Annotated in this window: 84 protein-coding genes and 1 pseudogene; 49 read left to right on the plus strand and 36 right to left on the minus strand. The window is 57.0% G+C overall.

Going from position 1 to position 90,013, the window contains the following annotated elements:
• From ACJO3M_RS14715 to ACJO3M_RS14875, 33 genes are all read left to right on the plus strand, one after another.
• Positions 1–1,914 (plus strand): type VI secretion system Vgr family protein (locus tag ACJO3M_RS14715; RefSeq protein ID WP_407002139.1); only part of this gene is annotated, 1,914 nt, incomplete at its 5' end.
• A gap of 39 nt (positions 1,915–1,953) precedes the next feature.
• Positions 1,954–2,439 (plus strand): hypothetical protein, encoded by a 486-nt coding sequence (locus ACJO3M_RS14720; RefSeq protein ID WP_407002140.1) that lies wholly within the window; start codon positions 1,954–1,956, stop codon positions 2,437–2,439.
• A gap of 125 nt (positions 2,440–2,564) precedes the next feature.
• Entirely contained in the window at positions 2,565–3,350 is a 786-nt protein-coding gene (locus ACJO3M_RS14725; RefSeq protein WP_407002142.1) for a DUF4123 domain-containing protein, read from the plus strand.
• Positions 3,351–3,717: 367 nt separating this feature from the next.
• The gene (locus tag ACJO3M_RS14730) at positions 3,718–6,447 is read left to right on the plus strand and encodes a hypothetical protein (protein WP_407002143.1); all 2,730 of its coding nucleotides are present in this window, start codon (positions 3,718–3,720) and stop codon (positions 6,445–6,447) included.
• Positions 6,448–6,450: 3 nt separating this feature from the next.
• Complete coding sequence (locus ACJO3M_RS14735; RefSeq protein WP_407002144.1) at positions 6,451–7,470, plus strand: tetratricopeptide repeat protein; 1,020 nt, start codon at positions 6,451–6,453, stop codon at positions 7,468–7,470.
• A gap of 2 nt (positions 7,471–7,472) precedes the next feature.
• Positions 7,473–8,468: a tetratricopeptide repeat protein gene (locus tag ACJO3M_RS14740; protein WP_407002145.1), complete on the plus strand. Its 996-nt coding sequence runs from the start codon at positions 7,473–7,475 to the stop codon at positions 8,466–8,468.
• A gap of 237 nt (positions 8,469–8,705) precedes the next feature.
• A complete protein-coding gene (locus tag ACJO3M_RS14745; protein WP_407002146.1) occupies positions 8,706–9,614 on the plus strand; it encodes a hypothetical protein in 909 nt (302 codons plus the stop codon).
• A 62-nt stretch (positions 9,615–9,676) separates the two neighbouring features.
• Complete coding sequence (locus ACJO3M_RS14750) at positions 9,677–13,279, plus strand: ankyrin repeat domain-containing protein (protein WP_407002147.1); 3,603 nt, start codon at positions 9,677–9,679, stop codon at positions 13,277–13,279.
• Between the two features lie 193 nt (positions 13,280–13,472).
• The gene (locus ACJO3M_RS14755; RefSeq protein WP_407002149.1) at positions 13,473–14,615 is read left to right on the plus strand and encodes a zinc-binding dehydrogenase; all 1,143 of its coding nucleotides are present in this window, start codon (positions 13,473–13,475) and stop codon (positions 14,613–14,615) included.
• Positions 14,615–15,658: a proline racemase family protein gene (locus tag ACJO3M_RS14760; protein ID WP_407002150.1), complete on the plus strand. Its 1,044-nt coding sequence runs from the start codon at positions 14,615–14,617 to the stop codon at positions 15,656–15,658. The genes ACJO3M_RS14755 and ACJO3M_RS14760 overlap by 1 nt, the downstream gene beginning before the upstream one ends.
• Before the next feature lie 119 nt (positions 15,659–15,777).
• A complete protein-coding gene (locus ACJO3M_RS14765; protein ID WP_407002151.1) occupies positions 15,778–17,427 on the plus strand; it encodes an AMP-binding protein in 1,650 nt (549 codons plus the stop codon).
• Positions 17,424–17,840, plus strand: a complete 417-nt coding sequence (locus ACJO3M_RS14770) for a PaaI family thioesterase (protein ID WP_407002152.1) — start codon at positions 17,424–17,426, stop codon at positions 17,838–17,840. Before ACJO3M_RS14765 ends, ACJO3M_RS14770 begins: the two co-directional genes overlap by 4 nt.
• Before the next feature lie 4 nt (positions 17,841–17,844).
• Entirely contained in the window at positions 17,845–18,648 is an 804-nt protein-coding gene (locus tag ACJO3M_RS14775) for an alpha/beta fold hydrolase (protein ID WP_407002153.1), read from the plus strand.
• A gap of 81 nt (positions 18,649–18,729) precedes the next feature.
• Positions 18,730–19,503: an ABC transporter ATP-binding protein gene (locus ACJO3M_RS14780; RefSeq protein WP_407002154.1), complete on the plus strand. Its 774-nt coding sequence runs from the start codon at positions 18,730–18,732 to the stop codon at positions 19,501–19,503.
• A complete protein-coding gene (locus ACJO3M_RS14785) occupies positions 19,500–20,222 on the plus strand; it encodes an ABC transporter ATP-binding protein (protein WP_407002155.1) in 723 nt (240 codons plus the stop codon). The genes ACJO3M_RS14780 and ACJO3M_RS14785 overlap by 4 nt, the downstream gene beginning before the upstream one ends.
• Before the next feature lie 83 nt (positions 20,223–20,305).
• Positions 20,306–21,520 (plus strand): ABC transporter substrate-binding protein, encoded by a 1,215-nt coding sequence (locus tag ACJO3M_RS14790; RefSeq protein ID WP_407002156.1) that lies wholly within the window; start codon positions 20,306–20,308, stop codon positions 21,518–21,520.
• Positions 21,521–21,624: 104 nt separating this feature from the next.
• Positions 21,625–22,512, plus strand: a complete 888-nt coding sequence (locus tag ACJO3M_RS14795; protein ID WP_406988635.1) for a branched-chain amino acid ABC transporter permease — start codon at positions 21,625–21,627, stop codon at positions 22,510–22,512.
• 2 nt (positions 22,513–22,514) lie between these two features.
• Positions 22,515–23,510, plus strand: coding sequence for a branched-chain amino acid ABC transporter permease (locus ACJO3M_RS14800; protein WP_407002157.1), 996 nt, complete (start codon positions 22,515–22,517; stop codon positions 23,508–23,510).
• 257 nt (positions 23,511–23,767) lie between these two features.
• On the plus strand, positions 23,768–24,601 hold the full coding sequence (locus ACJO3M_RS14805; protein ID WP_407002158.1) for an AraC family transcriptional regulator: 834 nt from the start codon (positions 23,768–23,770) through the stop codon (positions 24,599–24,601).
• Positions 24,602–24,743: 142 nt separating this feature from the next.
• Positions 24,744–24,947: a Flp family type IVb pilin gene (locus tag ACJO3M_RS14810; RefSeq protein ID WP_407002159.1), complete on the plus strand. Its 204-nt coding sequence runs from the start codon at positions 24,744–24,746 to the stop codon at positions 24,945–24,947.
• A 68-nt stretch (positions 24,948–25,015) separates the two neighbouring features.
• Positions 25,016–25,528 (plus strand): A24 family peptidase, encoded by a 513-nt coding sequence (locus ACJO3M_RS14815; protein WP_407002160.1) that lies wholly within the window; start codon positions 25,016–25,018, stop codon positions 25,526–25,528.
• A gap of 39 nt (positions 25,529–25,567) precedes the next feature.
• Positions 25,568–26,890: a DUF8689 domain-containing protein gene (locus tag ACJO3M_RS14820; protein ID WP_407002161.1), complete on the plus strand. Its 1,323-nt coding sequence runs from the start codon at positions 25,568–25,570 to the stop codon at positions 26,888–26,890.
• A 29-nt stretch (positions 26,891–26,919) separates the two neighbouring features.
• Complete coding sequence (gene cpaB / locus ACJO3M_RS14825) at positions 26,920–27,696, plus strand: Flp pilus assembly protein CpaB (RefSeq protein WP_407002162.1); 777 nt, start codon at positions 26,920–26,922, stop codon at positions 27,694–27,696.
• A gap of 72 nt (positions 27,697–27,768) precedes the next feature.
• Positions 27,769–29,262: a type II and III secretion system protein family protein gene (locus ACJO3M_RS14830; RefSeq protein WP_407002163.1), complete on the plus strand. Its 1,494-nt coding sequence runs from the start codon at positions 27,769–27,771 to the stop codon at positions 29,260–29,262.
• Positions 29,252–29,560, plus strand: a complete 309-nt coding sequence (locus ACJO3M_RS14835; protein ID WP_407002164.1) for a hypothetical protein — start codon at positions 29,252–29,254, stop codon at positions 29,558–29,560. The genes ACJO3M_RS14830 and ACJO3M_RS14835 overlap by 11 nt, the downstream gene beginning before the upstream one ends.
• Before the next feature lie 27 nt (positions 29,561–29,587).
• Entirely contained in the window at positions 29,588–30,793 is a 1,206-nt protein-coding gene (locus ACJO3M_RS14840) for a Tad domain-containing protein (RefSeq protein ID WP_407002165.1), read from the plus strand.
• Positions 30,794–30,822: 29 nt separating this feature from the next.
• Complete coding sequence (locus ACJO3M_RS14845; RefSeq protein ID WP_407002166.1) at positions 30,823–31,281, plus strand: TadE/TadG family type IV pilus assembly protein; 459 nt, start codon at positions 30,823–30,825, stop codon at positions 31,279–31,281.
• A complete protein-coding gene (locus tag ACJO3M_RS14850) occupies positions 31,278–31,763 on the plus strand; it encodes a TadE/TadG family type IV pilus assembly protein (RefSeq protein ID WP_407002167.1) in 486 nt (161 codons plus the stop codon). Before ACJO3M_RS14845 ends, ACJO3M_RS14850 begins: the two co-directional genes overlap by 4 nt.
• Before the next feature lie 22 nt (positions 31,764–31,785).
• Positions 31,786–32,964 (plus strand): CpaE/TadZ family protein, encoded by a 1,179-nt coding sequence (locus ACJO3M_RS14855; RefSeq protein WP_407002168.1) that lies wholly within the window; start codon positions 31,786–31,788, stop codon positions 32,962–32,964.
• Between the two features lie 10 nt (positions 32,965–32,974).
• A complete protein-coding gene (locus tag ACJO3M_RS14860) occupies positions 32,975–34,342 on the plus strand; it encodes a TadA family conjugal transfer-associated ATPase (protein WP_407002169.1) in 1,368 nt (455 codons plus the stop codon).
• A gap of 3 nt (positions 34,343–34,345) precedes the next feature.
• Positions 34,346–35,329 carry a type II secretion system F family protein gene (locus ACJO3M_RS14865; RefSeq protein ID WP_407002170.1) on the plus strand — a complete coding sequence of 328 codons (984 nt, stop codon included), beginning with the start codon at positions 34,346–34,348 and terminating at the stop codon, positions 35,327–35,329.
• Positions 35,330–35,341: 12 nt separating this feature from the next.
• Positions 35,342–36,301, plus strand: a complete 960-nt coding sequence (locus tag ACJO3M_RS14870; protein WP_407002171.1) for a type II secretion system F family protein — start codon at positions 35,342–35,344, stop codon at positions 36,299–36,301.
• A gap of 29 nt (positions 36,302–36,330) precedes the next feature.
• Positions 36,331–37,311 (plus strand): tetratricopeptide repeat protein, encoded by a 981-nt coding sequence (locus ACJO3M_RS14875; protein ID WP_407002172.1) that lies wholly within the window; start codon positions 36,331–36,333, stop codon positions 37,309–37,311.
• Positions 37,312–37,368: 57 nt separating this feature from the next.
• On the opposite strand, the gene ACJO3M_RS14880 is transcribed toward ACJO3M_RS14875, so the two are convergent.
• Both ACJO3M_RS14880 and ACJO3M_RS14885 read right to left on the minus strand, forming a co-directional pair.
• Positions 37,369–37,803: a DUF7282 domain-containing protein gene (locus ACJO3M_RS14880; RefSeq protein ID WP_407002173.1), complete on the minus strand. Its 435-nt coding sequence runs from the start codon at positions 37,801–37,803 to the stop codon at positions 37,369–37,371.
• Positions 37,804–37,978: 175 nt separating this feature from the next.
• The gene (locus ACJO3M_RS14885; RefSeq protein WP_407002174.1) at positions 37,979–38,497 is read right to left on the minus strand and encodes a hypothetical protein; all 519 of its coding nucleotides are present in this window, start codon (positions 38,495–38,497) and stop codon (positions 37,979–37,981) included.
• Between the two features lie 186 nt (positions 38,498–38,683).
• On the opposite strand from ACJO3M_RS14885, the gene ACJO3M_RS14890 reads away from it, so the two are divergent.
• Positions 38,684–39,877 carry an efflux RND transporter periplasmic adaptor subunit gene (locus ACJO3M_RS14890; RefSeq protein ID WP_407002175.1) on the plus strand — a complete coding sequence of 398 codons (1,194 nt, stop codon included), beginning with the start codon at positions 38,684–38,686 and terminating at the stop codon, positions 39,875–39,877.
• Positions 39,874–43,011 (plus strand): efflux RND transporter permease subunit, encoded by a 3,138-nt coding sequence (locus tag ACJO3M_RS14895; RefSeq protein WP_407002176.1) that lies wholly within the window; start codon positions 39,874–39,876, stop codon positions 43,009–43,011. Before ACJO3M_RS14890 ends, ACJO3M_RS14895 begins: the two co-directional genes overlap by 4 nt.
• Before the next feature lie 27 nt (positions 43,012–43,038).
• Here the strand turns inward: ACJO3M_RS14895 and ACJO3M_RS14900 are convergent, their stop codons facing one another.
• Positions 43,039–43,740, minus strand: coding sequence for an FMN-dependent NADH-azoreductase (locus ACJO3M_RS14900; RefSeq protein WP_407002177.1), 702 nt, complete (start codon positions 43,738–43,740; stop codon positions 43,039–43,041).
• A 122-nt stretch (positions 43,741–43,862) separates the two neighbouring features.
• On the opposite strand from ACJO3M_RS14900, the gene ACJO3M_RS14905 reads away from it, so the two are divergent.
• Positions 43,863–44,780: a LysR substrate-binding domain-containing protein gene (locus ACJO3M_RS14905; RefSeq protein ID WP_407002178.1), complete on the plus strand. Its 918-nt coding sequence runs from the start codon at positions 43,863–43,865 to the stop codon at positions 44,778–44,780.
• Positions 44,781–44,783: 3 nt separating this feature from the next.
• Here ACJO3M_RS14905 and ACJO3M_RS14910 read toward each other — a convergent pair whose 3' ends face one another.
• A complete protein-coding gene (locus ACJO3M_RS14910) occupies positions 44,784–45,419 on the minus strand; it encodes a glutathione S-transferase family protein (protein WP_407002179.1) in 636 nt (211 codons plus the stop codon).
• A 162-nt stretch (positions 45,420–45,581) separates the two neighbouring features.
• Between ACJO3M_RS14910 and ACJO3M_RS14915 the strand changes: the two genes are divergently transcribed.
• Entirely contained in the window at positions 45,582–46,559 is a 978-nt protein-coding gene (locus ACJO3M_RS14915; protein ID WP_407002180.1) for a helix-turn-helix transcriptional regulator, read from the plus strand.
• Between the two features lie 13 nt (positions 46,560–46,572).
• Here the strand turns inward: ACJO3M_RS14915 and ACJO3M_RS14920 are convergent, their stop codons facing one another.
• Genes ACJO3M_RS14920 through ACJO3M_RS14940 form a run of 5 tightly spaced genes read right to left on the minus strand, consistent with a single transcriptional unit; the run spans position 46,573 to position 53,901 of the window.
• Positions 46,573–49,311, minus strand: a complete 2,739-nt coding sequence (locus ACJO3M_RS14920) for a cation-translocating P-type ATPase (RefSeq protein WP_407002181.1) — start codon at positions 49,309–49,311, stop codon at positions 46,573–46,575.
• A complete protein-coding gene (gene arcC, locus ACJO3M_RS14925) occupies positions 49,262–50,167 on the minus strand; it encodes a carbamate kinase (protein WP_407002182.1) in 906 nt (301 codons plus the stop codon). Before arcC ends, ACJO3M_RS14920 begins: the two co-directional genes overlap by 50 nt.
• Before the next feature lie 15 nt (positions 50,168–50,182).
• Positions 50,183–51,184: an ornithine carbamoyltransferase gene (gene argF / locus ACJO3M_RS14930; RefSeq protein ID WP_407002183.1), complete on the minus strand. Its 1,002-nt coding sequence runs from the start codon at positions 51,182–51,184 to the stop codon at positions 50,183–50,185.
• Positions 51,185–51,202: 18 nt separating this feature from the next.
• A complete protein-coding gene (locus tag ACJO3M_RS14935; protein ID WP_407002184.1) occupies positions 51,203–52,432 on the minus strand; it encodes an arginine deiminase in 1,230 nt (409 codons plus the stop codon).
• A 23-nt stretch (positions 52,433–52,455) separates the two neighbouring features.
• Positions 52,456–53,901: a YfcC family protein gene (locus ACJO3M_RS14940; RefSeq protein WP_407002185.1), complete on the minus strand. Its 1,446-nt coding sequence runs from the start codon at positions 53,899–53,901 to the stop codon at positions 52,456–52,458.
• 176 nt (positions 53,902–54,077) lie between these two features.
• On the opposite strand from ACJO3M_RS14940, the pseudogene ACJO3M_RS14945 reads away from it, so the two are divergent.
• Positions 54,078–54,248: pseudogene (locus ACJO3M_RS14945) on the plus strand (diguanylate cyclase domain-containing protein); the annotation flags it as partial.
• Between the two features lie 65 nt (positions 54,249–54,313).
• On the opposite strand, the gene ACJO3M_RS14950 reads toward ACJO3M_RS14945, so the two are convergent.
• The 3 genes from ACJO3M_RS14950 to ACJO3M_RS14960 all read right to left on the minus strand — a co-directional run bounded on the left by ACJO3M_RS14950 (position 54,314) and on the right by ACJO3M_RS14960 (position 56,427).
• Entirely contained in the window at positions 54,314–54,799 is a 486-nt protein-coding gene (locus ACJO3M_RS14950) for a VOC family protein (protein ID WP_407002186.1), read from the minus strand.
• A 21-nt stretch (positions 54,800–54,820) separates the two neighbouring features.
• A complete protein-coding gene (locus ACJO3M_RS14955; RefSeq protein ID WP_407002187.1) occupies positions 54,821–55,642 on the minus strand; it encodes a YciI family protein in 822 nt (273 codons plus the stop codon).
• 152 nt (positions 55,643–55,794) lie between these two features.
• Entirely contained in the window at positions 55,795–56,427 is a 633-nt protein-coding gene (locus tag ACJO3M_RS14960; protein WP_407002188.1) for an MBL fold metallo-hydrolase, read from the minus strand.
• 211 nt (positions 56,428–56,638) lie between these two features.
• Between ACJO3M_RS14960 and ACJO3M_RS14965 the strand changes: the two genes are divergently transcribed.
• The gene (locus ACJO3M_RS14965; protein ID WP_407002189.1) at positions 56,639–57,019 is read left to right on the plus strand and encodes a nuclear transport factor 2 family protein; all 381 of its coding nucleotides are present in this window, start codon (positions 56,639–56,641) and stop codon (positions 57,017–57,019) included.
• An 8-nt stretch (positions 57,020–57,027) separates the two neighbouring features.
• Here ACJO3M_RS14965 and ACJO3M_RS14970 read toward each other — a convergent pair whose 3' ends face one another.
• Positions 57,028–58,065 (minus strand): fatty acid desaturase family protein, encoded by a 1,038-nt coding sequence (locus ACJO3M_RS14970; RefSeq protein WP_407002190.1) that lies wholly within the window; start codon positions 58,063–58,065, stop codon positions 57,028–57,030.
• Between the two features lie 137 nt (positions 58,066–58,202).
• Positions 58,203–59,621, minus strand: a complete 1,419-nt coding sequence (locus ACJO3M_RS14975; RefSeq protein ID WP_407002192.1) for an AsmA family protein — start codon at positions 59,619–59,621, stop codon at positions 58,203–58,205.
• 214 nt (positions 59,622–59,835) lie between these two features.
• Between ACJO3M_RS14975 and ACJO3M_RS14980 the strand changes: the two genes are divergently transcribed.
• The gene (locus ACJO3M_RS14980; RefSeq protein ID WP_407002193.1) at positions 59,836–60,303 is read left to right on the plus strand and encodes a CopD family protein; all 468 of its coding nucleotides are present in this window, start codon (positions 59,836–59,838) and stop codon (positions 60,301–60,303) included.
• 17 nt (positions 60,304–60,320) lie between these two features.
• Here the strand turns inward: ACJO3M_RS14980 and ACJO3M_RS14985 are convergent, their stop codons facing one another.
• Positions 60,321–60,845: a DUF2231 domain-containing protein gene (locus tag ACJO3M_RS14985; protein ID WP_407002194.1), complete on the minus strand. Its 525-nt coding sequence runs from the start codon at positions 60,843–60,845 to the stop codon at positions 60,321–60,323.
• Between the two features lie 183 nt (positions 60,846–61,028).
• Here ACJO3M_RS14985 and coxB point away from each other — a divergent pair, with 183 nt between their 5' ends.
• From coxB to ACJO3M_RS15000, 3 genes are all read left to right on the plus strand, one after another.
• The gene (gene coxB / locus ACJO3M_RS14990; protein ID WP_407002195.1) at positions 61,029–61,604 is read left to right on the plus strand and encodes a cytochrome c oxidase subunit II; all 576 of its coding nucleotides are present in this window, start codon (positions 61,029–61,031) and stop codon (positions 61,602–61,604) included.
• A complete protein-coding gene (ctaD, locus tag ACJO3M_RS14995; protein WP_407002196.1) occupies positions 61,597–64,107 on the plus strand; it encodes a cytochrome c oxidase subunit I in 2,511 nt (836 codons plus the stop codon). Before coxB ends, ctaD begins: the two co-directional genes overlap by 8 nt.
• A 77-nt stretch (positions 64,108–64,184) precedes the next feature.
• Positions 64,185–64,982, plus strand: coding sequence for a cytochrome c oxidase assembly protein (locus ACJO3M_RS15000; protein ID WP_407002197.1), 798 nt, complete (start codon positions 64,185–64,187; stop codon positions 64,980–64,982).
• 19 nt (positions 64,983–65,001) lie between these two features.
• Here ACJO3M_RS15000 and ACJO3M_RS15005 read toward each other — a convergent pair whose 3' ends face one another.
• The 6 genes from ACJO3M_RS15005 to ACJO3M_RS15030 form a co-directional block, all read right to left on the minus strand.
• The gene (locus tag ACJO3M_RS15005; RefSeq protein WP_407002198.1) at positions 65,002–66,987 is read right to left on the minus strand and encodes a hypothetical protein; all 1,986 of its coding nucleotides are present in this window, start codon (positions 66,985–66,987) and stop codon (positions 65,002–65,004) included.
• 85 nt (positions 66,988–67,072) lie between these two features.
• Positions 67,073–67,759 (minus strand): DUF2959 domain-containing protein, encoded by a 687-nt coding sequence (locus tag ACJO3M_RS15010; RefSeq protein WP_407002199.1) that lies wholly within the window; start codon positions 67,757–67,759, stop codon positions 67,073–67,075.
• Positions 67,760–67,921: 162 nt separating this feature from the next.
• Positions 67,922–68,341 carry a VOC family protein gene (locus ACJO3M_RS15015; protein WP_407002200.1) on the minus strand — a complete coding sequence of 140 codons (420 nt, stop codon included), beginning with the start codon at positions 68,339–68,341 and terminating at the stop codon, positions 67,922–67,924.
• A 99-nt stretch (positions 68,342–68,440) separates the two neighbouring features.
• Positions 68,441–68,755 (minus strand): antibiotic biosynthesis monooxygenase family protein, encoded by a 315-nt coding sequence (locus ACJO3M_RS15020; RefSeq protein ID WP_407002201.1) that lies wholly within the window; start codon positions 68,753–68,755, stop codon positions 68,441–68,443.
• 68 nt (positions 68,756–68,823) lie between these two features.
• Entirely contained in the window at positions 68,824–69,288 is a 465-nt protein-coding gene (locus ACJO3M_RS15025) for a GNAT family N-acetyltransferase (RefSeq protein ID WP_407002202.1), read from the minus strand.
• 67 nt (positions 69,289–69,355) lie between these two features.
• Positions 69,356–69,754, minus strand: coding sequence for a GFA family protein (locus tag ACJO3M_RS15030; RefSeq protein WP_407002223.1), 399 nt, complete (start codon positions 69,752–69,754; stop codon positions 69,356–69,358).
• Between the two features lie 358 nt (positions 69,755–70,112).
• Between ACJO3M_RS15030 and ACJO3M_RS15035 the strand changes: the two genes are divergently transcribed.
• The 3 genes from ACJO3M_RS15035 to ACJO3M_RS15045 are packed head-to-tail and all read left to right on the plus strand — an operon-like array spanning position 70,113 to position 71,020.
• Positions 70,113–70,487: a bacteriocin immunity protein gene (locus ACJO3M_RS15035; protein WP_407002203.1), complete on the plus strand. Its 375-nt coding sequence runs from the start codon at positions 70,113–70,115 to the stop codon at positions 70,485–70,487.
• Between the two features lie 16 nt (positions 70,488–70,503).
• Positions 70,504–70,761: a bacteriocin immunity protein gene (locus tag ACJO3M_RS15040; RefSeq protein ID WP_407002204.1), complete on the plus strand. Its 258-nt coding sequence runs from the start codon at positions 70,504–70,506 to the stop codon at positions 70,759–70,761.
• Between the two features lie 7 nt (positions 70,762–70,768).
• The gene (locus tag ACJO3M_RS15045) at positions 70,769–71,020 is read left to right on the plus strand and encodes a bacteriocin immunity protein (RefSeq protein WP_407002205.1); all 252 of its coding nucleotides are present in this window, start codon (positions 70,769–70,771) and stop codon (positions 71,018–71,020) included.
• A gap of 104 nt (positions 71,021–71,124) precedes the next feature.
• Here the strand turns inward: ACJO3M_RS15045 and ACJO3M_RS15050 are convergent, their stop codons facing one another.
• Positions 71,125–72,021, minus strand: a complete 897-nt coding sequence (locus ACJO3M_RS15050; protein WP_407002206.1) for a LysR family transcriptional regulator — start codon at positions 72,019–72,021, stop codon at positions 71,125–71,127.
• A gap of 134 nt (positions 72,022–72,155) precedes the next feature.
• Here ACJO3M_RS15050 and ACJO3M_RS15055 point away from each other — a divergent pair, with 134 nt between their 5' ends.
• Both ACJO3M_RS15055 and ACJO3M_RS15060 read left to right on the plus strand, forming a co-directional pair.
• Complete coding sequence (locus tag ACJO3M_RS15055) at positions 72,156–72,608, plus strand: VOC family protein (protein ID WP_407002207.1); 453 nt, start codon at positions 72,156–72,158, stop codon at positions 72,606–72,608.
• 13 nt (positions 72,609–72,621) lie between these two features.
• Positions 72,622–73,218, plus strand: a complete 597-nt coding sequence (locus tag ACJO3M_RS15060) for a glutathione S-transferase family protein (protein ID WP_407002208.1) — start codon at positions 72,622–72,624, stop codon at positions 73,216–73,218.
• Between the two features lie 10 nt (positions 73,219–73,228).
• On the opposite strand, the gene ACJO3M_RS15065 is transcribed toward ACJO3M_RS15060, so the two are convergent.
• Both ACJO3M_RS15065 and ACJO3M_RS15070 read right to left on the minus strand, forming a co-directional pair.
• Positions 73,229–73,780 (minus strand): YdeI/OmpD-associated family protein, encoded by a 552-nt coding sequence (locus ACJO3M_RS15065; RefSeq protein WP_407002209.1) that lies wholly within the window; start codon positions 73,778–73,780, stop codon positions 73,229–73,231.
• Between the two features lie 82 nt (positions 73,781–73,862).
• Positions 73,863–74,948: an aldo/keto reductase gene (locus ACJO3M_RS15070; protein WP_407002210.1), complete on the minus strand. Its 1,086-nt coding sequence runs from the start codon at positions 74,946–74,948 to the stop codon at positions 73,863–73,865.
• A gap of 169 nt (positions 74,949–75,117) precedes the next feature.
• Between ACJO3M_RS15070 and ACJO3M_RS15075 the strand changes: the two genes are divergently transcribed.
• Positions 75,118–76,077: an AraC family transcriptional regulator gene (locus tag ACJO3M_RS15075; RefSeq protein ID WP_407002211.1), complete on the plus strand. Its 960-nt coding sequence runs from the start codon at positions 75,118–75,120 to the stop codon at positions 76,075–76,077.
• A 175-nt stretch (positions 76,078–76,252) separates the two neighbouring features.
• Here ACJO3M_RS15075 and ACJO3M_RS15080 read toward each other — a convergent pair whose 3' ends face one another.
• The 12 genes from ACJO3M_RS15080 to ACJO3M_RS15135 form a co-directional block, all read right to left on the minus strand.
• Positions 76,253–76,387: a zinc ribbon-containing protein gene (locus ACJO3M_RS15080; RefSeq protein WP_407002212.1), complete on the minus strand. Its 135-nt coding sequence runs from the start codon at positions 76,385–76,387 to the stop codon at positions 76,253–76,255.
• A gap of 137 nt (positions 76,388–76,524) precedes the next feature.
• On the minus strand, positions 76,525–77,175 hold the full coding sequence (locus ACJO3M_RS15085) for a DUF2268 domain-containing putative Zn-dependent protease (protein WP_407002213.1): 651 nt from the start codon (positions 77,173–77,175) through the stop codon (positions 76,525–76,527).
• Between the two features lie 125 nt (positions 77,176–77,300).
• The gene (locus ACJO3M_RS15090) at positions 77,301–78,953 is read right to left on the minus strand and encodes an ATP-dependent nuclease (RefSeq protein WP_407002214.1); all 1,653 of its coding nucleotides are present in this window, start codon (positions 78,951–78,953) and stop codon (positions 77,301–77,303) included.
• A gap of 248 nt (positions 78,954–79,201) precedes the next feature.
• A complete protein-coding gene (locus ACJO3M_RS15095; protein ID WP_407002215.1) occupies positions 79,202–80,059 on the minus strand; it encodes an SIR2 family NAD-dependent protein deacylase in 858 nt (285 codons plus the stop codon).
• A complete protein-coding gene (locus tag ACJO3M_RS15100) occupies positions 80,059–81,093 on the minus strand; it encodes a ParA family protein (RefSeq protein ID WP_407002216.1) in 1,035 nt (344 codons plus the stop codon). The genes ACJO3M_RS15095 and ACJO3M_RS15100 overlap by 1 nt, the downstream gene beginning before the upstream one ends.
• Positions 81,094–81,647: 554 nt before the next feature.
• A complete protein-coding gene (locus tag ACJO3M_RS15105) occupies positions 81,648–81,914 on the minus strand; it encodes a hypothetical protein (RefSeq protein ID WP_407002217.1) in 267 nt (88 codons plus the stop codon).
• Positions 81,915–82,269: 355 nt separating this feature from the next.
• Entirely contained in the window at positions 82,270–83,958 is a 1,689-nt protein-coding gene (locus ACJO3M_RS15110) for an AMP-binding protein (protein WP_407002218.1), read from the minus strand.
• 49 nt (positions 83,959–84,007) lie between these two features.
• Positions 84,008–84,586, minus strand: coding sequence for a peroxidase-related enzyme (locus ACJO3M_RS15115; protein WP_407002219.1), 579 nt, complete (start codon positions 84,584–84,586; stop codon positions 84,008–84,010).
• On the minus strand, positions 84,583–85,491 hold the full coding sequence (locus tag ACJO3M_RS15120) for a hydroxymethylglutaryl-CoA lyase (protein WP_407002220.1): 909 nt from the start codon (positions 85,489–85,491) through the stop codon (positions 84,583–84,585). Before ACJO3M_RS15120 ends, ACJO3M_RS15115 begins: the two co-directional genes overlap by 4 nt.
• A 1-nt stretch (position 85,492) precedes the next feature.
• Entirely contained in the window at positions 85,493–87,487 is a 1,995-nt protein-coding gene (locus tag ACJO3M_RS15125) for an acetyl/propionyl/methylcrotonyl-CoA carboxylase subunit alpha (RefSeq protein ID WP_407002221.1), read from the minus strand.
• Between the two features lie 5 nt (positions 87,488–87,492).
• Positions 87,493–88,296 (minus strand): enoyl-CoA hydratase-related protein, encoded by an 804-nt coding sequence (locus ACJO3M_RS15130; protein ID WP_407002222.1) that lies wholly within the window; start codon positions 88,294–88,296, stop codon positions 87,493–87,495.
• A gap of 14 nt (positions 88,297–88,310) precedes the next feature.
• A complete protein-coding gene (locus ACJO3M_RS15135; protein WP_406988032.1) occupies positions 88,311–89,918 on the minus strand; it encodes a carboxyl transferase domain-containing protein in 1,608 nt (535 codons plus the stop codon).
• Positions 89,919–90,013 lie beyond the last annotated feature (95 nt).

Raw genomic sequence — 90,013 nt, forward strand, 5'->3', positions numbered from 1 at the left:
TTCACCGGTGTGGTCAACGAATTCGCCCGCGGTGATTCTGGCCACCGCCGCACCCGCTACGAACTCATCATCCAGCCCCCGCTGTGGCGCCTGGGCCTGATGCACAACAGCCGCATCTTCCAGACCCAGACCACCGACGCCATCGTACGCACCCTGCTGGAAGAGCGGGGCATCGTCGATACCGTGTTCGATCTCAAGCGTAACCCGGAAGAACGGGAATACTGCGTCCAGCACCGGGAAAGCGACCTGGATTTTGTAGAGCGACTGGCCGCCGAGGAAGGCTGGCATTACCGCTACCACCACGGCTCGGTCGACGGCGAAGAACAGCCGGCCCTGATCATCGCCGATCACCACGGCGACGCCCCCAGGCTCGAGTCCGTGACTTACAACGGCAAAGCCGGCGGCAGCACCCAAACCCCCTGCGTGTTCCGTTTCGCCCATCAGGAGCGGGTCCGCGCCAGTGCCGTGGCCATGAAGGATTACACCTTCAGGAACCCGGCCTATGCCCTGATGCACGACAGTGCCGCGGGTGATGTCCAGCACCGCGAGGATTACCAGCACTACGACTACCCCGGCCGCTTCAAACAGGACGCCAGCGGCCAGCCCTTCACCGAAGCCCGGCTGGACGCCCTGAGAAACGACGCCAGCACCGCCAGTGGCAAGAGCAACCGCGCCGATTTCACCGCCGGCGCCAAAGTGGCCCTGACCGACCACGACAGCGAGACCCTGAACCGGGAATGGCTGCTGACCGCCATCACCCACACCGGCAAACAGCCCCAGGCGCTGGAAGAAGAAGGTGGTTCCGAACCCACCAGCTACAGCAACCAGTTCAACGCCATCCCCGCCGACCGCACCTGGCGCTCACAAATCAAACACCGCCCCAGAATGGACGGCCCACAGATCGCCATCGTCACCGGTCCGGAAGGCGAAGAGATCCACTGCGACGAACACGGCAGGGTGAAAGTGCGCTTCCCGTGGGATCGCTACTCAAAGAATGACGAACACAGCAGCGCCTGGCTGCGGGTCAGCCAGGGCTGGGCCGGCGGCCAGTACGGCTTCATGGCCCTGCCGAGAATTGGCCACGAAGTCATCGTTTCCTTCCTGGACGGCGATCCGGACCAGCCGATTATTACTGGCAGAACCTATCACGCGACCAACACACCGCCTTACGCGCTGCCGGAACACAAGACACGCACCACATTGAAAACCCAGACCCACAAGGGCGAGGGCAGCAACGAACTGAGATTTGAGGACGAGGCCGACAAAGAGCAGATCTACGTCCACGCCCAGAAAGACCTGGACCTGCTGACGGAAAACAACCGCACCGAAGTTATCAACAACGACAGCCACCAAACGGTCGAGAACAACCGCTTTTCCCATGTTAAGGGTAACGACCACGCCACAGTGGATGGCGAACACCGGGAACAGATCGGCGGCGATTACAGCCTCACTGCCAACGGCAGCCACCACAGCAAACAGGGCAAGAACCAGCTCATCGAAGCCGGCAGCGAGATCCACCACAAAGCCGGTATGAAAATTGTGATCGAAGCGGGTGCTGAAGTGACGCTGAAGGCTGGTGGTAGTTTTGTGAAAGTGGACCCTAGTGGCGTGACCGTTTCAGGGCCGATGGTGAAGATGAATTCCGGGGGTGGGCCGGGGAGTGGTACCGGGGCTTCGGCACAGGTACCCGACCAACCGGCCATGCTTGCTGACCAAGTACAGCCAGACAATGCCCCGATACAATTGGCTACCACGGGTACACGGGGAGCCGCTACTACCGATAATATTTCATTTTCGGGCGTTTCAGCCCTGACATCTGATGTGCTCACTCGGGTTGCCAAAGCTGGAAGTACCGTTGTGTCTGGATGCGAGTTTGATAGCAGTGGACAATGTGTTATTCACGAGCACAGTTGAAACCCCTAGGGGCATCGCCTGTATACGGACAGTGGTAGCTTGCAGGCCGAGAAATTATTGATGGTCAGATATTTTTTGGTTCTCATGCTGAGTTTAAACTCTGCAGGTTGTTTTGCGGTTGACGACAATAAAACTAGGTCGTCTTGTGCGGAAATTTCTTTGAATGACCTATATTCAAGTTACAAAATCTTTGACGTGGTTAAGTATGGTGGAGGGTTGACTACAGAGTCTTTAGCCAAAGACCGTATAGGCAAAAAGGTTATTGTTGAGCGTGAAACTTTTAAAGTCAGGGATTTTGTTATTTCGAATCCATCTTATGAGTTGGCTTGTTACCTGTTGCCAAATGAAGGAGAAGTGGCCGTCAATCGCTGGAGCAACTTTTACGGGGTTGGGTCGAATAGAACTTCTATTAAAGTCTTGCATGTTTACGATGTTACCGATGAGCCCTCGATTAATCTTGAGCTAGTGAATGGTCAGCTTTGGGAAATGTATGACGGCTGGATTTATAAAATGAAACCCCAGTGAGCCGCTAACAATTGGCCACTAACACCCCGAATACTGAAATAGCGACGGACCGCGAATACTCCATGACTATAATTGAGTCGATATTCCAACGAACTGAAAAACCAGAGAATACGGACTTCGCCATATTGGACCTGGCCCAGAAAGATGAAGGCCAACTGCTGGGATGGCTATACAGTCATTTCGACTCGAGTGATATGCCCTGGATCCCCCTTTACCAAGGGACTGAACTGGCAAGCAACTGGTCTACAGGTCCCATACTGATTGAGCTTAGAGACTCACAGGTTTTTCGTGAGACGCTGATCGAGCGCTATCAGTCGGACTACCTGGGCATGTTGATCTCTGCGCCAGATGTCAGCCTGGCGGCAATGGGGAGCCACCTTCGCTCACTCGTTATCACCTCGCTGGATGGAAAGCCATCCGTATTCCGCTTCTACGATCCGCGCTCACTCGGCCCCCTTCTTAAGGTACTGGAGCCTAACCAGCGTTATCAACTAATGGGCGCTTCCCAATGGTGCTGGTGTCACGATGGCCAATGGTGGGTGACCACGGAGTCACAATTCGCCGACTGGCCGGAGCCAGAACAGCCGCTTGTGCTCGGTAGGGCACAGCTGGAGGCAATGGATGAGGCACGTCTTGCCCAGTTTGCCGCTTCGCTGACGGACTATTATCGGCCCCATATTCCCGGACCGGACCCGGAACAATTTGTTCTGGCGGAAATTAAATCCGCGAACGAATCAGGGGTGACTCTGCTCGCCGACCAGGAGCGCTGGGTAAGGCTGGCGATCCAGGCAGGCGTTCCGCTAACGGAATCCACGAACTGGCAACAACTGGCAAGTGATCAGGGATTATCACCCAGCCAGATCTTGACTCATTTGGAAAACGAACAAAGGACTGTAGCTCATGTCGACTGATGCCCCGGCGCAACTTCCTCCTTCCAAGGTCTCTGAAGCAGACCAGACCTCAAGCCAATCCGAGGCGAAAGACTGCCAGCAATGCAAAAACGCCACGGTGGTCTACGTAACCGGGCATCGCAGTTTCTGGGTGCTCCCGCAGAACGTTCTCGACAAGATGGAAACTAGTGCCGCCCGCCTCAAGGCTGCTGCTTCAAAGGAGACCCTGGAACAAAGGATGTCCGAACTTGAGAAGGCGGGGCTGACGGATCTGTTCCTGCCCGCTTCCGCGAAAAGCTTTTTGCCCCCTGCGGAGCAATCCGAGTGGGACGAATTGCTCAGCCAGAACCGGGATGCCGACCGGCAGATACAAAGGCTGGATCAGGAGTTGGACAAGGAGGAAAAGGCTTATCACCAACGGGTGAAGGCGCTTACTGAAACCAAGGAATACTATAGCAATCGTCTTCAACTAACGGCGCAATGGCATCAAACCCGGCAGGGACTGGATGATCGTAAGAAGGCTATCCGAGCGAAGAAGGAGAATCGAACCGACCGATTGATGGACCTTCAGGATCAAGGATTCGAGGCCGCCCGGGAAGCTGGTTTCCATGTGGTGGAGCAAGAACTGTTTTCACCGGAGCAGCGGAGCATTAAAAAAATGCTGTCGGCTTACCTGGAAGCTCGAAAGGATTTTGAAGAGGACGAATTGTCCAACGAAACGGTGGCCGCCATCTTCGTTAACACTTGCCGTCTGAACCGGGAGCTGATGGCGTATGAGTGGCGAAAGGAGACACCGGACATCGAGAAGGTCGAACAGTACCTGAGGGAGCTGAACAAGCTGGAAGGCAATATGCGGGGCTATGCCGATGCGGTGCTGGATCTTGCAAATATCGGTATTGCGGCGCCTGAATATGCGCTGGCGAATGGTCAGCGCCAAGTGAAGGACGGGATTTTGGATATGACCGACCTTCGGTTGCTTGAATGGGAAATCGAACAGCTTACTGAGGATATGAAAGAACATGGTTCGGCCTGGCTTAGTGTAATTGGTCTGAATGGCCCCGCGCCGGCCCCGGAAATTCTGCAATACCAGCACAAAATTGAGACCCGCCAGGAGAAGCAGAAAGCACTGCGGTGCCGTGCCGAGGAGCAGGCCAATGACATGTCACCCCCGAAACTGTTCATCTGGAACCCTGCCGAATACAACACGCCCCCTTATAGGGCGCTGGTGCGTCCCGGGGTTCCCCTTCGGGAATTCTCCCGGCCAGGAGGTAACTCTGAACTACAACATTTTTCCCTCTTGGACTTGCCTGGTGGCCAGGAAAGACTGAGTACGTCGGAGACCCCCGAATCATCCTTCGATATCGCCCTGTCTCTCAAAACTGCCCAAAAGCCGGGTCAGGATGAAGCTCTGGAGAAACTGTTAACGGATCAAGGTGCGAAAAAATACCCACTCCAGGAATACTGGTTCGACCGCCAGGGACTATTCCAGCCTGACCGGTTCTTCCACGACATCAAAGATGAAGGCGTCCTGGAGCAGTATAATTCCGAAGAGCTTGATGCTTGGGGCGCCCATCTCCGGGCATTTATGTTTGAATCCGAAGCGAAGCGTCATCTCATGAGTTTTGATGACAGCTACACCGGGCAGTTTGTCAGGCTGCTATCCAGTGGTATTACTGGCGAACTGGGGCAGGAACTGCAGAACAACTTAAAAGTGGAAGTGCTGACGGGCGTTAGCGGCCCGGCCAGTGAACCCGAGATTAGCATGAAGAACGGCGCACCAAAGGCAGGGTTTACTCTGGGCGAGGCCAGAATTGGCGCCAACCTGACGTACAGGCAGGGGCATGTGGATCTGCTCTCTCTGAAACTGCCGAAACCGGAGGAAGCCGAATCAATCCGCATACCCTACCGGAATCTCGGGGGCAGCGGGGAGCTGGATCTGGGGCGGTTCTACTGCGAAGTTGACGCCAAGTGCTGGGGATTCGTTGGGGCCCGCTTGCTGATGAGTCGCACTGTAGGCGTTGAGGCGGTCAAGGGAGAGGGCATAAAGCTCACGGGTGTAGACCGGGATAAACGAGAGGTTAGCGGAGCCGAATTCGAAGCCTTTGTTGGGGCTCAGGCGGGGAAGATGACGCGTACCGAAATGAAATGGTCCATTCCTCAGCGGCTCAGAAAGTCCGAGAAATGGCGCCGATTGGGTGAAGAGGTCCCCGAGTGGATCACCCTGGGTGTGCTCCGTGATGAGTTGGTCGGTGCCGCTGGCCTTGGTGCCACGGGAGAAATCAAGATTGGGATGAGCAACAAGCGGCTGGTCTTCCACGCCAAAGGCCGCCTGGTGGCGGGCCTTGGGGGTGGCATGGCCTTCGGTTTTGAGCTGGATTTTGATGTCATCCCCATGTTGATGCGCGTCTTGCAGCAGGAACTGCATGATAACGGATACCGTCGCGTTTACTGGATTGACGACGGTGCGTTTGAGTATCTGAGCATGCTGATGAACCTGCGGCTTTCCGCGGCTCTGAACATATCGTTCCTTGCGGCGCAGTCCTATGACTTTGTTGAAAAGGTCTACAGAAACTTCCACAGCAGCGAAAATGCCGGGACCGTGGCTGCGAGTATCAGTGAAGCAATTGAAATTGCAGAAGGTAATCGTGAGGCCTCTGATGACCGGCCAAGGGTATCGTTGGAAGAATACAAATCCTGGTTCCTGGGGCTGCAGCCCGAAGCGATCGGCCCCATGTTGCACAACCTTGTGGCTGAACCGGTTGAGTTTGAGGGCAATGATCTGTGGGAGCAAAAGGATGCGAATGAAATGTTAAAGCGTCAGCAAATCTCCATCCTGCAGTGTCTTGAGTGGATGGGAGAATCTGAGCAGGTTCTCCCTGAGTCATACAGGGGAGCGACGCCAAATCGCATCCAACGACAGTTTGAAGAATCGGTGACTCGTATGAATACCCACGGAACCAAGCCAACGGAAGAGCCCCTGCTGGTTGCTAAGACGAATCTGGCTAGGTTGGATAAGTTTATGGCGAGGCAGCTTACCGAAGGTCTGGATCTAAAAAGGTTTGAGGATTACAAGAAGTTGAGAGGGAAATTCAGTCTACACCTACTGGGACAGGTTTAATTTATGTCAAAGAACACACTGGCCCGGATATGTGGGCTGTTTTTACTGCTCGTGTCTGCTTCTTCGACCTTGGCAGAAAGCGATCAGGAACGGTCGGAAGCGTTGTTTCGGGAAGGATACACTCTATATCAGCAACGTTACAGCGCTGTGGCAATAACCCCACTTGAGGAAGCTGCCAATCTGGGTCATCCAGAGGCGGCGTATTGGGTCGGGGAAATTCTCCGTAAACGGTATTCTTATATGACCGAAGAAGCAGAACAGTTTTACCGCATGGCAGCAGAAGGCGGTGAAGTCTATGCGATGTTGCGATTCGCCCAAAAAGGCAAAATGTGCGGCACTCTCAGAGACTGCGACTATGATCGCGAAGAATGGCTGGACCGGGCCGTGGAATTCGCACTCCCGAAGGCCGAAGCTGGTGACACCGAAGCGATGATGGCTGTAGCTCTTGCTGCTGGCATTGGTGGAGACCGGGATGAGGGGTTTGAGTGGGTAAAGCGGGCTGCTGAGAATGGCCATGCGTTTGCTCAGTATTGGCTAGCGACGGGTCTGTTGGACCAGCGGGAAATGGGCTTTTACTGGACCGAAGAAGGCCGTCGCGAAGACATTATCAAGTGGCTTCGGACTTCTGCCAAGCAGGGGTATCCTCCGGCCATGCGCAAACTGGCCGTCAAGCTCCGAGAGCAGGGGCAGTTTGAAGAAGGACGCTACTGGATTGAGAAAATGGCAGAAACTGACCATTACAATGCCCTTGTCGAGGCCGGTGTTCAGATCATGATGGGGCCGGATATTGGCGAGGTTATGTCGCCGACTATCTCATATCATTTCGAAAAGCCCCGCCCTGTCGAGGGCGCCGCTATTCTTCTTGCGGTGCACCGCGAGAAGGGCAAGGATGAGCCACTGGAATTAATTGAGTACTACCAGGATTATCTGACGCCTGAAATCATGGCCGAGGCGAAGGAACGGTCCAAGGAGTTGTTGATTGATACGCCGATTATTTACTACCTGCCGAAATTCGGTATGTAAGGATGTTTTCGGGAGGCTCTCTTACCCGGATCTGCGGGTTATTTTTACTGCTCTTTGCCGGACTCCCGGTCTTAGCCGAAACCGATCAGGAGCGGGCGGAAGCATTATTTCAGGAGGGCTATATCCTCTATCAGCAACTGTATAGCCCAAATGCGTTCACCAAATTCAAAGAAGCCGCTCAATTGAGCCATGCCGAGGCGGCCTATTACGCCGGGAATATTCTGCGTAGAAATTCCACGTATATCACAGATGACGCGGAACAGTTTTACCGACAAGCAGCTGAAGGCGGCGATGTTTACGCCATGCTGCGGTTTGCCCAAAAGGGCAGAATGTGTGGAGCCCTCAGGGACTGCGATTATGACCGGAAGGACTGGCTAGATCGAGCGAAAGAGCTTGCACTTCCGAAGGCAGAGGCTGGTGATACTCAGGCGATGATGGCTTTATCCTCAGCCTACGCCATTGGTGGGGACTCGGATAAGGACTTCGAATGGGTTGAGCGTGCGGCAGAAAATGGCCATGCCTTTGCCCGGTACTGGATGGCAGTCATGCTGGATGAGCAAGGCAGGGGCTTTTACTGGACCGAAAAGGGCCGAAGGGAAGACATTCTCAAATGGCTCCGGGCGTCAGCTGAGCAGGGGTTTCCCAAAGCTATCCTGAATTTGGCAGTGGAGTTGAAGGAGGACGGCCGGTTCGAGGAGTCCCATGAATGGATCGACCGCATGGGGCAGACAGATTACTTCGATGCCTTGTATGAGTACGGCCTAATCATGCTGGATGGCCCTGAAGGGATGTATCGGTACCCCGAGGCCAAGCCGGTCGAAGGTTTGGCAGTACTTTTAGCGATCTACAGAGAGCGCGGGAGTTCTGCAGTAGAGCGAAGCATTGAAAGGGCAAAGCCGAACTTGTCTCCCGAGGTTATTGCAGAAGCGGAAAAACGATCTGAAGAGCTACTGGTGGACACGCCGATTATTTACTACCTCCCTAAGTTTGGCTTGTAGAGATGGGCCTTGAGGGCTTCCCTGGCTTAGATTTGCGGGCTGTTTTTACTGATCTTTCTCGCTTCTCCCGGTCTCGGCTGAAAGAAATCAGGAAGGGACTGAGGTCTTGTTTCAGGAGGGGTATCCTCTGCCGGCAGCCCTAGAGTCCGCTTTGAGTGAATGACTTCGGATACGGTTTTGTGCTTCGTACGGATGAGTTCGTTACAGGTTCATATGGAAAGTGAATTCAGGAGTTTGATGGTGAACAAGCGTCATGAATATACAGCATTCTCAGATGTTGCTCCCCGCAAGGTAAATATTGGTCCGCCACTCAGTTGGGTCGTTGAAGCCATCGGGTTATTTCGGGCACATTGGAAAATAGTTCTTCCAGCATACCTGATTGTGGCACTACTGCCGCAGGCGGTGTTATTTGGCATTCTGGCGCTAAACTCGAGAATGGGACTGTTTGGCCATGTATCACTGGTGCTTTTTTGTATTGTGATGACGCTGGTCTTCTATGGCGGAATGATGGCTTTGTATCATGGGGCGGTGGAGAATCGCGCGCGTTTTAAGGATGTGTTCGCGGGATTCAGTGGTCATGGTGTTGTAAGCATGATTTTTCTCCCGGTTTTTATAGGGCTGGCCGCAGCGGCTATGTGGGTCGCCTGTGTTTCAATCGTTTCTGTGGTTGATGCAGGGCCTGTAATTTGGGACTCCCTTACGTTTCGTGGTTTTTCAAGTAGAGGCTGGGGACACTCTGGGTCGGAGTTAATGCCGGCTTTGATTGTGGTGTTGGGACTTGGCTTGTTGACGTTTGCTGTTTTAGGTGCACTTTTTTGTTTTGTTATCCCGCTTGTTGTTGTGTCGGAGATGGGCGTATCGCATGCCGTATTAACCAGTTTGAAGGCGTGCCTCCCGAACCTTTTCACTCTTTTCTTTTTTGTGGTCAATGGAATGGCGTTGGGTTACCTGTTTTTTTTGTCGATGGTCAGCCTTGGGGCCGCCAGTACCTCGCTGGTTGTCTTAAGTGTCGCGGCTTTGATCGCTGTTCTGGTTTTTGGAGCGGTGATGAGCGGGGCCCATTACTTGGCATTCCGGGATGTGCTCTTGGTGGACTCGCTACCGGATGCTGCCTCAGCAACAACGGATAATATGGTCTCTGGATGAAGTGCTTTTTCAGTCTCTGCGCCGTTTGGGCATTCCTGGCCTGGCATTCTCATGCTCTGGGCATGGCACCCTATGAAATGGCCCGCAACGGCCAGTTGGAGGATCTGAAGCTATGGGTGAGCTTACAGGGTGACAATGTGGATGTTGCCGACTCGCGCTGGGATAGTTTCGCTCGAACGGCCGCCGAGCGCGGGCACTTGGACATTCTTGAGTACCTGAACACTATTGGTATTGAGCTTGAGAAATACGACAAATTCGGCAACACCCCTCTGCACAGTGCTTCTTTCGCAAATGAAATCGGGATCATTCACTGGTTGCTGAAGCTCGGTTTCGCAGCTGACACTCAGAAGTCTGTCAATCATCGCACAGCGCTGATCAAAGCTGCCCGCCATGGTAGTGCGGAAGCTGTCACGACGCTTCTGGAGGCTGGCGCCGATCCACTGGTCAATTCCCGAGGGGGGACGGCTTTCGAGCTCGCTGAGAATCTCGATGTTCTGTATGTGCTGATGAACCACTGGGCAGAGCAGGGTGATGGCATGCCACCACCCGGTATCTCTGCGGCTTCCTGGTGGAGCTTTATGAAGCAGCCTGATCATGTGCCTGAGCGGCTATTGCGGCAGGATTTGGGGGAGTCGGGCTGTCATGCACTGCATTGGGCTGCAGTCACCGGCCACTTGCGAACCCTGCGCTGGGTTCTGGATCGGGCGCCACAGGCAGCTTTATCCAGTAAGTGTCTCGATAGTTTTACCCCCCTCGGGATGGCCATTCGGTTCAACAGGCCTGAGGTCGTTGCCGAGCTGCTGAATCGCTGGCAGGAGGTAGAAGTCAGCGACGTCCGGCTAGCGGTGAAGTATGGTTCCGCCACCCTGGCCCGAACGCTGTATGATGCTTTGCCTACCCAATCTGAAGCTCTGGAACTATATCCCCGTACCGGCTCGGCTGTGTTCGAAAATTACGTGCGTGAGGACCTGGAATACCTGATCGGCAACCGGGTGATCAGTCCCATTTGGGCTCTGGATACGATTGCAAGGCGCGGCGACGAGCTGCTGCACCTTGCTCCTTTGGTTGCGGGGCAGGGGGTGCCTTTGATGCGCTTCCTGCGGTACGGGCTTAGGCTGGAAAACGATCCCCTCGTGGAGTGGGTTCTCTCTTTGAATCCGCCGCTGCCGCAATGGAATGACGTCGATCATTCACCGTTCATTGTTGCTGCTGAGGCTGGTGCTACGGGCCTGGCAAAGCGTCTGTGGCAACCGGACGCCGTTTTTGGAGAAGATAATTACTACGAACGCCTGGAGTATTTTGCGGCAGCGGGCTGGACGGAGAAGGTGCTGTCTTACACCCACCGACGCTCTGACCTTCTTTCCTATGCACTCTGGGCGTCTGCGCGTCATGGGAATGTCAGTTCGATTTCAGACTTGGTTAAGGCGGGGGCCCGGGCAAGTGGTCGCCATTGCAGCAGGGTGTTCTCGGCGGCGATTGATGCAGGAACTCAGGAGACAGTTGAGTTGCTGGCAGAAACTCATTCAGACAACACAGGCTGCCTGACAAATGCGTTGGTAGATGTGGTGGACGAAGGCAAAGTGGCCTTGCTGTCGCCGCTGTTGGAAAACGGGGCTGATCCGAACGGAGAGGGGGACGGCTACTCCAATGCGGTTGTGAAAGCAGTTCGCGCAGAACGGTTGGTTATTCTTGTAGAGCTTCTGAAAGCCGGGGCCGATCCGAGTGTAGTGGATGACCCGGAAGGCACGATCCTTGAGCTTGCCCAGAGTACGTTGACGCACAGCGAGGGCAACCAGGGGGAGTTGCAAGAAAAAGATTCGATGTCGGACAAAAACGACCTCACACCATTGATGCAGGCAGTGAATAGTGGGGATCTTGAGGAAGTTAAGGTGCTGCTGGCAGAGGGCGCGGACATCACCGAAACCAATAAAGAAGGTGAGACTGCGGCTCATATTGCCATTCGTGCGGGGCAGGCTGATGCAGCATCGCTGCTACTTAGCTTCGACGTGTTGTTAAAAAAGGACGACCGTGGTCGAACCCCATTTCATTTGATTGGCGCATACGGTTCAAAAGAGTTAGCCACCCATGCCATGAAACTCAGCAAAGGGGTCTATGCCAAGGATGAGCATGGTAAATACCCGCTGGACTACGCGGCCCGGCTGAACGAACCGGTGGCGCTTCAGATGGTTAAAGCGACTGCTCAGCATACGGACAACCTCCCTAAACTGGCCGCGTCTTATGGCCACCAGAATCTAATGGACTATCTCAGTCAACGTTATCAGGCTCAGAATGGCAGGGATTATCAAGGCAAGCCCGAAGCCGGCTATTTCCTGGTGGCCGTCGCTCGCGACGATCGTGAATGGTGGGAGTCTCTTCTGGAGAACTCGCTGCAGCCGGAGGATGCTTTTCTCGGTGAACCGCTGTTGTACATGGCAGCACGCTACAACAACTTGTCTGCTTTCAAGCGTCTTGTAAAAGATGGAGCAGGTCTTTCTGATGATTTTTTCAGAATAGAGCCGAGCGCTCCCTATCGCTACGCACTTCGTGTTGACGAAGAGGGGCTTGCGGAAACTCTGCTTGATTCCCTGGGCTGGGGGGAGAAGGACGAGTTTCTGGTTAGTGCTCTGGAGTCTTTGGGCGGGGTTTTGTCGGAAGATGAACTGGTTACGTGGCTGGAGAACGATGGTGAGGATGTCTTGGATGAATCTCTGGCGCGCACACTGAATGGTATGGTCCGCCATGGCAGGCAGTTGGACCTGCTCGATGCTCTGGTTCGCGCTGGAGCGGATTTACATGAAGCTGATTATTCGGGCCAGTCGGCTGCTCAGTTAGCAAAAGAAACCCTGAAAAAAGACGACATTGGCTGGCAGCACCGGCTGTCGTTGGTGGCGTTGCTTACCAAAGCTGATGACGCGCCTTCTGCGCCGGTCTGGGAGTTTCTCCATTATGGTCTGGACGCACTGACCGGGTTGGAAACGCAGGTGCTGAACTCAAGAGATGACCTGAGCCGCCTGACCCTACTTGATGTCGCTGTATTCCGGGGAGATATAGAGGCAGTCCGCTACCTACTGCAAAACGGCGCTGATGTTGCAACATCGACGATGCACATCCTGGCCCTGACCGGGCAGGTCATGATTCTCGATGAGCTGGCACCACAAATCTACGATCTCAATGCTCGGGATTTTGTGGGGAATACGCCTCTGATGACTGCAGTTACGGCTGATCAGCGTGAAATGGTTGAAGCTCTGTTAGCCATGGGTGCACGAACCAATGTTTACAACGCTGAATATCGTTACCCTCTGAAACTTGCGGTTTTGAACCGGGCTGAGCCGGTCGTTAAAGTACTGCTGGACCATGGGGCGCATCCGGACGGGTTCAGCGAACAGATGGCTTCCAATGCCCTGACCAGCGCAGTTGTCAATAGTGATCTAGCCACCACAAAGACGTTGGTGGAAGCTGGTGCCAGCGAGAACCCTTTGCTGGGCCCGCCGCCCTACAGTGTTCTGGCTTATGCCTACAGAAACGGAGGCGCAGACATTCTCGACTATCTGGGGCAGGTGTTCCCGCGAACGGAAACCGAGCGTGAGAGTGATCTGGACCTGGCTTGGCGTTTTAATAGCGAGCCGGGGATCAAGCATCTGTTGGAGCAGGGTGTTTCTCTGTAGTGCCTGTCCCCGGCTGGCTCACGCCTCCTGCAATTCCCGGGCTATACAGTTGACCCTTGCCAACCAGGATGGTCAGTCTGTGACACGGCAAAACCCGTTGCGGATACCCGCAACACCCCCCTGACACCTCCGGGAATCTAACCTATCCTGACTGGATACCCTAAATTCAGCAGCCAGGGAGGATTGCCCGCCCATGATCCCGAACACCATGAAAGCCATGGTTCTTACCGGTCACGGTGATATCGACAAACTCGAATATCAGGACGTCACCACCCCGAAGCCCGGCGCGGGGCAGGTGCTGGTTCAGGTCACTGCAACGGCCAAAAACAACACCGACCGCAAGGCCCGCGAGGGCCTGTACCCCACCAAAAAAGGCGAAATGACCTCGTTCCAGATGGGCGGTGAGCCGACTCTGCTGTTCCCCAGGATTCAGGGCGCGGATATTGCCGGCAGGGTTGTTGCCGTGGGTGAAGGTGTCGACGAAAGCCGCATCGGTGAGCGGGGCCTGCTGGATTTCAACATCTACGCCGATGATCGTCCCGACATCAACCTGACGCCGGACTATTACGGCCACGGCGCCGATGGTGGCTATGCCGAATACGTTGCGTTGCCGGCGGACCAGTTTCACCCTATTCCCAACCCTGAACTGGCGGACGCGGAAGTGGCGGCCATGGGCATGTGTTCCTACCAGACCGCCATGCACATGCTGACCTCCGCCAATGTCAGGGCAGGGGAGCGGGTGCTGGTCACCGGGGCCAGTGGCGGTGTGGGCACCGCGCTGATCCAGTTGTGCCGGATCATGGGCGCGATTCCCTACGCACTGAGCCAGCAGGATAAGGCCGATTCACTGCTCACTCTGGGGGCGGAGGCGGTTCTGGATCGATCCGATATGGACACCTTCGTTGATCGGGCCAAAGCCACGACCGGCGGCAAGCCCTTCGATGCGGTCATGGATCTGGTGGGCGGTGAAATGACCGATGTGTTCATCGACACCATGATCTTCGATATGAACGCCCGCGATACCTACCCGCGCCTGAGCATCGCCGGTGCCAGTGGCGGCAATATCAGCGAGATCCTGTGGACCCGTATCTACCTGTATCAGGTGCAGATATTCGGCGTTTCCCACGGTACCCGGGAGGAAGCGGAGCAACTCATGGCCTGGATTCGCGGCGGGCAGCTCAAACCGGTTCTGCACGGTGCTTTCAGGCTCTCGGAACTGCATCAGGCCGAGCGCTACTTTGTGAACCGGGGTAGCAATTATCTCGGCAAGATCGTGATTGTTCCCGACTCACAGTGGGAAGAGCACGGCAAACCCTGGTCCCTGGAGAGCGCCTGATGAAGCCTGAGCTGACGATTCAACTGATGGATACCCATGCCGGCGGCGATGTCAGTCGTATTGTGACCGGCGGCATTGATGCGATACCCGGCGACACGGTCCGGGCGAAGATGGAATACCTGCGGGACGATGCCGACGGGCTCAGAAAACTGCTGTTGGAAGAACCGTACGGCATTCCGGAGATGTCGGTGGATCTGCTGGTCCCGCCATCAGACCCGAAAGCGGTTGCCGGTTATATCATCATGGAAGTGATGGGGTACCCGATTTACTCCGGGTCCAACACCATATGCACCGCCACGGCGGTGCTGGAAAGCGGCATTGTCGCCAAGAAAGAAGGCAGGCAGAGCTTTGTGCTGGAGTCCCCGGCCGGATTGGTCCAGATCGACGCCACCGTGGAAAACGGTGTGGTGGAAGCCATTACCTGCGAGGGGCTGCCCAGTTACATTGACACCTACCAGGCCACTATTGATGTGCCGGCGGTGGGCCGGGTGACCTACAGCGTGGCCTATAGTGGAGGCTTCTATGCGCTGGTGGATGCCACGGAACTGGGGTTCGACCTGACCCTGGACGAAGAGCGCAAGCTTGCCAACACCGCGCACGCCATTGTCGAAGCCATTCAGGCGGAGCGGGGGTTCTCCCATTACACCCTCGGTGACGTTGGTCCGCTGCCGTTCCTGCATTTCATGGGGCCGGTGGAACATGTGGCTGAAGGGTGCTACCGGTCACGGTCGGCCACCTACGTGCATCCGGGCGTGATCTGTCGCAGTACCACCGGTACCGGCACCTCTGCCCGGCTGGCGTTGATGAACTACGAAGGCCGTATCAAGCCCGGGGATCGGCTGGAAACGGTATCCCTCCGGGAGACCGGCTTTATCGGCGAGTTTACCGGAGTGAAACAGGAAGGCGAGCATCAGGTGGTGAAAAACAACATCACCGGCAAGAGCTATGTGATCGCCCGATCCGACATCGTGGTGAACTGTGACGACCCCATGGTGGAGTGCGACGGATTGCACCACATACTGACCAGCGGCCACGCCTCCTGATCGTTTCTAAGACGGCTCGGCAACCTGATTTTTTGGTCTAAAGTTTACCTTTACGTAAACAAGACCCTGTGCTAAACCTAGAGGTCAGCATTCAACGATAAAAACAACAGGAGTTGAGAATGAGCCTCCCGGAATACACAACGGTTTATAACAATTTTGATGCCGCAGCCCTGGAAGCGGAGATCCTGGATGGACGCCTGGAATCCGGGCTGAACGTATGCCACGAAATCTGCGACAAGTGGGCGGCGGACCCACAAAGAGTGGCGCTTTATTACGAAAAGGACGGTGGCGGCGACGGCGCCCTGACTTTTGCGGAGCTGAAAGAAAAATCCGCCCGCTTCGCGAATTATCTGAAGTCACGGGGTATCGGCAAGGGCGACCGGGTGGCTGGTTTGTTGCCACGCAGCCCCGAGTTGCTGGTGGTGATCGCTGGCGCCCTGCGCGCCGGGGCGGTATACCAGCCCCTGTTTACCGCGTTTGGCTCCGGCGCCATTGAGTATCGCCTGGAGCGCGCCGATACAAAACTGGTGGTGACCGATCCGACGAACTATCCCAAGCTGAAGGAAGTTAACCAGTGCCCGCCGGTGCTGTGCCTGGAAGCGGATCAGGCTGGGTCCGAAATACCCGATTTCGAGCAGACCCTGGAAGAGCAGTCCCCCGAGTTTGAACCCGTGATGATCAAGGGCTCGGATCCGTTCCTGCAGATGTTTACTTCCGGAACCGTGGGTAAGGCCAAGGGTGTGGCTGTGCCGGCCAAGGCGCTATTGGCGTTCTATGTGTACATGAGGTACGCCATCGACTTGCGGGATGACGACGTGTTCTGGAACGTGGCTGACCCGGGCTGGGCCTATGGCCTGTACTACGCCGTGGTCGGACCGCTGTTGATGGGCCACGCCACCCACTTCAACCCGGGCGCTTTCACCCCGGAATCCACCTACGACATGATCCGCAAATACAAAATCACCAACCTGGCGGCTGCGCCCACGGCCTACCGTTTGCTCAAGGCCAATGATCACGTGTTGCCTGCAGGCGAGAATCTTGGGCTCAGGGTAGCCAGCAGCGCTGGCGAGCCGCTGAACCCGGAAGTGGTTAACTGGATCAAGAACCGTCACTACTGTCCGGTCAAGGATCATTATGGCCAGACGGAAACCGGCATGACCTGCTGCAACTTCCATGGCCTTGAGCACCCGGTGCGCCAGGGTTCCATGGGATTCTCGTCCCCGGGGCATAAAGTGGTGGCCCTGAACGAGAAAAACGAAGAAGTCGGTGAGGGCGAAATCGGCCAGCTCGCTGTGGATGTTAAAGCATCGCCACTGTTCCATTTCGACGGCTACACCTGGGGCGAGAAAGACCCGTTTGTGAACGGCTATTACCTGACCGGTGACATGGTGGTCTGCCATGGCGATGGCGGCTTCTCTTTCAGTGGACGTGATGACGATATCATCACCACAGCCGGATACCGGGTTGGCCCTGCAGACGTTGAAAGCACCCTCCTGGAACATGCCGCGGTTGCGGAATCCGGCGTTGTTGGCAAGCCCGACGAAAAGCGGGGGTCTATCATCAAGGCCTATGTGGTGATCAAGAGTGGCCAGGAGCCGACGGAAGATCAGGCGCTGAAAGATGAACTTCAGGAATTGGTACGCCGCCGGCTTTCCACCCACGCCTATCCCCGTGAAATCGAGTTCGTGGACGAGCTTCCGAAGACACCCAGCGGCAAGATTCAGCGCTTTGTGCTGCGTAACCGTGCAAAGGACGAGTCCGACGCATGATCATCACGTTTGAAGAGCTGCAGGCCTTCCTTGATGAGCAGTTTCCCCAGGGGGCCGCTTACGGCTCCCTGCAGAAACTCGGGGACGGCTGGGCCGAGATGAAACTGGAAGTGGATGAAGGGCACCTGCGTCCGGGCGGAACGGTGTCTGGCCCGGCCATGATGGGGCTGGCGGATGTCACGCTTTATGCCGCACTGCTCAGCAAGATTGGCCTGGTCCCGCTGGCGGTGACGACGAATCTCAATATCAACTTCCTGCGCAAACCGGTCGCCCATGCCCCGATATGGGCCAGGGCAACGATGTTGAAAGTGGGGCGCACCATGGGAGTTGGCGAGGTGTTCGTATATTCCGAAGGTGTTGAGGAACCCGTAGCCCATTCCACCATGACCTATTCCATTCCACCCAATCGGTAACGCCATGCAGATTCGTGATATGTCGGTGCCTTTGGGTGAAGGTGTGGCGTTTCAGGTCCGGCGAATCCGCCATCAAGCGAGCGCTGGCCCAACCCTGGTTTTTCTGCATGAATCTCTGGGCAATATTGCCCTTTGGCGGAAATTTCCGGAGCGCCTGGCCAGGGCGTCAGGGCTGGATGCTCTCATATACGAACGCCGGGGCTACGGTCTGTCCACGGATGAAGTGCTCCCACGGCCGTACACCTATCAGGAGGATGAGGGCTCTGTCTTATTGCCGCGCCTGCTGGACGTGCTTGAACTACGGGAAGTCATCCTGATCGGCCACAGTGACGGCGGTTCGATAGCCCTGATTGCCGCCGGTGCGCTCGGTGACCGGGTAAAAGGGTTAATCACCATGGCGGCCCATACCTGGGCCGATCACCTGACTGTCTCGGGCATCCAGGAAATGCAGACTCGCTATCGGGAAGAAGGGCTGCGCGAGAAATTGCTGCGCCATCATGGCGAGCGCACCGATGATATTTTTAATGCCTGGCACACCATCTGGCTGGATAAGGGGTTCCAGGAATACATGGATTTCAGCCGTTGGCTGGACGCCATCCAGTGCCCGTCTATGATCATTCAGGGAGAGGATGATGAGTATGGCGTTCCCGAACAGGTGACAGCGATTGTCGAGGGAATTGGTGATTCGGCCACACCGGTTTTTCTACCGGAAACCGGACACTCGCCGCACCTGGAACACCCTGAGGAGATGGTGCAACTGGTGTGTGAATTCCTGGCCGGGCTGAGTGCCGAAAAATCCACAGATTAATATTGACGTTTACGTATACGTTAACCTAATCTGTAATTATTAGTTTTCATGTACAACAATAACAAAAGGTGGGGTGTCACCATGAGTGACCAGTTCGTACTTGAGACCCGCGGCCTTGTAAAAGAATTCAAAGGCTTCGTTGCAGTCGACGACGTGAACCTCAAGGTTCAGCGCGGCCATATCCATGCCCTGATCGGGCCAAACGGCGCGGGTAAGACGACCGTCTTCAACCTGTTGACCAAGTTTCTCCCCCCGACACGAGGCACGATCCTGTTCAACGGCAAGGACATCACCGCGATGAAGTCCGCCGCCATCGCTCGCAGGGGCGTGGTCCGTTCCTTTCAGATTTCAGCGGTCTTTCCCCATATGACCGCACTGGAAAACATTCGTGTGGCGTTACAGAGTTTTGAGGGCAACACGTTCCAGTTCTGGAAGTCGGGAGGCAGCCTGAACAAACTGAATGAGCGCTGCATGGAACTGCTCGACTCCGTAGGACTCACCGAATTCGCCAACACCACCACGGTTGAACTCGCGTATGGCCGGAAACGTGCCCTGGAGCTGGCCACCACGCTGGCCATGGAGCCGGAGTTGCTGTTGCTTGATGAGCCAACCCAGGGCATGGGTGGCGAAGACGTGGAGCGGGTCGTGGAACTGGTGCGCAAGGCCGCTGAAGGGCGGACCGTGCTGATGGTTGAGCATAATCTCGGGGTGGTCAGCAAGCTGTGTGACCGGATTACCGTTCTGGCCCAGGGGGCCGTGCTGACGGAAGGGGAGTATCAGGAAGTCTCCGAGGATCCCCGTGTGCGGGAAGTTTACATGGGGACCGCGAAGAGCACTCAGGAGGCAGTCGAATGAGTCTGGGGTCGGACAAAGAATACGAACAACTCAGAGTTTCCGGGCTTCACGCCTTCTACGGTGAATCCCACATTCTCCACGGCATCGATTTGGTGGTGCACCGTGGCGAACTGGTTACCCTGTTGGGGCGCAACGGGGCAGGGCGCAGCACAACGCTGAAAGCCATCATGAACATGGTCGGCCGCCGCACCGGCTCGATCATGATCAACGGCAACGAAACCATGACCTGTCAGCCCCACCATATTGCCAGGTTGGGTGTTGGGTATTGCCCCGAACACCGGGGCATTTTTTCCGCACTCAACGTTCAGGAAAACCTGACCCTGCCCCCTGTGGTACGCAGCGGCGGCATGAGTCTGGAAGAAATCTACAGCATGTTCCCGAACCTGTACGAGCGTCGTTTCAGCCAGGGCACCAAGCTCTCCGGCGGTGAGCAGCAGATGCTGGCCATGGCACGCATCCTCAGGACCGGCGCCAATATGCTGCTGCTGGATGAGATCACCGAGGGCCTGGCCCCGGTGATTGTCGAGAAACTGGGAGAAGTGCTGATTAAACTCAAGAACAAGGGACTGACGATTGTCCTGGTGGAACAGAATTTTCATTTCGCCGCACCCCTGGCGGACCGTCACTACGTGATGGAGCACGGCCAGATTGTGGAGGAAATCAGTGCCGACGAGCTTGAGGCCAAGCAGTCGGTACTGGATAGCTATCTGGGCGTTTAAGGCCCGGAGAACAAGAGAGCAAATCAACAACGAAAACCTGATACAACCAACGGAACGACAACAACAGTAGCGGAGACACAACAATGACAATTATGAAAAAGCTCCTCACAACAGCGATTGCTTCAGCCATGATGGTCGGGAGCGCCCAGGCTGACATTTCTGACGACACCGTGAAAATCGGTTACCTGGCGGACATGTCGGGCACCTACCGTGATCTGGCCGGTCCCAATGGTCTTAAAGCCCTTGAGATGGCCATCGCTGATTTTGGCGGTAAAGTAAACGGCGCGAAGATCGAGGTGGTCAGTGCCGATGACCGGAACAGCCCGGATTCTGCCTCCAGCACGGTACGCCGCTGGCTGGAGAATGAGAATGTGGATCTGGTTGCAGGTATGGTTGCTTCCTCCGTCACTATCGCAGTGACCAAACTTCTGGAAGAGAACGACAGCCTGGGCATTGTGTCCGGCTCTGCGGCCTCCAGCATTACCAACGAGCACTGCACCCCGAACCATATTCATTACGTTTACGACACCTACCCACTGGCGAACGGTACCGCAAAGGCCGTTGTGCAGGAGGGGGGTAAAGAGTGGTTTATCCTGACGGCGGATTACGCCTTTGGTCACGCCCTGGAAGGGGACGTTACCAAAGTAGTCGAGGAAAACGGTGGCAAGGTGGTCAAGACTGCCCGTCATCCATTCCCGACATCGGATTTTTCCTCCTACATCCTGCAGGCACAGTCCTCCGGTGCAGATGTGGTTGCCCTGGCGAACGCCGGCTCCGATACCACGAACGCCATCACCACGGCCGGTGAATTTGGCCTGACCCAATCCGGTCAGACCCTGGCCGCTCTCTTGCTGTTCCTCACCGACGTACACGCGTTGGGTGTTGAGTCCGCTCAGGGAATTCAGTTGACCACTGGCTGGTACTGGGACATGAATGAAGAAGCCCGCAAGTGGGCCGACCGCTTCATGGAAGAAACCGGCGTACGTCCGACCATGGTGCATGCGGGCATCTACTCCAGCACCATACAATACCTGAATGCAGTGAAGGCAACCGGCTCGGATGATGCCCAGACCGTACGTAAGCAGATGATGGATACTCCCATCAACGATATGTTCGCCACCAATGGCCGGATTCGCGAAGACGGCCGCATGGTCCATGACATGTACCTGGCGGAAGTGAAAACTCCGGAAGAGTCTGAGAACGAGTGGGATCTCTACAAGATTGTCCGCACTATCCCGGGAGACGAGGCATACCGCCCGCTGTCTGAGAGCCAGTGTTCACTCGTATCCAAGAACTGAGGTATTGACCAACGGTTCGCCCCGCAACCCCGGCGGGGCGAACTCTGGAACCTGCAGATTCGCAGACCGGCTACCTGGTTTGCACTGCTTTTGGAGTTTGCAACATGTCCATGATTCTGGGAGTTCCCGTTGCTGTGCTGTTCGGCCAGCTATTGCTCGGGATAATCAACGGTGCGTTCTATGCCCTGTTGAGCCTTGGGCTGGCGGTTATTTTCGGCCTGCTCAAAATCATTAACTTTGCCCATGGCGCCATGTATATGCTCGGCGCGATGGTCACGGTCATTATGTTTGATGCCATGGGCATCAACTACTGGGTCGCCCTGTTCCTGGCCCCTGTGGTGGTTGGTTGCTTTGGTATGCTGATCGAGTATTTTCTGTTACGTCGGATTGCCGGCCAGGACCATATCTACAGCCTGCTGCTCACGTTCGGCGTGGCCCTGATGATCCAGGGTATCCTGACCAATATTTACGGAGTATCCGGCATGCGTTACTCCATGCCGGACATCTTCCAGGGCGGGTTCAAACTGGATTTCATGTTCCTGCCGTACTACCGGGCCTGGGTCATTTTCATGGCACTGCTGGTCTGTTTTGGCACCTGGTTCATGATTGAGAAAACCAAGTTGGGATCCTATCTGAGAGCTGGCACCGAAGACGCCCAACTGATGCAGGGGTTCGGCATTAACGTGCCTTTGCTGGTCAGCCTGACCTACGGTTTTGGCGTCATGATCGCCGCCTTCGCCGGTGTCCTGGCAGCGCCGATCTATTCCGTGAATCCGGGCATGGGGTCGAATATTCTAATCGTGGTGTTTGCGGTGGTCGTCATCGGCGGCATGGGATCCATAGCGGGCGCCATTATTACCGGCTTGCTGATGGGGGTCATTGAAGGCTTTACCAAGGTTTTCTACCCCGAGTTCTCCTCGGCGGTCATTTTCCTGGTGATGGTTGTTGTGTTGTTGATTCGCCCGTCGGGCCTGTTCGGTAAGGAGGCGTAATCATGGACAACCCTGTCAACCAGAGCGATATCCAGAAGAGCATGCTGCAAAAGCAGAAAGCGGATCAGCGTCGCAAGCACATACTCAATCTGGTGTTGCTGGCGCTCCTGCTGATTGCACCGGCGGTGTTCTACCCGGTCTTCCTGATGAAGATTCTGTGTTTTGCCCTGTTCGCGGTGGCTTTCAACCTGCTGCTGGGTTTCACTGGCTTGCTGTCCTTCGGGCACGCGGCGTTCCTGGCGACCGGGAGCTATACCACCGGCTACCTGCTGTCTAACTACTCCGGATTGACAACGGAAATGGGCATTATCGTGGGCACCGTTGCTGCTACCGTGCTGGGTGTGTTTTTCGCCCTGGTGGCCATACGCAGGCAAGGTATCTATTTTGCGATGATCACCCTGGCACTGGCCCAGTTGGTGTACTTCATGTTCGTCCAGGCGCCGTTTACTGGTGGTGAGGACGGCATGCACGGTGTGCCCAGGGGCTACCTGTTCGGGTTTATTGACCTGGAAAATAACCTGGCGATGTACTATTTCGTGCTGGCCGTTTTCCTGGGGGGCTACCTGCTGGTGCAGAGAGTTGTAGGATCGCCTTTTGGTCAGGTTCTCAAAGCCATCAAGCAGAACGAACCCCGGGCTGTGTCCCTGGGTTATAACGTCAACCAGTACAAGGTACTGGCGTTTGTCATGTCTGCCGGGCTGGCCGGGTTGGCGGGGTCTGTGAAAACCGTTGTCTTCCAGCTAGCTTCGCTGAATGATGCGCACTGGCATATGTCGGGCGAGGTTATCCTGATGACCCTGCTGGGCGGAACAGGCACGCTTCTGGGCCCTGTATTTGGCGCTACCTTCGTGGTTAACCTGGAATACCAGTTATCCCAGGGCCCGTTGGGGGATTGGGTAGACCCCATCCTGGGCGGCATCTTTGTGCTGACCGTGATTGCCTTCCAGTCGGGCATTGTGGGTGAAATCCAGAAGTTCGTAAAAAAGAACCTCGGTTGAGGCGTACAGCCATCCAAGCCTTTGGTGGGATCGAATAAGGGCCGCACATACGTGCGGCCCTTATTCGTTTAAATATCAAAGATTGTTAAATCTGGTATCGATATTATTGACATGTCTAAGTGCATTACCTATCTATGAGAGGCACGTCACAAAAAATATTAAAAAAAGTACATGTTGTTCCCCACCAGATCCGGAGAGAACTGGCGACTCGACAAGGAAGGCAACCCGAAAACAAGTAGGAAGAAGGGGTTGTAGGGATGGAAAAAGCTACCGTTGTGCTGGTGGATGCCACGCAGTATGGGGCAGACCCGGCGGTTGTCAGGGTGATTGAGCGGCGTTTCCCGCTGGTCTGTGTAACGAAGCAGGACGATCTCGAAGCGGTCTATGCATCCGAGGGACGATACATTACCTGTTTTGAGTTCGACTTTCCGGACATACCCAGTCTCTCGATGTTGAGCGAGGCAAAACGGGATTTTGCCTCGATACCGATGGTGATGTTTACCGAACAGCACTCTGAGGCCCTGGCCGTTTGGGCCCTGCGAACCCGGGTCTGGGATTACTTTGTAAAGCCGGTTAACGAAGGCACCGTGGTTGAATCCCTCAACCGGCTGGACCGGCTTCTGGCGGAATCCTCAAACCGCGACCGCCGCAACACAATCCATCAGAAGCAGCCCCTGCCTGACGACGCCCGCTTCCAGAAGCACCGCGGCGAGGACAAAACGGTTGAATCCGCAGCCTCCTACATTGAACAACACCTGGCCGACAAACTGATGCAGGCGGATATAGCCGAACGGTGCGGCACCAACAGCTATCAACTGAGCAGGGCGTTCAAGCGGGTGTACGGCATTACCTTCCAGGATTACATCATGCGGCGCCGCATTGAAAAGGCGACCACGCTGTTACACAACAACAGTGCCACCATCATGGACGTTTGCTGGTCCGTCGGTTTCCATGATGCCTCCCATTTCACCAAGATGTTCTACCGACACACCGGCATGACGCCGACCCAGTATCGCCATAAATGGCTTACCGCCCGTGGTGAGGCTGCCCTCCCTTTCCAGCTCTCAGTCAGTGACCCGGTCAAGCTCTGACCGGGTTTGCAAGATCCTCCTATTTTTTCACCAGAATACTCCTAACGGTTAATCCTGGCCCTTTCTATGATCGTTGGTACAGCGCACGGAATGGTGGCTGTACAACAAAGGAAGCTCGTCTAACGACTGCAGGAGTAACAAAATGAAAAACTTCAAGGAAAAAGTAGTTCAGTTTATTCGTGATGAGGAAGGCCTGGAGCTGTCGGAGTATGCGGTGGCAGGTTCGTTGATTGTCGTGTTGACCGTGACAGCGTTTTCGGAGCTTGGCCAAGCGGTAGCGCTCAAGATCGGTGAAATCACCGGAATCATTGAAAACGGTGCACCAACTGGGGGAACTACTCAGTAAATGCACTTGGGTGCTGAGAAAGCGGGATCATTTTGGTCCCGCTTGATTTCTGGAAGAGGGGGGGAGTCATGGATGGAGGAGCCGGCATTACCGCAATCCTGATCAGTGGCCTTGTGGCTGCAGTGGTATTTGATTGCTCTGAAAGTCGCATCCCTAACTGGCTGATCGTTTGTCTTGCTGTTGTGGGGATTGTTTTACACACCTGGATGGGACATTTGGGCGGTCTTTTGCAGGCACTGGCAGGATTGTTGGTCGGGCTTTTATGTTTCCTCCCGTTTTATGTGTTTGGTGCGATGGGGGCCGGGGACGTCAAGCTTCTGGCCGCTGTAGGAGTACTCATCGGGCCCGCCCAGGTGGCGTTTGCCGCCATCCTGACGGTGATTGCTGGTGGGGTGATCGCACTCATCTACATCACTGTCAGAGGTGGGCTTCTCCAAATGATTCGACGTTATAGATCAATGCTTATGTCGCTGGCAACAATGCAGCCACGCTACATTCCTCCGGCGCCTGGCGAGGCTGCCGGACTCCGTTTTCCCTACGCGCTGGCAATTGCCTGCGGAACGGCCCTGGCGGTTATTTAACGACCGGAGTCAAAAGAAATTCCAAGTAAGGAGTGAGCAATGGAAGCCGAACTCATACCCTCTGAAGACTGGGGCGTCGATTACCTGGCAACCAGAATGATTTCCAGGCCGCACACCCTTGAGGATACAGGCCTGGATCACTTCTTCGTGGCGGATCTGTTGCTGAAGCATCTTAACCTGGTCAGCAATCAGACTCTGCACCAGTTATCCCGTCATACAGCGCTGCCCGGTGCCGTTTTGGAGCCGGTGATAAACCTGCTGCGGCAGGAAGCCAAGGTGGAAAGCCGCAGTGAGAACCTTTCCGGCAAGGGCCTTCGCTACGCTCTGACCGACCGGGGACGCGCTGTGGCGCTTGATGCGTTGTCACGTGACGGATACTGCGGTCCGGCTCCGGTTTTACTTTCGGATTATGAGGCGTTGGTCCGGCGCCAGTCGGTCTCCAAATGCGTTGTGACCGAAGAGGATATCCATCGGCTGTTCAGCAATACCGTAGTGGAGGAACGCCTGTTGGCCCAACTGGGCCCGGCGGTTCATTCCGGTCGTGCCATATTTATCTACGGCCCGGCAGGCAGTGGCAAGAGTTATATCTCCCGCCAACTGGTCAGGTTGCTTGCCGGTCCGGTCTACGTCCCATACGCCATCCTGGTGGGCGATACCGTTATCAGCCTGTTTGATCCGGAGTTCCATCATCCGGTTCATGGCGAGGAGCAGGACCCGGTTCATCTCACCAGTGGCCATGATCCCCGATACGTTCTGTGCCATCGCCCTGAGGTCACCACCGGTGGTGAGCTGACCCTGGACATGCTGGACCTGAAGTTCGATGAACAGCGGAAACAGTATCAGGCGCCCATACAGCTCAAAGCCAGCAACGGCATGTTGCTGATTGATGACCTGGGCAGACAGCGGGTGTCCCATATGGATCTGCTGAATCGCTGGATCGTTCCCATGGAGGAGAAGCGGGACTTTCTGAATCTCAGGGCGGGGCAGCACTTCGCTGTTCCGTTCGACATGTTGTTGATTTTTTCCACCAACCTGAACCCGCTCGAGTTGGCAGACGAAGCCTTCCTGCGCCGGATCGGGCACAAAATCGGTTTTAAAACCCTGGAGCCGGAATCGTACCTGCGGTTATGGCAACAGGTCTGCCAGGAGATGGCGATCGAAAACGATCCTGAGGTTACCCGGATCATGATGACAGAGCTATACCCGAAGCAGGACAACGTCCTGCTGCCCTGTCACCCCCGGGACCTGCTCGGTCTGGTCAGTGATTACTGCCGGTATCGCGGGTTACCGGCCAGGCTCAGCCGGGAGTCCATCCGATGGGCCTGGCAAAACTACTTCGTACACATGGATAACGTGGGGTGACCGCTATGTTCAAATCAAGAACTTTACTCATGCTTTCTTTTGCGTTGCTGATGGGGCTTGGCGCCGCCTACCTGGCCAGGGGCTGGGCAGTGGATCGCTTCGCATCGCCGGCCACGGACGATGGCGTACCCGTGGTGGTGGCGGCGCTACAGATTCCTTTCGGAAAGAAATTGGAAAAGAGTGACCTGAAAGTGGTCAATATGCCGAGATCCATGGTGCCATCCGGGGCCTATGAAGAGCCCGTTGCCATTGAGAGTACCGTTGCGATGACCACCATTTACCCCGGTGAGGTGATCCTCAAGGAAAAAGTGGTCGCTTTTGGCGGCGGCAGCGCGTTGTCAGCCGTGATCGAGCCCAACAAGCGGGCTGTGACAGTCCGCGTGAACGATGTCATTGGCGTGGCGGGCTTCCTGATGCCCGGTAACCGGGTGGATGTGGTTTCCGCCATTCCCAATGGAAACCGCCGCTATCAGTCCCAGACCCTGCTGGAAAACGTCAAGGTGCTGGCGGTGGACCAGACCGCATCACCGGAAAAAGACAAGCCGGTGATTGTTCGGGCGGTCACCCTGGAACTGAGCTCGGACGAAGCTGAAGAGCTGATCAAAGCGACTCAGGAAGGGGTGGTGCAACTGGCCTTGCGGAATCCATTGGACGACACCAAGCGCCCGGCACTTGAGCCGGAACCGGTAAAAGAGGAAGTCGTGGTGAAAGCGCCAGCGCCGAAGCCACGGAGAGTGGTTGCCACCTCATCCAGGGTCACGATCATTCGTGGCACGGAAGTCAGCACCTCGAAGGTATCCATGTAACCGAATGTGTGGAGTGGCGGTTGCCAGTGGATTGCAGCAGCCGGACGGGAAGTAAAACAGGAGAGAGTGACCATGATAATAAAGGCGCGGAATATATCGCTGGAAGGCTTTCTGATCAGCCTGGCTTTGATGTGCGTACTGGTGTTCCCGATAGGAGCCCGCGCTCAAGTCATGCTCGCGAGCGGGATGGACAGGCAGGTTGTGGAAGTGGCCCTGAACCAGTCCCAGATTCTCTACCTGGAGCAGCCGGTAGCAAAGATCTCCGTTGGTAACCCGGATATCGCCGATATCCTGATTCTGCGCTCGCGGCAACTCTACGTAGTGGGCAAGAAACTGGGGACTACCAACGTGACCCTGTGGGATAACGACAATCAGGTGGTCAGCGCTGTTGGCATTGAAGTCAATCATGACCTTGAAAGCTTGAAATCGAAGCTCCATCAGATCCTGCCCGATGAGGAGATCGAAGTCAGGTCGTCGCAGGAGGCCATCATCCTGAGTGGTGAGGTAAGCAGTACCGCCCGCATGATGGCGGCACTTGATCTTGCTCGCAGCTATCAGGGCGGTGAAGAAGGCAAAGTGCTTAATATGATGCAAGTGGGTGGAGCGCAGCAGGTCATGCTTGAGGTTCAGGTAGCCGAGGTTTCAAGGGATTTCCTCAAGCGCATTGGCGCCAAATTCGAGGCCATCAATGCCAATTCCCTGTTGACCATTGGCGCCGGCAACAACGGCACCGCACTGGCTCCGTCCGGCGCGTTTATTCCGGGTGGCGGGTTTGACACCGTAACAGGCGGGTTGCCGGCCACGCAGATTCTTCGCGAATCCATGACCTTTGAAAGTACCGGATTGTTTGCCAGCTTCCTGGACGGCGACACCCTGTTTGATCTGGTGATTGACGCCGCACAGGAAAATAACCTGGCCAAGGTTCTGGCTGAACCTACGTTAACCACTCTCACCGGCCAGGAAGCCACCTTCCATGCAGGCGGTGAGTTCCCGATCCCGGTTGGCAGTGGGCGTGATGATGGAATCAAAATTGAGTTCAAGGAATTTGGCGTCAGCCTCGGGTTCCTGCCCACGGTACTGGATTCCAACATGATCAGCCTTAAGCTCAACATCAAGGTCAGCGAGCTGAGCAACCAGAACTCCATTGCGCTGGCAGTACCTGATACATCTGCCACCTTTTTCATCAACGCCCTGACTAGTCGAAGTGCGTCATCCACGGTTGAACTGGCCAATGGCCAGACCATCGGGGTGGCTGGGCTGATTAACGAGACCCTGAGGGAACGGGTGGACAAATTCCCAGGGTTGGGCGACCTGCCAGTGTTGGGCAACCTGTTCCGCAGTCAGGAATTCATCAAGGGTAAAACTGAACTGGTGATTCTGGTCACTCCGCACTTTGCCAAGCCAGTGGATCGTGATCGGTTCACCCTGCCGACGGATTATTTTGTGGAGCCGTCGGATCTGGAGTTTTACCTGCTGGGCTATACCGAAGGCCGGCATGAGCCTGGTACCGGTGCCAAGTCGACCCAGCAGGGAAGTGTGAAGGGACAATTCGGTCATGAACTCTGAGGTGGAAGCCATGGAAGCTTACAAGCGCAATTGGAAGACAGTAGTGGCAGGGCTGGTAGCAGGCTTGCTGATGGTCGGATGTGCCTCGCCCAGTTCCGAGGACCAGTTCGGTAACTCGGTGCGCCAGATGATTTCGGCCCAGAAGTACGTTTCGCCGGATCAGCAAACCCGGGAGTTGCCGGTATTGGATGGTCGTAAAGCGGAAGCCGGATACAACAGCTATCGCGAGGATACCGGCAACCCCAAACGACTGAATCCGGATATGAGCGGCGGTGTTGGTCTTGGGCTCCAGCACTGATTCCAGCGCTGAACGGGAGGGTGAGCCATGGTACTGGTAAACGGGGTCAGGCAGTTACAACAAGGTGCTATTCTGCCGCTGGCAGCTATATCCCTGGTGGCCATTCTCGGCATGGCCGCCCTCGCGCTGGATATCAGCAATGCTCACCTGGAAAAGACGAGGCTCCAGAATGCCCTGGACGCCGCTGCGCTCAGTGCGGCCAAGGTGCTGGATCAAACCGGTAACACGGCTCTGGCTGGCAGCGCGGGCCACACCACTTTTGTTGCCAACGTGGCCGCGCCAGGCAATGCAGGGCTGGGGGCAGCTTCCAGCAATGGCGATCTCAGCCTGGTGCTCGAATTCTCTTCCACGCTGAATCCGTTTGTGGCCGGCACCACACCCGCACAATACGTCAGGGCAAGTGTCGCCAATTATGACGTCGGAGAATGGTTTGCCCCGGTACTCGGGTTTGATGAGCTGGCGGTCGCCGGTACTGCGGTTGCCGGTCCGAGTCCGGCCCTGCAAAAAGCCTGCAATGTGGTGCCCATGATGGCCTGTGGCACTCCACAGGAGGAAAGCCCCCCAGGCACTACCTTTGGTTACTCCCGTGGGGAGGTGGAGCAGTTGAAAATCGGTTCTGGCACCTCATCGGAAGTCGGGAACGGCAACTTCTACCTGATCCGACTTGATGGCAGCAGCGGTGGCGCTGACGTAAGGAAAGCCGCTGCGGGAGAGTTCGACGCCTGTCTGTCCGCAGGGGGGGATGGTGATATCGAAACAGAGCCAGGCAATACCGTCGGTCCGTTTGCCCAGGGTATCAACACCCGCCTGGGTATCTATAACGGCCCGGTGAACTCGACCGACTACCCGCCAGACTGGTTCACAAACCATGAGACCTATACGGAAGCGGATTACAACAACCAGACAATGCCCGCCTACGACCTGGATTGGTACGAATCGCAATACGAGAGCGTTGTTCCGGATCAACCGCCGAGCGGTGCGCCGGGCCGACGAATCCTGACCATGCCGGTCGGTAACTGTGACGGACTGGCCAACGGGCAGGATTCGGTGGATTTGTTGGGCTTCAGCTGCTTTTACATGGTGGACCGGATGAATCAGGCGGGGCAGGCCGTGTTCTACGGCCAGTTCAAGGACGATTGTGGCGGCAACGGAACGCCGGGGCCGAACCCCGGCGCTGGACTTGGGCCCCACATTATCCAGCTCTACAAGGATCCGGATAGCTTCGATAGCTGAGCGGTATTGGCGAATCAAGGAGTGAAGTCATGAGGGCATATCACAGAGCAGGGAAACAACAGGGTATCGCCGTGCTGGAATTCATGCTGACGGCGCCTCTGCTGATTCTGGTCGTTTTCGCTGTGAGTGAGTTGGGCTGGGCCTTCCACCAGTACCACACCATGACACGTGCGACTCAGGATGGCGCGCGCCATGCAGCATCTAATGCCATGGAAGCCAGTGTGGGTTTGATTTTCATTGATAGCGACCTGGTGCAGGAAGTGAGCAACTTGGTGGTGTTTGGAAATACCCTGGGCGCCGGCGAGCCGCTTCTGCCTGGTTGGTCGGCTGGCGATATCAGCGTGTCCAGCCCCGACGCTGCCCACGTTGAGGTCCGGGCCATATACAACTACGTGCCAATTGTCGGAAGAATCCCTGCCTTCTACGGCGGCGACCCCATTGATGTGGCTTTCGAAATGAACGGCACCGTGCAGATGAGGGCGCTATGAACATCAGATCGCAGTCCGGTTTGCATACCGTTGAGTTCGCACTGGTCGGGGCGATGTTTTTCATCCTGCTGTTCGCGGCTATTGAGTTCGGTCGTCTGATGTTTGTCTGGAATACGCTGGATGAAACCAGCCGCCGGGCAGCCCGGGTTGCCGTTGTCTGCCCCGTTGAGCACAGCGCCATTCGGCGGGTAGCGATGTTCGATGAGCCGGGATCCTCCGGCAACAGTCCGGTGCTTCGGGATCTCTCAGAAGACCTCATTAACCTCGATTACCTCACCGTTACAGGCGGTGTAATGGCGGATCCGGAAGCGAACTACCTGGATATCGCGTTTGTAAGAAGTGAAGTCAGTGGTTTTCAACATCAGCTGATTATTCCGTTCTTTTTCCAGCAATTTGAATTGCCACCGTTTATTACCGTACTGCCCAGGGAAAGCCTGGGAGTGTCGCCGGAAGGTACCGGTTGTTTCGGATCAATCAGTTGAGTGAGCAGGGAAGGATAACGCCATGAAAGCACCGATGACGGTTTTGATAGCAGGGCGTAACGCCCGTGAACTGGAAGAGCTTGAGCAGATGCTTGCCAACCAGTCGGGCCTGTCCGTAAGCAAGCGTTTGATTACCAATGGGCACTCGGATCCGCTCCACAATGTTGTGGATTTGCCCGACGCCCTGGTGTTCTGCACCACAGTGGCCTGGGAAGACGAGTTGAAGTCCCTTGATGAACGCCCTGCGCAGGGGCGTGTGCCGACGTTGGTCACCGGCCCGGAAGATACCAATGTCATGCGCACTTCCATGCGGGTGGGCGCACGGGACTACTTCACGTTCCCGGTGCAAAAACAGGAATTGCTGGAAGCATTGCGGCGCATCGCCCGTGAGCTGCAACCGGCCAACGAACAGGCCGGGGGCCTGTTTGCGGTCATCAATGCCAAAGGGGGATCCGGCGCCAGTACCATTTCAGCGGCACTGGCCCACAGCCTGGCCGAAAGAATTGAGGACCGGGTCGCCCTGCTGGACATGGACCTGCAATTCGGCCACCTGGCGTCTGCGTTCGATATGCAGGAAAGCGGCAGCCTGATTGACGCCATACTAAGGGCAGACAACATGGATCTGCTGGCGCTCGAAGGGCACATGATGAAACACAAGAGTGGCCTGCATCTTCTGGGCAACAGTTCGGATCAGTTGGTAGTGCCCGGGGACATCGACGAGAGCCAGTTACAGAAGCTGCTGATGTTGCTGCGCTCGGGGTACGACCACACGGTGGTTGACCTGCCAAGACAGATTGATGGTGTCACCGGTGCCCTGCTGGAGTCCGCCGACCGGGTGCTGGTGGTCATGCAGCAGACCATCGCTCACATTCAGGATGCCCGCCGGTTACTTCATTACCTTACTCGCTATCTGGGCGTGCCGGAGGACCGGATCGGTCTGGTGGTGAACCGCTGGAACAAGCGCCTGGCGCTGACCACCTCGGACATCGAGAAAGCCCTGGGCGCCAGGGATCTGACCTGCATCCCCAATGATTACGCCAGGGTTGCGGAAAGTGCAAACCTGGGGGTTCCGCTACTGGAGGCCGCGCCATCGTCGCTGGTGAGTCGCAGCATGGTACAGATGGCGGAATCCCTGAGTGGCAAAAAAGTGGTGCCTCAGTCCGGCCTCGGTCGGGTCTGGCGGAAACTGGCAGGAGCCTGAGGAGGGCGTTATGGAACTGGGCAGAATGAATGACATCGACAAGGGCGAGCTGGAGCCCCCGCTGGTCCACCCAGGCAATGGCAAGGACACAGCCCGACGTGCGGAAGAGGAGCAGGAACGGGCCTGGAAACAGAAAATTCACCAGAAACTGATGAAGGTGCTGGATCTTTCCCTTCTGGGAACCCTCGGGCGGGAAGAGGCTGAGCGCCAGCTGCGGGATATTGGCCAGCGTTTGATGGCGGAAGAGTCCATTCCGCTGTCGCTGGCCGCCCGCGAGCGAATTCTTCGCCAGATCAAGGACGACATCCTCGGCTTTGGCCCGCTGGAGCCCTTGCTGGCTGACAAGTCCATCTCGGATATTCTGGTCAACGGCTACAACTGCGTCTATGTGGAGCGCAACGGCAAGCTGGAGAGGGAGGCTGTCAGCTTTCAGAGCGACACTCACCTGTTGAACACCATTGATCGAATTGTTTCCAGTGTTGGTCGCCGTATTGATGAGTCCTCGCCCATGGTGGACGCTCGTCTCAAGGATGGATCCCGGGTGAACGCCATCATTCCGCCCCTGGCGGTGGACGGACCGTTGCTGTCGATTCGCCGTTTTTCCATTGGCCATCTGTCCATGGAGGCGCTGATGGATAAGGGTACCCTGACGCCGGCCATTGCCAGCCTGCTGGAAGGCATTGTCCGGGGCCGGCTGAACGTGCTGATTTCCGGCGGTACCGGTTCAGGCAAGACCACCCTTCTGAACGTGATGTCCGGGTTTGTGCCCCACGACGAACGGATCGTCACCATTGAGGATTCCGCGGAACTGCAACTGCAGCAGCCCCATGTGGCGCGACTGGAAACCCGCCCGCCGAACATTGAGAGCAAGGGTGAAGTTACCCAGCGGGACCTGGTCCGTAACAGTTTACGGATGCGCCCGGACCGCATCATCGTCGGCGAGGTTCGGGGAACAGAGGCGCTGGATATGTTGCAGGCAATGAATACCGGCCACGATGGCTCCATGACCACCCTACACGCCAACGCCCCCCGGGACGCACTGACCCGGATCGAGAACATGGTATCCATGACGGGAACCACCATGCCGGTCAAGGCCATTCGTTCCCAGGTTGCCTCGGCCATCGATGTCGTTGTTCAGGTCGAGCGTCAGGAGGACGGTACCCGCCGGCTGGTGAGCGTGCAGGAAATCAACGGTATGGAAGGCGATGTGATTACCATGTCGGAAATCTTTACCTTCCGCCGTCATGGCCGCGATGAGCATGGTCGTGTACTGGGCAGTTACCTTGCAACGGGTATTGTGCCCCGTTTCCAGGAGCATCTGCACCAACGGGGCATTGTGTTGCCGTTGTCACTCTATGATCCGGAATTCGGGAGCTGAGCCATGGACGTGTTGGGAGATAAACTCTGGATTTTTATTGCATTGGTCTTCGTGGCTGTATTCCTGCTGTCGCAAGGTCTGGTGATTCCGGTATTCGGAGAGAGCCGCGGCGCCCGAAAACGGCTGGGCCAGCGCATGAAACAGATTAGCGAATCGGACGGGGCTGCGGAGCGGGTATCCCTGGTGCGGGAGCAATATCTGCGGGACCTGTCGCCACTGGAGAAACGGCTGGAATCCATGTCGTTGCTGCAGCCGCTGGTCACACTGATCGCTCAGAGCGGATACCGTACCCGGGCTTACCGGGTGCTGTTGATGGCCATATTGCTGGCTGCGCTGGCTGGATTCATGGGTTATTCCCTGACCGGCATCTGGTGGGCGCCTCTGGCACTCTCGCCTCTCGGGGCCGCTATTCCCTTCCTCTACTTGCGCAGGAAGCGTAGTCAGCGTATTGCGAAAATTGAGGAGCAATTACCCGACGTGGTGGATGTCATTATCCGAGCCCTGCGAGCGGGTCATCCGTTTATTGAAGCGATTCGTCTGGTTTCCACTGAAATGCCGAGCCCGGTTAAAGAGGAATTCCAGACAACGTTCAACGAGATCAATTACGGGGGCGATGTCCGCATAGCTCTGTTTGGCCTGCTGCAGCGGGTACCCAGTGTACTGATCATGGCCCTGATTACCGCTGTGCTTGTACAGCGTGAATCGGGCGGCAACCTGGCTGAGGTGCTGGAGAAGATCGCCTCAGTCATCCGTGGCCGGTTCCGTTTTCAGCGCCGGGTTCGAACGCTCTCCGCTGAGGGGCGAGTCTCCGCCTGGGTGCTCACCCTGACACCGTTTGTACTGTTCTTAATGATCACTCTGGTGAATCCAGGCTACATGCCCATGCTTACCGAGAATCCCCGGGGTGGCGATATCATCCTGACTTCCCTGATTCTGATCGTTGTCGGGGTTTTCTGGATCAAGAAGATCCTCAACATAAAGGTGTAGGAGGGAAGGGCAATGGATTATCTGATCGGAATGCTTGATAGCATCCTCCAAGATCGGCACATGGCGCAGCTGGCTTTCGTGGCGCTGATGGCTGTGGCGGTTTTTTGTCTCGCTCTTGCCGGGATGTTCCTGATGTCTACTCTGTTCCATCCAGTGCGAAGCCGATTACACACTGTGGTTGCTCCAGAAGCCGGGGAAACGGAAAAAGAGGGTTTCTTCAGTCCTATGTTGAAGTCCGTCGCTCCGCATTTTCTACCCAAGAAAGAAAAAGAGCGTAACCGCACCCTTGAGCGACTGATGCACGCAGGCTTTCGCAATGACAACGCGCTGGCAAACTTCTACGCAATAAAAACCTTAATGATTGTAGGGCTGCCACTGTTAGTGTTTTTCGGATTGCGCTGGGTACCAGGATTGACCACCAAGGAGGTAGTGCAGGCAGCTGCTGGGGCTATGTTAGTGGGAACCATTGGTCCGAACATTGTATTGAGTAAGTTGATCGAGAAGCGCAAGCGCAAACTGTATAACGGGTTCCCCGATGCTCTTGACCTTTTGGTGGTATGCACCGAAGCGGGATATGGCCTGAAACCTGCCATACAGCGGGTATCCGATGAACTGGCGGTTGGGCACCCTGAGTTGGCCGAGGAACTGGCCCTGGTAAACAGCGAAATGCGCGCCGGTGTCGATCGGGTTGAGGCGCTGAAGAACCTGGCCGACCGCACCGGGCTGGAAGAAATTGGCGGGCTTGTGGCCCTGCTCAGCCAAAGCCTGAGGTTTGGCACCAGCACTGCGGAATCCCTGAGGATTTATTCCGAGGAGTTTCGTGACAAGCGTATGCAAAAAGCAGAGGAAACCGCAGCCACCATCTCCACAAAAATGGTGTTTCCACTGGTGTTGTGCATGTTCCCTGCATTTTTTGTCGTGGCCATAGGCCCTGCTGTCGTTGGGTTGCTGGACCACTTTCAGGCCTGGTGACAAACACAAAAATAATCCGAGGAGTTACCATGATGGAACATCAGCAAACAAAAGCAACGTACAAGGATGATCGGGCCGCTGACCGGCATGGTATGAGGAAGCTGGTACAGGCGGGCATTGTCATCACGGCACTGGTCCTGGGCGGCTGTGCCAGCAGCCCAGCGGTCAAATCCGGTAACAGCTACAAGCAACTCTACGAAGGCACGTCAGAGCTCACTTTCTCCACGCTGATGCCCGTGGAATCGGCAGAGGAGGCTATCGCAAGGGGCGACGCGGCATACCGGCAAGGCAAAGTGGATGAGGCGGTGTTTGAATACATTCGCTCTCTGGAGTTGGATCCGGACAACGCCGATACCTTCTACAAAATCGGAGTGATCAACCTTCACAAGGAGGCCAATGGCAAGGCTGCCTCCGCTTTTCGTCTCGCCCTTGAAAAAGACGCCACTCACCCCGGCGCTCTGGAGGGGCTGGGGCTGATGCTGATGAAACAGCGAGAGTACGAACAGGCCCGGTTGATGCTGGAAAAGGCAATTGAAGCCGACAGCAATCGGTGGCAGGCGCTTAACGGACTGGGCATCATGGCGGACCTGAAGGGTGACTTTGCCGATGCCAGGAGCTACTACGACAGGGCTCTGGTGATCTCTCCCCGTAATGCCAAGCTTCACAATAACCTGGGCTATTCCTACTACCTGGTCGGCCACTGGAGCCGGGCGGAGAATCAGTACCAGACCGCGCTGAATCTGGAACCAGGGCACGAACGCACATGGCGGAACCTGGGACAGTTGTACACTCGCCTGCAGCGTTACGACGAAGCTTTGGACGCACTCGCCAAAGTGATGGACGAAGCCGATGCCTGGAACACCATGGGCTATATCCGCATGGCGGAGGGGGACTACCCGCAGGCCGAGACCTTCTTTCAGAAGGCAGCCAAGGCATCACCCAGTTACCACGTCACGTCCAATGAAAACCTGGCGCAGGTGCGGCGTTTGATCGCGAAAGAAGGGAACTGACCGGAAAGGGGGACAGGCAGGGCCGGTGAAGGCCCTGCCTGCACAACCACTGGGTAATTACTTCACGGTGATGGTTTTCATCACCAGCTTGCCGTCTTTCTTGACCGGACCGTCTTCCTTGGCGCCCAGGGTGTATTCGAAGATGCCGGTTTTCATACCGCCGTCCTCGGCGTGAAGCATTAGCATCAGCATATCGCCGGATGCCACTTCTTCGGTAAGAATCGCGGCTACATCCTTGTTTTTGCCCATTTTGAGAGGTGCGTGTCCAACAACAGGGCCTGGCTTCATGCTCTCATCGGTGCGGTGGACTACCAGCCAGCCGTTCTTCTCGGCTACGACTTTCTTGGCGGTAACCGTGCCGTCAGAGACGGATTGATCGTCGCCCCAAACACCAACCTTGGCGTGATCACCAGCCAGTGCGCTCCCGGACATCAGGGCACCAGACATAAACGTAGCTGCCAAAAATGCGCCTGTCTTGAAGTGCTTCTTCATCTTGTTCTCCTCGTCATCGGGTTGTTTCCCACCACTTCCAATGTTTAATGGGTGGGCGTACCGAGTGATACGGGGAAAGTTCCGGGAAAGATGCATCTGATAGCAAAAAAAATTTGGCGGCAGTCAGCGTGCCCCTGGCTATCCGAAGGATAAATCACGGGGCGCCGCTCATTAGTCACTCGTGCTCGCGTGCGGGACTTCCGATGTAAAGATAGACTGACCGGCGCCAACGATCCTTGACGTTGTGTATGGAGACCACAGGCATCTTCGCGTCCTGAGACTGGAAACGGGTAGCTACGCCATCGGCCTCGCCGTCTCTCTCCCGGGCTCCTTCTTCGGCAACCCAGTCTGGCCCGAGGCAACCTGAAACCTGTTCCACTGCCTGGGTATAGCGCTCAGTGGCTACCTCCGGATCCGGAGCTGCCACGGTACACACGTAGGCTGAGTCAGCATTGCCCCAGGCCCATACTTCACAATGGCCGCGAATCAGTTCTTCCTTTGCCTGGTAAATCGTCACCGCTCTGAAATCCGACCCACCTTTCCGGTACGAAGCGAACCCCGTCGGGTAATCCGCCACGATGTTTTTCAGGGTGGCGCACGGGTTTTCGGTGCCGCTCTTCAGGGATTCCTGATAGGCACAGCCGGTCAGTGAGAGTGCCAGAAAGGCCAGAGGAACTGTCAGTCGAGTTGTCATCGTTTTATCCATCAAACGTGGGTGATCGGAAGTCGGTTTCCTGTCATGTAGCGTAATTATCATGAGGATGTAAAGAGCAAGCCGGCTAAATGTCCAATAAATGGCGGGGTATGGGCGCATTGGCTATCCTTTAATCCAAACCAGAGAATGCTCCCGGACCGCCAATCCGATCAAGGAAGAGAGTTAATGTTCAGATTCAGATACTCTTGCCAGCCTGCCCGGAAACCGCTGGCTCTGCTATTTATTCCAGCCCTTTTCCTCACACTGATTGCCGGGTGCTCCGAGCCGACTGAAGCACCCAAGGCTGCGCCGGTTTCCGTATCAGTGGTGGTGCTGGAAAACGCCGAAGTAAGGCCATCCCGGGAATTCGTTGCCAGAACGGCCGCGTCAGCGAAAGCCGATATCTCCGCACGCATTGAAGCAGAAATCCGGGAAATCCAGTTCAAGGAAGGCTCCCGGGTTGAAGAGGGGCAACTGCTGGTTCGACTGGAGGATACCAATGCCAGCGCAGATCTCAGCCAGGCCAAGGCAGAACTGGCTGCTTCCCGGGCAGAGTTGCAGTCCGCCACTAGAAACCTTCAGCGTGGCGAGGATGTGGCCGACAAGGGGTACCTTTCGGCCGCCGACCTGGACAAACTGAGGGACCGCTTCAACGCGGCCGAAGGGCGTTTACAGACGGCGGAAGCGGCTGTACAGAAGGCGGCAAACAACCTTGGCTATACAGAAATAAAGGCGCCCTTTGACGGCTGGATCGGAAAGCTGAATTTTGATGTGGGCGCGGTGGTCAGCCCTGCCAGCGGTGCCATTACTGAAATTCTGGTAACCGATCCTATCTACGTGGAATTCCAGCTCAACGAAGCGGACTACGTAGCATTCCGACGAGCTGGAAGGGACGCCGCCGAGGATATTGTCAGTAATCTGTCTTTGTACCTCACCTTGCCGGACGGCGAGCGCTATACCCAGGGCGGTGTGCTGGACTTTGCGGATGTCACCACGGACGCCAGTACAGGGACCGTCGCCATGAGAGCGGTGTTCCCCAATTCCGAAGCGATTCTTCTACCGGGGCTCTACGTCACCCTCCATGTGGAAGGGCAGACCGGCGAGGCGCGGATTCTGGTTCCCCAGGTAGCGGTTCAGGAAACCATTGAAGGCAAGTTTGTGTTGTTGGTGGACGACCAGCAACAGGTGGTCCAGCGCTTCATCAAAACCGGGCCTACCCGGGGGGCAATGTTAGTTGCAGAGAGTGGGCTTGAGGCTGGCGAGCGAGTGATTGTGGAGGGGCTGCAGAAAGTCCGATCCGGGGTTACGGTCAACCCGGTGCAAAAGCGTATTGATCCGGATACCGGTGCCCTCGCCGATGCAGGTGAGGTTGAAAAATGATCAGCGGTGTTTTCATTCGGCGGCCTAAGTTTGCGTTCGTTATATCCATCCTGATTACCCTGGCTGGCCTTCTCGCGCTTCGTGGCCTGCCAGTGAATATGTATCCCGATATGGCGCCGCCTCAGGTTCAGGTGTCGGCGTCGCTGCCCGGCGCCAGTGCCCAGGTGGTTGAGGAAGCGGTCATTCGCCCGGTTGAGCAACAACTCAACGGGGTTGAGGGCATGATCTACATCGAGTCAACGGCCTCCAGCGACGGCACGGCCAAGATCACCCTGACGTTCGAAAGCGGCACCGACACTGATATTGCCCAGGTCAATGTTCAGAACCGGGTCGCGCTCGCGGAGCCGTTTTTGCCGGATGAAGTGAGAAGGCAGGGGGTGGTGGTCAGCAAGCAGGCCGGCAATATGCTGATGGGCATCAACCTGACGTCCGACCGTTCGGACCTGGACGGAGTTTTTCTCAGCAATTATGCCTCCAACAATCTGGTCGAGGCGTTGGGGCGGGTGCCCGGTGTAGGCTCGGCGGAAGTGATGGGTGCGAAAGACTACAGCATGCGGGTCTGGTTGAACCCACAGAGCATGTCATCCCTCGATATCACGGTTGCGGACGTAGCGGCGGCACTGAGGGAACAGAATCAGATTGTCGCCGCGGGCAAGCTGGGTCAGCCACCGGTGCCTGCCGGGCAGCAATTTGTGTACAGCATCCAGAGTCGTGAACGGCTGTCCGACCCTGAAGAGTTCGCCCAGACCATCCTCCGCGCAAAGTCTGATGGCGGCTTTGTACGTTTACGGGACGTTGGTCGGATCGAGCTGGGCTCCCGATCCTATGCCTCCACCGCCAAGGTCAATAATCAGGACACGGCCTTCCTGGTGATCTATCAGTTGCCCGACGCCAACGCGCTAGAAGTCGCCGAGCGTGTCAAGAAGGTGGTGGCGGATGCCGAACCGGCTTTTCCCGACGGCGTTGGCTACAGCGTGCTCTACGACACCACGGAATTCATCAGCCGCTCCATCGATGAGGTGATCCTCACCCTGTTCCAGGCCGTCGGGCTGGTGATTCTGGTGGTTTTTCTGTTTCTGCAGAACTGGCGGGCTACGCTCATTCCCAGCATCGCGATTCCCGTTTCACTGATTGGCACTTTTGCGGTCATGGCGGTACTGGGCTATTCCATCAACACAATCACTCTGTTCGGTCTGGTGCTTGCCATTGGCATAGTGGTGGATGATGCCATTGTGGTGATCGAAAACGTCGAGCGCATTCTGCAGGAAGAAAAACTGCCCATTCGCGAGGCGGTGACGAAAGCCATGGCGGAGGTGACCGGCCCGGTGATTGCCACCACTCTGGTGTTGCTGGCGGTGTTCGTCCCGGTCGGCTTCATGCCCGGCATTACCGGTGAGTTGTACAAGCAGTTTTCCGTCACCATTTCCGTGGCGGTGATCATTTCCTCGATCAATGCGCTGACTCTAAGCCCGGCGCTTTGCGTCTCCCTGCTTGGGCGGGGCGGTAACCAGTCCATTCGCTGGCTGCGCCCGTTCGAGCGGTTGATCGTCAGAGGCACAAAGGGCTACGACGGTGTCGTGACGCGGCTGCTTCGCAAGGGCGCGCTGGTCGGTGTGGCACTGGTGGCCCTCCTGATCGCCAGTGCCGGTCTGTTCAAGGCGGTGCCGACCGCCTTTGTGCCGCCAGAGGATCAGGGATTCCTGTTTGTGGATGTGCAGCTGCCGGACGCAGCAGCGCTTGAGCGAACCGACGCCGTGCTCGAGAAAGTGACAGACATGGTGCTGGAAGATCCTGCCGTGACCGATTTCATCACGGTATCGGGCTTCTCTCTGTTGGGCGGCACCAATTCCAATAACGGCCTGGGCATCGTCATGCTGAAGGACTGGGAGGAGCGGCAAGACGCAACTCTGGGTCTGCAACAGGTCATCCCGCGGCTTTCATCGCTGCTCTGGACCGTGCCAGAAGCGCAGGTAATGGTATTCAACGCGCCGCCCATTCCCGGGCTTGGCACCTCGGCGGGGTTTGATTTCCGTCTACAGGACAATCTCGGGCGAGACGTTGCGGAGCTTTCCCAGGTTATGAACGGCCTGATATTCGAAGCCAACCAGCAGGAATCGCTGACCCGGGTCTACAGTACCTATCGCGCCAATATCCCTCAGTATCTGTTGCATGTGGATCGCAACAAGGCCAAGGCCCTTGGCATACAGCTCTCCGATATATTCTCCACCCTGCAGACCCAGCTTGGCTCGCTCTACGTTAACGACTTCACCCGTTTCGGCAAGAACTACCGGGTATTGCTGCAGGCAGAGGGGAGTTTTCGGCAGAAACCCGAGGATCTGTCCTATTACTACGTGCGAAACCAACAGGGCGACATGGTGCCACTGACCACTCTGGCATCACTGGAACCGGTTTTGGGGCCGTCGAGTATCCAGCATTTCAATCTCAAGCGCTCAGCGACCATATCCGGTGAAGCCGCCCCGGGCTTTGCCAGTGGCGATGCACTTACAACGATGGCAAACCTGGCCGAGAAGCTGCCCCAGGGCTATGAATTTAGCTGGGCGGGGCAGAGCCTGCAGGAACTGCAGGCGGGCAGCCTGGCCACGGTGATTTTCCTGCTGGCCATTGTGTTTGTTTACCTGTTCCTGGTGGCCCAGTACGAAAGCTGGACGCTTCCGCTTGCGGTGATCGGTGCGGTTCCCCTTGCCATGTTCGGCGCCATGGGCGGGCTTTGGCTGCTGGGGCTGGCCAATAACATCTACGCTCAGGTCGGGCTGGTGTTGTTGGTCGGGCTGTCGACCAAAACCGCCATTCTGATCGTGGAATTTGCGATGCAGCTCCGGCAATCCGGTATGTCCACCGAAGAGGCGGCCAGAAAAGCAGCCGTACTCCGGTTCCGGGCGGTCCTGATGACGGCGTTATCCTTTGTGCTGGGCGTACTGCCGTTGGTGTTCGCCAGTGGCGCTGGTGCCGCCAGCCGGGTGAGTCTTGGTGTTACGGTGCTGAGCGGCATGGTCGCGGCAACCATCCTGGGAACGTTGCTGGTGCCGGTTTTCTACCAGTGGATCCAGACAGTCCGGGACAGGGTTTACGCTACTGGCAAATCAGAATCGCCCCAGGAATCGGTTGTTCCGTAAAGAAACAAGCGTTCGCCACAGGCAGCGTTACGCAAGCTCTGGTTTCGGAGCCGCCTGGGACGTGCCCTGCAACCGGGCCACCAGTGCGTCCACCCGCTGCTCCGCTGCTACAACCGAAGCGGCCAGCGCATCACCGCCTTCCTCCTGATTCTCGATGGCAACACTGTGAATGTTGCTGATGCCGATGAATTCGAGCACGGTGCTCAGGGCGGGCTCGAGATGATTCATGTGCGCCATTTCGCCATGGGGATCGAATCCCGCGCCACCACGGGACGAGAGAATAACCGCATGGCGGGGGCGGTCTGCGAGGAGCGGTGTGAACGGGTCCTCGGGCGTTGAGGGATCATAAGACACGGTCCGGTCCATGCGAACCACCTGATCAACCCAGGCCTTGAGGGCCGCCGGCATGCCGAAGTTATACAGTGGGGCGCCGATGACCAGGATATCCGCTGCGATCAGCTCATCAATCAGCCGGTCACTTTCCGCCAGTGTGTCGGCCATCCAGGGCTCCTGTTGCTGTGCTGGTGTGAAGGCGGCCTGTATCCAGGGTTGATCGATGAAGGAGGGCGGTGTGCCGCCAACATCCCGGTAGGTGATGGTGTCTCCGGGGCGTCTGGACTGCCACCGTTCGACGAACCGGTGGGTGAGGTTGCGGCTGTGGGAACCATGTTCATGGGTACCGGCGCGGCCGGGACGGGCGGAGGCGTCGAGTTGCAGGATGTGAGTCATATGGGGCTCCATTTGGTTGTGAGAAAAATTCATCTGTTGTTGACAGCAAATTAAGCCTAAATCCATACTCTCAGGCTCACAAACGATGATTTTTTGCTCCTGTAGATGAGGTAAATTCATCCATGAACTCCCGTCGCCTGCCCTCGTTGTCTGCCTTGCGATCCTTCGAAGCTGCTGCCCGCCATGAGAGTGCCAAGCAGGCTGCACAGGAACTATCTGTAACCGCAACGGCCATCAGTCATCAGATTCGCGGGCTTGAGGAAGCACTGGGGATCGCCTTGTTCGTTCGCAAACCCCGGCAGCTGGTGCTGACGCCTCAGGGCCGGGAGCTGCAAGAAGTGCTGGGTTCTGCTTTCGACAATATCAGCAATACGATTGAGCGACTGAAAGCAGTGCCAGCGCGCCAGGGAGTTACCCTCTCGACGACGCCGGCGGTGGCAGTTCGCTGGCTGCTGTCCTGGGTATGCATGCTGCGGGATACCCATCCGGATATTGATTTGCGTATCCACGCCTCACACGAAGCGGTGGCTCTGGACGGGGTGACGGCGGATCTTGCTATTCGCTACGGGGATGGGCATTGGCCAGGTCTGGTCGCTGAAAAACTGTTTGATAACACTTTCATACCGGCCTGCAGTCCCTATCTGGGGCTGACGAGGGCGGAAGATCTGCCAAACCATCCGCTGATTCACTTTCGGCCACAGCAGGCGTCGATAACACCATTGGATTGGGCAGGCTGGCAGAAGCTGGCGGGAATACCTGGGCTGGATGTCAGTGCCGGGCTGGTGTTTTCCGATGAAACCCACGCCATTTCCGCCGCAGTGGGTGGCCAGGGCGTGGCGTTGATGAGTCGGCCTCTGATTGAGGATGAGTTGGCCGAAGGGCGGCTGGTGCAGCCCTTCGGCCCTGAATTGGAGGGTAAACCCTTCTATCTGGTTTACCCGGAAAGTCGTCGGCAGGACCCGACGATACTGGCCATCCGCGACTGGGTACGGAATGTACCGGGCGGTATATGCACAGTATCGCCAGCGTCAGCTCTCTGACTTTCAGGCCATGGCGACGTTCATCTGTTCGGCCAGTGCATCGTCCAGGTCATTGGCACGTTTGGCAGCCGGCCTGCTTTCCGTACGGTTGATGTAGTCCTGGAAAACCTCGTTCGGCGGGATGTTCTTCTGCATCGTTTCCCACCAGAGGTAACTGCTGACCAGCACATCCGCTGCGGTGAACTGGTCGCCACAGATATACGGCGTCTGGCTTAGCACTTTCTCCAGTGTATTGATGGGATCTTCCACGCGGCCGCAGCCGACGGCCTGCACGTTGTTGCTATCGATTTTCCAGCCATAGGCGAGTGCACTGGTGGCCATCTCAAACGGCCCCGCCATGAAGAACAGCCAGCGGTAGTAAGCGCCACGTTCCGGGGACTGTGGCGATGGCGCCAGCTGCTTGTCCGGAAACTGGTCCGCCAGGTAGGCACAGATAGCCGCCACTTCGGTCACAATGGTGTTGCCGTGTTTGATGGCCGGCACCTTGCCCATGGGGTTAATGGCCAGGTACTCCGGGGTTTTCATGTCCGCGCCGAATTCCATGGTCTCTACTGAGTAGGGAACGCCGACTTCTTCCAGCATCCAGCGTACAACGCGCCCGCGAGACATAGGATGGGTGTAAAACGTGAGTTCTGACATGCCGATCTCCATTTCCAGTCAGTGATTCAAGTAGTGTTCAGAGGTTCCTTAAGTACTGCGAGATCAGATTAGTTTGTAAATAGGTGAGAATCTGTCCTAAATAAGCAGGACAATGCAAATTTATTCAAATCATCGGAAAACGACGCCAGGAGGAAGGCGATTATGTCTGGTCCTACAACCCGCGTGCTCACCGTGTTGGAATTATTGCAGACGCACGGCCAGATTGGAGGCGCAGAGCTGGCGGAGCGTCTGGGCGTGGACCGGAGAACGATCCGGCGCTACATCGCGGTGCTGGAAGAGCTGGGCATTCCAGTGATGACGGAGCAGGGGCGCTATGGCGGTTACCGGTTGGTGGCGGGTTTCAAGTTGCCACCGATGATGTTCACGGAAGAAGAAACCCTGGCGGTTTCCCTGGGATTGTTGGCGGCCCGGCAGCTAGGGCTTTCGGATGCAGCGCCGGCCATTGCCAGTGTGCAGGCGAAACTGGAAAGGGTAATGCCGGCCAACCTGAAGAAGCGCGTGCGTGGTGTCAGCGATACCACCCGGGTGATCCTGCCCAGGGGTGAACCCAGCCTGGACGATCGCGCCCTGCAAACGCTGACGGTTGCCACGGAAGCAGCGCGGACTGTGGGGTTTACCTATCATTCCCCAGAGCGTGTCGGGCATTCTCCAGAGCGTGGCGGGATGGACCGCCGGGTGGATCCCTACGGACTGGTGTTCAGGCAGGGGCGTTGGTACCTCACCGGCTTTTGCCATCTCAGGGAAGCCATGCGGTCGTTCAGGCTGGACCGCATCAGCGGCGTTCACCTGTTGCCTGGCACCTTCCAGCGGCCACCGGATTTTGATGCAGCGGAATTCCTGAGTGAGAGCTTCCTGTCCTGGGGCCGAACCCATGAGGTGTCACTGTTGCTGCATACAAACCGTGAGTCCGCCGCCACCGTGTTTGATTTTCACTCATCCTTTGCGGATGGATTCGAACAGCGGGAGGACGGACTACTGCTGACCACCCGAACGGACAGCTTCGAGTGGTTTGCCTGGTGGCTGGCGCAGCTCCCGTTCCGGTTTACTATCCTTAAACCCGATGGCCTTAAGGATGCCTTGCGGGAGCATGCTACGCGGTTGCTGGCCAGTTGTGAGTGAGCGGAACGCTGGTTCAGGCCCAGCGCCTGCGAACCCAGGTTTCAATCTCCAGGATTACCAGCACAGATACGCCTGCGAGGCTGGCAAAGACCAGCATTTCCAGGGGAAGGGCGCTGGTTTCAAAGGTACTGTGAAACCATGGCAGATAGGTAAACAGCAGTTGCAGGGCCACGACAGCGGCCACAGCCCCCAACACCACTGGTGTTCCCAGCACGCCGCGGAATGTGATCGACGGTGTGTCCAGGTAGCGCACTGCAAAAAGATAGAATACCTCCATCGCCACCAGGGTATTGACGGCCAGGGTGCGAGCTACGCTCTGGTCGCCATGGTGGTGCATGGCCCAGAACCAGGCTGCGAAGATACCCACCAGGAACAGGAGCGATACAAAAAACACCCGCCAGACCAGGAAGCCCTGCAGCAAGGACTGATCTCTGGGCCGTGGCGGGTGTTTCATGACATCCGGTTCCGGTGGTTCAAAGGCCAGGGTCATGGCCAGAACAACAGAACTGACCATGTTGACCCACAGAATCTGCAGCGCCGAAATGGGCAGTGCCAGCCCCAGCAGCAAAGCGGTGATAAGGCTGATGGACTCGCCGCCGTTGATGGGCAACATGAACGCGATGCCCTTTTTGAGGTTGGTGTAGACGGTGCGCCCCTCGCGAACGGCAGCGGCGATGCTGGCAAAGTTATCGTCCAGCAAGACCACCGAAGAAGCTTCCCGTGCCGCTTCAGAGCCCTTGACGCCCATGGCGATGCCCACATCGGCGCGCTTCAGGGCGGGGGCGTCATTGACACCGTCGCCGGTCATGGCGACAACGCCGTGTTGCGCCTGCAGGGCCTCCACCAGCCTCAGTTTGTGTTCCGGGCTGGTGCGGGCAAACACGTCCACTTCGGTCGCCAACCGTTGCAATTCTTCGGCACTCAGGCCATCCAGTTCCTTCCCTGTTAACACCCGCTCGCTGTTTCGCAGCCCCAGTTTGCGGGCAATGGCGCCGGCGGTCAGGGCATGGTCCCCGGTGATCATTTTTACCCGGATGCCGGCATCATGGCAGTCGGAAATGGCGCGGATCGCTTCCTGTCTGGGTGGGTCCAGCAGGCCCACGAGCCCCAGCAGTTCTACACCGGTATCCAGGTCCTCAACGGCCAGGTCCGTGGTGCCACGGGGTACGGATTTGCGCGCCAGTGCAAGCACCCTCAGACCTTCCGATGCCAGATCGGCAATTACCTGGTCCCACCGGGCCCGGTCCAGGGCGGCTGTTTCGCCATCCGCCGCTAACTCTGCTTCGCACATATCCAGGATGCGCTCCGGTGCACCCTTGATATACACCACACCATGGCCATGGTGATCGTGGTTCAGAGTGGCCATAAAGCGGGTCTGGGTGTCGAAGGGAATCTCATCCTTGCGGGGCCAGTAGCTGGCACTGGCTTCGATATCGAACGCCGCCTTGTGGGCAAATACCTTCAGGGCGGCTTCCATGGGGTCGCCCTGGATGCGTGGAGAACCGTCCCGAAAATCAAGATGGGCATCGTTGCAGAGGGCGGCGGCGCGGGCGAGCTCATCCAGCGCCCCGGTGATTTCGGCGGGCTGGTTGTCCTGACGCACCACGCCTTCCAGTTCATAGCCCTCGCCAGTCACATCCAGCCTTCGATGGCCCTGCACGGCGGTGGTCACCATCATTTCATTGCGGGTGAGGGTGCCGGTCTTGTCGGAGCAGATAACGGAAACCGCCCCCAGAGACTCGATAACGGGCATTCGCCGGACAACCGCCTGGCGGCGTGCCATCTGGCGCACACCGATGGCCAGGGTAATGGTGAGTATCGCGGGCAGTCCCTCGGGAATCGCCGCCACCGTCAAGCCAACCACGGCCATGAACAATTCCCGGAAGGGCAGGCCACTGAATACAAGGCCACCCGCGAAAATGGCCGCTCCGGCGACGATAACGATGATTGAAAGCACCCGGGCGAAACGGTCCATCTGTTCCAGCAACGGCGTTTTCAGGGAGGTGGTGCGGGCCAGAAGACCGGAGATACGACCGATTTCTGTCGCTGATCCGGTGCGAACCACCACGCCGCGACCGGTTCCCGTGGACACCATGGTGCCGGAAAACGCCATGCCGTTCTGGTCACCCAGTGCAACGTCTTTCTCTGCCGGTTCCGGGGATTTCTCTACCGCCTCGGATTCACCTGTCAGAATGGCTTCTTCGATCTTCAGGTTGTGGCACTTTTCCAGCCGGATATCCGCCGGTACACGGTCTCCGGGTTCCAGCAGGATTGTGTCCCCGGGTACCAGGTCAGCGGCATCAATCTGATGCTGGCCATCTTCACGGATTACGCGGGCTTTCGGCGCCAGCATGTGCCGGATGGCAGACAGCGCCTGTTCAGCCTTGCCTTCCTGTATGAAGCCCACCAGTGTCTGGATGACCACTACCGCCATAATCACCCCTGCGTCCACCCAATGGCCGAGCGCACCGGTAATGGCGGCGGCTGCCAACAGAACGTATATCAGGAAGTTACGGAGCTGGCGCCCGAGCCTGGCCAGGGGCCCGCTTGCCTTTCCTTCCGGCAGGCGGTTGGGGCCATAGGCGGCCAGCCGGGACCTGACCTCGTCAGCACTCAGGGGGTTGGTGGCTTCCAGCTGTTCTCTGGCACTGGAGGCCTCTAGGGTGTGCCAGTGCTGTTCCGGCGGCTGCACGTTCGACGAATCAACTGACAACACAGGTACCTGCCCGGCGTTCCAGGATCGCGACTGCATCCTCAAGCCTGCCTATACCACTGATGCCGCCTCCCTGCGCAAAACCGGCCGCGGCGGTGAGTTTGGGACCCATGGAGCCAGCTGGCAAGTCCAGCTCAGTGGCGTCGGCAACGGTGAGTTGGTGAATGGGTTCAGCGGCGTCCGTGCCGAAATCGCGGTAGATGGCGTCCACATCGGTGAGCAGCAACAGGGCGTCGGCCCCCAGCTGTCGGGCTAGCAGAGCACTGGCCGCGTCCTTGTCGATCACGGCCTCCACTCCGATCATACTGCCGTCGTCCCGGCGCAGAACAGGAATGCCTCCGCCTCCGGCGCAGATCACCACCACGCCCTGATCCAGCAGCAGTTGGAGCACCCGCATGTCCGGAATTTCCAGGGGCTTGGGGGAGGGCACCACCCGGCGCCACTTGTCGCCATCCCGGGCGATGTGCCAGCCGGCGGCTTCTGCTCTGGTTTCGGCCTCTGCCTTCTCATAAACCGGCCCGACAAACTTTGTGGGGTTCTGGAAGGCTGGGTCGTCCTTGTCCACCAGCACCTGGGTCAGCAGGGTTGCCACCGGGCGGTCGTGGGCCAGGGCGTTTTCCAGCTCTTGCTCGATGATATAGCCGATCATGCCTTCCGTTTCGGCACCCAGTACGTCCAGCGGATAGGCTTCGTCCGGCTTGTAGGCGGCGCCCTGAAGCGCCAGCAGGCCCACCTGCGGGCCGTTGCCGTGGGTGATAACCAGTTGATGGCCGGCACGTACAATGCTCGCCAGTGATTCCGCGGCAATCTTAACATTGGCGCGTTGGGCCCCGGCGGTCAGTGGTTCTCCGCGCCGCAACAGGGCATTGCCTCCCAGAGCTGCTACCACAAGCATGTCAGGCTCCCTTTGTCATGTTCCAAGTGTGGCGACAAGCACCGCTTTGATGGTGTGCATCCGGTTTTCCGCCTGATCAAACACAATGGAGGCGGGGCTCTCAAAGACCTCTTCGGTGACTTCCATGGCATCGATACCGAACTCCGCCTGTATCTCCTTGCCAACGGTGGTTTCGGTATTATGGAAGGCAGGAAGGCAGTGCATGAACCTTACCCGGGGATTGCCGCTCTTCTCCATCAGCCCGGCGTTGACCTGGTAGGGCTGCAACAGTTTGATCCGTTCCGCCCACTTCTCCTTGGGCTCGCCCATGGACACCCAAACGTCATTGTAGACAAAGTCCACGCCGGTTACGGCCGCATCAATGTCTTCAGTGATCATGATCCGTGCACCGGTGTCACTGGCAATGGCTCGGGCCTCGTTCTGAATCGCCTCACTGGGCCAGCAGGCTTTGGGAGCACACAGGCGTACGTCCATGCCCATCTTGGCGCCACCAATCAGCAGGCTGTCACCCATGTTGTTGGCGGCGTCCCCGATGAATACAAATGCCACGTCCCGCAGGGGCTTTTCCACGTTTTCCTGCATGGTCAGGAAATCCGCCAGTATCTGTGTGGGGTGGAACTCGTTGGTCAGGCCGTTGTAGACAGGCACGCCGGCATATTGCGCCAGCTCCTCAACAACCGCCTGGCCGAAGCCACGGTATTCAATGGCGTCGTAAACGCGCCCCAGCACACGGGCGGTGTCCTTGACGGATTCCTTGTGGCCGATATGGGTGCCCGTCGGCCCCAGATAGGTTACCCGGGCACCCTGATCAAACGCTGCAACCTCGAAACCCACCCTGGTTCGGGTGGAGTTTTTTTCGAAGATCAGCGCAATATCCTTGCCCTGTAATTGCGGAACTTCGGTGCCCGCGTATTTGGCGGTTTTAAGGTCTGCTGAAAGCTTGAGCAAAAAGGTGATCTCCCGGGGAGTGAAGTCCCGCAGGGTCAGGAAATGCCGGTTCTTGAGATTGAAAGCCATGGTTCTGCTCCTTCCTTGTCAGACTGCGTCTCGTATGGTCGGGCAGCTCATGCAGCGCCCACCGCCCCTGCCACGGCCCAGTTCCGCACCGGGAATGGCCAGCACTTCTATGCCGGCGGCTTCCAGGGCGGCGTTGGTATCGTCGTTGCGGTCGTAACCGATGACGACGCCCGGGCTCAGGGCCAGTACGTTGTTGCCATCGTTCCACTGCTCCCGCTCCCGCTCCGCAGGAGTGTCACCACCAGTGGCGACTACTTTCAGCGATGGATAGCCCAGCACTTCCGCCACCACGTCAAACAAAGGGCGTGGATCCTGCTGGAACGACAGGTGCTTGCTGCCCTTGCCCGGGCGCAGGTCGTAGCAGATCATCTGATCCGCGACTTCCTTGAAGGTCGTTACCACATTGCCGCCGCAGAAGGTAAACACGGTGTCCAGGTGCATCGCGGAACGGGTTTTTGGAATCTGGCAGGCGATCACACGCTCTGCAGTGCCGTTGGCAAAAAGAGCCCGGGCCAACTGGCCGATAGCCTGGGGGGATGAGCGTTCACCCATACCCACCAGCACCACGCCATTGCCCACCGGCATGATGTCGCCTCCTTCCAGGGTTGCCAGGGCGTGGTCCTGGAGAGGATCACCCCAGTGCACGTTAACCTGGCCGGCGAACTTCGGATGGAACCGGTAAATCGCGCTCATCAGCAATGTTTCCGGTTTGCGCGCAGCCCAGTACATGGGGTTCAGGGTGACACCGCCATAGATCCAGGCGCTGTTGTCCCGGGTGAACAGGAAGTTTGGCAGCGGTGGCAGCACGAACCCGTGAGGCCCCAGGTGGTTACCAAACAGGCCGGACGGGTCAAAAGGCAGGTCGCCCACTTCCAGTCCGCCGATCAGGAACTCCGCCAGGGTCTGGCCGGGAAGCTCGTCCATCCAGGCACGGAGGTCCGAGATCATGCCCACGCCGATATGGTTCCAGGTAATCCGGTTGTCGAGGATCCAGGCCCGTGCCTCCGGGAGATCAAGTGTCTCTGCCAGCAGTTCGTTAACGTCCAGCACCTCCACGCCCCGGGCACGCATCAGTCCGGCGAAGACGTCGTGGTCTTTCTGGGCCTGCTTGACCCAGAACACATCGTCGAACAGCAGTGCATCGCAGTTGGACGGTGTCAGCCTTCGGTGGGCCAGGCCCGGCCGGCAGACGATCACCTGCCGTAGCGTGCCGGTTTCGGAATGAACGCCAAGGGTGTGTTCAGCCATGTCCCGTGCTCCTTTGCCCAGGATTATAGAAACGCGCCGATACTGATCACCACGGTGATGAACACGGTGAGAATCAGCAGCAGGGGCCAGATGAATGCCAGCCAGCGGTCATAGGACACGCGGCCGATAGCCAGGCCACCAACCACCACAGCAAACGTCGGGTTGATGAGGTTCACCAGGCCGTTGGCTGACTGGTAAGCGGTAACCACCAGATCACGTCCCACGTTGGCGAAGTCCGCCAGTGGCGCAAGGATGGGCATGGACAGCACAGCCAGGCCGGATGAGGACGGCACAAAGAAACTCATGCCCACTTCAATCCAGAACATCAGGTTGATAAAGGCCAGTTCCGGCAATCCGCCCAGGGTGGTTTCGGCGCTGTGCAGGATGGTGTCGGCAATCATGCCTTGCTCCATGATCACCACAATGCCCCGGGCCAGGCCCACCACCAGGGCAACACCGAGCAGGTCGCGGGCGCCGTCGACAAAACTGCCGGTCAGCTTTTTTTCACCCAGCCGGGCAATAAGGCCAATCACGATGGCAGAGCCAAAGAACAGCGAGCCCATCTGCGCCATCCACCAGCCCTGTGACGATACGCCCCAGATCATAACCACGAAGGTGAGGGCGAAGATGATCAGGGCTATTTTCTGGGTGCCTGTGAGTTCAAAGTTTTCCAGCTCATCATGGCCCTGGAGGAAGAGCTTGCGGTGGGCTTCTCTCTGTTTGGCAACCACAGAGCGGGACGGGTCCAGCTTGATCCGATGGGCATAGCGCATCACATAGGCGGCACAGATAATAAGGCCACCCACAAGCAGGACAAATCGCAGCACAATGCCGTCAGTAAAGGGGATATTGGCGGCGTTCGCGGCAATAACCGTCGCGAACGGGTTTATGGTGGACCCCAGCACACCGATGCCGGCACCCACCAGAATGATGGCGACCCCGATCACGGCGTCATACCCTGCCGAGATGATCACCGGTATCAGAATGGCGTAGAACGCCAGGGTCTCCTCGGCCATGCCATAGGTTGTGCCACCCAGGGCGAACAGGGTCATCAGTATCGGGATCATCCATATCTCACGCCCTTCCAGCCGGTGCATGGCGCTGCGGATGCCGGTATCGATCGCACCGGTGGCGTTCATGACCCCCAGGAAACCACCAAGGAACAGAACAAACAAAGCTACATCAATAGCGTTGGCCGCATAGCTGTCAGGGTCATAGAAGCCAGCCGTGGGCGCCAGCATGACGTCCACAAAACCCTGGGGGTTGGGGTCGACAGTCTGGTAGGTGCCGGGCACTGCCACTTCCCGCCCGACGTCTTCGTTCATGGAGCGCTCATACTGCCCCGCCGGAACTATCCAGGTCAGGGCTGCAACCAGAATGATCAGTATAAACAGTATGGTGTACGCCGTGGGAAATCGTGTTGCCAGGTCTTCTTCGGGATTCGATGAGGGGGGCTTTTCGTCAGTCATGGAGCGTCTCCTGTCCATAGTAGCTCGCTGATGGAACCTTCAGCCACAGTTAGTATGGACCCTCTCGCAAGAAGGTAAACTGACAAAGATCAACTCAACTGAACATGGAACAATCGTGTTTAGCAGTGAAGCATGTGAGCGGTTGCCTGGTTACTCCGTGAGCGAGATGACAGGGCCGCCGGTTGGAGTTCTGTACGCGTGAGACGGATACCGTCGCCCGTATGGGTGGCGATGAATTCACGGTCCTGCTGACGGATATCTGCGATCATGCAGCACTCGATACCGCTTGTCCTCGTACATGCAGCATCGGCACAGTTTTGTACCCGGAAGATGGGGAGACCGCGAGATAATTGCTGAGCAAGGCAGATACCAGCATGTACGAGGACAAGCGGGGTAGCTGAGCGGCGAAGCATCAACCCCGGCGCGCCGCCTCAATGGTCGCTATGTCGATCTTCCCCATCTGCATCATGGCCTCGAACGCACGCTTGGCGGCAGCGCGATCAGGATCGGCTATCGCTTCTGACAAAGCCACTGGCGTGATCTGCCAGGAAATTCCCCATTTGTCTCTGCACCAGCCACATGCGCTTTCTTCGCCGCCGTTGCCCACAATTGCATGCCAATAACGATCCGTTTCCTCCTGATCGGCTGTGGCCACCTGAAACGAGAAGGCTTCACAGTGCTTGAAAGCCGGGCCGCCATTGAGTCCGAGGCAGGGAATGCCCAGCACAGTGAATTCCACCGTAATAACGTCCCCCTCGGAGCCGGCCGGATAGTCGCCCGGCGCGCGGAGCACGGCATCCACCGATGAGTCCGGGAAGGTTTCTGCGTAAAATTGTGCCGCCTCTTCGGCATCCCCGTTGTACCACAGGCATATCGTGTTTTTGGCTCGCGTCGTCATGCTTTATCTCCCTTGTCTGGCTTACTGGCAATGTTCGAGCTCGGCGCTGATCATCCACTGTACGCCGAAACGATCCGTGACCATGCCGAAACGGTGTGCCCAGAACGTTTTTTCAAACGGCATGATGACCGTGCCCCCTTCGGAAAGCGCCTGGAATACCCGCTCTCCCTGTTCGGGACTGGCGTAGTCCAGGTGAACCTGGGCACCCTGGGGCGGCTGATAGCAATCGCCTGCCATATCTGCCCCCATCAGCCGACGGCCCCGGAGATTAAGGGACGAGTGGATGATGCGTTCATGCATCTCCGGAGGCATGTCCTCCGCTGCTGGCGTTTCTCCGTAGGTAATCATGGCTTCCAGGTTGCCTCCGGTCACCTCCGCATAAAATTCCATGGCTTCCCGGCAGTTGCCGGCAAAGGCCACATGCACATTCATCTCCCGGGGTAGCCTTTCCTGCGCTCGGTGTTGTTCAAGCGCAGGGCTGGGTTCGAAATCCTCCAGTGTAAAGTAACGGCGTAACTCAAGGGTGACATTACCGTCCGCATCCTCCGGAGGCCACTGTTTGGCCCAGGCGATGGCTTCTTCCAGGGAATCCACTTCAAGCACGCTGTAGCCGGCCAGCAGCTCGCCGGTTTGTTCGAACGGGCCCTGGATCACGGTGGGTTCGCCGTTACGGAACTGAATGCGGCAGCCTTCGCTCGTTGGTCTCAACCCGTTGCCATCCACAAAAACTCCGGCCTGCGTCATGCGATCATTATAGTCGGCCATTGCCTGCAGGATGCCTTCAGTGGGTAAGACGGCATTCTCAGTGTCGGTATCGGCCTTGCGCATCAGCATGTATTTCATAACTTGTTCTCCGGTGATTGTTGAGTGTTTTCACTGGTGAGTCGCGCAGTGCCGATGGAAATCGACAACGAGATGAAAATTTTCTGGCGATGGGAATGAGAGATGGATTGCCGGAGAAGCTGGGAAGCTCTCCGGCGTGAGAGGCCTGCCTTTCATCCCAGCTCGGCCAGTGCATCGTCCAGCAGCTGTTGCCACTCGTTATCCTTCAGGTGCTGGTGGCTGGCATCACCGCTAAAAGCGCTTGAGATCACCACATCCGGAGCCAGCGTTCGCAGCTTATGGAGGCTGCTCTGTAACTGTGGCCGGTTGCTGTAACCGTCAATCATGCCCGCACGCCAGTCGCCCCCTTCAGCGCGGTACAGGGTGTCGCCGGTAAACAGATAAACCAGACCGTCCTGGCCTGTGACCTGGAAACAGGTGCTTCCCGGCGTATGGCCGGGGGTGTGAATGATATCCACGCCCTCAATAAGCGGTCCGGATTCGCTGAACAGCAGGTCCGGCTCGCAGAACTTCGCCGCTGCGTCCCGCTCCAGTTCATGGATGCCCAGCTTTGCTCCGAAGCGCTCACGAATGAGTTGCAGCGGTTGGCCAACCTCATCCTGGTGGCTCAGCAGTTGCAAGCTGATTCCTCCCAACTCCTGGATCACCGGCCAGGCACTGTCTTTGCTGGTGTTATAGAACAGGATATTGCCCTGAGGACGCGTTAACAGGTAGGCGTGTGTGTTGAGCCCCGGGGCAGGGCGTTCAACTTCTGTTTCCCAGAGATCCGGCAGTATCTGTTGCATGATGCGTTCTCCTTTTTTGAGGTCAGCGACTTGCCGACCGACATAGCTGAGTGTAAAACCTCAAGTAAACTTGAGGTCAAGCAAGGAGAGGACGGGCTGATTTGTCATTGCCGGCTTTATAGACTAGATGTGAGTTGAGCCCGCAACTTTTCCGGTATCAACGGGAATCCAGGCACCCGAATCATCCCTATCGCAGAAACGGAGTCCATTCATGCAGCCAAAAGACATCGTGGCGCAGTTCATCGCCGATATCCATGCGCAGCGCTTTGATGAAGCAAAGGCCTGGCTGGTTACCGAGGGGTTTGAATATGTGGGGCCGAATATGCGGTTTCTTCGCCCCGATGACATGCTGGCCTACCAGTTCGGTATGGCTGCCATCCAGAAAGACCTGGTTGTCCGTCAGCTCAGTGCCGACGGCGATCACGTATTCGCGATCCTGGACTACCGGACCCACTTCGAGCCGATCGGAGATGTGCGGCTTGCCGTCTGGTTTCGTGTCCGGAACGATAAAATACAGACGGTTGAAGCCTTCTATAATGCAGCAGTGGTTGAAAACATGCTGGGAGGCAACCTGCCTTCAGCCGGTTGTTGAGCGAAGACTCAGCCGCCGGCCTCCCGATAGGACACCATTCGCTGTTTATCTTCATCCCAAAGGGCGAACCGGAAGCAGTCTGCAATATCGCCGGGGGCAAGGGTCGTGACCAACGGTGATTGCAGTTCAGGTATCGCGTCCATAACTTCGGGAAGGCGGTAGAAGGGAATTCGAACGTTGAGATGGTGAATATGGTGGTAGCCAATATTCCCGGTAAACCACTGCATAACCTTATTCATCCGCATATAACTTGAAGACTCCATGGCCCCCCGGTAATAGGTCCAGGCTTCGGGCGAAGCAATCTGCATGCGCCGGAAACTGTGCTGGGCAAAAAACAGATAGCACCCCATCGCGGAGGCCAGGGTGATCGGCAGCAGGATGACAAAGAAGACCATGCTGAACCCGCCCAGCATCCACACCACGGCGATCAACCCGAAATGGCTGATCAGTGCGGTCAGGGAGTCGAGGTGTTTGCGGGGGTTCCTCAGCAGAGGCATGAGCGTAATGTTCAAACCGAAAACAACAGGGTAACTCAACAGCACCACCAGGGGATTGCGCTGGGCGCGATAGGTAAAGCGCTGCCACGGCGTTGAGTCCCGCCACATACGGGCGGTAATGAGCGGAAAAGCGCCCACACCGGCATCCGATATCTGGCCCACATGGCCGTGGTGATAATTGTGGCTGGCAAGCCAGGAGCGTGTTGGCGTCAGCATCAGAGCGCCGAAGGCATGGAAGAGCCAGTAGGCAACCCGCGAGTTGTTGAGAATTGCACGGTGCAGGTAGTCGTGAAAGGTGATGAAGGCCCGCACCATCAGCAGGGCGCCCAAGACCGAAAACACCAGTCTGAGGGGCCACCACGGGATCATCCCGGCAGCCGTCAGCGCAGCAATCATCAACACAAAGGTAGAGCCGACGTGCCACCAGCTTGTCGCAGTAGACTCTTCAACGTAAGGCCTCGTGGCAGCGAGCAGTTCCCGGCCTACCCGGATACCCTCGCTGTGCTCCGGCAAGCTGTCGTCCGACTCCTGGACATTATCCTGACGCATGGTCCGTCCCTCCCTGTATATAAAATTAGATCTTTTGGCAGGTGATTTCCAACGGCAGGGACGATGCAAATAATCACGATTCCAAGGATCGGGCTATCCGGCTCACCAGTGCCTGGCTTTCGCAAAAAACTCCATGCTCAGGGATGCGGCATCGATCCAGTGTAAAAGGTGTCGCAGTCGCTATTGGTAATCGCCCGCACTCCGCGCTGGACCAGGTCGAACATCGGGCCGGTCACAGCGACCAGAACGTTGGGTTTCTCGATCTCGGGGTCGCGGAACGGGCCGCTGACCTCTTGCTCAACAACCGCGCAGCCCTCGGAGTCGATTACGGCTACCCGCAGGTTCTTGAAACTGTAGTTGCCGAAATCCAGGGCTCCTGTCAGGGCCAGGCGGTTTTTCGGGGTGCGGAAGGCAACGTCTCGCGCTTGCGCCACGCCGTCTTCAACAGCCCATTCCGAAACCATCTGATCAATGGTTGTACTGCCTTCGCTGCCTTCGAGTAAACCGGTAAACGCATAGCCGCGCGTTACGGCAAGACCTACGGGCCCGGCAAGGAATACCGCACCAACATCGATCAGGTTGAAGCGTTGGGTTTCGGCATAATCCTCCAGTTCCTCATCCAGGTCATACCCATCAAAGGTAAGTTCCCCGGAGTTCAGACTGAACGTGCCCGTGGCGCTCTGTCGGAATTCCAGCCAGTTGCTGCCTTGGGCACTCAGGGCCAGATCAAGATCAAGGTTGCCAGCGGCGACTTGATCCGGATTCAGCATGTTCATGAACGCACCGAAATCGAATGCAGCAAGCCGGTTTTCAAGGCTAAGAGCGGGGGCTCGGGACGAAAGGTCGGCTTCGATCCGCCCCGAGAGCGTTCCTCCGAGAGCAATCGCGCTAATGGGTTCCAGTTCGAAAAGGCCGTTGTCGCCACGGATCTCCACCGACAATTCGGAAACCCTGAGCCGATCCTGGCTGAGCGAGCCGCATTGCACCTTGCCCTCGGCAGCGAGGCTCTCAAGCACTTGCTCCAGCGTGCCACCGTTATGGCGGATGGTGCTCAGATCCAGATCGCATTGTTCCATCAGCCATTTCTTTTCCGTGGTCTGATCAAGGTAGGTAAGCCGGGCATCGGACACCCGCAACCTTTGCAACGACAGTTTGTCGAGCTCCCCCGGTTCGGGCTCGTAAATGTTGAACACACCCGAACTGGAACGCTCGACCACCAGTTCCGGCCGCTTTATATGGAGGTCAATCGGGTGCACATCACCGGTCAGCAGGCTGAAGGTGGCAAGCCCCACACTGACGCTTTCGGCAGTGGCCACTACCTGCCCTTGTCTGCTTACTTTGAGATCTGCGATTGTGACGTTCGGCCCCTGCAGCAGGCCGAAGTGCAGTGGCTGACCGACCTGCACATCCATGTTCAGGGTTTCGCTGAGCCCGGCCTCAAGCCGTTTCTTGACCTGGTCGGTATCAACCATTAACCAGGCCACCAGGGCGGCTGCAATGAGCAGGGCGGCCAGCACAGAAACAACCAGAACCGCCGTTCGTATTGGTGTTGTCATCACTCCGCCGACCATAGTAGAGCCTCATTCACAACTCCCTTTCTCAACGAGCATAACGCTTTTTTTATGGCGGTGCCCATGTGGCGCAGCGAAGTGGGCGTCCACCTTATCGGGGAAGCTTTCGATCGCCACTGAACAGCAATAGGGGGACGCCCCCTCAATTAACTCCTATACTGGGCTGCACAGGCAGGTAGCAATGGAGGGCTGTCGCCGAATGCTGGGAATTCTGGTGTTACACATGGCCGCTCTGTTGCTCTGGGCGGTGACATTACTGTATCTGTCCACGCTGATTGTCGACCGCCATTGTGGACAGCTCAATCTGTATGAATTCCCTGCCGAAGAAGACTCCCTGGCCCGTCGGCTGTTCACGCTGGTGGCCACGCCGGCCGCCCTGGCCGCTATTGTTTTCGGTACCCTTGTCTTTGTACTCAATCGCACCACCGCTTTCTGGCTGATTGCCAAGCTGACATTAGTGGCGGCGCTGGTGGTGTGCCATGTCCTGACGGGCCTGCTGATATTGCGCTGTGAGGCCGGGCGGGTTCAACATCCGCGCCGCTGGAGCGCTGCACTGCTGACGGTGGAGATACTGCTGATGGGCGCTGTTCTCTGGCTGGTGCTGGCCAAACCAGGCGCGCCCCAGTGGCTGGAAACACAGTCAGATCGGTGGGAGGTGCAGCCGTGATGCGGGTGTATAACGGGTTAATCTTCGCGCGACGGCCGGGATTTTTTCGCTTCATGGTCGGTGTCTACACCCACCGCAAACTCGTACACCAGACGCCCGCCGAGCACACCGGTTATGGTAATCAGCGCGCCGCAAAAAAGGGAAAGGTACAGTCCCCAGGGCCATATCCGGGCGGCGGGTTCCCCCACACGCAGCAGCCAGTTGAGGGTGGCCAGCGACAACAGCATCACGGCAAAAATAGCGTGACACCAGGCGGTGATCAGGCGGCGGATGCGCGGCACGCTCACCAGATCCACCAGCCCGGCGGTGCCGGAAACCCAGCCACCCAGAGCACCCACCCCGGTAAGCCAGAGTCCGGCCCGGGCCCAAAAGTCGTCTGCGGTGAACACATAAGCCAGGTCTGTGGCGATCACGCTCACCAGTGCCGCCACCGGAAAATGAATCAGCATGGGGTGCAGCGGATGGCCGAGTATCGCCATCCGGCTGAATATCGGCTGGGCTTTGTCGGTCGGTATCAGTCGCGCGCGAACGTCCGGTCTCATGCACTGCCTCCAAAAATTGGATGTCAGGCATCCTTTGGCAGCAATGCGTCCTTTCCCCAAAGCCTAGCAGGCTGGGGCGCAGTTATCACCTTGGCGCCGCTGATAGCCGGCTGCAGCGGGCCCTTTTCTACCCTGGATCCCGCCGGCCCCTCGGCCACTTACGCCGTTTGGTTATGGTGGGGTATGGCCATTTTTTTCACCTTGGTGCTGGCCGCTGTTGTTGGGCTGTGGTTATACGCCCTGCGCAGGCCGCCCCAGGACTGGAGCGAGCGCCAGCAGCAAAAAGTAGGGCGCTGGTGCCTGTTCGGGGGCGGTTTGGCGCTGCCGCTGGGTAGTATTGCGGTGATACTGGCCTTTGGCATTCCCCTGGGCCACCGGATGCTGCCGCTGCCGCCACCCGGGGGCAAGGCAGTGCAGATTGAAGTGACAGGTCACCAGTGGTGGTGGCAGGTGCGTTATCCGGGCACCGATATCGAGTTGCGCAACCGGGTGTATATTCCCGCCGGGACACCTGTGGATATCCAATTGACCAGCGAGGATGTGGTGCATTCCTTTTGGGTGCCGCGCCTGGGCGGCAAGACGGACCTGATACCGGGACACACCAACACGCTGCGTTTATACGCCGACGAGCCGGGTGAGTACCGTGGCCAGTGCGTCGAATTCTGCGGTACCGGCCATGCACACATGCAATTTGTGGTGACGGCACTGCCGCCCGGCGACTTTGCCCGCTGGCTGGGGGAGACACAAACCAATGAGTGACGAGCCGCAGGGCAACTTGCAGCAGTCCATGGCGGCCATCTGGGCCAACCGGCCCGGCTGGGGAGCGCTGACGACGGTCAACCACACCACGGTGGGGCTGCGTTTTATGCTTACCGGGTTGTTTTTCTTTTTGGTGGGTGGACTTTTGGCAATGTTGCTGCGTACGCAGCTGGCCCTGCCGGAACAACAGATCATCGCCCCGGAGCTGTACAACCAACTATTCACCATGCACGGCACGGTGATGATGTTCCTGTTCGCTATCCCGGTGCTGGAGGGGGTGGCCATCTACCTGACGCCAAAAATGATCGGCACCCGGGATCTGGTGTTCCCGCGCATGACCGCTCTGGGCTATTACTGCTACCTGTTTGGCGGGCTGATCATTCTCTCCAGCCTGTTGCTGGGTGTGGCGCCGGACGCCGGCTGGTTTATGTACACGCCGCTGAGCAGTGCCGAGTTTTCACCGGGGTCGGGCTCGGATTTCTGGCTGCTGGGCATTACCTTTGTAGAGATTTCCGCCATGGCGGCGGGCATCGAGCTGACGGTGTCGATCCTGCGCACCCGCGCACCGGGCATGGCGCTGTTTCAGATGCCGATCTTCGCCTGGTACATACTGGCCATGGCGCTGATGATCGTGTTCGGTTTTCCGCCGCTGATTCTCGCCAGCATCCTGCTGGAGCTGGAACGCGCGGCCGGCATGCCCTTTTTCGCCGTGGCCGGCGGCGGTGACCCGCTGCTCTGGCAGCATTTGTTCTGGCTATTTGGCCACCCGGAGGTGTATATCATTTTCCTGCCGGCGGCGGGGATTGTCTCCACCTTGCTGCCGGTGTTTGCCCAGCGCCCATTGGTGGGCTATCGCTGGATCGTACTGTCGATTATAACCACCGGCTTTATCAGCTTCGGCCTCTGGGTGCACCACATGTTCACCGTCGGTATTCCCCAACTGGCGTTGGCGTTTTTCTCGGTGTCCAGCATGCTGGTGGCGGTGCCCACCGCGGTGCAGGTGTTTGCCTGGCTGGCCACACTCTGGACCGGGCGGGTGGTCTACCGCCTGCCCATGCTTTGGCTGCTGGGTTTTCTGGTGGTGTTTGTCTGCGGCGGGCTCACCGGGGTGATGCTGGCGCTGGTGCCCTTCAACTGGCAGGTGCACGACACCCACTTTGTGGTGGCGCACATGCATTATGTACTTGTGGGTGGCATGTTCTTCCCGCTGATGGCGGGGCTCTATTACTGGCTGCCGCACCTGTCCGGGCGGATGGCGTCCGAGAGCCTCGGGCGCTGGGGTTTCTGGCTGACTTTTATCGGTTTCAACGTCACCTTTTTGCTGATGCACCTGACCGGCCTGCTGGGCATGCCGCGGCGCATCTACACCTACGAGGCCGGGTTGGGCTGGGACTGGCTGAACCTGCTCTCCTCCATCGGCAGCTTTGTCATGGCCGCGGGGATCGCGGCCATCATCCTGGATGTGACCCTGCACTTTTTTGTGGGTCGGCGCGCCCCGAAAAACCCCTGGCAGGCCGACACCCTGGAGTGGGCCACCGCCACACCGCCGGACAACTACAATTTCCTCAGCCTGGCGCCGGTGACCAGTCGCCATCCCCTGTGGGAGCAACCGCAACTACCCGAGCGGATCGCCCGGGGGGAGTTCGGCCTCACCGATACCCGCCACGGCAAGCGCGAGATCTATGGCACCGACGCCATCACCGGCAAACTGCGGGAAATTATTTTGGTGCCGTCCAACTCCTGGCGGCCGCTACAGGCATCGCTTGCGCTGGCGCTGGTATGCATCAGCCTGCTGTTGCGTCTCTACCCGCTGGCGCTGGCGGGCTCTGCGCTGGCGGCCTTCTTTCTGCTGCGTTGGAGCTGGGAGAACGGCGCCCACCCCACAGCCGCGCCACCGGACAACCACGAGCCACAGGACCTGCGCTGGCACTCGCGCACCTTTGACGGCCCCGGCCTCTGGGGTATGGTGGTAACACTGATGGCCAACGGCACGCTCTATATATCGCTGCTTTTTGGTTGGTTCTACCTCTGGATCGTGGCTGAGCACTGGTCACTGCCCAAGCAGAGTCCTCTGGCCTTTTGGCCGCTATTCGCCTGCGGAGTGTTGCTGAGCCTCGCCGTATTGCGCTACGGCCGCCTGATACGGCACCTGCGACGGCGCGACGACCGGCACCTGGCCGCTGGCCTCTGGCAGACGGCGGCGCTGGGGCTGGCCCATTGGCTGTTGCTGGTCTGGGTGCTGCTGACCGCGCCGCTGGCGGCAACCGAAACCTCCCACGACGCCATGCTGCTGGTGATGCTGTTCTACCTGCTGTTTCACAGCGGCCTGGGCACCCTGATTACCGCGCTGCAGGCGCTGCGGGTGCGCTTCGGTTATGTGAACGCCGCCCACCCCTACGAGCCCATGGTGGTCTGGCCCTTCTGGCTCTACACCCTGGGCATTTTCTGGCTGAGTCTGGCGGCCTTTGTGCTGTTGCCCCTGGGCTGGGGGCCGTTGTCATGACTCGTCGGTGCCGGGGTGCATCTGGTCTTGGCCCTGACCACGTTTGCGGTGAGGCTGCCAGTGCTGGTCTTCCTACCGTGCATTTGGCCCTCTGGTCCGGACTGGGGCTGGCGCTTTTGAGTCCCTCCGCTGCCGCCCACAACCCGCTAACCATCAGCGGCGCCGAGCAGTGGGCCGCCTGGTCCAGTGCACTGGTGCTGGGTGTTTTTTGGCTGTGTTATCTCTGGGGCGGGCGGCGCGCCCCTGCCTCCTGGCCCAGGGTGCTGTGTTTTCATGCCACGACGGGGCTGGTCGTGTTGGCCTTGCTGGGGCCGCTGGATCACTGGGCAGAAACCAGCACGGCAGCACATATGGTGCAGCATATGTTGCTGATGGTGGTGATCGCGCCCCTGTGGGTGCTGTGTCGGCCCCTGCCGCAATTGGCCGCCGCCAGTGGCCGCATTGCCACCAGGTCAGGGTACTTCTTGCTGCGTCTGGGCGCCCATCCGGTAATCTGTGCCTACCTGCACGGGCTGGTCATCTGGTTTTGGCACTTGCCTTATTTCTACATGCTGGCGGTGGACGATCCCTGGTGGCACATCATTGAACACGCTGGCTTTCTACTCACCGCCGGCCTCTTCTGGTGGTCCGTGCTCAACGCCAGTTTGCGCCGCGCGCCCTGGGCGCTCTTTGCACTGCTGTTCACTCTGATGCACACGGGGTTTCTCGGCGCGCTGCTGACCTTTGCCCGCGACCCCCTCTACGGCGAGGCCCGCGATCTGGTGGACCAGCAACTGGCGGGACTGATCATGTGGGTGCTGGCCGCCATTCCCTACATCACCGCCTCCGCCTGGCTGGGCCACCGCTGGTACCGGCAGATGGTGCGGCGCGCCTGAAGGCGCGATGCCGGTGCCCTCAGCGTGGTGAATTCTCAGGCGAGGCCGCCCAGCTGGTGTAGCCAAGCTCCATAATACGGGTGACTTCGGCATCTGGTACTGCCGACAGGTCACCCAGTTCCAGGGTGTCGTAATGGAATGCGTACAGGCGAGAGGTAAACTCGGCGATGGGCAGGGAGGCTTCGCCGCGAAATTCGCCGTGGCCCTGGGTGGAGCAGGTAATTCCCTGGCCCCAGTCCTGGCCGCTGTCGTTGTTGGGGTTGAAGAAGTAGACCCGCATCTGGTCCTGAGGGCTGAGCCCGACCCTCAGGATGTTGATGGCGTGGCGGCCTACGTAGCGGGCAGCGCTGTCCGTGACGGCAATGCCGGCCGGCTGGGCGTGGATCACTGGCATGTTCCCGTTGTAGAAAGGGTGGTAGCTGGCATAGAAGTGCCGGATGAAGCCCTCGTAGTCGCGCACCTCGCCAGTGTGGATATCGGCCACCACACGGAACCCCTGGCTGACCCACCAGCCATAGAATTCCGGGTTGATCCAGCGGTGGGCATCGTCATCCCGGTTTTCACAACGGCGCCACATTTCGCCGTAGATGCGATCCAGGTGGGGGATAAGGATCAGCGAGACCGGGTCCACATCGACCGGCGTTCCGTCGACCAGCCCGGGCTCCAGATCTCTGGAAGAGACGTTCTGGCCCTCGAAGCGGCTCAGCACTTCGTTGTCCCGGGCCGCCCAGGCCAGTACCTGAAGCAGGTAATCGGCCTCGTTGGACGCCCACATCGACAGACCGATTGCGGACTGGCAGGTGGGGTTGTTGCCCTGGCCCACACCCAACGGTTGCCCCAAAAGATTGATGACACCGGCCAGCAGGAATACCCGGGGCGGCCGGGCAATGCCAAAGACCTCTTGCAGGGTGTGTGCGGTCTCCACTGACAGGTGGAGTTTGATTTGCCGCCACAGGGCCTGGGCCACGGAGGGCGTGAACAGAGAACCACGCTCCAGCATCATGGTAAGGCCATAAACGGCCTGGCAGGTTTCCGGGTATATGGCCTCGTCAATCAGGGCATGGACCAGTTCGGTGTAGCAGTAAAGATCGTCCAGGCCGGTCATGGTCAGCCCCAGTGTGTCGGGTATCAGATCGTCCTGGTCACTGTCGCGGAGGAACCTCAGCATAACCGCGTGGTAAGGGGAGGCCAGACCGGTGTCGTGCATGCTGCGGGCAAAGCACGTGGCTTCGGAAGACAGTTCTGCGTCGTCCATCTCCGATAGCCGTTGCTCATAGATCTGCAGGCCCGGGTCTTCGGCGCTGGCTGGTGTGGGTGCAAACAGGGCGTTGACCAGGCGGGTTGCGGCGTCGTTGCCGGTGGTTTTTATCTTGGGGTCATAAAGGCACTTGGCGATCTGATCGATCATCTCGCAGATGCTGTCAACCTGCACTGGTCCCTGGTCCAGCAACCGCCAGACTTCCTCCACCAGGCTGTCCAGCAGGCTCTCATAGCCAAGATGGGAAATCAGATATCGGTAGAGTTCCTGGACAATCAGCCCGAGCTGTTTCGGGCGCTCCCGATCAGCTTCCGTGAGTTGGCCAGACAGCAGATCCAGGTTCAACGCCATAACCTGGGTCAGGAAATGGCGAGCCTGTTCCGCAGAAATGCCGGGATGGAAGTAATCACCCAGGGTGACAGCGAGCATCCGTAGCTCGCTGATGGCCTCTACGATGGTCGTAACGGGCCCGGCCTCGCGCAGGGAGTGCTTGGCCAGTGCCGGCTGCAGGATGGCCGGCTGCGCCCAGTCGCTGGCGCCGAAGATGCCAGCGGATTCCAGCGGGCGGACCCGCCGGTACAGGGCGTCAAAGCCGCCCGGCAGCGTCATCAGCATTCGGGCGCGCTCCAGCAGCCCAAGGCTGGAGGCCCTGGGATCGGCCAGACGGGCGCGGGCGAAGTCCGCTAGCGCCTCATCAAACTGTCTCAATGCCAGCTCGAGTGCAGGGTCGGCGTTTTGGCGCTCCATAGCTTCGACTCCCTTGTCTTTGCAAGCCTCGGCGGCGCGCAACAGGGTGGTGCCGCTCGCGGGTGCCGCGATGTCGCGGCAGGCGTTACCCGCCTTCGCGGAAGCGCCGGATAAAGGCTTCGGACTCGTCGATGGATTGTTCCATATTGCGAATCAATTCATCCACGTCCTGACGGATACTCACCAGCTCGTTCTCCAGGGAACCAATCGCCTGGGCGTTCAGGTTATGCTTGAGATACAGCACCTGATCCTGGAAGGCCTGCAATACTGGCTCCATGCGATCTTCAGCCTTGTGCATACGGGTGATCAGTTGACTGTACTGCGCCCGGGTCTCATCAAGCTGCTGTTCGCTGTTGCGTCGCAGAGAGGCGCTTTCGTAGAGATCCAGTTCATCTTCCCATTCATCGAACAGATCTTCTGCAACCTCCTCCACCTTGTCGATGCGATCGCGGACGTCCTCCGCACTCGACTTGCTGTCTTCGTAGGCATCGCTGATCTCAGTATACCGATCCTTGAGTTCGGTATCCGGCGTATCCACGACGCTCTGGAAGCGCTCCAGAGATGAGCGGAAGGTTTCCTGGGCGTCATTCTGGCTGTCCCGCGCGTCTTCCACCCGGTCCACCAGGATGTCACGCTTTTCATACCCGAATTTTTCCATGGTTTTGTAGTACACCGAGGAACACCCGCCCAGAAACAAAACACTGAGCAGCAACAGCCACAACTGACGGGCACTTTGTGGCCGTAAGGAACTGACAGTGACAGGGTTGGACATAAACTAGTCTCCGGTTGGGGTACGCGTCCGGAAAGTGAAGCATGGCGGCGGCTTGCTGACAAGCAGTCATCCGATTCCTGGGCATTATCCTGGCACATGGAGCGACCTTGAGGCGCTCAGGGGTATCAGGCCTTTTCCTGAGAGGGTGTCTCACACCTTCCTTCAGGCTGTTGATTCGTTCGGAGGCATTGCTGCCGGGTCCATCCACATTGTTTCCCAAACGTGGCCGTCGGGATCCGCGAGGTTACGGTTATACATAAAACCAAGCTCCTGAACGGGATTGATGTCCGCTGTGCCGCCGTTCGCAGCCGCCGCCTCGTTCATGGCATCGACCGTCTCGCGACTGTCGCAGGATATCGCAAGCATCACCTCGCTAGACGTTGAGGGTGGGATGGGGCGATTTGTGAAGGTGCGCCACTTGTCGTGTGTAAGCAGCATGACGTTAATTGCCTCGCTCCACACCATGCACGCAGCAGTATCGTCTGTAAAATGAGGGTTGTTCTCGAAGCCGATCGATTTGTAGAAAGCCATCGATGCTTCCAGGTTCGTTACCGGCAGGTTCACAAAAATCATTCGAGACATTGTTGTTCTCCTAAAGTTTGTTGAGTGACTGCGCTTGTTCTCGCGACTCCCTATCTAGTCGAACCGGAACATGTGAAATCGACACAACATCATTCGCTCTTAACCGTATTCACGCTCGACCTTGGCTATCCGGACCCGAAAGCTGGAATACCATTGCTGACGACCAATCCGCTGGGCCTCCTGATGCTCGGCGTTCTTCTTCCAGTTGCGGATGGCCTCAAGGCTTTCCCAGTAGGAAACCGTAATGCCCAGATTCTCCCTGGCGGACTCCATGCCCAAAAAGCCTGGCTGCTCGGCAGCTAACTCCGCCATTCGTTCGGCCATTTCGGCGTAGCCGTTGTCACCGTCCGTGCGATGGCTGCTGAAAATGACGGCGTAATAGGGTGGTTTGGGGGTGTTGGCGATTTCTGACATGAATTTCTCCGAATGTTGAATGCCCTGACAGGGATCACAATGGCTGAGGACTGATAAATTGCTCCCGGTTACAGAGTGATTCGGTAGTATCGGCCATGCTCTCCATCCTTGTAACCAACCTGTTTTACTTGCCAACCCAATTTTTCGGTTACTTTCTGGCTGGCTACGTTATCCTCGGCGATGAAAACCTGGGCCGCCTCTAAATCCACCTCTGTGGCCAGCTTTTCAACGGCTAACTGACAGGCCTTGGCGGCAATGCCTTTTCCCCAGAACTCCGATCTGATGAAGTAACCAAAATCGAGCACATCGTTTATTTCTTTGATGCCGCAGAACCCAATGAATTCATCGGTATCAGCCTCCGCGATAACAAACCGGGAAGGATTGTCGAGCGCATTTCTGAACCAGGAATTCGCTTCGTCTTCTGTAAGCGGGCGACGAGGTCCCAGAAACCTCATCACCCTGGAATCTCCCAGCATCGACACAACAGCTGCTCTATCTTTTTGTTGAAGTGCCCTTAATTTTACCGAACTCATAAGGCATGGCTGTCGCCGTGTGACGCCAGTGTTAATGGGGCCAATGCCGTAGCCGTGACTGGCATGGTTATGCCTTTGTCTCTCTGACTCGGGACTCACTGTCTGGCCAGTTGTCGAACTGTGGCAGCATGTCTGTGATTTGATGCCAGTTTGCCTTTGAACCCGTAAAAATATGGGCCTCGGGCTCACCATCGATGTCACCTTCCAGCCCACCAAGTGGGATGCCGACAACTTCCGGACGATCCTTATAGGTACTGATTAAAGGTGAACCACACGTCTTGCAAAAGTACTTGGTGACGTTCTCGGAAGATGCATACGGTGTGAGATTGTGCTCTCCCGACAGCCACCGAAACTGATCACTACGAATCGAGGCGCGAGTGCGGAAAGCAGCACCGTGCCACCGCCGGCACTTGGAGCAATGACAATTGAAAATAGGGCCGAGTCGCCCTTCAATTTCATAGCTCACCGTTTCGCACAAACACTTCCCTGTTAGGTTGCTCAAAGGTCCATCTCCCTGAATGCAGCAATTGGATAGCGGTCACACTGACTACAGAAACGTGACCGCTGAATTATTACGCTTTTGTGTTCAAACCAACCAACAAAATAGTGGGAAAATTAAAGGCGTGCCATGCCGATGGGTAATATTCTGTAATATCACAACGTAATCACGAAGTGCGATTGTCCGGAGAACCCCCTGCGATGAGGTGAGGGGCTGGTTCCGGGGCGTCCTGGCCGGGACTTGGACCAGGGCAGAAAATTCAGTAAATTGGGGGCACCTTTAGGCATGGAACTGCCGATTAACAAACCTTTGCGAGAACATGGACGTGACTAAAATTATTAGCCCGCATTCGCTTGCGCTCCACGAAGCGTTGATGATTGAAGGCCAAAGGGATCAGTGCCCTGAAAAAGAGTTGGCCAGTTTGCTTCCCAGCGGCGTCAGTCGCCACCAGGTTAAAAACCAGTTCAGTGATTACACGGAATCGGAGTTTCTTGAGCTATTGGTCGACATAGTTGAGGCCAATGGGTCGGAGGAGTATCAGGATCAGTTACTGGAGCACTTTATCCAGATTACGGAACACCCGTCGGGGTCTGATTTGATCTATTACCCAGAGAATCCGGCTGACGCAACGCCAAAGCGAATCCTTGAAACCGTCAAAGAATGGCGCGCCCGGAACGGATTGCCCGGCTTATTGAGCTAATACATGGGAAGCCCATATGAAGCTGGATAAGGGGCATTTAATCGAATACTCGGAGAACGAGTTTCTGGAAATCCTCAAGGAATTCTGGGACGGCGATATGACGGAAGCTGAGGAATATGAGTTCGTGCAACGATTCAATGAGATCATCGAGCACCCCGAGAAAAGTGATTTGATTTTCTACCCGCCTGGCAATCGCGATGATTCACCCGAGGGTGTGATCGACGAACTAAAAAAGTGGTATCGAGAACAGGGCAAAGCCTGTTTCAGGGCATAAATCCAATATGGGCAGCATCCGAATTGAAGACATGACTCGAGAGGAATTCCTCAGTCTTTTGGAGAAAATCTTTGATGTGAAGGGGCGTCGGGATACCCACGATGAACTCGTCGACCAGTTCGAGGATTTATCACAGCACCCAGATGGATCTGACCTGATTTTCTACCCTGAGAATCCTGAGGATTCAACGCCTGAGCGTATCGTAGAGATTGTTGCGGAATGGCGCGCCCGCAACGGATTGCCCAGTTTCAAAGGTTAGGCTGCTCGACTTTTCTATTCCTCAATCTGCGGTGCACTGAATGCCTTGCTGCAGAACCCCGATGGATCAAAGCAGCAAACCCTCCTTTATTCCACTCCACCGGATTATGGTATGGCCTTAATGCGTTGCTGCAACGGTTCCACCACCGATTCCAGAAAGTGCCTTACCCTCGGTGATAGCAGGCGGCTGTGGGGAAAAACAAACTGCACAGGCAGTTCCGACATGATGTAGTCGGCCAGGACCGGTACCAACGTGCCATATTCAACGTCTTTCTGCGCCTGGTAACCCAGCACCCGGCAGAGGCCGAGGCCGTCCCGGGCGGCGTCAAGCCCTGCCTCGATCCTGTTGACACTGACAACGGGATGGACGCGCTGCTCCCAGGGCTCCCCATCTACCTGAAACTGCCATACCTCTCCCGAGGGGTCGAAGCACACAGTCGGCCAGTCTGACAACTGCCTGGGGTGGGTGGGCGTTCCCATCTGCCCGATCAATGCCGGACTCGCACAGATTACGTATGGAGTGCTACCGACCACCCGAGCCACCAGAGAAGAATCGGCGAGATGGCCGATACGCAACGCCAGATCAAACCCCTGCTCGATCATATCCACAATATGATCGTCCAGGGTCAGTTCAGCGCTCATGCCAGGATTCTGCTTGAGCCACTGGTTCAGCAACGGCGCCAGGTGCAGGCGTCCGAACGTTTCCGGGGCGGTGATCCTCAGCTTGCCGGCCGGGTTGGCACGGCAGCTGTCGAGCCGGACCTCCATCGCCTCGATATCCGCAAGTATTTGCCGGCTGTGCAGCAGGTAATCACGGCCTTCGTCCGTTAACGCAATGCGACGGGTGCTGCGGTTCAGCAGGCGAACGCCAAGGTGCTTTTCCAGTGTGGCAAGGGTCCGCACCACAGCGGCCGGGGACCGGTCCAGTCTGTTGGCGGCGGCGGACAGACTGCCCTCGTCGACAATGGCGACAAAGGTGCTCATTGCCTTGAGTTTGTCCATTGTCAGATACCTTCCGCAGCCGCTCACAGGGGATTTGTGCAAAAACCTGAATAAACCTAACAGGTCCGCGGCATTTATTGAATCCGTGTAGAGGCGTTTACTGGCAACACAACGTCACCCATACGGAGTCAGCCATGAAACAACCTCAGCGCATTCATCAATATGACCATGTCGGTATCCGGGTGAGCGATCGTCAGGAGGCGGTCGCTTTTTATGAGCAACTCGGGTTCCAGGAGGTGCGTCGTTTCGGCCAGTACGAGGCCAATGAAATGGAAACGACCGATGGCGTACGTATCAACCTGATTTTCAATGCCACGCGATTGCCCCACGGCAGGAATGTCCTTCTGGACGAGCCGATCAAGCTGCCCGGCGTCACCCACCCGGCTTTTGTGGTGGACGACCTCTACGCCCTGAAGGACTGGCTTGATCAGGCGGGCATTCCCATCACCGAAGGCATCCATCGCCTTGGCCCGCGTCGGATCACCCTGTTCATCCGCGACCCGGACAGAAACGTGCTGGAGTTTAACCAGCTGCTGCCTGAACCGGCGCCCCACGACGACATATCAAGCCACACACCCACATCCTGAGGAGGAACCGACCATGACACTGTACGACCTGGAACTCTCCGGTAACTGCTACAAAGTTCGTCTGTTTGCCGCTTTGGCGGGCATTGAGCTGGAACGGGAACCGGTGGATCTGCCCGGCGGCGCCCACAAGCGCTCACCGTTCATTGACCTGAACCCCTGGGGCCAGGTGCCGGTACTGACCGACGGGAACCTGGTGCTGCGGGATTCCCAGGCGATCCTGGTGTACCTGGCACGCCAGTATGGCGGCCATCAGTGGTGGCCAGATGCGGCCGCCCACCAGGGCGAGATCATGCAGTGGCTGTCCACCGCTGCCAACGAAATCCACAACGGCCCAAACGTCGCCCGGCTGGTGGACAAGTTCGAATATCCTCTGGACAAGGCGCACGCACTGGAGGTCAGCGCACGGGTTCTGCCCCTGATCGAGCAGCACCTGAACCAGCATGCCTGGCTGGCTCTGGGCCGTCCGACCATTGCCGACTGCGCCGTGTTCCCCTACATCGCCGTTGGCTGGGAAGGGGGCGTGTTGCTTGAACCCTACCCAGCGATCCGGGCGTGGATCGACCGTATCAAGGCACTGCCGGGATACATCGCCATGCCAGGTATCGAGTAACTGGACGTGTCTATTCCTCAATCTGCGGCGCACTGAATGCCTTGCTGTAGAACCCCGATGGATCAAAGCAGCAAACCCTCTTCTTGCCAGAGGCAAGCATGTCACATGCATCGTTGATGCGCTTCACGCGGGTTTTTGCCTGTTTGGCCGACGTAATCCAATGAATCCAATCGAGGCGTGCGATTGGCGTTGTTGAATTCCACGTAGCCAGGGATTCAGGGGCAGCTTCCAGAGCTTGCGCCAGGTCAGCAGGTACTTCCGGCTCAGGTTCCTGCTCCACGGCTGCAATTTCGAAGTGGGCCTCGTCCCCTATTCGTGCGTGTGAAGCTTCAAGCAGATCTTCATCAATCCGAAGCCAGTGACTTTTCTGGCCATCCGGCTCGAGCAAGGCCTGGAAACCGTGCTCATTAATCGATGCCATTACAGTGACCCGACCACGTCTCGGAAGCTTTGCGCTTGCTTCATGGGGCAGGATGACGAAAGCCCACGCGCTGCCACTACCCGATCCCTTCGGCTGAAGCAGCCGCGCGTTGAACTCAGACCTCGTGTCTTGTTGCATCATAGAATCCTCGAAGCTCAATCTGCCCTGATTGATAAGACTCTAAATGGATATCAGATTCCTGACAAAGAGTGAACTCAAATCATCACCCCTGCCTATGCGCCCGATACTCCCCCTGTCGCTCCAGCATCCAGCCCGGATACTCCGCCGGCAGGCGGCTGACCTCGTCCAGGGCCGCCAGTTCGTCGGCTGAGAACCGGATTTGTGCTGCCAGGATATTGTCCCGCAACTGGTCGCCCCGCTTGGCGCCCACAATGACGCTGGTCACCGCGTTCTGGTGCAGCAGCCAGGCAAGCGCGGTTTGAGCCACGCTGACGGGCTGGCCGTCGACCTGCTTGCCGGCGGCGATCTCCCGCATCGTGGCGATGACCGCGCTGCCACGCTCCCGGTTGACGGGCGGAAAATCAAATTTGGCGCGCCGGTTTTCCTCGGAGACGTCCGGCCCTTCGTACTTGCCGGACAGGTAGCCCCCCGCCAACGGGCTCCACACCATCAGGCCGATGTTCTCCGACTCCAGCATGGGGATCACTTCCCGCTCCAGATCCCGGCCCACGAGGGTGTAGTAGGCCTGCAATGACAGAATCGGGCACAGGCGGCGGGCCCGGGTAATGCCAACGGCTTTCATCACTTGCCAGGCGGCCCAGTTCGACAGGCCGACGTAACGGACATGGCCGTGCTGCACCAGGGTATTCAGCGCTTCCAGGGTTTCTTCCATCGGCGTGGCCGGGTCGAAGCCGTGGATCTGGTACAGGTCGATGTAATCGGTTTGCAGTCGCTGCAGGCTGGCCTTGCACTCGCTCATGATGTGGCCACGGGAGGCGCCGCGGGCGTTGGGGCCTTCGCCCATCGGGCCGAGCACCTTGGTGGCCAGTACGACATCTTCGCGGCGGACGTCCAGATTCTTCAGGGACTGGCCAACGATGCGCTCACTGGCGCCACCACCGTACACGTTGGCGGTATCGATAAAGTTGATGCCCGCCTCCAGGGCAGTCTTCACCAGCTCATCGGCCTGTTCCTGCTGCAACTGGCCGATCAGCCCCCACATGTCGTCCCCGCCGCCGAAGGTCATGGTGCCCAGGCACAGTTCCGATACAAACAGTCCCGAGTTGCCCAGCGTTCTCAGGTGCAGGGGCGCGTCATGGGTGGATTGGGGTAGGTTGGGAGTTGTCATAGCCGATCACCTCTTCATTGTGGAAGAACCTGCCAGGGCAGGGTCGTGGGTTCATACTAGGTGACGCATGGCCAATCGGGCTGGCGGAAACTCTCAGAGGATTGCACAATCCTCTCAACCTGATATCAGCCCGGGGATGCCCCTGCTGAAGTGCGGCGCCGGACAGTCTATGATTCCACCAGAACAGGAGACCACCATGACCGTCCAGCCCAACGTCATTCCAATGCAACCGGACAACCCATCCCTGAGCCGGCTCCGTGATCTTGTCGAGCAGCAATGGCTGACCCATGGCCCGGAGAGCGCGATCGACGGTTTGCGCCTGACCCGCGCCCTGGAACCCAGCGGCACCATCCGGGCCCTATACCAGACCTCGTTCTGCATCGTATTGCAGGGGGCCAAGGTGACGGCGGTTGGAGAGTCGGCGTTTCATTATCGACAGAGCGAGTGCCTGCTGGCGTCCGTCAATGTGCCGGTGAACTCCCGGATCGTGCAGGCCGCCCCCGATAAGCCGTATCTGGCGTTGAGTCTGTCGATTGATCCGGCGATGATTTCCGAGCTGCTGGTGACCCATCCGGAAATGGCGTATCGGGGCCCAAAACAGCCGGCGTTGGTCACGGCCGGGATGCCGGATGAGCTGTACGATCCTGTCATCCGCCTGCTGCGGTTGCTCGATCAACCGGAGGACCGTGAAGTACTGGAGCCGCTTGTCCGCCGGGAAATCTGTTGGCGTGTATTGCGTTCGCCGCTGGGGCCGGCCCTGCAGCAGATCGGCCTGAAGGACAGCGACACCGCCCGCATTGGCCGGGTGACGGCATGGATGCAGGCAAACTACCAACAGCCCTTCCGGGTGGCTGAGCTGGCGGCGATGGCGAGTATGAGCCTGGCGACCTTTCACCGGCATTTCAAGAGCATCACCCGGTTAACGCCCGTACAATTCCAGAAGCTGGTGCGCCTGCAGGAAGCCCGGCGGCTGTTGTTAAGCGATCAGGAAGTGGCGAGTGTTGGCTACCAGGTCGGCTATGAAAGCCCGTCCCAGTTCAGCCGCGATTACCGCAAACTGTTTGGCGCGCCACCGGGGCGGGATAAGGCCGTGATGCGGTCTAGTGTGGCGATTGAGAGTGGGGTATGAGGGGGAATTACCCCTCAAATGAAATTGGCCATGGTGGCTTGTGGTCTACTTTTGAACTTCGTTAGAAATGGGGGATTACCCGTGATCTCCCACGTTTTCTCATCTTTCATACCTAAACTTCCCCGGATGATGAACCAACAAAGCTGCCAGGCAATCTGGCAGCTTTACCATGGTATTAAGGGGTGTACTCCGTTTCGTGGCACCGTGGACATGGTGGCAAAGCATCAGAACTATCATCGAGCGTAACTGTTTCACCGCAGTTGTTGCAGGTGTATGTGCCCCTCCCAGGTCTTTCTCCAGTAGTAGACATATTATTCTCCTCTGTAGATCCCCTATAGAGTACAGCACTTGCTGAGGGGGAGAGTCAGCAAGATCACCATGATTTAGAACGTCCGCCATCACGCGCTTGTCGCGTACATGGCATTGTTGGACTCTCCTACCAAAATGCTACCGGATACCAGACATCCGCAATATCTCGTCACTTGGGACAAGAGCTAAGTCGGCGGCAGATAGCCCGGACGCCAAGATAGCTTGGTCTGCAATGTACGTCCCCGCACGATACCCAATCCAACTCCGCCCATCCGGGTGCTGGAACATCCATTGGTTGTAAGGCGCCGAAACTGGCAGCTCTAGCAACTCAGCAATCCATTCCTCTATATCTTCAGGGTATTTTCCCCAAGGCGTCTCACGGCCCCCGAAATCTCGCTCAAAAACGGTTGCAAGCCCCTCACTGACAACGCCTTCCATAAAGGAGGTTGGCTCCGGCCCGCCATACATGACCCACCCTCTTACCAAATGATGTAGCTCATGGAATAAAGTGAAACGCAACTGTGCGCAGGCGATGGCAGCCACCCCTCCCGGCACCTTCGAATTGACCGTCCAGCCCACGCGCTTTGGAGCGATTGCAGTGCCCATCTCACCCGTTTCTGGGATTACGAACTCACCCGCTTGACACGCCAGTTCAATATCTTGAGGTAACCCTCCAAGGTGGGATCGTATCTCTAGATCAGCAGCGGCACATACCTCTTCGATGGCTATGCGAGAATCACTCGAGAAATGTTGGCAATCAGTCGTATCAAGGAATAGAGGAACAATCATCAACAGCGATTCCTTTCTGTAAGCTCCTGTCAGTCCTACGCTTGCAGCATGCGCGCCCTTGTAATGGAGCCGAAGGCGCAATGAAAAGAGCGTCGCCGTGCCTCCACTTGTTGCAGGCTTACCCTTTAATTGATGGCGATTAATTGTTCAATTTCGTCTCTTAGATCATTGGCCAAATCAACTCGAAAATCGCTACTAACTATGCTGGTTTCTGAAAATACATTACCCGGGATAACGTTTTTAAGCTGATTGAAGACGTACTTCCCTTTGTAACCCTGCAGTGGTTTAACTTGAAATTGTAGCCACACTTCATCATTTTGGGGGCTACCCCCTTGTGCGTACAATTCTTGATTATGGGCCTGCCGCTGGCTGTTAAATTGATCTCTCGCGGGCACGCCATGTCGATCAATCACCTCGTCAATATAAGCTTGGCTTATTGCAAGCTCATTTCCCGTTAAGTCTGCAATAAAATCAGCGGAACAAAAATACGCTTCGATATCGGATTGCTCAGGAAACCAAAGTTTTATTCCATCACTTTCATAATCGTTAACTAGGCGCTCAACTTCATTATCAGTTAATGAATCCCTATCTCGATGAACAAGAATTTTGTATTGTCTGCCAAGAGCCTCATAAAGCTCAATCGCTTGCTCTTTCTTCATGAGATTTTTATAGCCTTGGCCGGGGTGATACGTCACAAATTTATCCAGCTCGGGCCATTGAGAAACGATTTTCTTCAGCAACGCTATATTCTTATCTTCAGAGACAATAATAACTTTCTTTCCAAAAGCCCCCCAGCCTAAAGCAATCTCAGCAGCCTCGCGGTTATCATTTGCTAACGCACCATTCTCCAGCCAATATACGTTTGCACTCAATGGGGCTCCACGCAAAATGAAAGGCGAATGGGTACTTAATACAACCGACAACTCTCTTTCAGCTGCTATTTCGGAAAGTGAAGAAGCTAGCTTCTCTTGTACGTTAGGGTGCAAATGAATATCTGGTTCATCTATAAGCAATATTTTAGGCTGAAAAAGAAGAACATAACAAAATATCTGTATTAACTGAAGATAGCCTGTTCCCAGGAGTTCTATCGGATGTGATACCCCGTCAACGGCAACTTCTGCTTTTATAACTAGATCTCTATCTTCCCGAAACTTTAATCGGATTTGGACCTCGCCCATCAATCTGCCAAGCCAAGCTTCTAGTTGACGTAAATCATCTTCGCTTAATAGATTCAAAGCGTTTCTCAAATACACATTTGAATCTCCAAAAGAGCATGCTTTTAACACTACTCTTTTAGATTGTTTAGTCTCGCTGTTTGGTAATCCTGATATACCGGGAATAAAACCACTAAAGTATGTATCCTGACCTCGGAATTGTCCTCTAACTTCCTCTGGGAGCTGGCCAGTAACGGAAATACCAGCATTCCTTGCTGCCCTAGCTTCACAAACTGCTTCGAAAGCTGTATTGTTTTCATCACGAAAGGTAAACGTAATTTTTGAGCTAGGTGTATTTGTTTTGTTACCCCAGTTCTCACCATGACCAAGCCGCATATAATCGTCTGTTGGGAGATAGTCCAAATCCATCACTGCAACTGTTGACGTACTTCCAGCCCTGATACGATCTGCCTGGCGCAACAGGCAAGCGGCGAGGTGAGTTGCCTGAAGAACAGATGATTTTCCTGACCCATTTGATCCCACCAGAATATTTAGTGAGGCGGTGCCAATTTCGATAAAATTGATTTTTTTGAACGTTTCAATTTTAATTTTTTCAAGTATCACTTAACACCCACTCAATATTAGAAATTCCTTGGAATCTATTTGCCATCTGGAACCCAGCCTGTAACGAGGCTGTAGAAAAAGTCCCGCCCCTTTGTCTGATCGCGCTCCTACGTAAAATCTGAAAGCGTTTTTGATCGTGAGTGCTCCAGAATTTAAGAATAGGCCCTATTTTTAGCTCATTTATTGATCGTTTTCAGCTCGGGATGGACCTTCGACCTTTTCCTATAGCCTCAACGCCTTGTTAGCATTTATGTTAGACGGGAAGCCCGCATTGCTTCAACTTGCTCAGCCAGATCTTGTACGCACCTGTTTGCTTCATTGTATTGACCGGCAGGATATTTCAAAAACTCGATATTATATGCTTTTCTCATCGACTCCTCTATGTCTGGAATGATGTCATCACCAACTAACGCATAATGAGGATGAGTGCTCTTTGAAAAAATATTTGAGTTTTCTAATACTAGCTGAATATCCGGATCAGACATGCTATAGCCGAGAAACAGCAATGTATTGGTCATAAAAAGGGAGTTAAGGATTGCATAGAATTCATGATTTTCTTGCTTGGCTCTAAAATATTGAGATCGACTAAGAACAATCCTTGAAATATCATTTACACACCCGTGCGCCTTAACGATAATCCTTACAGGAGACCTTAAATCTGTAGCTAAGTGTTGTTCGTAGTACTTACAAACATTGTACCCGTCTTGAGCGATACCTGTTCTACAGTATGCATCGTAAACATCATCATAGTTGGTAGTAACCACAACCTTTGGATCAATTTTCAACGTCGACTCATGAATACTAGATTTTTCATATCTAGGCTGGACAAACAGCTCCCTAATGGCACGAGTAAAATCCGCAGCCGGCAGCTTGTTGAGTATTACTTCCGCCGCATCCAAATATTTTTCTCTTTCTATCAGCGAATTGATAGTTTCTGTCCTATCAGGAGCGGGTATCCTATTTTTCAAGTTTTCAAGAAATCCACCCCATGTAGGCGGTCTATTTCCGTCCACTGCGGATAAACATCCAGCAGAAGCCCCTGCACCTAAAAAAACAATACAGCGTCGTGACGCCAGTTCTTCGATAAGAGAAATCGGCCACTCCATTATGCTGACTCTCCAAGATTCGCATAAAGATTTTTCGCAATTGTGTTAATGATATTTTCGTAGTCTTCCCTTTGTTTGTATTGTGCTCCGACTAGACCATCGCTGGACTTTAAATCGAGAATTGGCGTTGCAACTGACTGTGCTAGCGGAATCAAACTATAAAGGTGCGGAATATCACCCAATTTCGCTGATTCCGTGGAGGTGTTTTCACCAAAGAACGGCCCCATAGATTCTTCAATAATATCTGGGACTGAATTAATAATTTGCTCGTATGCTTTAGTTGGCCTCCGAACACCTTGCTTCGACTTAGTTATGTACTGTTGCATGGTGTACCCGAGGTACCCATTCAGAACACTGGGCCTTTCCTTAATGTTGTAAGTAGCTAGTCGACCTGGATTTCTTTGTTGCGACAAGTCTATGCTGTTTTCATAAAGGCCTGCCCAGTGCTCGACCCAGTTTGCAATGTTTCTAACGCCCAAAATACTAAAAATGTCGGCACCCATTGGCGTAACAAAATAGTCGCAGCCAATTAAAACACTTCTGTTTATAGATCCCAAGCTAGGCCCTAGATCGAAAAATATTATGTCGTATTGATCTTCAACATGGGTGCAGAATTCGGTATTCCAATTGTTCTTTCGAATCCCTCCAATATCACCTCCTAGAAGGTCATGCCATGCAGCACCCAATCTATCTTCGACAATAGAGAATCCAGGGTGCCCTGGCAAAAGGTCTACTCCGAATCTGTTTTTTGAACTGAGTATTGGGCATATTTCCTTTGATATCTCAGAGTCCCCATCTTCTATTGGCCTCAGAATATCTCGAATCGTTGTAGTTGACGTTTGGTGATCCGAGTTCCAGTAGAAGTCTGTTGCAAACTCTTCCCCCATAATCAATTGACTGGCATTACATTGGGGATCGCAATCCACAACTAGAACCCTTTGCTTCATTACCGAAGCGGAAAATGCAGCAAGGTTGCAAGTTAGTGTGGTTTTTCCTACTCCACCTTTATTGTTAAACATTGCTATAGAAATCAATATTTTCTACCTCATATTTGGTTCGGAGTGCTTGGATTGCTAACGTCTGCAAAAACGGCGGCTTTTACGCAGCGAAGCGGAGAAAAATCCGTTCGGTGGAGGACCATTGGGCCGGAACGAATTTAATGCACTGGTTACGTGGTTTGCCCTCGTTTAACTTGATCTTAGGCCAATGCAACGGAAGCAAACCATGTAAGAATCAGTGTTTGCAGCCTTTTTTGCCGCAGGTGATCCTTTCATGCGATGAAACCCAGTGGCTGGGTTTGTCACGGGTATCGAAACCGCAACCAGTTTTACCGCCTTTGTTACCGCTGTGAACTTCACCTGATGGTGTGTGCTTGACAGCCATCTTGAACCCTCCTCAAGGGTGCGAGTATTCCAGGATTACCCTGACCAATTGGTGTACGAATTTTGGACACAAAACCAGCCTACACCCTGACCAAAGACTGTTCAAGCATACAGCCTGTATAAATACACATAACTTCAATATTCAGCGACGGCTGAAAGCCGTCCGGGGGAGGCCCTTGAGGGCCGTAACGAACTGAAATGACTTGTTATGCATTGTTCTTGCAACCATGGCTGGTACACGTAATCTCTTCTGACGATGAGGCCCAATGTTCAGGGTGGTTTGTTGTGTCAACTCCACAACCTGTTACACCACCTTTAGTCCCTTTATGTACTACTCCTGTCGGTTTGTGCACAACTTTTTCACACATTTCGGCCTCAAAGCCCGCACCTTTGAATCTCGCAATTTTGTCGATATTCGTAAAAGCTAAGCCAATAGATCCAGCAAGGATAGCCAGCCCCATTTCTGCTGTCATGCCCATAAATCCATATGCGGAGCTAACACCTAAAAGCATGCAGTAAGAAAGTATTTTGGATGTACTTTTAATGTTTGACACCTATTTACACACAACAGCAATTAAAAAGCGGTCACGCCACCAACAAAATCTGACAGCTCCGTTATTCCACCTTCGTTTGTAACCTAACCACCAAAATAGCCTAAAAATCAGAGCCCTGCAAAGCTGGTAGCCAGCATTCTCGTAATATCACCACGCAATAACGAAGCACGCTTCATGATTATGGGGCTTCAGGAGGCGTATAAGGCTGGACCAGAAAGAACAAACCCCGACAAATAGCCGGGGTCTGTGGGTAGGAACGGAGCAGGGGAATCGGTTACTTCTTCAACCCCATCTCCTCAATAGAAATCTCCCGCATCTTGAACTTCTGGATCTTCCCGGTGACGGTCATCGGGAATTCATCCACAAATTTGTAGTTCCTGGGGATCTTGAAGTGGGCGATTTTGCCCTTGCAGAACTCCCGCAGTTCGTCGCCAGTCACCGGGTGTGCATCCGGGTTCAGTTTCACCCAGGCGATGAGTTCTTCGCCGTACTTGTCATCGGGGATGCCGGTGACCTGCACTTCCTCGATGGCGGGGTGGGAGTAAAGGAATTCTTCGATTTCTTTCGGGTAGATGTTTTCCCCGCCGCGGATGACCATGTCCTTGATGCGGCCGACGATCTGGATGTAGCCGTCTTCGTCCATGGTGGCCAGGTCGCCGGTGTGCATCCAGCCGGCGTCGTCGATGGCTTCGCGGGTTTTTTCTTCGTTGTTCCAGTATTTCAGCATCACACTGTAGCCGCGGGTGCACAGTTCGCCGATCTCACCACGGGGCACCACGTTGCCGGTGCCCGGGTCGACGATCTTGGTTTCCAGGTGCGGCTGGGTGCGGCCCACGGTGGTGACCTGTTTCTCGAACGGGTCGAGGGCGCTGGTCTGGGTGGACACCGGGCTGGTTTCGGTCATGCCGTAGGCAATCTGCACTTCCTTCATGTGCATCTTGCCGTTGACCTTTTTCATCACCTCCGCCGGGCAGATGGAGCCGGCCATGATGCCGGTGCGCAGGGTGGAGAGGTCGTAGCTTTCAAACTCCGGCTCGGCCAGTTCGGCGATGAACATGGTGGGCACGCCGTACAGGGCGGTGGCTTTTTCCTGGTGGACGGCCTGCAGCACGGATTTGGGCTCGAAGCCTTCACCCGGGTAGATCATGGTGGAGCCGTGGGTAATGCAGCCCAGGTTGCCCATGACCATGCCGAAGCAGTGGTACAGGGGCACGGGGATGACCAGGCGGTCTTTCTCGGTGAAGCGCTGGCTTTCCGCCACAAAGTATCCGTTATTGAGGATGTTGTGGTGGGTGAGGGTGGCGCCCTTGGGGTTACCGGTGGTGCCGGAGGTGAACTGGATGTTGATGGGGTCATCGAACTGCAGCTGGGCCTGTACCTTGTCCAGTTCTTCCTGGCTGACGTCGCCGGCAAAGCCCACGAACTCGTCCCAGGTCCACATGCCGTCGTGTTTGTCTTTGTCCAGGTTGACCACGGCGCGCAACTCGGGTACCTGTTGGGCCTTGAGTTGGCCCGGGGTGCTGGCCTTCAGTTCCGGCGCCAGGTCGTAGACCATTTTGCGGTAATCGGACGCCTTGAAGCTGTCCGCCGTCACCAGCACGGAGATGCCGGCCAGGTTCAGGGCATAGTCCAGTTCGTGTACGCCATAGGCCGGGTTGATGTTGACCAGGATGGCGCCGACTTTGGCGGTGGCGAACTGGGTCACGGTCCACTCGTAACGGTTGGGGGACCAGATGCCAACGCGGTCGCCACGCTTGACGCCGATGGCCATGAAGGCGCGGGCGGCTTCGTTAACCTTTTCAACAAACTCTTTGTAGGTCCAGCGGATGTCCTGGTGCAGGGCGACCAGGGCTTCGGTATCGGGGTACTTGTCGGCGGTGCGGTCGAGCATTTCGCCGATGGTCATGCCCAGTAGCGGCGTCTCTGAGGTGCCGCTGGTATAACTTGGGAGAGTGTTGCTCATATCTCTGCCTCCATTGTTGTTGTAGTCGAGGGCGAGCAGTGTCTATCTGCTAGCGACTCTGGCTGTGATACTCGGGATTAGGTTGCATATCGCTGGCGATGGCCACGCGATTGGACATGTTGTAGAAGCCGATCAGGTTGCTCAGATCCCAGATGGCGCTATCGCTGAGGCCGGCATCCCGCAGGGCCTGGATGTGCTCTTCGGTGACGGTGGCCGGTGAACGGGTGAGGTGGGATGCAAAATCCAGCATTGCCCGCTGGCGCTTGTCGAGTCTGGCGCTGCGGTAGTTCATCACCATGTGTTCGCCCAGTTGGGGGTCGCCGCTCAGTACCCGCACGGCGGCGCCGTGGGCCACCAGGCAGTAGTAGCACTTGTTCTCGGAGGAGACCACCACGGCCACCATTTCCCGCTCCAGCTTGCTCAGTTCGCCTTCGCCCAGCATCAGTTCGTTGTACAGGCGGGTGAAGCCTTCGAGCTGTTTCAGGTTCTGGCTGTAGGCGGTCAGCACATTCGGGATCATGCCGAGTTTTTCCTGGCAGATCTGGAAGTACTTCTGGGTGTCTTCCGGCATGTCGCGGATCTCGGGGATCGGCAAATCCAGGGCGACCACGTTTTTGTTCTGGTTCATGCGCAATTCCCTCCAAGGGCCTGACCGACTTTGGAACCGTTATGGCGCTTAATCTGGCGGCATACCCAGTCGCCGGTGGCGACCAGTTTGTCCAGGTCTACGCCGGTTTCGATGCCAAGACCGTTCAGAAGGTATAGCACGTCCTCGGTGGCGACGTTGCCGGAGGCGCCTTTGGCGTAGGGGCAACCGCCGAGGCCGGCGACGGAGGCGTCGATGACGGCTACGCCTTCTTCCAGAACGGCGTAAAGATTCGCCAGAGCCTGGCCGTAGGTGTCGTGGAAGTGGGCGGCCAGCTTTTCAATCGGCACCTGGGCGGCGACGGCTTCAAGCATGCGTTTGGCCTTCTGGGGTGTGCCCACGCCAATGGTGTCGCCCAGGGAGATTTCGTAGCAGCCCATGTCGGCCAGGGCTTTGGCGACTTTGGCCACCTGTTCGGGGGCGATGTCGCCCTCGTAGGGGCAGCCGAGCACAGTGGAGACGTAGCCCCGTACCGGAATGCCGGCTTTATTGGCGGCTTCCATGACCGGCAGGAAGCGGTCGAGGCTTTCGGCGATGGAGCAGTTGATGTTTTTCTGGCTGAAGGATTCAGACGCGGCGCCGAATACGGCCACTTCGTCCACCCCCGCCGCCAGGGCATTTTCGAAGCCCTTGAGGTTGGGGGTGAGTACGGAGTAACGAACGCCCGGTTTGCGGTTGATGCCGGCCATGACTTCGGCGGCATCGCCCATTTGCGGCACCCATTTCGGAGACACAAAGCTGGCGGATTCAATATGGTTCAGGCCGCAGTCGGCCAGCCGGTCGATCAGCCCGGTTTTGATGCGGGTTTTGATCACCGGGCCGGGTTCGTTCTGCAGGCCGTCCCGGGGGCTCATTTCCACCAGTCGTACCTGTGTCGGAAAGGCCATGTTACGCCACCTCCTCGTCACTGGTTTCGATGGCGATCAGGTCCGCGCCTTCGGACACCTGATCCCCTTCAGCGAAGAAAATGTCGGTCACGACGCCGTCGGCGGGAGCCTTGATGGCGTGCTCCATTTTCATGGCTTCCATGATCACCAGGGTCTGGCCGGCGGTGACCTTGTCACCCACCTTGGCCTGGATGGCGACCACTGCGCCGTTCATCGGCGCTGACAGACTGCCTTCACCGGCCATTTCCTCGAGGCCGTAGGTTTCCCGGTAAAGGGTGCACTGGAAGGTGTCGCCTTCGTAGAACAACACCAGTTTGTCGTTGTGCAGGTTGCCATGAATGCTGATGCGATGGCCGTTGATCACCGCCTGCAGGTAGTCGTCGTCCAGCCGGGCGGTAAGGTTGTAAACGCTGCCGCCGACGTGGACCTGATAGCGGTCGTCCCGTTCCAGCACCTTGAGTTCGTGGATGTCTTCGCCCACCTGCAGTTTCAGCGGCTGGGCGTATTCGGAGTTCATGCGCCAGCTGTTCTGGCGGCCAAACGGCGACCACGGATCGGTGCTGACCACTTCCCGGGACTTACGCTGTTCCAGCACGAAGCCGGCAGCCAGTACCAGAGCCTTGTGGGTATCCAGTTTGGATTTCGGGAACAGTAGCTCCCGATGGTCGTCGATAAACCCGGTGGTCAGGTCCGCTTCCCGGAACGGCTGGGCATCGGCCAGTGCGTGGAGGAAGCGGATGTTGGTCTTCACGCCGGCAATGCGGTAGTGCTCCAGGGCCTGAACCATGCGGTTGATTGCCTGATCCCTCGTTTCATCCCAGACGATCAGTTTGGCGATCATCGGATCGTAGTGGATGCTGATTTCGTCGCCTTCGGTGACGCCGGTGTCCACCCGCACATGGACGCTTTCATCCGGCGTGCTCAGGTAACGCAGGGTGCCGGTGGCGGGCAGGAAGTCCTGATCCGGGTCTTCGGCGTAGATGCGGGCTTCCAGGGCGTGGCCCCGGGTTTTCACCTGGGCCTGTTCCAGCGGCAGGGGCTCGCCCCAGGCGACCTTCAATTGCCATTCCACCAGATCCTGGCCGGTGACCATTTCGGTGACCGGGTGCTCCACCTGCAGGCGGGTGTTCATTTCCATGAAGAAGAAGGAGCCGTCCACGTCGTAGAGAAATTCCACGGTGCCGGCGCCGACGTAGTTGATGGCCTGGGCGGCTTTCACCGCCGCTTCGCCCATGGCCTTGCGGGTCTCTTCCGACAGGCCCGGGGCGGGCGCTTCTTCCAGCACTTTCTGGTGGCGGCGCTGCACGGAGCAGTCCCGCTCGGCCAGGTACACGCCGTGGCCATCCTGATCACAGAACACCTGGATTTCCACGTGGCGTGGCTGGGTCAGGTAGCGCTCGATCAGCATGTCCGGGTTGCCGAAGGCGTTCTTGGATTCCCGCTTGGCTGCGGCCAGGGCATCGTCAAAGTCTTCCAGGCGTTCAACGACGCGCATGCCTTTGCCGCCACCACCGGCGACGGCTTTAAGCAGCAGCGGGAATCCGCACTTTTCACCTTCGGCGCGCAGGGTTTCCGGTGACTGGTCGTCGCCATGGTAACCCGGAACCAGCGGTACACCGGCCTTTTCCATGATCGCCTTGGCGGCGGACTTGGAGCCCATGGCCGCGATGGCCGAGGAGGGCGGGCCGATAAACACAATGTCGTTGGCTTCGCAGGCTTCGGCAAACTGGGTGTTTTCAGACAGGAAGCCGTAACCCGGGTGAATGGCCTGGGCACCGCTTTCCTTCGCAATCTCGATGATTTTGTCGGATCGCAGGTAGCTTTCGGAGCTGGGGGCAGGGCCAATGTTGAAGGCTTCGTCGGCCATGGCCACATGCCGCGCGTCGGCGTCGGCGTCGGAATACACGGCGACAACACGAATGCCCATGCGGTGGGCGGTCTGGATGATCCGGCAGGCGATTTCGCCCCGGTTGGCTATAAGTATCTTGCTGAACATTGTTGTTAGTCCTCCGGAGCCCAGTTGGCCTTGCGTTTGTTCAGGAAGGCGCTGAGTCCTTCCTGGCCTTCGGCACCCACCCGGATATCCGCGATGCGTTGTGCGGTGTCTTCAATGACGTCGTTGCCGATCTGCTTGTGGCTGACGGCGAACACCAGATCCTTGGCCGCCTGCATGGCTTCCGGGCCGTTGAGGGCGAGCTGTAGCAACAGTTCGTCGCAGCGGCGCTCCATGGCGGCTACGTCGTCACACACTTCGTGCACCAGGCCGAAGTGTTCGGCTTGTTGGGCAGTGAATATCTCAGCGGAGATGAAATAGCGCCTGGCCTGGCGTTCGCCAATGGCCCTTACCACGTAGGGGCTGATCACGGCGGGAATCAGGCCGAGTTTTACTTCGCTCAGGCAGAAACTGGCTTTCTCCGTGGCGAGAACGATATCGCAGCAGGCGGCCAGGCCCACGGCACCGCCGAAAGCCGCACCCTGCACCAGGCCGATCACCGGCTTGCCGAGGTGGTTCAGGGTGTCCATCAGCCGCGCGAGCTCTCGTGAGTCGTCCAGGTTTTCCTGGCGGGTGTTGTCCGCCATGCGGCGCATCCAGCCCAGGTCCGCGCCGGCGGAGAAATGCTTGCCTTCGGAGCGCAGGATGACGATGTTGGTGTCGTCGTCGGCATTCACTTTTTCCAGCGCGTTGATCAGTTGCTGGATGATGACGTCGTCGAACGCGTTACGTTTGTCCGGGCGGTTGAGCACCACTTCGGTGACACCCTTGGCGCGTTGGTTGAGCATTACTGCTGATTCCTGATCGGTCATGGCGCTGTCCTCCGTTACATGCGGAACACGCCGAAGCGTGTTGGCTTGGCCGGGCGGTTCAGGGTGGCCGACAGGCTGAGGGCCACGACCTCGCGGGTCTGGGCGGGGTCGATGACACCGTCGTCCCACAGCCGCGCGCTGGCGTAATAGGGGTGGCCCTGTTCCTCGTACTTGTCGATGACCGGCTGCTTGAACTCGGCCTCTTCCTCGGCGCTCCATTCCTGGCCTTTACGCTCCATGCCTTCGCGACGGACCTGGGCCAGTACGCCGGCGGCCTGTTCGCCGCCCATCACGGAGATGCGGGCGTTGGGCCACATCCACAGGAAGTCCGGGCTGTAGGCGCGGCCGCACATGCCGTAGTTGCCAGCGCCGAAGCTGCCGCCGATCAGTACGGTGATCTTGGGCACGTTGGCGCAGGCCACGGCCATGACCATTTTGGCGCCGTGCTTGGCGATGCCTTCGGCTTCGTATTTCTGGCCCACCATGAACCCGGTGATATTCTGCAGGAACAACAGCGGGATGTTGCGCTGGCAGCACAGTTCGATGAAGTGGGCGCCTTTCTGGGCTGCTTCGCTGAACAGGATGCCGTTGTTGGCGATGATGCCCACGGGGTAGCCGTGGATGTGGGCAAAGCCGGTGACCAGGGTCTGGCCGTAGTAGCGTTTGAATTCGTCAAACTCGGAGCCGTCGACGATGCGGGCGATGACGTCCCGTACGTCGAACTGTTTGCGCAGGTCGGTGCCGACGATGCCGTAGATTTCTTCGGGGTCGTAAACCGGTGCCTTGGGCTTGCGGATTTCCACGTCCGCCGGTTTGCGGCGGTTGAGGTTGGAGACGCAGCGGCGGGCGATTTCCAGGGCGTGGGCGTCGTTTTCGGCGTAGTGGTCGGCCACGCCGGAGATTTTGCAGTGTACGTCGGCACCGCCCAGGTCTTCGGCGCTGACGACTTCACCGGTGGCGGCTTTTACCAGCGGCGGGCCGGCCAGGAAGATGGTGCCCTGGTTGCGGACGATGATGGATTCGTCGGCCATGGCAGGCACGTAGGCGCCGCCGGCGGTGCACAGGCCCATGACGACAGCAATCTGCGGGATGTCGTCGGCGGACATGCGGGCCTGGTTGTAGAAGATGCGGCCGAAGTGGTCGCGGTCCGGGAAGACTTCGTCCTGTCGTGGCAGGTTGGCGCCGCCGGAGTCTACGAGGTAGATGCAGGGCAGGCGGTTCTGCAGGGCGATTTCCTGGGCGCGCAGGTGTTTTTTTACGGACAGCGGGTAGTAGCTGCCGCCTTTCACTGTCGCGTCGTTGGCGATGATCATGCATTCGGTGCCGGAGACGCGGCCGATGCCGGCAATGACGCCAGCGGCGGGAACTTCTTCGCCGTAGACGTTGTAGGCGGCGAACTGGCCGATTTCCAGGAAGGGGGAGCCGTCATCCAGCAGTTGGTTGATGCGCTCACGGGGCAGCAGTTTGCCACGTGCCAGGTGTCGCTCCTGGTAGGTGGGGCCGCCGCCTTGCTGGATGGTGGACACTTTATCCCGCAGGTCGGCCACGGCCTGGGCCATGGATTCCTGGTTGGCCTGGAATTCATCGGACCTTGGATTTATTTTGCTTTGGAGCATGGTCATGGCTTTTTTTCCCTCAAGATTTGGGGGCGTCCGGGGCTGGCGGGGTGTCTTTCCGGGAACCGCTACGAGCACATCCATGTGCGCTTCTCTCAGGC

Origin of the sequence: Marinobacter alkalisoli (genome assembly GCF_045449795.1) — a bacterium.
Taxonomy (GTDB): domain Bacteria; phylum Pseudomonadota; class Gammaproteobacteria; order Pseudomonadales; family Oleiphilaceae; genus Marinobacter.

Bases quoted from the DNA above. Each gene is read 5' to 3' on its own strand.
- ACJO3M_RS14835 (WP_407002164.1), top strand. From the start codon at position 29,252: ATGAACTCTGAGGTGGAAGCCATGGAAGCTTACAAGCGCAATTGGAAG.
- ACJO3M_RS15075 (WP_407002211.1), top strand. From the start codon at position 75,118: ATGATTCCACCAGAACAGGAGACCACCATGACCGTCCAGCCCAACGTC.
- ACJO3M_RS15010 (WP_407002199.1), bottom strand. From the start codon at position 67,759: ATGTCCAACCCTGTCACTGTCAGTTCCTTACGGCCACAAAGTGCCCGT.
- ACJO3M_RS15105 (WP_407002217.1), bottom strand. From the start codon at position 81,914: ATGACAGCAGAAATGGGGCTGGCTATCCTTGCTGGATCTATTGGCTTA.
- ACJO3M_RS15055 (WP_407002207.1), top strand. From the start codon at position 72,156: ATGAAACAACCTCAGCGCATTCATCAATATGACCATGTCGGTATCCGG.
- ACJO3M_RS14785 (WP_407002155.1), top strand. From the start codon at position 19,500: ATGAGTCTGGGGTCGGACAAAGAATACGAACAACTCAGAGTTTCCGGG.
- ACJO3M_RS14860 (WP_407002169.1), top strand. From the start codon at position 32,975: ATGGAACTGGGCAGAATGAATGACATCGACAAGGGCGAGCTGGAGCCC.
- ACJO3M_RS14980 (WP_407002193.1), top strand. From the start codon at position 59,836: ATGCTGGGAATTCTGGTGTTACACATGGCCGCTCTGTTGCTCTGGGCG.
- ACJO3M_RS14830 (WP_407002163.1), top strand. From the start codon at position 27,769: ATGATAATAAAGGCGCGGAATATATCGCTGGAAGGCTTTCTGATCAGC.
- ACJO3M_RS14950 (WP_407002186.1), bottom strand. From the start codon at position 54,799: ATGACGACGCGAGCCAAAAACACGATATGCCTGTGGTACAACGGGGAT.
- ACJO3M_RS15050 (WP_407002206.1), bottom strand. From the start codon at position 72,021: ATGGACAAACTCAAGGCAATGAGCACCTTTGTCGCCATTGTCGACGAG.
- coxB (WP_407002195.1), top strand. From the start codon at position 61,029: ATGGCCATTTTTTTCACCTTGGTGCTGGCCGCTGTTGTTGGGCTGTGG.
- ACJO3M_RS15130 (WP_407002222.1), bottom strand. From the start codon at position 88,296: ATGACCGATCAGGAATCAGCAGTAATGCTCAACCAACGCGCCAAGGGT.
- ACJO3M_RS15120 (WP_407002220.1), bottom strand. From the start codon at position 85,491: ATGGCCTTTCCGACACAGGTACGACTGGTGGAAATGAGCCCCCGGGAC.
- ACJO3M_RS15025 (WP_407002202.1), bottom strand. From the start codon at position 69,288: ATGAGTTCGGTAAAATTAAGGGCACTTCAACAAAAAGATAGAGCAGCT.
- ACJO3M_RS15135 (WP_406988032.1), bottom strand. From the start codon at position 89,918: ATGACCATGCTCCAAAGCAAAATAAATCCAAGGTCCGATGAATTCCAG.
- ACJO3M_RS15060 (WP_407002208.1), top strand. From the start codon at position 72,622: ATGACACTGTACGACCTGGAACTCTCCGGTAACTGCTACAAAGTTCGT.
- ACJO3M_RS15040 (WP_407002204.1), top strand. From the start codon at position 70,504: ATGAAGCTGGATAAGGGGCATTTAATCGAATACTCGGAGAACGAGTTT.
- ACJO3M_RS14895 (WP_407002176.1), top strand. From the start codon at position 39,874: ATGATCAGCGGTGTTTTCATTCGGCGGCCTAAGTTTGCGTTCGTTATA.
- ACJO3M_RS14875 (WP_407002172.1), top strand. From the start codon at position 36,331: ATGATGGAACATCAGCAAACAAAAGCAACGTACAAGGATGATCGGGCC.
- ACJO3M_RS15115 (WP_407002219.1), bottom strand. From the start codon at position 84,586: ATGAACCAGAACAAAAACGTGGTCGCCCTGGATTTGCCGATCCCCGAG.
- ACJO3M_RS14985 (WP_407002194.1), bottom strand. From the start codon at position 60,845: ATGAGACCGGACGTTCGCGCGCGACTGATACCGACCGACAAAGCCCAG.
- ACJO3M_RS14750 (WP_407002147.1), top strand. From the start codon at position 9,677: ATGGCACCCTATGAAATGGCCCGCAACGGCCAGTTGGAGGATCTGAAG.
- ACJO3M_RS14740 (WP_407002145.1), top strand. From the start codon at position 7,473: ATGTTTTCGGGAGGCTCTCTTACCCGGATCTGCGGGTTATTTTTACTG.
- ACJO3M_RS15085 (WP_407002213.1), bottom strand. From the start codon at position 77,175: ATGATTGTTCCTCTATTCCTTGATACGACTGATTGCCAACATTTCTCG.
- ACJO3M_RS14820 (WP_407002161.1), top strand. From the start codon at position 25,568: ATGGAAGCCGAACTCATACCCTCTGAAGACTGGGGCGTCGATTACCTG.
- ACJO3M_RS14855 (WP_407002168.1), top strand. From the start codon at position 31,786: ATGAAAGCACCGATGACGGTTTTGATAGCAGGGCGTAACGCCCGTGAA.
- ACJO3M_RS14955 (WP_407002187.1), bottom strand. From the start codon at position 55,642: ATGAAATACATGCTGATGCGCAAGGCCGATACCGACACTGAGAATGCC.
- ACJO3M_RS14890 (WP_407002175.1), top strand. From the start codon at position 38,684: ATGTTCAGATTCAGATACTCTTGCCAGCCTGCCCGGAAACCGCTGGCT.
- ACJO3M_RS14885 (WP_407002174.1), bottom strand. From the start codon at position 38,497: ATGACAACTCGACTGACAGTTCCTCTGGCCTTTCTGGCACTCTCACTG.
- ACJO3M_RS15045 (WP_407002205.1), top strand. From the start codon at position 70,769: ATGGGCAGCATCCGAATTGAAGACATGACTCGAGAGGAATTCCTCAGT.
- ACJO3M_RS14900 (WP_407002177.1), bottom strand. From the start codon at position 43,740: ATGACTCACATCCTGCAACTCGACGCCTCCGCCCGTCCCGGCCGCGCC.
- ACJO3M_RS14970 (WP_407002190.1), bottom strand. From the start codon at position 58,065: ATGCGTCAGGATAATGTCCAGGAGTCGGACGACAGCTTGCCGGAGCAC.
- ACJO3M_RS14770 (WP_407002152.1), top strand. From the start codon at position 17,424: ATGATCATCACGTTTGAAGAGCTGCAGGCCTTCCTTGATGAGCAGTTT.
- ACJO3M_RS14880 (WP_407002173.1), bottom strand. From the start codon at position 37,803: ATGAAGAAGCACTTCAAGACAGGCGCATTTTTGGCAGCTACGTTTATG.
- ACJO3M_RS14765 (WP_407002151.1), top strand. From the start codon at position 15,778: ATGAGCCTCCCGGAATACACAACGGTTTATAACAATTTTGATGCCGCA.
- ACJO3M_RS14745 (WP_407002146.1), top strand. From the start codon at position 8,706: ATGGTGAACAAGCGTCATGAATATACAGCATTCTCAGATGTTGCTCCC.
- ACJO3M_RS14965 (WP_407002189.1), top strand. From the start codon at position 56,639: ATGCAGCCAAAAGACATCGTGGCGCAGTTCATCGCCGATATCCATGCG.
- ACJO3M_RS15015 (WP_407002200.1), bottom strand. From the start codon at position 68,341: ATGTCTCGAATGATTTTTGTGAACCTGCCGGTAACGAACCTGGAAGCA.
- ACJO3M_RS15110 (WP_407002218.1), bottom strand. From the start codon at position 83,958: ATGAGCAACACTCTCCCAAGTTATACCAGCGGCACCTCAGAGACGCCG.
- ACJO3M_RS14795 (WP_406988635.1), top strand. From the start codon at position 21,625: ATGTCCATGATTCTGGGAGTTCCCGTTGCTGTGCTGTTCGGCCAGCTA.
- arcC (WP_407002182.1), bottom strand. From the start codon at position 50,167: ATGCTTGTGGTAGCAGCTCTGGGAGGCAATGCCCTGTTGCGGCGCGGA.
- argF (WP_407002183.1), bottom strand. From the start codon at position 51,184: ATGGCTTTCAATCTCAAGAACCGGCATTTCCTGACCCTGCGGGACTTC.
- ACJO3M_RS14805 (WP_407002158.1), top strand. From the start codon at position 23,768: ATGGAAAAAGCTACCGTTGTGCTGGTGGATGCCACGCAGTATGGGGCA.
- ACJO3M_RS14920 (WP_407002181.1), bottom strand. From the start codon at position 49,311: ATGCAGTCGCGATCCTGGAACGCCGGGCAGGTACCTGTGTTGTCAGTT.
- ACJO3M_RS15065 (WP_407002209.1), bottom strand. From the start codon at position 73,780: ATGATGCAACAAGACACGAGGTCTGAGTTCAACGCGCGGCTGCTTCAG.
- ctaD (WP_407002196.1), top strand. From the start codon at position 61,597: ATGAGTGACGAGCCGCAGGGCAACTTGCAGCAGTCCATGGCGGCCATC.
- ACJO3M_RS15125 (WP_407002221.1), bottom strand. From the start codon at position 87,487: ATGTTCAGCAAGATACTTATAGCCAACCGGGGCGAAATCGCCTGCCGG.
- ACJO3M_RS15080 (WP_407002212.1), bottom strand. From the start codon at position 76,387: ATGTCTACTACTGGAGAAAGACCTGGGAGGGGCACATACACCTGCAAC.
- ACJO3M_RS15095 (WP_407002215.1), bottom strand. From the start codon at position 80,059: ATGGAGTGGCCGATTTCTCTTATCGAAGAACTGGCGTCACGACGCTGT.
- ACJO3M_RS14845 (WP_407002166.1), top strand. From the start codon at position 30,823: ATGAGGGCATATCACAGAGCAGGGAAACAACAGGGTATCGCCGTGCTG.
- ACJO3M_RS14960 (WP_407002188.1), bottom strand. From the start codon at position 56,427: ATGCAACAGATACTGCCGGATCTCTGGGAAACAGAAGTTGAACGCCCT.
- cpaB (WP_407002162.1), top strand. From the start codon at position 26,920: ATGCTTTCTTTTGCGTTGCTGATGGGGCTTGGCGCCGCCTACCTGGCC.
- ACJO3M_RS14865 (WP_407002170.1), top strand. From the start codon at position 34,346: ATGGACGTGTTGGGAGATAAACTCTGGATTTTTATTGCATTGGTCTTC.
- ACJO3M_RS14840 (WP_407002165.1), top strand. From the start codon at position 29,588: ATGGTACTGGTAAACGGGGTCAGGCAGTTACAACAAGGTGCTATTCTG.
- ACJO3M_RS14800 (WP_407002157.1), top strand. From the start codon at position 22,515: ATGGACAACCCTGTCAACCAGAGCGATATCCAGAAGAGCATGCTGCAA.
- ACJO3M_RS14975 (WP_407002192.1), bottom strand. From the start codon at position 59,621: ATGACAACACCAATACGAACGGCGGTTCTGGTTGTTTCTGTGCTGGCC.
- ACJO3M_RS14775 (WP_407002153.1), top strand. From the start codon at position 17,845: ATGCAGATTCGTGATATGTCGGTGCCTTTGGGTGAAGGTGTGGCGTTT.
- ACJO3M_RS15005 (WP_407002198.1), bottom strand. From the start codon at position 66,987: ATGGAGCGCCAAAACGCCGACCCTGCACTCGAGCTGGCATTGAGACAG.
- ACJO3M_RS14940 (WP_407002185.1), bottom strand. From the start codon at position 53,901: ATGACTGACGAAAAGCCCCCCTCATCGAATCCCGAAGAAGACCTGGCA.
- ACJO3M_RS14910 (WP_407002179.1), bottom strand. From the start codon at position 45,419: ATGTCAGAACTCACGTTTTACACCCATCCTATGTCTCGCGGGCGCGTT.
- ACJO3M_RS15020 (WP_407002201.1), bottom strand. From the start codon at position 68,755: ATGTCAGAAATCGCCAACACCCCCAAACCACCCTATTACGCCGTCATT.
- ACJO3M_RS14735 (WP_407002144.1), top strand. From the start codon at position 6,451: ATGTCAAAGAACACACTGGCCCGGATATGTGGGCTGTTTTTACTGCTC.
- ACJO3M_RS15070 (WP_407002210.1), bottom strand. From the start codon at position 74,948: ATGACAACTCCCAACCTACCCCAATCCACCCATGACGCGCCCCTGCAC.
- ACJO3M_RS14915 (WP_407002180.1), top strand. From the start codon at position 45,582: ATGTCTGGTCCTACAACCCGCGTGCTCACCGTGTTGGAATTATTGCAG.
- ACJO3M_RS14755 (WP_407002149.1), top strand. From the start codon at position 13,473: ATGATCCCGAACACCATGAAAGCCATGGTTCTTACCGGTCACGGTGAT.
- ACJO3M_RS14780 (WP_407002154.1), top strand. From the start codon at position 18,730: ATGAGTGACCAGTTCGTACTTGAGACCCGCGGCCTTGTAAAAGAATTC.
- ACJO3M_RS14790 (WP_407002156.1), top strand. From the start codon at position 20,306: ATGACAATTATGAAAAAGCTCCTCACAACAGCGATTGCTTCAGCCATG.
- ACJO3M_RS14815 (WP_407002160.1), top strand. From the start codon at position 25,016: ATGGATGGAGGAGCCGGCATTACCGCAATCCTGATCAGTGGCCTTGTG.
- ACJO3M_RS14935 (WP_407002184.1), bottom strand. From the start codon at position 52,432: ATGGCTGAACACACCCTTGGCGTTCATTCCGAAACCGGCACGCTACGG.
- ACJO3M_RS14905 (WP_407002178.1), top strand. From the start codon at position 43,863: ATGAACTCCCGTCGCCTGCCCTCGTTGTCTGCCTTGCGATCCTTCGAA.
- ACJO3M_RS14810 (WP_407002159.1), top strand. From the start codon at position 24,744: ATGAAAAACTTCAAGGAAAAAGTAGTTCAGTTTATTCGTGATGAGGAA.
- ACJO3M_RS14850 (WP_407002167.1), top strand. From the start codon at position 31,278: ATGAACATCAGATCGCAGTCCGGTTTGCATACCGTTGAGTTCGCACTG.
- ACJO3M_RS14760 (WP_407002150.1), top strand. From the start codon at position 14,615: ATGAAGCCTGAGCTGACGATTCAACTGATGGATACCCATGCCGGCGGC.
- ACJO3M_RS14870 (WP_407002171.1), top strand. From the start codon at position 35,342: ATGGATTATCTGATCGGAATGCTTGATAGCATCCTCCAAGATCGGCAC.